Below are 112,690 nucleotides of genomic sequence, written 5' to 3' on the forward strand. Positions count from 1 at the left end.
AACCAGCAAATTCAACCAATCAAAAAACAATCGGTATCAACAAACTTGGCACACTATTGAGTTCTCAAACAACAGGAGCTACCGGCACCAAACACGACCAAACCATCATGTCCTCGCTCCGAAGCAACTTCACAAGCCTACCCCCACCCACCCGATCCCGCAAACCCGCTCCCAGCCGCACCACCAGGCAAAACCCGGCACCACGACCAACCAACAGACCCACACAACCGACACCAAACAAGAAGCCCATCCCGACACTGCGCACAGCACACGCCGGAACAACTTCGAACCTGATCAAAAAGGGGGGGATTGTCACCCACACCGGGGCAACTCCATAACTATACGGTCCACCCACCACCAACACCAAATCGACCCCGGCACCCCGCCCCTCCGGGGCGGTGCGACGCCAGGACGACGAGAGCCGACACCCGTACGGGGTGCCGGCTCTCGTCGTGGCGGTGGAGGCGGATCGTCAGCCGACGTCGACCATGGCCAGGTTGCGCTTGCCCCGGCGGACGAGCAGGTAACGCCCGTGGAGCAGGTCGGAGTCGCCCACCGTGTGGTCGGCATCGGCGATCTTCGCGTTGTTGACGTACGCCCCGCCTTCCGCGACGGTGCGCCGGGCTGCGGAGTTGCTCGGCGACAGTCCCGAGGCGACCAGCAGGTCGACGATGCCCAGCCCGTCCTTCGTGACGGCGACCGAGTCGAGTTCCGCGGTCGCGGCCTCCAGGGTCGCGAGGTCGAGGGCGGTGAGGTCTCCCTGCCCGAAGAGGGCGGCGGATGCGGCGATGACCTTCTCCGTCGCGTCGGATCCGTGGACGAGGGAGGTGACGTCGTAGGCCAGCGCTCGTTGCGCCGCCCTCTGGTGCGGCCGCTCCGCCGTCGCCGTCTCGAGCTCCTCGATCTCCTCGCGGCTGCGGAACGTGAAGATGCGCAGGCGCTCGGCCACGTCGGCGTCGGACGTGTTGAGCCAGAACTGGAACATGGCGTACGGGCTCGTCATCGCGGCGTCGAGCCAGACAGCGTTGCCCTCGCTCTTGCCGAACTTGGTGCCGTCCGAGTTCGTGATGAGGGGTGTGCCGATGGCGTGGACGCTCGTGCCCTCCACCTTCCGCACCAGCTCCGTCCCGCTGGTGAGGTTGCCCCACTGGTCGGAGCCGCCGGTCTGGAGGACGCAGTCGTGCTCGCGGAACAGCTGGAGGTAGTCCATGCCCTGCAGGATCTGGTAGCTGAACTCCGTGTAGCTGATGCCCTCGTCCGAGTTGAGGCGCTTGGCGACGGTCTCCTTCTTGATCATCGTGCCCACGCGGAAGTACTTGCCGACGTCGCGCAGGAAGTCGATGACGCTCATCGGCCCTGTCCAGTCGAGGTTGTTCACCATCCGGGCGGCGCTGCCGCCGTCGAAGTCGAGGAACTTCCGGACCTGCCCCTGGAGGTGGCCGACCCATTCGGCGACGGTCTCCTTGGTGTTCATGGTGCGCTCCGCCGTCGGGCGCGGGTCACCGACCAGGCCGGTGGAGCCGCCGACGAGGGCGAGGGGCCGGTGCCCGGCGAGCTGCAGCCGGCGCATGGTGAGGAGCTGGACGAGGTTGCCGAGATGCAGGCTGGGCGCTGTCGGGTCGAAGCCGCAGTAGAACGTGATGGGTGCACCGGCCAGCAGTTCCCGGAGTTCCCCCTCGTCGGTGGACACGTGGATCAGTCCGCGCCACACCAGCTCGTCGTAGACGTTGCCGAACGAGGGATCGTTGCGCTGGCCGTCGAGGCCACTGACCGGGGTATCTGTTTGCTGGGACACCCCTCCAAATTATCAGCCGGCGATACCTGCAGGAATCCGGCCGCTCGAGATGACGCGGAGGCGCTGCGTGGGGCGGGTCATCGCGACGTACAGGTCACCCACCCGCGCCGTCGCCGAGTCGAGCATCTCCTGTGGTTCGAGGATGACGACGCCGTCGAACTCCAGACCCTTCGACTCGCGCGGGCCGATCACGACGATGTCCTGGCCCGGCCCGCCCGCGCCGGAGCCCACGCGGTTGCCGTAGTCCGGAGCCAGGGCGGCGCGGACGTCGGCCACCAGGTGCTCGGGCGCGATGACGGCGAGCAGTCCGCCGTCGATGGCCGCCAATTCCTCGGGCATCGCCCGCAGGAGCGACGGCACGAGATCCTGGACGGTGTCGAGGATCGGAGGGAACCGGCCCTCACGCACGGCCTTCGGGGCGGAGACGACGAGTCCCGCGGCGTTGGCCATCCGCACCGCGGCCTCCGCGATCTGCGAGGGGGTGCGGTAGTTGACCGTCAGCTCCTCGAGCTGCCAGCGCTCCCCCACGAACGGCTCGAGTGCCTGCTGCCAGGACCTGGAGCCCGCCGCGGAACTCGTCTGGGCGATGTCCCCGACGATGGTGAACGACTTCAGCGGACAGCGGCGCATCAGGAGACGCCACTGCATGGGCGACAGCTCCTGCGCCTCGTCCACCACGATGTGGCCGTAGGCCCAGGTGCGGTCTCCCGACGCGCGCTCCGCGGCGGACAGGCGGGTCACCGCCACGGCGTTGTGCTGGGCGAGGTCCTCGGCCGTGAGCACGCCGTCCACTCCGGCGTCCTCGAGCGACGCGTTGACGTTCTCGAGCGCCCTCTCGGCGTTGGCGAGGTCCCGTTTCTGCTCCTGCTCCCGGGCCGAACTGTCCCGACCCGCGGACGCGTCGAGCTCTCCCAGGAGTTCGGCGGCCTCGTCGAGCAGGGGGACGTCGGCCTCGGTCCAGGGCGCGTCGACGGGCCGGGTCAGGGCGGCGACCTCGGCCTCCGAGAGGTCCGGTGCGGCCGCGCGCAGCAGTCCGGGGCGCGCGAAGAGCTCCGACACGAGCTTCTGCGGGGTGAGCGGCATCCAGGCGAGGTTGAGGGCGATCCTGACGTCCCGGGAGCTCCGGACGTCCTCGGCGAGGTAGGAACGGTCGGCGTTGTTGCCGCCGCCCGAGGACTCCTCGAGCTTGTCCAGCAGCTGCTCGGTCAGCTCCCGCAGCAGGATCTTGACGAACGTGACGCGTGCTTCGTTGTGGGGCTTGCCGGTGGCACGCGCCCGTTCGCGGGCACGGGCCACCTGCCGTGGGGTGAGCGTCAGCAGGGTGCCCTCGACGTTGAGGCGCTTGTTCTCGGCCGGCACGCGCTCACGGTTGGCGACCGCGTTGCGGATGACCCGCGCCATCTCCAGGCGTCCCTTGATGGCCGCGGCCTCCTCGTTCGCCTCCTGCACGGTGGACACTCCCGGCATCAGGGTGCCGATGCCGGCCATGACGACTCCGGTCTCACCGAGGGACGGCAGCACGCGCTCGATGTACTTCATGAAGGCGTCCGTGGGCCCGACCAGGAGGACGCCGGCGGACTTCAGCCGATCGCGGTGGGTGTAGAGGAGGTAGGCGGCGCGGTGGAGCGCGACGGCCGTCTTGCCGGTCCCCGGACCGCCCTGGACGACCGTCACCCCGGGCAGCGGTGCCCTGATGATGCGGTCCTGCTCGGCCTGGATGGTTCCGACGATGTCCGACATCTGGCCGGTACGGCGCGAGTTCAGCGCCGCGAGGAGGGCGCCCTCGCCCTGCAGGGAGTCGTCGTCGCCGAGCAGGTCCGCGTCCAGGACGTCGTCCTCGATGGCGACGACGTCGCGGCGGGACAGGATGAGGTGGCGACGGCGGCGGACCCCCATGCGTTCGAAGGCGGTGGCCTGGTAGAAGGTGCCCGCTTCCGGGGCGCGCCAGTCCACCATGAGCTGCCGGAGGTCGTCGTCGGAGAGCCCGATGCGGCCGATGTACCGTTCGTCCCCGGTATCGAGGTCCAGGCGCCCGAAGACGAGCCGGTCGTCGACGGCGTTCAGCTGGGCGAGGCGGTCCTCGTACATCGTGGCGAAGGCGTCCCGCTCCGACCGGTTCTGGTGGGACCCGGCGGCCTGCGTGCGCCGGACCTCGGCGAGCTGCTCGACCTTCTCGGCACGGAGTTCGTCGAGGCGGCGGTACAGGCCGTCGACGTAGCGGCGCTCGTGGTCCAGCTCGGCCCTGGCTTGGGACGTCTCGTGCATCGGACACAACCTTCCTTCAAAGACGGACCGTCAAGTCTAGCGCGTCGCTACACGGTCTTCAGCGCGTGGATGTTCCGGCCGGCCAGGGTGTCGCGGCCGCCCAGGTCCCCCAGTTCGAGGACCACTCCGCAGCCCACGACGACGGCTCCGGCCCTTTCGAGCAACGCGCATGCGGCGACGAGCGTTCCACCCGTGGCGAGGACGTCGTCGAGCACCAGGACGCGTGCCCCTGCGGGGAGGTCCGACCGGTGGATCTCGAGCGTCGCCTGCCCGTACTCGAGGTCGTAGGACTCGCTGTACACGGCGCGGGGCAGTTTGCCCGCCTTGCGCACCGTGACGACGCCGGTGCCGGTCGCGTACCCGACGGCGGCGGCGAGGAGGAAGCCCCGGGCCTCCACGCCGGCGACCGCGTCGAACGACCCCGCGAAGGGCTCCGAGACGGCGTCGACGACGGTTCGGAAGGCAGCCGCGTCGGAGAAGACGGGGGTGAGGTCGCGGAACAGGATCCCGGGTGACGGGAAGTCGGGGACGACCGCGCACAGGCGGTCGATGGCGTCCGCTGCGCCGGCTGCGAGTCCGGTCGTGGCTGGTCCTGTGGTCGGGGTGCCGGCATCCGCTCCGCTGATTGTCACGGACCAACACTACGTGCTGCAGCGGGCCTGCCGGGACGGTAGCGCGAGACCGTCGGGTCGCCGGGCAGCCAGAAGCGCCACGGGTACTGCCCGGTCCCGGCGACGCCGCTCACCCCCACGCGGGGCCCCCGGCCGATGTCCGCCGGGGGCGTCTCCGGAAGGACGAGCCGGAAGGGGTGCGCGAGTGCGTCGGCGCCGTCGAACCGGCGGTCCAGGCCCAGGGCCTGGGCGAGCCGCGCCGGCCCCCTGGCGAGGTCGAGGTCCGTGGCCGGACGGGACCGCCGTTCGCGGGCGAGGTCCACCCCCTCGACGATCTCCCCGGCCCGCAGCAGCAGACCCGTGGCCCATCCGTCGGTCCCGCACACGATGTTGGCGCAGTAGTGCATCCCGTAGGTGAAGTACACGTAGAGGTGGCCGGGCGGGCCGAACATGGTGGCATTCCGCGCGGTCTTCCCGCGGAAGGCGTGCGAGCCGGGGTCGTCGGGGCCGAGGTAGGCCTCCACCTCGGAGATGCGCACGGTCACCTCGCCGGCGTCGTCGGCGTGGGTCAGGTACCCCCCGAGCAGCCAGGGGGCCACGTCGAGGGCGCTGCCGCCCAGCCTGCCCCGTACGTCCGCTGCCGTCCCGCTCTGCTCACCCACCTCCCGACCGTAGCAAGGCCGTCCGCACGGCAGGTGCAGCGGTGTCCGAAACCCGCTAGTACGCGTCACTGCCGGGTGGGAGGATGACGGCATGGACTTCTGGCAGCAGTACAGGGCGATCGACGCCCGCGACGTGCGCTTCGACGGGCAGTTCGTCACCGCCGTCTCGAGCACCGGCATCTACTGCCGGCCCTCCTGCCCCGCCCGCACACCGAAGCCCACCAACGTCACCTTCTACCGCACGTCGGCCGCCGCGCACGAGGCCGGTTACCGCGCCTGCAAGCGGTGTCTGCCCGAGGCGGTGCCCGGGGACCCGGAGTGGAACCTGCGCAGTGATGCCGCGGCCCGCGCGATGCGCCTCATCGCCGACGGCGAGGTGGACAGGACGGGCGTCGCCGGCCTCGCGGGCCGGCTGGGCTATTCGACCCGCCACCTCAACCGCATCCTCAGGGACGAACTCGGGGCGGGCGCCCTCGCCCTGGCCCGTGCCCACCGCGCCCAGACCGCGCGGACGCTGCTCACGGCGTCGACCCTGCGGTTCGCCGATGTGGCCTTCGCGGCCGGCTTCGGCAGCATCCGCCAGTTCAACGACACCGTGCAGCAGGTCTTCGACCTGACGCCGGGACAACTGAGGGAAGCGGCCCGGCTGCCCCGCGAGGGCACCGCCTCGGGCGGACCCCTGCGGATCCCGCTGTTCCTGCCTACGCGACTCCCCTACGACAACGGGATCTTCCGGTTCCTCACCGCGCAGGCCGTGGACGGGGTCGAGCAGGCGACCGGGTCGAGCTACGAGCGGCTCCTCCACCTGCCGGCGGGCCCCGCCTGGTTCAGGGCGGAGGCAGCAGTACCCCGCGGCTCAGGGCGGGCGGTCCTCCCCGTGACGGTGTCGGTTGCCGGACTCGGTGATCTTCCGGCACTCCTCAGCCGGATCCGGCGCCTGTTCGACCTCGATGCCGACCCGGTGGCCGTCGACACGGCCCTCGCCCGGAACGCGTACTTCGCGCGCCTCGCCGCGTCCCTGCCCGGCCTGCGCCTTCCGGGCTCGGTGGATCCCCATGAGACCTTGATCCGGGCGATCGTCGGCCGGCAGGCGGTCGCCGCGGCTACGGCCACCCTGGCCCGCCTCGCGCACGCAGGCCCGGCCATCGACGTCCCGGGCACCACCCTGTCGAGGTTGTTCCCGTCCGCGCAGGACCTCGCGGGAGCACCCGAGCCGCTCCTGCAGGGGCCGCGACTCGGGGATGACGCCCTGCGGACGGCGGTGGACCAGCTGGTGGAGGGCTCCCTCGACATCGGCGTCGGCGCCCGCCCCGAGGTGCTGCGCGCCGATCTGCTGCGCCTCCCCGGCGTCGGATGCCGGACCGCCGACTACGTCACCATGCGCGTCCTCGGCCACCCCGATACGTTCCTGCCGACCGACGCCGCCGTGCGCGCGGGATGGCGGATCGTGAGCCGGGGCGGCCCGGGAACGGAGGGCACGGCGCCCCCCTCCTCCTCCCTCGACGACGCGATGACCGTGGTCCGCCCGTGGCGCTCGTACGCGACCCTGCACCTCTGGAGGGCGGCCGCCCTCCAGCCCGTCCGGTCGGACGCCGTCGAACCGCTCGATGTCGTCGCCTGATCCCGTTCCGCCTACCCTGTGACCACCGAAGGGATATCCCCCATGACCGCGACACCCGCCCCACCCGCCGCACTGCGCGGCGCCACCACCACCACCGTCGATACGCCCGACGGCGCCTTCACCGTCATCGAGGCGGAGGGCGCCGTGCTGTCGTCGGGATGGACGGAGCTCGCCTCCGAGCTCACCGGGCAGATCCATCCGAGCATCCGGGCGGTGGGCTTCGATCCTGCCGCTTCGTCCGTCCGGCCGATCCTCGACGCCGTCTCCCGCTACTACGACGGCGACTTCGATGCCATCGCGACGGTCCGGGTCCGGCAGTCGTCCGGTCCCTTCCGGGTGCATGCGTGGGAGGTCCTCCGCGCCGTGCGGCCGGGGGCGCCGGTCACGTACCTCCAGTACGCCGACCGGGCCGGCAACCCTACCGCCGTCCGTGCAGCAGCGGCGGCGTGCGCGAAGAATGCCGCCGCGCTCTTCGTCCCGTGCCACAGGATCATCCGTACGGACGGGACCCTCGGCGGATTCCGGTGGGGCCTCCCGGTGAAGCAGCGCCTGCTCGACCGCGAGGCCGGGCGGCCCCCGGTGGCGTGACCGCTCAGGCGTGCGCCACGAGTCGCTGGCGCGCGGCCATGTCGCGGTAGAGGTCGCTGCTCTCGAGGAGCTCCTCGTGCGTGCCGATGGCCTCCACGCGCCCCTGGTCGAGGACGACGATCTGGTCGAAGTCCGCGATCGTCGACAGGCGGTGGGCGACCACGATGACCGTCCGGTCCCGCGACGCCTCCCCCAGCGTCCGCTGGAGGAGCTGCTCGGTGCGGGAGTCGACGGCGGAGGTCGGCTCGTCCATCAGCAGGACGGGGCGGTCCGCGAGGATCACCCGCGCCCAGGCGAGGCGCTGCCGCTGTCCGCCGGAGAGGCGGATGCCGTCCTCCCCCAGGTTCAGGTCCAGGCCGTCGTCGGACCGCTCGCCGAGCTCGTCGAGCCCGACGGCGGCGAGGACGCGGTGGAGCTGCTCGTCGGTCGCGTCGGGGGCCGCGAGCCGGAGGTTGTCCGCGAGCGTCCCGCTGAGCACCGGCGCTTCCTGTTCCACCAGGCCGATGCGTGACCGTAGCTCGGACCGCGGCATCCGGGACAGCGCCGTGCCGTCGACGGTGATGCTGCCGCCCGTCGGCTCGTAGAAGCGCTCGAGGAGGGCCAGCACCGTGGACTTGCCGGCGCCCGACGGCCCGACGAGCGCCGTCCTGCTCCCCGCCGGGACGGAGAAGCTCACCCCGTCCAGGACCAGGGGGTCGCCGTCGAAGGGATCCAGGGCCCGCAGCGGGTCCGGGGACGGCGGACCCTGCCGGCTCGGTGACGCGGAGGCCGCGGAGACCTCGCCGGAGGCCGGGACGACCGGTGTGACGGAGGCCCCGTCGGTCACCGCGTAGCGGAAACTGACGTCGCGGAGCTCGATCGGGCCGCTCGCGCCCGCCGGTGCGGAGGCGGGTGCGAGGGGCGGTGCGGCGGCCGGCGCGGGGACCGGTGCGGCCGCCTCGTCCGGTTCCGGGACGCGCCGCGCCGAGGCAGGGGGCTCCTCGTCCGACCGCTCGGGCTCGAGCCGCGCGATCTCCTGGATGCGGTCCAGTGCGGCGAGCCCGGACTGGATCTGCACGAAGGCGCCCATGGCCGAGCCGATCGGCATCACGAGCAGGAACAGGTACAGGATGAACGCGATGAGGTCACCCAGCAGCAGCTCCCCCGCGGCGACGCGGATGCCGCCGACGGCGAGCACGACGATGAAGGCGCCCTGGATGCAGATGGACATGATGGGCTGGACCGCGGCCTGGAGGCGGGCCATGGCGATGCCGGCGCGGTAGGCCTTCGTGGCTTCGACGTCGATCACGGCTGCTTCGCGCTGCTCCGCGACCGAGGCCTTGATGGTGCGGATGCCCGAGAGGCCCCGTTCGACGGCGGCCGTCATGGACCCCACGGCGTCCTGCACGTCCCGGCTGCGCTTGCGGATGAGGCGTCCGAGGAACAGCACGCCTCCTGCGCCGAGCACGACGGCGGCCAGGGTGATGCCGAAGAGCAGCGGGTCGATGAGCACCATCAGCACGACGGCGGCGAAGAACATCAGGACGGACGACACGATCTCGAACAGGCCCGAGGTGATGACGCTGCGCATCAGCGTGGTGTCGGAGCCGACGCGCGACATGAGGTCGCCGACCCTGCGCCGGTCGAACTCGCGGATCGGCAGGGCCAGCAACTGGCCGACCAGGGACCGGCGGACCCCGAGGACCACCGACTCGGCCGTGCGCTGCAGGAGGTAGGACTGGGCGGCGCCGAAGACGGCGCCGCCGAGGGTGATGGCGACGAGGAGCCAGATGAACACCGTGGCGGGGCGGCTCGCCGACACGGCGTTGACGAGCTGCTGGACCATGAGGGGCTGGGCGATCGCCAGCCCGGTGGAGATCAGGGAGACGACGGCGACCACCACCAGCACGCGGACGTGCCCCCGCAGGTAGGGGAAGAACTCGCGGAGCGTCGCACGCTGGTCGGTGGGCTGCATGGACACACACTGCGCCGGGCGCAGGAGCGTGTCAAAGGACTTTCGCGGCAGGCGTAGCGGGTCCGGGGGCACGGGCGGAGCGCGGCCACAGGTCGTGGAGCGCCTCGTGCACCCGACGAGTCATCGACGGCCGGGGAGGTCGCCTTCTCCCGGTCACCGGCCCCTGCAGGGATTCGGGATCGGCTGCCACGGCAGGCGGTGAATGAGGGTGTGCACGGCTGCGGATCCGGTCGCGGTTCGCTGGGTGGTCCGGCGCCGGGATCTGTCGTAGGCGGCCAGCGCGCTGTCCACGCGGTGGTGCACCTCGAGATTGCCCACCAGGGACATCGCGTCGAGGACCGCTTCGTTGGCGCCGCGCCCGAGGTCCGGCGTCATGGCATGGGCTGCGTCCCCGATCAGGGCCACATTGCCCAGGTGGTACCGGGGCAACCTGCGCGCCAGGTGGAAGATCTCGTGCCGCAGGACACTCGCCTCACTGATGCGTGCGACGGTCGAGGCCACCGCCGCGTCCCAGTGCCCGAACAGGCTTCGAAGCTCCTCGAGGTCCGCTCGCGCCGCCCCGGGCCGGCTCGGCGGCAGTACTGCTGTCGCGTACCAGTTCGTTCCTCCGCTCGGCCGGCTACTGATCCCGAAACGGCGTCGCTGTCCCCAGTACTCGGTCAGGCCCGACGTCACCAGGTCCGCCGTTCCCCGCCACACCGTGGTGCCGGTGGCGGCTGCGCGGTACGCACTGCCGAACAGCTCGTCGCGCAGGGTGCTGTGGATGCCATCGGCTCCCACTACCAGAGCGGCGTCCACGCACGCACTCGGAAGGCCGCCCGCGGGCACAGGGTGGTCGAGGAGGAGTGCCGGCTCCGGCAGGGACTCCCGCAGAAGACCGACGAGGTCCGCCCGCTCGATCAGTACGGCGCCGGGTCGGGGTCGGGAGGGTGTGATCGGCAGCGCTGTGCGCGTGCGTACCTGGAGGCCGGTGAGCGGGATTGCCAGAGCACGGATACCGGCACCGAGGCCGAGGGATTCGAGCCCTGTGACGGTAGCCCTGTGCAGCAGAACCGCTGTTCCGGAGGTGCGCACCTCCGGCTCCTGCTCGAGAACCCGCACCGACCATCCGGTGCGGTGCAGGCCGACCGCGGCGGTGAGTCCGGCAATCCCCGCACCCACAACCGTCGCCGTCGACATGCCGCGACCGTACTACACCTGTAGTACGCCGGCAACAGGTGTAGTTTCAGCGGGTGGAACGTCGCGAACTGCTGTGCACCGCTGCCGTGTCCCTGCTCGCTGCAGGAGGGCCGCGCGCCCTCACACATCGCGCCGTGGACCGCGCGGCGGGTGTGCCGCTCGGCTCGACGTCGAACCTGTTCCGAACACGGCAGTCTCTCGTGAGCGCCGTCGTCGACTCGCTGGTGCAGGCGGACCACCACAGGCTGGGGCGGCTCGAGGGCGAGAGCCCCCGCACCGCGGAGGGTCTGGCAACGGCTCTTGCGCATTTCGTCTCGGCGGCCGGGACCACGGGCCAGGAGTACGCCCGGGCCCGCCAGGCCCTCCTGGTCCACGCCTCGGATGCTCCGTCCTCCGCAGCAGCCCTCGCGGAGGGGCGGTCACGACTGATCGCGTGGGGTACCGACGCTCTTCGATCCATCGGCGCTACCCGGCCGGAGGAGAAGTCCGCCCTGATCGTCGGGATGGTGGACGGAATGATCGGCGCCACCGTCTTCATGGACCTTCCCGTCGGGGAATCGGCGCTGGCCTCCGCGATCACGGCCATCATCTCCGATCCGTGAGGCAGGAGACCCGACGACGGCGTGGCCCCGGCGAGGAGCCACGCCGCGGTCGGCGATCAGACGCGCGCGGTCACGTACCCGCGTACCCCGCGACGTCGTCCAGCTCTCCCCGCAGCGCGGCGAGCTGGCGCCGGACGGCGGCCGGAGCGGTACCGCCCTGCGCGTCACGGCTGGCCAGGGAGCCCTCGACCGTCAGGACCTCGCGGACCGCCGGCGTGAGGTGCGCCGAGATCCCCGCGAACTCCTCGTCCGTCAGGTCCCACAGCTCGACGCCGCGCTGCTCGGCGATGCGCACGGCCGCGCCGGAGAGCTCGTGGGCGTCGCGGAACGGGACGCCCTGGCGGACGAGCCATTCGGCGATGTCGGTGGCCAGGGCGAATCCCTGGGGCGCGAGCGCCGCCATGCGCCCGGTGTTGAAGACGAGCGTCGCGATCATGCCGGACACCGCCGGCAGGAGCACCTCGAGCGTGTCGACGGCGTCGAACACGGGTTCCTTGTCCTCCTGGAGATCCCGGTTGTAGGCCAGGGGCATGCCCTTGAGCGTCGCGAGAAGACCCGTCAGGTCGCCGATCAGCCGGCCCGCCTTCCCGCGGGCGAGTTCGGCCACATCCGGGTTCTTCTTCTGGGGCATGATCGACGAGCCCGTGGAGAAGGCGTCGTCGAGCGTGATGAAGGAGAACTCCTTCGTGGCCCAGATGATGATCTCCTCGCTCACGCGGGAGAGGTCGACACCGATCATCGCCGTCACCCACGCGAACTCCGCGTACACGTCCCGTGAGGCGGTGCCGTCGATGGAGTTGTGCGTGGCGGAGAAGAAGCCGAGGTCCGCGGCCACGGCCTCGGGATCGAGGCCCAGCGACGAACCGGCGAGGGCGCCCGATCCGTAGGGCGAGACGCCGGCGCGCCGGTCCCAGTCCTGAAGGCGCTGGACGTCGCGCAGCAGGGCCCACGCGTGGGCCAGGAGGTGGTGGCTCAGCAGGACCGGTTGCGCGTGCTGCAGGTGTGTCCGCCCGGGCATGGGGACCTCGAGGTGCGCCTCCGCCTGGTCGACGAGCGACCCGATCGTGGCGAGGACTCCGCCGGCGATGATCCGGGCGTGATCCCTGAGGTACATGCGCCCGAGCGTGGCCACCTGGTCGTTGCGGGACCGTCCGGCGCGCAGCTTCCCGCCGAGGGCGGGGCCGGCGCGCTCGATGAGGCCCCGCTCCAGCGACCCGTGCACGTCCTCGTCGGTCTCGGCCGGCAGGTAGGTGCCGGACCGTACGTCGGCGTCGAGCCGGTCCAGGGCGTCGATCATGCCGGCGAGCTCGGCGTCGTCGAGCAGGCCCGCCCGGTGGAGCACGCGCGCGTGCGCGCGGGACCCCTCGATGTCGTAGGTGGCGAGGCGCCAGTCGAAGTGCGTCGACTTGCTCAGCGCCGCGAGGGCGTCCGCGGGGCCACCGGCGAACCGGCCACCCCACAGCGAGCCCTCATTGGTCCCCGGGCGCCCCCCGACGTCGCTTCGCTCGGCCGGGGACCCCTGCACCCGTGGGCCCACCGGGCGCCCCCCGACGTCGCTTCGCTCGGCCGGGGACCCCTGCACCCGTGGGCCCACCGAGCGCCCGCCGTCGTGCACTGGAACCATCAGGCGCCCGCCCGCTGGTCACGGCTCGAGGCGACCTTGGAGGACAGGCCGAAGATCTCGATGAAGCCGCGGGCCATCGACTGGTCGAAGGTGTCCCCGGAGTCGTAGGTCGCGAGGTTGAAGTCGTAGAGAGCGACGTCGGAGCGGCGGCCGGTGACGGTCGCGCGGCCGCCGTGGAGATCCATGCGGATGTCTCCGGTGACGTACTTCTGCGTGTCGTCGACGAAGGTGTCCAGGGAGCGCTTCAGCGGCGAGAACCACTGGCCGTCGTAGACCAGTTCGGTCCAGCGCTGGTCGACGGTCTTCTTGAAGCGGGCCTGCTCGCGCTCGATGGTCACGTTCTCGAGTTCGCGGTGCGCGGCGATGAGGGCCATGGCACCCGGCGCCTCGTAGATCTCGCGGCTCTTGATGCCGACCAGGCGGTCCTCGACGATATCGATGCGGCCGATGCCCTGGGCGCCCGCGCGGCGGTTGAGCTCCTCGATGGCCTGCAACGGCGTGACGGCGTTGCCGTCGATCGCCACGGGGATGCCCTCCCGGAAGGAGATGGTGACCTCGTCCGCGGCGGGCGGGAACTCGGGCGATGCCGTGTAGTCGTAGACGTCCTTGGTCGGACCGTTCCAGATGTCCTCGAGGAAGCCCGTCTCGACCGCGCGCCCCCAGACGTTCTGGTCGATCGAGAACGGGTTCTTCTTGGTGGTCTCGATCGGAAGGCCCTTCTCCTCGGCGAAGGCGATGGCCTTGTCCCGGGTGAGGGCGAGATCGCGGACGGGGGCGATGCACTTCAGGTCGGGGCCGAGGGTCTGGATGCCCACCTCGAAACGGACCTGGTCGTTGCCCTTGCCCGTGCAGCCGTGGGACACCGTGGTCGCGCCGAACTCGCGCGCCGCGGCGACGAGGTGCTTTACGATGACGGGACGCGACAGGGCCGAGACGAGCGGGTACGCGTCCATGTAGAGCGCGTTCGTCTTCAGGGCCGGCATGCAGTACTCGGTGGCGAACTCCTCGCGGGCGTCGGCCACGTACGCCTCGACGGCACCGCAGCCCAGGGCGCGCTGGCGGATGGTCTCGAGCGATTCGCCGCCCTGTCCGACGTCGACGGCCACGGCGATCACCTCGGCCCCGGTGGCTTCGGCGATCCAGCCGATGGCGACGGAGGTGTCCAGTCCGCCTGAGTAGGCGAGGACGATGCGTTCTGTCACGGGATGTGCTCCTTCGATTGTCCGGGCGGGCGCCCGTGGGGTCTGTAGGTGTTCAGGGTTTCATGCCGCGGCCGCCGGCGCTGGCCGGCGTCGCGGTGCGGCGGGTCAGGACGGCTCTACGGGTCCCTGCGGTTCCTGCGCGAGTCCGAGGAACCGTTCGGCGACGGCAGCTCCCCCGGCGGGGTCCCGGCTCACGAGCATGACGGTGTCGTCGCCCGCGATGGTCCCGAGGATCGACGGCATGACCGAGTGGTCGATGGCGAGGGCGAGGAAGTTCGCCGCCCCCGGCGGAGTACGCAGGATGACGATGTTCCCCGAGGACTCGGCCGTCACGAGCAGCTCGTTGCACAGCTTGGCGAGCCGCGCGTCGAGGATCTCCTGGGAGACGCCGCTGTGGACGTGCCGCCCGCCGCCCTCGACCGGCACCGCGTAGATCAGCGCGCCGTCGGCGCCGCGCACCCGGACCACGCCGAGCTCGACCAGGTCGCGGGAGAGCGTCCCCTGGTTCACCTGCACGCCGTCCGCGGCGAGCAGCGCGGCGAGCTCGACCTGCGAGCGCACGGACCGCGCCGTGAGCAGGTCGGTGATGCGGGCGAGCCGGGAGGTCTTCGTGGTCGGCCGGGCGGAATCGCGCTGGACGGTCACGACGGCGTCCCCGGCGTCCCCGGTGTCCCCGGTGTCCCCGACCGTGCCACGAGCCAGGTCATCAGCGCCTTCTGGGCATGCAGCCGGTTCTCCGCCTCGTCCCAGACCAGCGACTGCGGACCGTCGATGACGTCCGCGCTGATCTCGTACCCGCGGTAGGCCGGCAGGCAGTGGAGCACGACGGCGTCGGGGGCGGCCTGCGCCATGGCGGCCGCGTCGACCGCATACGCACGGAAGAGGTCCTGCCGGGCGGCCTTCTCGTCCTCCTGACCCATGGACACCCACGTGTCCGTGGCGACGACATCGGCTCCCGCGAGCGCGACGGCGGCGTCGGTGGTCACGAGGACCGAACCACCGGTTCCGGCTGCGCGATCCTGTGCCGCGGCCACCACCGCGGCGTCGGGGAGGTACCCCTCCGGCCCGGCGATGCGGACGTGCATGCCGGCGGTGGCGCCGGCGAGGAGGTAGGAGTTGGCCATGTTGTTGGCGCTGTCGCCCAGGTAGGTCAGCGTCAGCCCGGCGAGGGTTCCCTTGTGCTCGCGGATGGTGAGCAGGTCGGCGAGGAGCTGGCACGGGTGGTAGTCGTCGGAGAGGGCGTTGATGACCGGCACGCTCGACGCCGCGGCCATCTCCTCGAGGCCCGCCTGGGCGTAGGTGCGCCAGACGATGGTGGCGACCATCCGCTCGAGGACCTTCGCGGTGTCGGTGATGGACTCCTTGTGACCCAGTTGCGAGTCGCCCGCTCCCATGATGAGCGGCACGCCGCCGAGGTCCGCGATGCCGGCGGCGAAGGACACGCGGGTGCGCGTGGAGGTCTTGTCGAAGATCACGGCGACGGTCCGGCGACCCGCTCCCTCCCCCGCGTAGGGGGCGTGGGAGTAGGGGCTGGCCTTGAGCTCCGCGGCGAGGTCGAGGACCTCGGCCTGCTCGGCGGGCGAGAGGTCCGTGTCGACGAGGAAGTGGCGCGTCATGCTGTTGCCTCCGTGGCGCTGGTGCGGGCGGTCGTGAGGATGGCGGGCAGGGCGTCGAGGAACGTCGCGGCCTGCTCCTGCGTGAGGATCAGCGGCGGGGCGAGCCGGATGGTGCCGGGGCCCGTCGCGTTGATGATGAATCCTGCGGAGAGGGCGGCCTGCACCGCGGCCGGAGCGTAGGCGCCGTCGAGGTCGAACCCGATGAGCAGGCCGCTCCCGCGCACGGCCGTGACGCCCTGCACGGCGGTGAGGTGCTCCCGCAGGTACGCGCCCAGACCGGCCACGTGCTGCAGGGCACCGGACGATTCGAGCGTGTGGAGGGTCGCGAGTCCTGCCGCCGCCGCGACGGGGTTGCCGCCGAAGGTGGTGCCGTGCTGACCGGCTGTGATGAGCGTCGAGGTGTCCTCGCCGAAGGTGATCAGGGCGCCCACCGGGAAGCCGCCCCCGAGGCCCTTGGCGAGCGTCATGGCGTCCGGGACGACACCGTCGACCCACTGGTGGGCGAACCAGCGGCCCGTCCGCGCGACGCCCGTCTGCACCTCGTCGAGGATCAGCAGGGCTCCGTGCTCGCGCGTCAGGTCGCGGGCGGCGCGCAGGTACTCCGGGGACAGCGGGCGGACACCGGCCTCTCCCTGGATGGGCTCGACGACGAGGGCTGCGACGGAGCCGTCCATGGCGGCGTGCAGGGCGTCGAGGTCGCCGAAGGGGAGATGCTCGACGCCGCCCGGCAGGGGTTCGAACGGCTCCCTGTAGGCCTTCTTCGATGTCAGGGCGAGGGCGCCCATCGTCCTGCCGTGGAAGGCGCCGTCGAGCGCGAGGATGCGGGAGCGCCCGGGCGTGCTGTTGCGTCGTGCGAGCTTGACGGCGGCCTCGAGCGCCTCGGCGCCGGAGTTGCTGAAGAACACGCGCGACCCGGCGGGTGCCCCGGAGAGCTCGAGCAGTTTCTCGGCGAGGGCCACCTGCGTGGGGCTCGTGAAGAAGTTGGAGATGTGGCCGAGGGTGGCCAGCTGGCTCGCGATGACCGAGGTGACGAAGGGGTGCGCGTGGCCCAGGGCGTTGACGGCGATGCCGCCGAGCAGGTCCAGGTACTGGTTGCCGTCGGCGTCCTCCACGGTGCAGCCCGAGCCCCGCACGAGGACCCGCTGCGGCGTGCCGAACACGCCCATCAGCGCCCCGTCGTACCGGGCGAGCCAGTCGGCGCCGGAGGCGACGCCGGTCAGCGCGTCCACGCCACCAGGGATCGTCGCCGCACCGGTCGTCGCGGTATCGGTCTCGTTCACGGGTGGGCTCCTGGCATGTCGGGTGCTGCTTCGGTGACCACTTCGGCCGCCCTGTCGGTCGCCGCATCGGGGATGACCTGCGTCCCGATGCCGGCCGTGGTGAAGGTCTCCAGCAGCATCGAGTGGGCGAGCCGTCCGTCCACGATGTGCGCGCGCTCGACGCCGGCCTCGACGGCCTGCAGGCAGGCCTTCATCTTCGGGATCATGCCCGATTCGAGACCGGGCAGGAGGTCGCGCAGCTGGGATGCGGAGAGGGAGGAGATGAGGGACGAGCGGTCCGGCCAGGCCGCGTAGAGGCCCTCGACGTCCGTGAGGATCACGAGCTTCGACGCGCCGAGTGCCGCGGCGAGGGCGGCGGCCGCCGAGTCGGCGTTGACGTTGAGCACCTGCTGCGTGGCCTCGCCGTCGCTGTCGTACTCGGGGGCGACGGTGGAGATGACGGGGATGCGACCGGCCTGCAGGATGTCGAGGATGGCCCCGGGGTGCACCGCGGTCACCTCGCCGACGAGACCGAGGTCCACGGGCTCGCCGTCGACGACGGTGCCCGTACGGATGGCGCGGAGCAGGCCGCCGTCCTCCCCCGAGAGCCCTACGGCGTAGGGCCCGTGGGAGTTGATCAGTCCTACGAGCTCACGGCCGACCTGCCCGGTGAGGACCATCCTGACCACGTCCATCGCCTCGGGCGTCGTGACGCGCAGTCCCCCCTTGAACTCGGACTCGATGCCCAGTTTCTCGAGCATCGCGTTGATCTGCGGACCGCCGCCGTGCACGACGACCGGGTGGATGCCGACGTGGTGCAGGAAGACGATGTCCTCCGCGAAGGCACGGCGCATGGCGTCGTCCACCATGGCGTTGCCACCGTACTTGACGACCATGGTGGTGCCGGCGAAACGCTGGATCCAGGGCAGGGCCTCCATCAGCGTGGCGGCCTTGTCCTGGGCCCTCAGCGTCGAGGCGGACGGCCCCGCTCCTGTCGATCGGACGTCTGTCATGGTGTCTCCCGTCAGCTCGAGTACGCGGAGTTCTCGTGCACGTACTCGTGCGTGAGGTCGTTGGTCCAGATGGTCGCGCTCGCCGATCCTGCGGCGAGGTCGATCTCGACCAGGACGTCGCGCGGGGTGAGGTCCACGAGGTCGCGGGACTCGCCGATGCCGCCGTTCCGGCAGATCTGCACGCCGTTCATGGAGACGTTGAGCTGCTCGGGCTCGAACACGGCGTCCGTCGTCCCGACGGCGGCGAGCACGCGCCCCCAGTTGGGATCGTTGCCGAAGATCGCGGTCTTGAAGAGATTGGAGCGGGCGACGGCGCGGCTGACCACCTCGGCGTCACGCTCGGAGGCGGCGTTCACGGTGCTGACGGCGATGGTGTGGCTAGCCCCCTCGGCGTCGGAGATGAGCTGCGCGGCGAGGTCGAGGCAGACCTGCGTGAGGGCTGCCGTGAACTGGTCCTGGTCGGGGGCGATACCCGCGGCCCCGGAGGAGAGCAGGACGACGGTGTCGTTCGTGGACATGCAGCCGTCCGCGTCCGTCCGGTCGAAGCTCACCCGCGTGGCCTCGCGGAGGGCGGCGTCGAGGGCGGGGGCGTCCAGGGCCGCGTCCGTCGTCAGCACCACCAGCATCGTGGCCAGACCCGGCGCGAGCATGCCGGCCCCCTTGGCCATGCCTCCGATGGCGTAGCCCTCGCTCGCGGAGTCGGCGGTGGCCGGGTACCGCGCCTCCTTGGCGACGGTGTCCGTGGTCATGATCGCCTCGGCCGCGGTGGGGCCCCCTCCCCTGCCCAGTGATCCGGCCGCGTCCGTCACGCCGGCGAGGAGTCTGTCCATGGGCAGCTGCTCGCCGATGAGGCCCGTGGAGCACACGAACACGTCCGTCGCCGAGACGCCGAGCAGCTCCGCCGTGACCTCCGCCGTCCGGTGGGTGTTCTGGAAGCCCTCGGGACCGGTGCACGCGTTCGCGCCGCCCGAGTTGAGGACGACGGCGTCCACGCGGCCATCCGACACGACCTGGCGCGACCACAGCACGGGCGCGGCCGCCACACGGTTGGAGGTGAAGACGGCCGCCGCGTTGTGCAGCGGTCCGTCGTTGACGACGAGTGCGATGTCGGGCTTGCCCGTGCTCTTGAGGCCGGCGGCGACGCCCGCGGCACGGAATCCGCCCGGATAGGTGATGCTCATGGTGCGATCCCCTGGAGGGTCAGGCCCGCGGTCTCGTCGAGTCCGAGGGCGATGTTCATGGACTGCACGGCGCCACCGGCGGTCCCCTTGGTGAGGTTGTCGATGACACTGCTGACGATGACGCGTCCCGCATGCTCGTCGAACGCCAGCTGCAGGGCGGCGTGGTTGCTACCGAGGACCGACTTCGTCGCCGGCCACTGACCCTCCGGCAGGACCCGGACGAAGGGCTCGTCGGCGTACGCCGCCTCCCACGCGTCGCGCAGCTGCGCGTACCCGGTACCCGCTTTCACCCGTGCCGTCGCCGTCGTCAGGATCCCGCGGGCCATGGGCGCGAGGGTGGGGGTGAAGGACAGCGAGACACGCTCGCCGGCTGCGAGGCTGAGGCCCTGCTCCATCTCCGGCGTATGGCGGTGGCCGCCACCCACGCCGTAGGGGCTCATGCCGCCCATCACCTCGGAGCCGATGAGGTTCGGCTTGGCCGCCTTGCCCGCGCCGGAGGTGCCCGAGGCGGAGACGACCACGACGTCGTCGGGCTCCAGGAGCCCTCGGGCGAACCCGGGGGCGAGGGCGAGCAGCACGCTCGTGGGATAACAGCCGGGGACGGCGATCCGCCGAGCGCCCGCCAGGGCGGCCCGGTGGCCCGGGAGTTCCGGCAATCCGTACGGCCAGGTGCCGGCGTGGGCGGAGCCGTAGAACCTCTCCCACACGGCGGGGTCCTGCAGCCGATGGTCGGCCCCGGCGTCGATGACCAGGGTCTCGGGTGACAGCTGCGCGGCGATCTCCGCGCTGGCACCGTGCGGGAGGGCGAGGAAGACGACGTCGTGCCCTGCGAGCACCTCCGGCGTGGTGTCCTGCAGAACGCGGTCGGCCAGGGAGTGCAGGTGCGGCTGCAGCTGCCCGAGGGTCGATCCGGCGCTGCTGTGCGCCGTGATCGCTCCGACCTCGACGTCGGGATGGCTGGCGAGGAGGCGCAGGAGCTCGCCTCCGGCGTAGCCACTGGCGCCGGAAACAGCTGCGGTGAACGTCATATCGCCAACACTACAGCAACTCCATGCATGCACCCACATATTTATGCACTCCGCTTCCGGGGTGCGCACGAATAGCATGAAGGAACTCCATCGAAAGGGAACCATCATGCCCTCAGCCATCGTCGTCACCGAGCCCGGCGGTCCGGATGTCCTCACTCTCTCGACCGTCGACCGCCCGGAGCCCGGTCCGGGCCAACTCCTGGTGAAGGTGGCGGCCGCCGGGGTGAACTTCATCGAGACCTACCAGCGCAGCGGCGCCTACGCCGTCGAGCATCCCTTCACCCCCGGCGCCGAGGCGGCCGGCACCGTGGAGGCGCTCGGCGAGGGCGTCACCGACTTCGAGCCGGGAGACCGGGTGGCGTTCGCCGAGGGCAAGGCCACCTATGCGGAGTACGCGCTCGTCGACGCCGACCGCGCCCTCCCCGTGCCCGACGGCGTGGACCTCGAGACCGCGGCGGCCCTGCCGCTGCAGGGCATGACCGCGCACTACCTCATCAATTCCACCTTCCCCGTCCAGCCCGATCACACGGTGCTCGTCCACGCCGGTGCGGGGGGCGTGGGCCTGCTGCTGATCCAGTTGCTCAAGGCCCAGGGCGCGCGCGTGATCACCACGGTGTCGACGCCGGAGAAGGAGGAGCTCGCACGGGGTGCGGGTGCCGACGAGGTGCTGCGCTACGAGGGGTTCGCCGACGCGGTGCGGACACTGACCGAGGGAACCGGTGTGGACGTCGTGTTCGACGGCGTCGGGAAGGCCACCTTCGACGAGTCGCTGCGCTCGCTGCGGATCCGCGGGACGCTGGTGCTCTTCGGCGCCGCGTCCGGCCCGGTACCCCCGTTCGACATCCAGCGCCTCAACAGCGGCGGCTCCCTCTTCGTGACCCGGCCCACGCTCGTGCACTACCTCCTCAGTCCCGAGGAGCGGCGGTGGCGGTCCGAGGAGCTCTTCGGAGCGGTCGCCGCGGGTCGGCTCGATGTGCGGATCGGCGCCCGGTACGCACTGGCTGATGCGGCCCGGGCCCACGAGGACCTCCAGGCCCGACGCACCACGGGCAAGGTGCTCCTCGTTCCCTGAGTGCCCCGTCGAGTCCTCCGCGTGAGCCGGTGGTACGGTCACCGGTCGTGCTGCGTGGGCGGGTCAGGCGTGGAGGCGTTCGGCCCGTCCCGAGTGGCGGGGTGACGTGAGGGGACGCGAGATCCTCCGGAACACCTGACTCATCGATCAGCTCCGGACCACCCCCGCCGATGGGAAGCGAGGCCGGCTCGCCCATCACTTCGCGCGACCGCGCAGCCGGGTCGACAGCCGACGGGACGGACCGCCGGTACTCGGGGAGGTTTCGGGCGCTGGAGCCGCCGAGATCAGCGACACGACCAGCGTCAGGGAATCCCCACCCGTGTCGGCGGGAATCCCTCGGCATCCGCGTTCCCGGTGCACCCTGAAGGCCCGCCCCCATGCCGGGGACGGGCCTTCACCGATCGTGATCTCAGCGTTGGACGGCGCCGAACCGCTCGGCGGCGAGGGCGACGGCGGCGTCACGCGCGGCACTCGCCTCCTCGGCGGTGAGTGTGCGGTCGGACGCCCGGAACCTCAGGGCGAACGCCAGCGACTTCCGGCCCTCGCCGATACCCTGGCCGGTGTAGACGTCGAACAGGCTGACGTCCTCGAGGAGTTCGCCCGCGCCTTCGCGCAGGGTCTCGAGCACGTCACCCGCGATCACCGCGGCGTCCACCACCAGCGCGACGTCCTGTGTGGCCGGCGGGTAGGTGGACAGCGGCCGCGCGACGATGACGTCGGCCGCGGCCTCGAACAGCAGGTCCACGTCGATCTCGAGAGCCACGGTGCGCGCGGGCAGGTCCTCGGCTGCGATCAGCTTCGGGTGGAGCTCGCCCGCGTACCCCAGCACCTCGCCGCTCCGGAGGGAGAACTCCGCGGTGCGGCCCGGATGGAAGGCCTGGTGGCTCCCCTGCCTGATGACGACGTCGACGCCGGTGACCTGCGCCATGAGCTGCACGACGTCGACCGCGTCGGCCCAGTCCCAGGCGCGGGCGGTGACGCCGGCCGACGGGGCTGCCTCATGGCCGGTGAACAGCGCGGCGACGGTCTGCGGCTGGTCGGGGATACCGGCGTACAGGGCGTCGAGCACCGCGTCGTCGGGCCTGACCCCGAGCGGCGGGATGGTCCCCGTGCCCAGCGTCCCGGTGGGCAGGAACACCGCTCCCGCCTCGAACAGTGCGAGGTCGCGGAAACCGCGGGACGAGTTCCGCTTCGCGAGCTCGACGAGGCCCGGGAGAAGCGAGCGGCGGAGGTGTCCGCGCTCGGCGCTGATCGGGTTGGCGAGCCTGACGGAGGGCGCTGTCGCGCCTTCCTCCGGGCTACCGAAGACGGCGTTGGCCTGCTCGCCGACGAACGGGTAGGACAGCACCTCCGTCAGGCCGGCCGCCGCAAGGGCGTTCAGGAGCCGGCGGCGCTGCTGCTGGACGCGCGTCAGGCCGCGCCCGGGAGGGGCGACGGGCAGCGTGGACGGGATCGTGTCGTAGCCGACGAGGCGGATGATCTCCTCCGTCAGGTCCTCGCGCGTCTCGAGGTCGGTGCGCCAGCTCGGTGCGGTGACGCGGTAGCCGCCGTCGACGCGCTCCACCGTCGCGCCGAGGTCGGTGAGCGTGCCGGTGATCTGCTCGTCGGTGAACTCGCGGCCGATCAGGCGAGCGGGGAAATCGGCGGCGAGGTCGATGACGCGCGGCTCGGGGGGCTGCCCGACGTCGGTCGCGGCGTCGTCGACGGTTCCACCCGCGAGCTCGAGGAGGAGCTCGACGGCGCGCTGCGCCGCGATGTCCGCGACCTGCCAGTCGACGCCGCGCTCGAAGCGCTTGGAGGCCTCGGACGGCAGCCGGTGGCGGCGACGCGACCGTCCGATGCTGACGTCGTCGAAGTGGGCGGACTCGATGAGGACGCTGCGCGTGCCGTCGGAGACCTCCGTGGACGCACCGCCCATGACGCCGGCGATGCCGATGGGGCCGGAGGCGTCGGTGATCAGGAGGTCCTCGGGGTCGAGCGTGCGCTCCCTGTCGTCGAGGGTGCGCAGGGTCTCGCCGGCAGCCGCGCGCCGCACCACGATGTCGCCCGAGAGCTTGTCGAGGTCGTAGAAGTGCAGCGGCTGGCCGAGCTCCAGCATGACGTAGTTGGAGATGTCGACCACGAGGGAGATGGAGCGGATGCCCGCGAGGCGCAGGCGCGCGGACAGCCAGGGCGGCGTGGGCCGCGTCGGGTCGACGCCGCGGACGGTCCGGGCCACGAAGCGGTCGCATCCCGGCGTGCCGTAGACGGGGGCCGCGTCCTCGAGCCGCACCGGGTAGCCGGTGCCCGCGGCTGGAGGGACGACGACGGCGCCGGCAGGATCGGTGAACGCCGTCCCGGTGGCATGCGCGTACTCACGCGCCACCCCCCGGATGGAGAAGCAGTACCCGCGGTCGGGCGTCACGTTGATCTCGGCGGCCTCGTCGCGGAGCCCGAGCAGATCCATCGCGTCCGTACCCGGCTCGGGGTCCAGCCCCAGGGTCGAGAGCACGAGGATGCCGTCGTGGTCGTCGCCGATGCCGAGCTCCCGCACGGACGCGATCATGCCCGCGGACACGTGGCCGTAGGTCTTGCGGGGGCTGATCCGGAAGTCGCCGGGCAGGACGGCGCCGGGCAGTGTCACGACCACCTTGTCGCCCTCGGCGAAGTTGTGGGCGCCGCAGACGATGCCCTGGACACCGGAGGGGTCGATTCCGTCGCCTGTGAGCGTCTGTTCGGCGCCCTCCGGCACCACGCGCACCTGGCACCAGTTGATGGTCTTGCCGTTGGTCTGGGGTTCCTCGACGACGCTGAGCACCTGGCCCACGACGATCGGGCCGGTCAGCTGGTCGGTGGGGCGGTGGACGTCCTCTTCCTCCAGCCCCACCTTCACGAGCTCGGCCATCACGTCTTCCGCGGTCGCGTCCGCAGGGACGGCTGCGTACTCGCGCAGCCATGACAGTGGGATTCTCACCTAGATCTCCATCCCGAAGTGTTCGCTGAAACGTACGTCGCCCTCGATCATGTCCCGCATGTCGCCGACCTCGTTGCGGAACATGAGTGCCCGCTCGATCCCCATGCCGAAGGCGAAGCCGGAGTAGACGTCCGGGTCGATGCCCGTGGCCCGCAGGACGTTCGGGTTGACCATGCCGCAGCCGCCCCACTCGATCCAGCGCGGTCCGCCCTTGGCGCCGGGGTGCCAGATGTCCAGCTCGGCGCTCGGTTCGGTGAAGGGGAAGAAGTTGGGGCGCAGCCGCACCTTGGCGTCGTCGCCGAAGAGCTGCTGCGTGAAGTGCTCGAGCGTGCCCACGAGGTCGGCCATGGTGAGGCCCTTGTCGATGGCGAGGCCCTCGAACTGGTGGAACACGGGCGTGTGGGTGGCATCGAGCTCGTCGGTGCGGAACACCTTGCCCGGGCACAGGACGTAGATCGGCAGCTCGCGCTCGAGCATCGAGCGGACCTGCACCGGCGACGTGTGGGTCCGCAGGACGAGGTGGGCCTCCGGGGGCTCCACGAAGAAGGTGTCCTGCATCTCGCGGGCCGGGTGGTCCGGCTTGAAGTTCAGTGCGTCGAAGTTGAACCACTCCGACTCGAGCTCGGGGCCCTCGGCGATCTCCCAGCCCATCCCGACGAAGACGTCGCTGACCCGCTCCTGCAGGGTGGACAGCGGATGCCGCGCGCCGGTCCGGCGACGGCGGGGGGCCGCTGTGACATCGACGGCCTCCTCGACGAGGATCCGCGCGTCGCGTTCCGCTTCGAGGTCCACCGTGCGGGCGGCGAGCGCCTGGTTGATCCGGCCACGGGCCGGGCCGATGTTCTTGCCGGCGGCCGACTTCTGCTCCTTCGGCAGGGCGCCGATCCCCCGGTTCGCGAGGCTCAGCGGAGACTTCTCACCGGTGTGCGCGATCCGCACCGACTTCAGTCCCTCGAGGTCCGATGCGGCGGCGATGGCGGCGAGCGCCGCATCCACGGCGGCGGCCACCGACGGGGCGTCCAGCGGATCGGGAACCTGGGCTGCGGGGCCGTCGGGCACGGCGTGCTCTGGGGTTTCGGACATGGGGATTGCTTACCTTGCACTCTCGGACGGGCGGCGGCTTGCCGGGCGAGCCACATCTCTGACGGGAACGGGAACAGGGACAGGAAAAGGCCGGTCGCAGCGAGCGCGCACCGGCGGGTCAAGTCTAGGCGACCGGTTCGGCAGCGTCGCAACCGCCCCGGCGTCGCTCGCAGCCGGGGCGGGGCTCCGGGTGGGCAGGATCCTCCGCCGGTACCATGGCGACATGGACCGGAGGCTCGTGCCGCTGCTGAACTGGATCAACCTCTCGACGCCGTGCGGCCTCGCTGTGGCCGCCCTCTCGGGATGCCGGATCACGGCCGGCCCGCGTGGGATCCTGCTCGCCGAGGGCTACCGGCGGCGCCTCCCGAAGGCCAGGGCCTTCACGGTGGGCAGCGTGGTGCTGCTGCGGGGCACCGTGCCGCACGATCCTCCTGCCGGCTTCACCCGGCTGCTCGAGCACGAGGCGCGGCACACCGGGCAGTACGCCGCGTGCCTCGGCCTCCCGTTCCTGCCCGCGTACCTGGCTGCCGCCGCCTATTCGCTCCTGCGGACGGGCGACCCGGCGTCGCGCAACCTGTTCGAGCGCGGGGCAGGGCTGTCCGACGGCGGCTACCGCGAGCGCCCGCCACGGCCGCTCGCCGGTACGGTGAGGGCCGCCGCCTCCTCGTTCGCGAGGCGGACGCGACGGCGGTGACCGTCCCGCGGGTCAGTGCTCCGCGCCGGCCGCGACCCGCACGTCCCGGTCGGTGTCCGCCGCCGTCGTCGCGATGGCGGCGAGGGCTACGGCCATCACGTCGATCGCGAGTCCCGGCTGCCCGTGCGCCTCGCCCTGCTCGGTGGAGAACGGGACGTGGACGAAGCCCCCGCGCGGTCCGGCGTGCTGCGCGAGCAGGTGCATGAGCCCGTAGAAGACGTGGTTGCAGACGTACGTCCCTGCCGTCTGCGACACCTCGACCGGGATACCGAGGGCCGCCACGGCCTCCCGGCACGCCTTGATGGGCAGGGAGGAGAAGTAGGCGGCGGGCCCACCGGGCACCACGGGCTCGTCGATGGGACGTCGTCCGGCGTTGTCGGGGATCCGGGCGTCGTCGACGTTGATGGCGACGCGTTCCACCGAGACATCCCCCCGCCCGCCGGCCTGCCCCACGCACAGCACGATCTCCGCGGGGAACCGCCCGAGCGCGGCCTCCAGTGCGTCGATGCTCCGCCCGAAGGCACAGGGGAGCTCGACGGCGGCCGCCTCTCTCCCCTGCTCGCGGAGGAGCTCCGCCGCACGCCGGGCCGCCTGCCAGGACGGATTGGTCGATTCTCCCCCGAAGGGTTCGAAGCCGGTCAGCAGGATCATGGGCCCAGCCTAGGTCAGGTGAGCCGACGATGGCATCGAATTAGAACACGTGTTCTACTGGATGCATGCGATGGGACGGCCAGACGGTGACAGCGGATGACGTCGCGCCGGCAAAGCCGGCCCTGCTGCCCCTGGCCGGACTGGTCAGGAGCGTCCGGACGCCCGAGTTCGCCGGGATCACCTTCCACGAGGTCGCTGCCAGATCGGTCCTCAACAGGGTTCCGCCGACGTCGTCCATGCCGTTCTCCTGGACCATCAATCCGTTCCGGGGCTGCTCGCACGCCTGCGTCTACTGCTTCGCCCGCAAGACGCACAGCTACCTGGACCTCGATACGGGGCTCGACTTCGACGCGCAGCTGGTCGTCAAGATCAACGCCGGCGACGTGCTCGCCCGCGAACTGGCCCGCCCCTCCTGGACGCGCGAGCACGTGGCCCTGGGGACGAACACCGATCCGTACCAGCGGGCTGAGGGCCGCTACAGGCTCATGCCGGGGATCATCACGGCCCTGACCGACTCGGGGACGCCCTTCTCCATCCTCACGAAGGGCACGCTCCTGGCACGCGACCTCCCGCTGCTGAAGGCCGCGGCACAGTCGGTCACGGTCGGGATGGGGATCTCCCTCGCGCTCGTGGACCCCGTGCTCGCCGAGTCGATCGAGCCGGGGACTCCCGCTCCGAAGGCGCGGCTGGCGCTCATCTCCCGGCTGCGCGAGGCAGGTCTGCCCTGCGGTGTCATGGCCATGCCGATCCTCCCCTGGCTCACGGACGGCGACGAATCGCTCGACGCGTTGTTCGGTGCTTTGGCGGCGGCAGGAGCGACGGGGGTCTCCGCCGGCCCCCTGCACCTGAGGCCGGGCTCCCGCGAATGGTTCATGCAGTGGCTCGCCGCGCACCACCCTCAGCTCGTCCCGCGGTACGAGACGCTCTACCGCGGCGGGAGCTACGCGTCGAAGGAGTACCGGGACTGGCTGTCGGGCAGGATCAGGGTCTTCCGCGGGAAGCACGGCCTGGCGGCGGGAGCCGGTTTCTTCCGCAACCTCGCGCCCGCGGGCAACGCGGAACCGGCGTCGGTCCCGCCCACGGCCACACCGGGTGCGGTCCAGGCGACGCTGTTCTAGCTCCGGCCGATGAGGCGGGTCGCGGCACGCAGGGCGTCGAGGATCGGTCGATCGGCGGGGATCCACGGCAGGGCGTCGAGCTCGTGGCCGGGAGCCAGCGGGACCCAGCGCACCTCGTCGTGGTCCTGCAGGGGCTCGGCCTCGCCGGCGGAGACCTCGGCGAACCACACGCGCATCGCCGCCGTCGCATGAAGCGGCCACCCCTGGGGGCCGGGGCCGGACACCTCCGGGCCCAGCCGTGCCTCGATGCCGAGTTCCTCGCCGAGTTCACGCAGCAACGCGCCCTCGCACGTCTCGCCGGGCTCCACCTTGCCCCCGGGGAACTCCCACATCCCCGCGAACTGCGGAGGCGCGGTCCTCCGGGCGACGAGGAGCCGGGTGGGGTGGCTGAGTGAATCGACGACGGCCGCCCCGACGATCTGGCGGAGCACGGTCTCTGCGGGTTGCATCACTCGCCGAGTCTATCCACGCCGGCCACCACCGCCGTGGGCTCTCCTGCGGGTCAGCACATCCGGTTGTGCTTTCCACCGCGGCGCGACCATCCCCTACCCTTGAGGGAGACGACGGCGTCCGCGTCGCCGCGTCTTCTCCCCCGGGTGCACCGGCGGCCCTTCCCTCGCCCAGAACCCGCCGCAAGGACACCCATGACCACCCCCGTTTCGCGTCCGATTCCCTCCCAGCGGCTCACGGGCCGGCCCCTGGCCCTCGCCATCGGGGCGCTCGCCATGGGGGGCTTCGCCCTCGGGACCACAGAATTCACCATCATGGGCCTGCTCGAGGACATGCGTGCCGATCTCGGCGTCGACTACGAGCGGGGCGGACACGTCATCTCCGCCTACGCACTGGGCGTGGTCGTCGGAGCGCCGATCCTCGCCACGCTGGGCGCGAAGAAGCCGCAGCGCACCGTCGCCCTCGCCCTCATGCTGGTCATCACCCTGGCCAACATGTCCTCGTTCCTCGCCTCGGGCTTCGGGTGGATGCTCGCGTCGCGGTTCCTCTCGGGGCTCCCGCACGGCGCCTACTTCGGTGTGGCAGCCGTCATCGCCGCGTCCCTCGCCGACCCGGCCAGGCGCGGGCGCGCCATCTCCATGGTGATGCTCGGGCTCAGCATCGCGAACGTGGTCGGGGTGCCGTTCGCCACCTGGATCGGCCAGCAGTTCGGCTGGCGTTCCATGTTCCTGCTCGTGGGGCTGATCGGGGCGGGGACGCTGGTGCTGATCAGGGCCTTCGTCCCGGCCCTCCCGGTACGGGAGGGCGCGAGCATCCGGGGCGAGCTGGGGGCGCTGCGCCGCCCGCAGCTGTGGATGACGCTGCTCATCGGGATCGTCGGCTTCGGCGGCTTCTTCGCCGTGTACTCCTACATCTCCCCGGTGATGACCGAGGTGGCAGGGGTGCGGGCGTCCCTGCTGCCGTTCGTCGTCGCGCTGTACGGCATGGGCATGGTCGTCGGCAACATCCTGGGCGGACGACTCGCGGACAGATCGATCATGGGGAGTATCTACGGGTCCATGGCGGCGATCGCCGCCGTGCTGCTGGTCTTCCCTCTGGCGGCAGGCACCCCCTGGAGCGCCTGCCTCTTCGTGTTCCTCGTCGGCGCGACGGGTTCCACCCTCATCCCGCCCCTGCAGGCACGACTCCTCGACGTCTCACCCGGGGCGCCGTCCCTCGCCTCCTCGATGAACCACTCCTCGCTGAACCTGGCGAACGCGCTCGGTGCAGCGCTCGGAGGCGCCGTCATCACCGCGGGCTGGGGCTTCACCGCGCCCGCCCTGGTCGGAGCCGGCCTCGCCGTGCTCGGCCTCGGCGTGGCGATGGTCAGCGGCAGGATGGACAGGGGTCGCGGGCCGCGGACCGAGCGGCGGTCGGTCCCGGTCGGCTGAAGCGCTGCGCGCGGACCGGGGCGTCCGTCAGGCGGGGCGCTGCGCGCGGGCCGACGCGTAGAGGCACACCGTCGCGGCCGTGCCGACGTTGAGGGACTCCGCGTCCCCGTAGACGGGCACGGCGACCCGCGCATCGGCAGCAGCGGTCACCTGCGGGGGCAGGCCCTGCGCCTCGTTGCCGAAGAGCCAAGCGCTGGGACCTTCCAGCCGGACGGCCGCAGGGTCGGGTCCGATGGTCCGCGCCGTCCCGAACCTGCGGGCGGCGCTCGCGTCCTGCAGGTCGTCGAGGTCCACGGCGCCGTAACCGTCCGCCGCCAACACCGTCATCCCCGCGTCCTTCAGGGTACCGATCAGTCCGTCGAGCTCGACGCCGAGCACCAGCGGCAGATGGAACAGCGACCCGACGGTGGACCGCACCGTCTTCGGGTTGTAGGGATCGACACTCGCACCGGTCAGGATGACGGCGTCCGCACCCGCGGAGTCGGCGGCCCGGATGATGGTGCCGGCATTGCCGGGGTCCCTCACCTCGACCAGCACGGCCACGAGGCGCGGTGCCGTGGCGAGCACCTCCTCGAGGGGGGCGTCGACGAACCTGCAGACCGCCACGAACCCCTGGGGCGTGACCGTCGAGGACATCGCGGCCAGCACCTCGGGGGTCGCGTGCCGCAGGACGGGTGCTCCGGCCTGGCCGAACAGCCCTGCGATGTCCGCGTGCCGTGCGAGGGCCTCCGGCGTCGCATAGGCGGCGACGACGACGTCCTCCCCGGTCCCGCGCCTCTCGAGGTGCAGGCGCACGGCCTCGCGGACGGCCTGTGGTCCCTCGGCCAGGAACTCGCGCCGCCTCGAACGCGACGGACGCCCTGCCAGGCGTGCCACCTCCTTCACCCGGTCCGCCTGGGTGTTGGTCATCAGTGGCGCCTGGGGGCGTCCGTCGTCGGTCATCGTGTACCGGTGGGCGGGCCGATCGGCCCGTTCCCGCCGATGGGGCCTAGGCCGAAGCCTTGAGCGGGGCCGACGTGTCGGCCGGCAGGGCGTTCTTCGCGATCTGGACGAGCGCTGCGAAGGCGGCTCCGTCCGTGACGGCGAGGTCGGCGAGCATACGGCGGTCGACCTGGATCTCCGCGGCCTTCAGGCCCTGGATCAGGCGGTTGTAGGTGAGGCCGTTGGCGCGGGAGGCAGCGTTGATGCGCTGGATCCACAGGCGACGGAAGTCACCCTTGCGCTTGCGGCGGTCGCCGTAGCTGTAGACGAACGAGTGGAGCAGCTGCTCCTTCGCCTTGCGGTAGAGGCGCGAACGCTGTCCGCGGTAACCCTTGGCGCGCTCGAGGATGACCCGACGCTTCTTGTGGGCATTGACTGCCCGCTTCACACGTGCCACGTGCGTACTCCTTTTGTTCTTCGGTCACGGCCGCAGCCGCAGCGCTGCACGAGACGTGCGTGCGCTTTCCCGGGGTGGATAGGTGGTTAGATGCCCAGCATCTTCTTGATGACCTTGGTGTCGGCCTTCGAGACGATCTGATCGCTCGCGAGGCGGCGCGTCAACGTCGAGGACTTGTGCTCGAGGTAGTGACGGCGGTTGGCCTGCTGGCGCTTGAGCTTTCCGCTTCCGGTCAGCTTGAAGCGCTTCTTGGCGCCGCTGTGGGTCTTCATCTTCGGCATGGGGACCGATCTCCTTCTGATAGCCGGGGCTGACGCACCCGGAATTCGGCACCGTGTCGGTGCCTGCTGGTTTTCGAAACAGTCCCGTCAGGACCGGGGCGACGCCCTAGTCCGTGCTGCCGGGCTTGGGACGGCTGGTCGGGCTCTTGGTGGGAGCCGCCCTGCCGGCGGGCTTGGGGGTCGCCGACGGCTTCGGCGCTCCGGGCTTCGGCATGGCCGAGGGCTTGGTGGCCGCGGTCGGCTTCGGTGCCGGCGCCGCAGCCGGGGGTGCTGCAGCCTGCGGTGCCGCAGCCTGGGGTGCTGCAGACGCAGGCCGGGCCGGGGCGGCCGCAGCGGGCCTCGAGGCCGGAGCCGACGCCGGCCTGGAGGCCGGAGCCGACGCGGGCCTGGAGGTGGCAGGGCGCTCGGCTGCAGGCCGCGACGCGGTCGACCGGGGGGCCGACGTGGTGCGGACCGGGTTGGCCTTCGGTGCGCTCGCAGCCGTGGGGGCCGCAGGCGCTTCCGGCGGTGCGACAGGCGCCGCGGCGTCCGCCGCAGGTGCCTCCGTCGGCGCCGTCACGGGTACCTCGGGGGCCGGTGTCTCCACCGGTGCCGCCTCGGGCTCGGTGTTGATGGCGTAGCCCTCGGGCAGCAGGTCGGCGAGCGACTGCGTGAACGGCGCGTTGTCACTGCCCGAGGTGTCGACCCGACCGGTGTCGACGCCGGACTTGGCAGCCTCGTTGGCGGCCTTCGCCTCGGCGCGCTGTGTCGCACGGCGAGCCTCGGCCTTCGCTTCGGCCTTGTTCTTGGTGGGTCCGATGACCATGACCATGTTGCGGCCGTCGATGCGCGGCGTGGACTCGACCACACCCACCTCGGCGACGTCCTCGGCGAACTTCTGGAGCAGGCGGATGCCCATCTCGGGCCGCTGCTGCTCACGCCCTCGGAACTGGATCATGGCCTTGACCTTGTCGCCCGCTCCGAGGAAGCGCATGGCATGCCCGCGCTTGGTCTCGTAGTCATGGGTGTCGATCTTGAGGCGGAAGCGGATCTCCTTCAGGACCGTATTGGTCTGGTTCTTCCGCGCTTCACGCGCCTTGACGGCGGCCTCGTACTTGTACTTACCAAAATCCATGAGCTTCGCCACCGGAGGCTTCGCCTGCGGTGCTACCTCAACCAGATCCAGGTCGGATTCGGCGGCAAGTCGGAGTGCGTCCTCGATACGGACGATCCCTACCTGTTCGCCGGCAGGCCCGACCAACCGCACCTCGGGGACGCGGATACGATCATTGATTCTTGGCTCGCTAATGTGTGACTCCTGTGAATTCTCAAACCGGAACCGCGTGCAGACGAAAGAAGGCCTTCCATTGCATGCGCAATCGAAGGCCTCGTCAACCGGTTCCCGACGTCCGACGAAAGCGTCAGCTTTCCTCGCGATCATCCGCAGGACCGACCAGGTGACCCGGCTGCCTGTAATGCGGCCAAGGGTCGCACCAGGCAAACGCGGGTGGGAGAGGACTCCGCTTGCATCCCGGCCCGTCTTCACCGGCTCCTTGCGGAGCACAGCGAGTAACAGCGACCGGTTGGTCTATGCCAAGCTTACCAGTATGAACACGCCACACGACAATCCGCAGCTCTCCTCCGACGACGCGCCCTCGACGGCCTCCCGGCGGAGTTTCGCGGAGGAGCACCAGCACGGCGCCGAGGCCGGGGACGCATCGTCCGCCGCCGAGCAGGATGTCCGTCGGGAGATGCGGGACATCTCCGAGGTCGCCGCCGTCGAGGTCATCGTGACGTCGGCGGTGCATCTCATGAGCGCGGCGGCGGTGAAGTGCGGTCTCGGCCACGAGGAGAACGCGGAACAGCTCAAGGACCTCGACGAGGCACGCAAGCTCATCACGGCCCTTGCGGGTTTCGTCACCGCTGCGGCGCCGGAGATCGGTTCGCAGCACGCCGGCCCCTTGCGCGACGGCCTCCGCTCGCTGCAGCTCGCCTTCCGCGAGGCGTCGATCATCCCCGATGCGCCGGGGCAGGGCCCGGGCGAGAAGTACACGGGCCCGGTGAACTGACGGCGGTCCCCTCCCGATCGTTCCCTAGACGACGGGCGCCGTACCCGTCGGTACGGCGCCCCGCCCGATCCTGCGCGCGGCGAGGCCCGCGATGCCGATGACCGCGGAGACGGCGGACACGGCGGTGAAGCCGCCCCACGGTCCGGTGGCATCGATGAGGACACCCGCGAGGGGAGCCCCGAGCGCGACGCCGGAGGTCAGCGCGGAACCGTACCAGCCCATGGCTTCACCCCTCCGGTCCTCGGCGACGAGGTCGGCGACCTTCTCCGACGCGGCGGAGAGGACCGGCGCGCACAGCAGCCCCGGGGGGATGGACAGCAGCGCCAGTGAGAGCGTGGTCTCGGCGAATCCCATGGGCAGCGTCAGCAGTGCCATGCCGAGCAGGAGCAGCGACGGCGCGACCGGCCGGTGCAGGGCACCGTAGAGGATGCCACCGACGACGGACGCCGCGCACCAGGCCACGAACACGAGCCCGAGTTGGCTCTCCTTGCCCGCGTGCTCGAGGGCGGCGACGATGCCGACCTCGGAGCCGGAGAGGAGGAGCCCCGCCCCTGCGGCGATGACCATGACCAGGACGAGCGGTGCCGTCAGCCAGGGGAACGCCCGGCGCACTCCCCTGCGGAGCGTCGATGCCGCACGGCGGCGTCCGCCCGCATCCGAGAACCCGATGAGGTCCGCTGCCGCTTCGCCGAGCACGGCCGGTGCAGCGGCAGCGACCGTCGTGGCGTCGGGGAGCTGCTCGGACCGTGTCGGCGGGTCGATCCACATGAGGAAGAGCCCGGCGGACGCGGCGGCGATACCGACGAGGGTCAGGCCGAGCACGGAGGAGACCTGGGTGGCGAGGACGACGCCCACGGCGGGACCCGCCATGAAGACGACCTCCGTCGAGATGGCGTCGAGCGTGAAGGCCGTGCGGCGACGGTCGCCGTCCACCAGCACGCCGAGCGCCTGGCGGATCACCGAGAAGGCCGGGAGGGTGAAGAGCCCTCCGACGAGGGCGGCGACGAGCAGCCACTGGTAGGACAGGTGCGGCGCGACGGACCAGATGACCGCTTCCGCGACGACCGACGGGATGAGCGCACGGCGCAGGCCCGCCTCGTCGATCCGGCGGCCGCGCCACGGCGCCCCGACGGCGATACCGATCGTGACGACCGCGGCGACGGCGCCCGCCTCGGCGTACCCGCGGTCGAGGGTCTGCACCACGTGCAGGGTCAGCAGCACCCCGGCCGCCGAATGGGGGAAGCGGGCGATCATCCCGACGAGCAGCAGCCTCCGTACGGAGCGGATGCGCAGCAGGTCCCGGTAGACGGCGAAGTTCACGTTTCTGGCTTTCTTGGCCGACGGCTCTCCGTCAGCGGGTGAGTTTGATGTCGAGCGAATCGACGCGTTCCACGAAGTCGGCGAGGCCCAGGAGCCTCCCGCGGAAGGACGCGACGGCGTCGCGCACCTCCTGCGGCGACAGCCCGGCGCGGAGCTGCAGGTCCATGCGCAGCTCGGGTCCCGGCCCTCCGCCGGAAGCAATGCTACCGTCGGCGGCCCGCGTGAGTACCCCGGCCGCGGGCCGGAGCGCCACGGAGAGGATGTCCTGCTCCTCGCGTGCGGCGGTCCCGACGAGCGACGCGAGGGCCGTGTCCTCGTAGGACGGCGTCCAGTCGACCTGCCGGGCGAGGGCCCAGACGGCGGGACGCCGGATGACGACGGTCAGCGCGCCCCCGGGATCCAGCACCATCAGCTCCGCGTCCTCGGCCGCGGCGGCGAGGGCGGCCCGCGCGGCGTAGGCGGCCACGGGACGTGCCTCGGGGTGCCAGAGCGTCAGGGCCGCCGTGGACGAGAAGACCGGCAGCGCCTTGCGCCCGTCGGGCGCCGTCAGCGTGACGAGCGCCATCTCGGCCTCCTTGTCGGACTGCAGACCGGAGGCGCCCTCCTCTCCCGCGCTCAGCCGGGCGACGATGGGGATGAACACGCGCGCCGTGGTGAGGGCGGCGAACACCGCCCGCTCACGCGCTCCCGGCTGGTCCGCGGACCGGTCGGGGGCCAGGAGCCCTGAGACGGCGGCGGAGAGACCACGGTCGGCTGCACCATCGTCGTCGTCGAAGGCGTGCAGCGGGTTTGCCGGGCCCGACAGGTCCCGGCCGGCCCACGCCTGCCCGGCGGAGTCCGCGGTGTTGCCCGCGAGTGCCGCCGCGATGTGCGCGGGGAGCTGCCGGCCGGTCACGCGTCGGGCAGCCCTGCCACGTCCAGCGCCTGCGGCAGCGTGAACGCTCCGGCGTAGAGGGCCTTGCCGACGATGGCGCCCTCGAGCCCGTCGGGCACGAGGTCGCGCAGCGCCGCGATGTCGTCCAGGCTCGAGATGCCGCCCGAGGCGACGACGGGACGGGTGGTCTTCGCCAGGACCTCGCGCAGCAGGGCGATGTTCGGCCCCTTGAGGGTGCCGTCCTTGGTGACGTCCGTCACGACGTAGCGGGCACAGCCGGCGTCCTCGAGGCGCTGCAGGACCTCCCACAGGTCTCCGCCGTCCTCGGTCCAGCCGCGCGCGGCGAGCGTGGTCCCGCGCACGTCGAGCCCGACGGCGATGGCGTCGCCGTACCGGGCGATGGCCCGTTCGGTCCACTCGGGGTTCTCGAGTGCAGCGGTGCCGAGGTTGACCCGGGTGGCGCCGAGCTCCAGAGCCGCCTCGAGCGATGCGTCGTCGCGGATGCCGCCGGAGAGTTCCACCTTTATCTCGAGCTGTCGGACCACGCGCTCGAGCAGGTCCCGGTTGGATCCGCGGCCGAACGCGGCGTCCAGGTCGACGAGGTGCACCCACTCCGCGCCGTCCTCCTGCCACGCGAGGGCGGCGTCGACCGGGTCGCCGTAGCTGGTCTCGCTACCGGCCTCGCCCTGGACCAGGCGCACGGCCTTGCCGTCGGCGACGTCGACGGCGGGGAGGAGTTCGAGCGTGGGTGTTTCGGCGAAGGGGCTCATGGTCTGCTTTCGTACGGGCGGAGAACGGGCGGGGGAGGGTTGCGGCTAGTCGCCGGGGAGCGTGAACAGGTAGGCGGCGAAGAGCGACAGCCCGGCCAGCGCGAGGAAGGCGATCCACACCCAGCGCGGGAAGTCCTGACTGCGCAGGGAGAACGCCCCGCCGATCAGGATGCCGGCGACACCCATCAGGACGAGGCTCAGCATCGGCTCATCGGAGACCCTCGATCCAGTTCCGCAGCAGCTGGGCTCCTGCGTCGCCGGACTTCTCGGGGTGGAACTGCGTGGCGCTGAGGGGCCCGTTCTCGACGGCGGCGATGAACCGGCCGCCGTGGTCGGACCAGGTGACCTGCGGTGGCTTCATGGCGGGCTGCGTGACGTCGAAGGTCCAGTCCTGGACGCCGTAGGAGTGGACGAAGTAGAAACGCTCGTCGCCGATGCCGTCGAACAGGACGGTGTCCGCCGGCGCCTCCACCGTGTTCCAGCCCATGTGCGGCACGACGTCGGCCTGGAGCCGCTCCACCGTCCCCGGCCACTCCCCCATGCCGGGCGTCCGGACGCCGTGCTCCACACCCTCGTCGAAGAGCACCTGCAGGCCCACGCAGATCCCGAGGACGGGCCTGCCGCCGGCCACGCGCCGACCGATCATGCGGAGTGCGTCGACGTCCTTCAGCCCCTTCATGACGGCGGCGAACGCGCCGACGCCGGGGACGAGCAGGCCGTCGGCCGTGAGGACGTCGTCGGGTTTGGCGCTCAACACGACCTCGGCTCCCACGTGCTCGAGGGCGCGGACGACGGAACGGACGTTGCCCGACCCGTAGTCGAGCACTGTGACGCGGCGCGCGGTCATAGCGCTCCCTTCGTGGACGGGATGCCCTCGACGCGCGGATCCGATTCGACGGCTGCGCGCAGGGCTCGGGCCAGGGCCTTGAACTGGGCCTCGACGATGTGGTGCGGGTCGCGGCCCGCGAGGACCGTGACGTGCAGGCAGATCCCTGCGTGGAGGGCGAGGGCCTCGAGGACGTGGCGCGTGAGCGATCCCGTGAAATGGCCGCCGATGAGGTGGTACTCCTGGCCGGCCGGCTCGCCGCCGTGGACGAGGAACGGGCGCCCGGAGATGTCGACGACGGCGTTCGCGAGGGCCTCGTCGAGCGGGACGGTCGCCTCGCCGAACCGGCGGATGCCGGCCTTGGTCCCGAGGGCGATGCGGAGGGCCTCGCCGATCGCGATCGCGGTGTCCTCGACCGTGTGGTGGACGTCGATGTGGGTGTCGCCGGAGGACTTGATGGTGAGGTCGATCAGCGAGTGCTTCGACAGCGCCGTGAGCATGTGGTCGTAGAAGGGCACGGTGGTGTCGATCGAGGACACACCCGTGCCGTCGAGGTCGAGTTCGACGAGGACGCTGGACTCGCTCGTGACGCGCTCGATACGGGCCGTTCGGCCTGGGGCGGCATCAACTGTCATTGCTTTCCTTCTGTATGCTCCCGGGCATCCGGGCACGGATCGGCGTTTCTGGGAGAGCTGGGGTCACGGTCGGCGGGGCACGCCGGTCGGCCCCTCAAGTCTAGGAGACCCGTCCACGGGACGGGCCATCGGCGGGGCTAGAGCAACTTCTCCAGCGCGGAGAGGAACGCCGTCGTCTCGGGTTCTGTTCCCGCGGTGACGCGGAGCGACCCGGCGATGCCCACGTCGCGGATGAGCACCCCCGCCTCCAGCAGTCCCTCCCAGACGCGGTGCGGGTCGTCGAGGCCGGAGAAGAACACGAAGTTGGCGTCCGAGGGTGCCGGGGACAGTCCGAGGCCCTCCAGTTCCCGGACGATCCGGTCCCGCTGCACCTTGATCGCCTCGACGTTGGCGAGCAGCGTGTCGGCGTGGGTGAGCGCGGCGTTGGCCGCCGCCTGCGTGATCGCCGACAGGTGGTAGGGCAGGCGCACCAGCCGCAGGGCGTCCGCGACCTCCGGGGCTGCCGCGAGGTACCCGATCCTCGCCCCGGCGAGGGCGAACGCCTTGCTCATGGTGCGGGACACGAGCAGCCGCGGGCGGCCCGGCAGCAGGGTGAGCGCACTCGGCGTGCCCTTCTGCGCGAACTCCCCGTACGCCTCGTCGACGATGATGATGGCCCGTTCCGCCTCGCCCGCGTCGTAGGCCGCCTCGATGACGTCGAGGCCCAGTGCCGTGCCGGTGGGGTTGTTGGGCGAGCACAGGAAGACGATGTTGGCGGCGGACTCACGTACCGCCCGGGCGGTGGCCTCCGGCGTCATGGCATAGGCGGCCTGGCGGTCCGCCGTGACGTACCGCGTGCCCGTACCGCTGGCCAGCAGCGGATACATGGAATAGGTGGGCGGGAACCCGATCGCCGTCCGTCCCGGCCCACCGAACGCCTGCAGGACCTGCTGCAGTACTTCGTTCGAGCCGTTCGCCGCCCAGAGCTGGTCGGGGGTGAGGCCGTGGCCGAGATAGTCGGCGAGGTTCTTGCGCAGCTCCGTGAATTCGCGGTCCGGGTAGCGGTTGAGGCCCTGGGTCGCCCGGGCGACGGCGTCGACGATGGCGGCATGCACGTCGGACGGGACACCGTGCGTGTTCTCGTTGACGTTCAGCAGGATCGGGACGTCCAGCTGCGGCGCACCGTAGGGGTGCAGCCCGACGAGGTCGTTCCGCAGCGGGAGGTTGGCGAGGGCGTCGACGGAGGAAGGCACGCTTCCAGTTTAAGCGATGCCGACTTCCGCGGCCAACGACGCCGGTCGGGGCACCGGCGAGGGCGGCCGGTGGACCGTCCGTGCCTATCCTGCCACCGGGACGGCGATGCTCTGGCCGGCCTGGACGACGGAGCTGCGCAGGTCGTTGAGTTCGACCATCTCGGCCACGACCTCGCGTGGATCGCGGTCGGGCGCGTACCGGAGCGCGAGGTCCCACAGAGACTCGCCTGCCGCCACACTGACCTCGACGGTCGAGGAGGGCGCCGGCAGCGACTCCGAGGCCTGGGCCTGCGACGTGAGGAAGGCACCGAGGAGGATGAGGGCTGCCACGCCGAGGGCTATCGGCAGGCCGACCAGCACCAGCCGTCCACGCCGCGTCAGTATCACGGGCCGCTCCGCACTCCGCTGCGTGGAGGTACGGGGCTGCGTGGAGGTACGGGGCTGCGTGGAGGTACGGGGCTGCGTGGCGGGATGGGACGGGGAGGTGGAGGGCGTCGCGGTGCGGGACGCGGAGGGCCGGGGTACGCGGGGTCCGGTCCACGCCGTCCGTGCGGGCTGGACGGACTGGATGAGCAGGACGGACCGGGTGGGCGCGGCGGTCATGGGCGCGGCGGTCGCGGGCGGGGCGGACCGGACGAGACGGAGGTGCGGTTCCCGACGCGTGGGGGTCAGCGCCCAGAGCGCCGTGCTGCCGTGCAGTGCTGGTGCTTCAGCCATTACGTAGCCTCTTTCCCTTCGAACAGCCGGTCGGGGCTGGACTCGTGTTTCGAACGCGTGTTCTAATTTATCTGAGCTTATTTCTAGCACTGACCGACGACCCTTGTCGAGACTCGCTCGAACATATGTTTGAAAAGCCGATCCGTCTGCCCTAGCGTGAACAGGGCAGGGCATCGACGGCACCTGCTGCTACGGAGCGGCAGGCACGGCGTCGATGTACCTCAGGAAATCACCCGCCACTGACAGAATCGCTCCCGCCCCGGCGGAGGGCGGCAGGCGGGCACAACGGGATCTGCAGTCCCAGGCGAAAGGCATCACAGTGGTGGAACGAACACCGGCGGACCGACAGGAATCGAACACGGCCGAGGTGCCGGCGGACGCCGTGCCGATCTCGGCGGGCCGTGGCCGCCCCCGCGGCCGCTCGGTGTCGAAGGGCCTGACCGCGCGCCAGCTGACCATCCTCGAGACCATCCAGCGCTCGATCGCGGACAAGGGCTATCCGCCCTCCATGCGGGAGATCGGCGACATCGTCGGCCTGGCGAGCCTGTCGAGCGTGACGCACCAGCTCTCGCAGCTCGAGCGGCTCGGCTACCTGCGGCGCGACCCCAAGCGTCCCAGGGCCATGGAGGTCCTGCTGCCGCTGACCCTCCCGCCCGAGCCGGCAGCCGGTGACGGATCGGCGTCGGAGCGGAAGTCCTCCGCCGAGCACAGGGTCGCCGTCGACACCGCACTGGTTCCGCTCGTGGGGCGCATCGCAGCCGGTGGGCCGATCCTCGCGGATCAGGTCGTGGAGGACGTCATGCCCCTCCCCCGGCAGCTCGTGGGCCACGGGGAGCTCTTCATGCTCAGGGTCTCGGGGGACTCGATGGTCGACGCCGCGATCTGCGACGGGGACTGGGTGGTGGTCCGGAAGCAGCAGAGCGCGCAGAACGGCGACATCGTCGCCGCGCTCCTCGACGACGAGGCCACGGTCAAGACCTTCCGCCAGCGCGACGGCCACACTTGGCTGCTGCCCCAGAACACGCGCTACGAACCGATCCTCGGCGACCACGCCAGCATCATGGGCAAGGTCGTCTCGGTGATGCGCGCCCTCTAGGCGCCGGCACGCACCACCGGGCCGACGAAGGGCGCCGCAGTCCCGGACCGCGGCGCCCTTCGCATGGCGCCGGAAGGGATGGTCAGCGCCCCGAGAGGCGCTCGAGGATCCCGGTGACCGTGGCCCTGTCGGTCGTCGCCCAGAAGGGCGGCAGCGCCGCCCGGAGGAAGCCGCCGTAGCGGGCCGTGGCGAGGCGGCTGTCGAGCACGGCCACGACGCCCCTGTCCCCCGTGGACCGGATGAGCCGTCCGGCTCCCTGGGCGAGCCGGACCGCGGCGTGGGTCGCCGAGACGCTCATGAAGCCGTTCCCGCCGTTGCGGGCGACCGCCCGCGTGCGGGCCGTCATGAGGGGGTCGTCGGGCCGGGGGAAGGGGATGCGGTCGATGACGACGAGGCGGCACGACGCGCCGGGCACGTCCACCCCCTGCCACAGGGACATCGTGCCGAACAGGCACGTGTCCGGCTCGGCCGCGAACCGGTCCACGAGGCCGCTGAGGGAGGAGTCCCCCTGGCACAGGATCTCGAAGTCGACCTGGGGCCGCAGCGCCTCCGCCGCCTCTTCCGCCGCCCGCCGGGAGGAGAACAGGCCGAGTGCACCGCCGCGGGAGGCCTTGAGGAGCACCAGCAGCTCCTGCAGCTGCGCGTCGGACGTGCCGCGCTCGGGCTTGGGCAGGTCCTTCGCCACGTACAGGACGCCCTGGCGCGGGTAGTCGAACGGACTACCGACGTCGATGCCGGTCCAGGCTGGAGCGCCGGGTCCGCTGAGTCCCAGCGACCCCGCGACGGGACCGAACTCGGACCCGATGGCGAGCGTCGCGGAGGTCAGGATCACCGTGTGGTCCTCGAAGAGGCCCTCCCGCAGGCGTGCCGCGACGGAGAGGGGCGCGACGTTGAGCGTCGCCGGTGCACTCTCGTCCGGTTGCGCGTACCCGGATCCCGGCGTGAAGGTGCTGGGCCGGGACGCCCAGACCACCTCGTTCGAGTCGGTGGCCGCGAGGATGCGCTCGGCGAGGTCGAAGACCAGGGTGACGCGCGAGCGGGCCACCTGCCGCCCGCCGTCGGCGTCCGCCTCGGACTTGCCGTCCGTCTTCGTGTCGGACAGCGCGGCTCGCGCCGCGTCGCGGACCTGCGCGAGCGTCTCCTCGAGGTCGTCCGGCAGTCCGCCGGGCAGGAGTCCGGACGGGACGAGCTCCGAGGCCGCCTCGAAGGCGGCGGCCGCGGTGTCGAGGGCCGAGGTGCCGATGGAGGCGTGGCGGCGGAGCGCGGTGGAGGCCGCCCCCACCATGGAGGCCGAGAGTTGCCCGGACACGGCTCCGGTGACGCGGTCGTGCAGCTCGTGGGCCTCGTCGATCACGACGACGTCGTACTCGGGCAGGACGGCGAGCCCCTCGAACGCGCTGATCGCGAGCATCGCGTGGTTGGTGATGATGATGTCGGCGTCCGCGGCGGCAGCCCGGGCCTTCTCGCTGAAGCACTCCTGCGCCATCGGGCAGCGGGCGGCGCCCAGGCACTCCATGCTGGACACGGACACCTGGCGCCAGGCCCGGTCGCTCACGCCGGGGACGAGGTCGTCACGATCGCCGGTAGCCGTCCCGTCCGCCCACTCGCGGAGCCTCACCACCTCGCGGCCGAGGGCCGACGAGGGCGCGCCCCCGACCTCGGGCGACGGGTGCGGCGTGGCATCCTCCCCGAGGCTGAAGAGCGCGTCGGGGGCGTCCTCCTCGGGGAAGCCGCCGCCGGTCTTGTGGAGGCAGACGTAGTTGGAGCGGCCCTTGAGCAGGGCGACGTCGACGGGGCGCGCGAGGGCGGGCCGGACGGCCTCGAGGAGGCGCGGGAGGTCCCGGCCCACGATCTGCGCCTGCAGGGCGAGGGTCGCGGTCGAGACGACCGACGGCCGGTCGCTCTCCATGGCGTGCGCGATGAGCGGGACGAGGTACGCGAGGGACTTGCCGGTCCCGGTGCCGGCCTGGACGAGCAGGTGGTCGCCCGAGCGGATGGCCTCACTGACCTGCCGCACCATCTCGTGCTGACCGGTGCGCATCTCCCCGCCCATCGCGCCCACGGCGGCGTCGAGCAGTTCGAGCGCCTGGCGGGTCGCGGGCGTGGAGGGAGCCGGGTCCGGCGCCGCGACGGCGGTGCCGGACCGCGTGCTGTCACTCATGCCGCAGGTACGGCTCCAGGTCGGCCGCCAGGCCCTCACGGACCATCACCTCGAGGCGCGTCCCGTCGTCGACGTGCTCGAGGCCGAGGATCTCCACGTCCTCCTCGTGCAGGCGGCTCAGGACCTCGCCCCGCTCGTACGGCACGAGCAGGTCCAGCTTGACCCCGGGACGCGGGATGCTCGTGCTGATGAGCTGACGGAGCTCGGTGAGCCCCGCCCCCGTGCGGGCGGACACGACGATGGAGCGGGGCTCACGCTGCCGCAGCCGCTCGATGACGAACGGGTCGGCGGCGTCGGCCTTGTTGAACACGATGATCTCGGGCACCTTGCGGGCGTCGATCTCCGTCAGGACGGCGCGCACGGCGGCGATCTGGCCTTCCGGGTCGGGGTGCGACACGTCGACGACGTGCAGGATGAGGTCGGAGTCCGCGACCTCCTCGAGGGTCGAGCGGAAGGCCTCGACGAGCTGCGTGGGCAGCGAGCGGACGAATCCGACGGTGTCGGCCAGCGTGTACCCGATGCCGTCGGGCGTCTCCGCCCGCCGGATCGTCGGGTCGAGTGTCGCGAACAGCGCGTTCTGCACGAGGACACCGGCGTCCGTCAGCCGGTTCAGCAGGGACGACTTGCCGGCGTTCGTGTAGCCGGCGATCGCGACGGAGGGAACCTGGTTGCGCCGGCGGTTGGCGCGCTTCGTCTCCCGCGCGGGCTTCATCCCGGCGATCTCGCGGCGCAGCTTCGCCATGCGGTTGCGGATCTTCCGGCGGTCGAGTTCGATCTTCGTCTCACCGGGACCGCGGGAGCCCATGCCGGCGCTCGCGCTGCCGACCTGGCCACCGGCCTGGCGGGACATGGATTCGCCCCAGCCCCGGAGGCGCGGCAGCAGGTACTCGAGCTGCGCGAGCTCGACCTGCGCCTTGCCCTCGCGGCTTTTCGCGTGCTGCGCGAAGATGTCGAGGATCAGGGCGGTGCGGTCGATGACCTTCACCTTGACGATGTCCTCGAGGCCCCGGCGCTGCGACGGGGAGAGCTCGCTGTCGACGATCACCGTGTCGGCTCCGGTCGCCTGGACGATGTCCTTCAGCTCCTGGGCCTTGCCCGAGCCGAGGAACGTCCCGGGGTCCGGCTTGAGGCGACGCTGGACGATGCCGTCCAGCACCTCGGACCCGGCCGTCTCGGCGAGCGCGGCGAGTTCCTGCAGCGAGTTCTCGGCGTCCTGCGCCGTCCCCTCGCTCCACAGCCCTGCGAGGACTACCCGCTCCAGCCTCAACTGCCGGTACTCGACCTCGGTGACGTCCTCGAGTTCCGTCGACAGTCCGGCGACGCGCCGGAGGGCGCGGCGCTCCGCGAGGTCCTGCTGGTCCCCGTCGGCGTCCGACGGCTCTTCGTCACCCGAGAGGGCGAGTGCCCGTGAACGCCAGTTCGTCTCGATCGGTGCTGCGGTCTTCTCCGGCTTCGTCCCGTTCTTCGCTTTCGCCACGGCAGCTTCGTCGCTGGCCAGGATCCGGTCGATGACGGCTTGGATCTCCTCCGGGCCCATATCGGCGCCGGTGGAATGCCCGTGATTCTCGGTCATGTTCTCCCTAGTTGGATGTGTGGCAATTCTACGGCCGCCCATCGGGGCGCTCCAGCGGATTCTCCCCGGGCGAAACCGTGGTGCGCCCGAGCGCGCCTCCGCGGAGGGACGGGCACGAAGGTGCCACTAGGCTTTCCTCCATGGATTCACAGCAGGAGCCGCAGCCGGACGCCCAGCACTATTTCAGCGCACGACCGGCCGGACCGGACACGCGCAGGCCCCTCGCCGTCGTCCTGGCGGGCCGGCGCCGGGACCTGGTGACCTCGTCGGGCCTCTTCAGTCCCGACGGCGTGGACAAGGGGACGGCGATCCTCCTCGGCTCGGTGCCGGATCCGGAGGGACAGCGCCTGCTGGACCTCGGCTGCGGCTGGGGTCCCCTGGCGCTCACGATGGCGCTGAAGGCGCCGGACGCCGAGGTCCTCGCCGTCGACGTCAACGAGCGGTGCATCGCGCTGACCGCGGAGAACGCCCGGCGGCTGGGTCTCGGCAACGTCACCGCCACCACGCCCGATGACGTCGATGCGGGCCTCGAGTTCTCCACGATCTGGTCCAACCCGCCGATCCGGATCGGCAAGCAGGAACTGCACGCCCTGCTGCTGCGCTGGCTGCCGCGCCTCGCGCCCGGCGGGACTGCGTGGCTCGTCGTGCAGAAGAACCTCGGCGCCGACTCGCTGCAGCGCTGGCTCGCCGAGGAACTGCCCGGCGACTTCACGGTGCGGCGCGCGGAGACCTCGAAGTCGTTCCGCATCCTGGAGGTGCGCCGCGGGGAGTGAACCCCGCGGCGGGCGGTCCCCGTGCCGCCCGCTCAGCCGACGGGCAGCAGCGTGCCGTCGGCCACGAGGACGGCCGGCCCGCTGAGCTGCACGTGCTCACGGTTGTCGGGACCGGCGAAGAAGCTCACCCCGACGACGCCGCCGGGTACCGTCACGAGCCACTGGTCGGGGGCGCCGTCGCCGGCCCAGAACCTCGTGCCGGCGGCCGCCGCGCAGGCCCCCGTGCCGCAGGACTGCGTCTCCCCGACACCGCGCTCGTGCACGCGCATGGTGAGGCGCCCCACGCCGTCGATCCCCACGAGCGGATCCGCGGGCACGACGAGTTCGACGTTGGTCCCCTGCGGCGGCACGGGCTGGACGAGGGGCGGGCGGTGCAGCTCCGTGCGGTCGAGCTCGGCCTGTTCGGCGAGTGCGACGACGGTGTGCGGGTTGCCCATGCTGATGGACAGCGCGGGCCGGTCGACGTCGAGCCCCCCGATGTCGACGAGCGAGTCCATGCCCCGCGCGACGGCGGCGTCCGGGTGGATGAACTCCCAGGGGCCCATGTCCACGGCGTAGCCGTCCCCGGACCGGGTCACCCGCTTGACGCCGGCGCGGGTCCCGATGGCCAGCTCCCCGCCCTCGGGCAGCTCCGCGGCGTCCCTGGCGAGGAGGAAGTGGGCGAAGACGCGCACGCCGTTGCCGCACATCTCGGAGACGGAGCCGTCGCCGTTGCGGTAGTCCATGAACCATTCGGCGCGCGGCTCCGTCTGCAGCAGGGCGCGCCCCTCGGGGAGGGCGGCCGAGCGCACGGCCCGGATGTAGCCGTCGGCGCCGATCCCGCGGTGGCGATCGCAGGCCGCCGCGACGAACGCCGCGTCGATGGGCCCTTCTCCGTCCGGATCGAGCGTCAGGATGAAGTCGTTGCCCGTCCCGTGGCCCTTCGTGAAGGGGAGTCCTGCGGGCTGCTGGCCGGTGGAGGTCGCCGTCTCGGCGGGGAAGTCGGTCACCGTTCTAGGATAGGTCCCGCCGAGCGACGGACGAGCCCGGCGGCCGCCTCGGCGAGGTGGGGCGCCCGCCAGTCGAGCCAGGCGACGCGCGGGTCGCCGCGGAACCAGGTCAGCTGACGCCGGGCGAAGCGCCGGGTCGCCGCGACGGTGTCCTCGACGGCGTCGGTCTCGGACATCGATCCGTCGAGGACCCGAAGGAACTGTCCGTATCCCAGGGCGCGGGACGCCGTCCGTCCGTCGCGCAGGCCGGACGCGGCGAGGCGGCGGACCTCCTCGGCGAGTCCGGCCCCGACCATGGCCCGGACCCGCCCGGCAAGCCGTTCGCGCAGGACGTCGCGGTCCACCGCGAGGCCGATCTGGACCGCCGGCTGGTGGTACTCGCGGCGCGGCATGTAGGCGCTGAAGGGGCGCCCGCTGACCTCGTGGACCTCGAGCGCCCTGACGAGGCGGCGGTCGTCGTCGATCCGTTCCGCCGAGGCGGGGTCGACGGCGCGGAGCCGCTCCCGGAACGCCGTGCTGCCGTCGGCGGAGAGCTCCGCCTCGAGCCTCGCCCGCACCCCGGCATCGGTGGGCGGGAATTCCAGGCGATCGAGGGCCGCCCTGACGTAGAGGCCGGAGCCGCCGACCAGGATGGGGACCCTGCCGCGCTCGCGGATGCCGTCGATGACGCGCCGGGCGTCCTGCTGGTAGGCGGCGACGCTGGCCTCCTCCGTCACGTCGAGGACATCCAGCAGGTGGTGCTCGATACCCTGCCGTTCCCCCGGGGGCAGCTTGGCCGTGCCGATGTCCATCCCCCGGTAGAACTGCAGGGCGTCGGCGTTGACGACCTCGCCGTCCAGGCGCAGCGCCAGCTCGACACCGAGGTCGGACTTGCCCGCCCCCGTCGGGCCGACCACCGCGACGACCGGCAGGGTCAAGGGGTGCTCGCGCGGACGGGCAGCGAGGGCATGCCGAGGGCCACCGGGCGGAGCGGTCCGTCCGTCGGCGCGGGGACGCCGCACGAGTCGGCCTGGCTCCGGTCCCATGCATCCCCGGCACGCGAGCGGCGGACGGAGTAGTCGGCCGGTGCGGGATCGGACAGCAGGTGGAACGAGGCGGCCGCGGTGACCGGGAGCGTCACGAGATCGCCCGGGCGTGGGGTCTCGGCGCCGGCGGGGACGGAGAAGTGGACCAGCCGCTGGTCCCGCGCCCGTCCGGTGAGGCGGTGCGTCTCGGAGCCCTTGCGGCCCGGCTGGTCGGTGACGAGGACCTCGACCGTCCTGCCCACCTGGCGCGCGTTCTCCTCCCCGGCGATGCGGTCCTGGAGGGCCGTGAGCCGTTCGAAGCGCTCCTGGACCACCGCCTTGGGCAGCTGGTCCGGCAGGTCGGCCGCGGGCGTTCCGGGGCGCCGGGAGTACTGGAACGTGAAGGCCGTGGCGAAGCGGGACTCCTCGACGACGTCGAGGGTGGCCTGGAAGTCCTCCTCCGTCTCGCCGGGGAAACCGACGATGATGTCCGTCGAGATGGCCGCGTCCGGCATCACCGCGCGGACGCGCTCGAGGATGCCCAGGAAGCGGGCTGACCGGTAGGAGCGCCGCATGGCCTTCAGGACCGGGTCGGAGCCGGACTGCAGCGGCATGTGGAGCTGCGGCATCACATTGGGCGTCTCGGCCATGGCATCGATGACGTCGTCGGTGAACGCCGCCGGGTGGGGGCTCGTGAAGCGGACCCGCTCGAGTCCCTCGATGGAGCCGCACGCGCGGAGCAGCTTCGCGAAGGCGCCGCGGTCCCCGAACTCGACGCCGTAGGAGTTGACGTTCTGCCCGAGGAGCGTGACCTCGACCGCGCCGTCCGCCACGAGGGCCTCGATCTCGGCGAGGATCTCACCCGGCCTGCGGTCCCGTTCCTTGCCCCGGAGGGACGGCACGATGCAGAACGTGCACGTATTGTTGCAGCCGACGGAGATGGACACCCAGCCCGCGTAGACCGACTCCCGCCGGGTGGGCAGGGTGGACGGGAAGACGTCGAGGGACTCGAGGATCTCGAGTTGCGCCTCCTGGTTGTGACGGGCCCTCTGCAGCAGGGCGGGCAACGCACCGATGTTGTGGGTCCCGAAGACGGCGTCCACCCAGGGCGCCCTGCGGAGGATCGTCTCCCGGTCCTTCTGGGCCAGGCAGCCGCCGACCGCGATCTGCAGGTCGGGCCGTGCCTCCTTGACGGCCTTCAGGATGCCGAGGTTGCCGTAGAGCTTGTTGTCGGCGTTCTCACGGACCGCGCAGGTGTTGAAGACGACGACGTCGGCCTGGCCCTCCTGCAGGCGGGTGAGTCCGGCGTCCTCGAGCAGTCCGGAGATGCGCTCGGAGTCGTGCACGTTCATCTGGCAGCCGAAGGTGCGCACCTCGTAGGTGCGGCGGTCCGGGGCGGTGCGGGGGTCGGGGGCGGTGCCCGTCATCCCGCTGGTGGTCTCGCTGGTGGTTCCGCCGAGGGGAACCGGGACTGTCATGCTCACGCCATCAAGCGTACGGCGGGCGGCGCGGACGCCCACAATCCCGCCGGCCCGTCAGTCCTCGGTGCGCTCGTCCGCGACGACGTCCTTGACGATCGAGAAGGCCGTGCCGGGACTGTAGCCCTTACGGGCGAGCACGCCGACGAGGCGGCGCACCTCCTTCTCGCGGACGGCCCGGTCCGAGAGGTCGGCGCTGCTGCGCAGCCTGCGGCGCGCGACCTCGCGCGCCTGCTCGTGCTCGTCCTCGTCGGAGAGCTGCAGCAGCGCATCCTCCGCCAGGTCCGGGTCGATGCCCTTGTCCGCGAGTTCGCGCCTCAGCGACGAGCGGGACAACGATTTCGCGGCCGTCCGGGTCCGCACCCACATCCGCGCGAACTCGGCGTCGTCGATCAGCTGGACCTCCTCGAAACGGTCGAGGAGGGAGGAGGCGATGGCGGGCGGGACGTCCCGGCCCGCGAGCTTCTGGTCGAGCTGATGGCGGCTCCGGGGACCGAGGGCGAGCTGGCGCAGCAGGACGGACCGCGCCTCCGACGCCCACTCCTCGTCGCTCTTCCCGGCCCCACCGTCCGCCACGTCCGGATCTTCCGTAGCTCCCGGATGCGGTGTCGTGCCGTCGCCCCCGCGGCCGGCGCCGCTGCGCTTCGTCCCCCCGCGCCCGGTACGTCGGGGGGCGGCGTCGTTCTGCGCCGGCCCCTCCCCCACGTCGCGCACGACGGCGTCCGCCGTCGGAGCGTCGGCGGACGAACCGACGACCGGTCCGAACGGGTCGTCGAACGGCGAGCGGCGCGCACCGTCCCTCCGACCGCCCGTGCGGGCCTGCCGCTTCCCCGCGGAGCTCCTGGCACCGAAGGACGAGGCGGACGACGCGGAGGGCGCGGACCCCCGCCGTCCGAAGGACGACCGGCGGGGGGTCGCCGGACCGGGAGGATCGGCCGCACCCTCCGAGCTGTCGGAACCGAACAGCCCGGACACGGTGCCCCATCCGACCGGTTCGGTTCCGCTATCGGACGGCACCGGACCTACTCGCCGCTGACAGCCTTGAGCTTGGGTGTCTCGGCCTCTTCCTCGGCCTGGACACCGATGCCCAGTTTGACCCTGATCTTCTGTTCGAGCTCGTCCGCCAGGCCGGGATTGTCCTTGAGGAACTTCCGGGCGTTCTCCTTGCCCTGCCCCAGCTGGTCCCCCTCGTAGGTGAACCAGGCTCCGGACTTCTTGACCAGCCCGTTCTCGACGCCCACGTCGATCAGGCCGCCCTCGCGGGAGATCCCGTAGCCGTACAGGATGTCGAACTCGGCCTGCTTGAAGGGCGGCGCCATCTTGTTCTTGACGATCTTGGCGCGGGTCCGGTTACCCACCGGGTTCACGCCTTCCTTGAGGGTCTCGATGCGACGCACGTCGATGCGGATCGACGCGTAGAACTTCAGCGCCTTGCCGCCCGTGGTGGTCTCCGGGCTTCCGAAGAACACGCCGATCTTCTCGCGCAGCTGGTTGATGAAGATGGCCGTGGTCTTGGTCTGGCTCAGGCGGCCGGTGATCTTCCGGAGCGCCTGGCTCATCAGGCGGGCCTGCAGGCCGACGTGGCTGTCACCCATCTCACCCTCGATCTCCGCACGCGGCACGAGGGCTGCGACGGAGTCGATGACGATGATGTCGATCGATCCCGAGCCGATCAGCATGTCCATGATCTCGAGTGCCTGCTCGCCGGTGTCCGGCTGCGAGACGAGGAGGGCGTCGGTATCCACGCCGAGCCTCTTCGCGTACTCCGGGTCGAGGGCGTGCTCGGCGTCGATGAAGGCGGCGATGCCGCCATTGCGCTGTGCGCTGGCGACGGCGTGGAGGGCGACGGTCGTCTTACCGGAGGACTCCGGTCCGTAGATCTCGACGACCCTGCCACGCGGCAGCCCACCGATGCCGAGTGCGGCGTCCAGGGCGATGGAGCTGGTGGAGATCGTCTCGATCGGGGCCCTGACCTCGTCGCCGAGACGCATGACGGAACCCTTGCCGTACTGCTTGTCGATCTGGGCGAGAGCAGCTTCGAGGGCTTTCTCGCGGTCTGGAGCGGCCATTCTTCACCTCGGTTGTCCATGGCCAACTGGCCGGTTTACGTGTTCGGTACGACTGTATGGGCCTGCGCCGACAGTTTGAGAGGGCGCCGCCGGTATGTGCACAAGAGCGCCCCTCCGCCACGACCATCATACCGCGGTCCGAACAGATATTCGATTATCCGCGACCCTCCCGCGTGTTCGGGCAGGCCCTGCCGCCGGTGTCGCACCCGGTGTCAGCGGGGCCTGATGTCCCGGCCGAGCCAGCGCTCCCGCGGCACGTCCTGCGCCCGGCACACCGCCTCCCAGACCGCCTTCGGATCGACACCGGCGCCCAGGGCCTCGGCCGCGGTCCTGTCGCCGAGGCGGTCGACGACGAGGTCCCGGGCGAGAGTCCTCGAGTACCCCGCCCCGAACTCGTCGTCCATCAGTCGCCAGAAGTCGCTCAGCCGCATGTGCCGTCCCTTGCTCTCGTCGTTGCCGTGCGGCGGTCCCGGGGGCGCCGCCGTGCGCATCGGTCCATTCTCCGTCGCATGGTGTCCCGCCGACGCGTCACCCTACAATTGCCCCATGAACGCGAAGCCGAGCACCAAGGATCCCGGCCCGGGCACTGCAGCCTACCCCGGGGACGATGCCGACACCGATGCAGCCATCGAGGCACTCGAGCAGCAGCTCAGCATGCTGTGGCGGCGTGCGCGGTCCAACTCGTACAAGGTGGCCCGGCGCGTGCACCCCGACATGGAGCCGGCGGCCTACGGGCTCCTGGTGATCCTGCAGCGCGAGGGCTCGATGCGCCTGACGGACATCGCGGCCAGCGTGGGTGTCGGCAAGCCGTCGGTCAGCCGCCAGATCGCCATGCTCGAGCAGCTCGGACTGGTGCAGAAGGAGGCAGATCCCCTCGACGGGCGCGCCCAGGCGATCTCCCTCACCGAGGCCGGGACGCACCAGCTCGTCGCTGCGCAGAGCGCCCGCAAGCAGGCGTTCCACCAGCTGATGGAGGACTGGGACGTCGCGGACCTCACGCGCCTCGGTACCCTGATCGCCCAGCTGAACAACACCTACACCAAGGACAACTGGTAGCGGACAGCAGGAAGGCCCGTCCCTTCGGGGACGGGCCTTCCTTGTCGTGGGGGTCCTAGCGGTTCGTCGCCGCGAGGCCCCGACGGAAGTCGTCGTTCAGTTCGTCGGTGAGGTCGTCCCCGAATTCCCGCGAGAACTCCTGCGGGATGGTGTCCGGGATGGAGACGCCTTCTGCTACTGCCAGGCGGTCGCTGACTTCCCGCAGCATCGAGGAGAGCGGCACCTCGAGTGCACTGCAGATTGATGAGAGGAGTTCGGAGGATGCTTCCTTCTGGCCACGCTCGACCTCGCTGAGATATCCGAGGGAGACCCTCGCGCTGTGCGATACCTCTCGCAGGGTTCGGCCCTGGCGCTGGCGCACGTCCCGGAGGACATCGCCGATCTCATGGCGAAGAACTACCATTTTGCGCTCCTTGGGCTTGCGTTGTGCATCCTCTGCCAACCCCACATCACGCCAACGGACCACGCCGTTTACGGATACGGGCTGCTTTACCATCTGTATCGCCTTGCTCCCTCATGAGTGGGCACTGCCCCGGGGGGCACATGCGCCGTGATGACCTGCCCGTCCTGCTTGAGCCTGAGTCGCCAACCCTACCAACGGCCGGCATTGTTTATAACTACCCTTGGGCACCGTTTGTTCCCCTGGCCAGCACCCCGAGGAGCTCGCGGAGCGCCGCGTCGCGGGACGCGATCCGGATGGCGTCGCGGCCGCCGGAGAAGTGGTGGGCGACGGCTTCCGTGCCGGAGACGCTCGAGATCGCCGTGAACACGGTGCCGACGGGCTTCCCCTCGTGCGCTGCCGGGCCGGCGACACCGGTGGTCGCGACGCCGATATCGGCCGAGAGCGCCGACCGGGCCCCCTCCGCCATGGCTGCCGCCACGCGGGGATCGACGGCGCCGGCCTCCGCGAGGAGTTGCGCATCGACGCCCAGAAGGTTCCGCTTGACGGACACCTGGTATGCCACTATGCCGCCCTGCAGGACGGACGAGGCGCCCGGCACCCCGGCGAGGGTCGCGGCGACCATCCCCGCGGTCAGGGACTCCGCCGTCGCGACGGTGAGGCCCAGGCGGGCGGCCACGGCGACGACGTCGGACGCGAGTTCCTCGCCGGTCACTTCCGGGCGCCCGCCCGGAGGCGGATCGCCTGGACGACGTAGTCGACGCCCGTCACGACGGTGATGACGACCGCGGCCGCCATGACCGCGGCACCGAGCCACCAGGCCCAGTCCCCGAGCAGGGCCTGCAGCGGGATGAGGAACAGCAGGATGGCGACGGTCTGGACGACGGTCTTGAGCTTGCCGCCGCGCGAGGCGGGCATCACGCCGTACCGGATGACGGCGAACCGCAGCAGCGTGATCCCGATCTCGCGGACCAGGATGACGATGGTCACCCACCACCACAGCTCCCCCAGCACGGACAGCAGCACGAGCGCCGACCCGATGAGCAGCTTGTCGGCGATGGGGTCGGCGATCTTGCCGAAGTCTGTGATGAGCCCCCGGCTGCGCGCGAGGTCGCCGTCGAGCTTGTCCGTGTAGATCGCCACCGCGAAGGTGAGGACCGCGAGCCAGCGGAACAGCCCGTCCCGCCCGTCGTCGAGCAGGAGGAACCAGATGAAGAACGGGACCAGGAGGATCCGCACGACGGTCAGGACGTTCGCGATGTTGAGGACCGGCACCGCCGGGCTCGGGGAGCTGTTCACCGTCTCAGGCTACCTGCCGGTGAGGTTCCAGGCATCGTTGTCGCCGTCGTCGCCGTCCCCGGACGCGTCCTCGCCGTCGTAGTAGTCGACGGCCTGCGGCCGTGACGCGAGGTCCTCCGCGACGAGGTCGACCGGCCCCTGGGCAGGACGGGCCTGGACCGGCGGCTCGTCGCCGCGCATGGCGGCGAGGACCGGCTCGAGGTCGTCGGGCTTCACCAGGACGTCCCGGGCCTTCGAGCCCTCCGACGGGCCGACGACGCCGCGGGACTCGAGGAGGTCCATGAGCCGCCCGGCCTTCGCGAAGCCCACGCGGAGCTTGCGCTGCAGCATGGAGGTGGACCCGAACTGCGTCGTGACGACCAGCTCGGTGGCCTGCAGCAGGACCTCGAGGTCGTCCCCGATGTCGTCGTCGATCTGCTTCCTGGGCGCTTCGACCGCGACGTCCTCGCGGTAGCTCGCCTGGAGCTGGCCCTTCACGTGCTCGACGACGCGGTGGATCTCCGACTCGGTGACCCAGGCGCCCTGGACGCGCATCGGCTTGGAGGCGCCCATCGGCAGGAACAGGGCGTCGCCCTGGCCGATCAGCTTCTCGGCGCCGGGCTGGTCGAGGACCACGCGGGAATCGGTCACGGAGGACGTCGCGAACGCCATGCGGGACGGGACGTTCGCCTTGATCAGGCCGGTCACGACGTCGACGGAGGGTCGCTGCGTCGCGAGCACGAGGTGGATGCCCGCGGCGCGCGCGAGCTGGGTGATCCTCACGATGGAGTCCTCGACGTCGCGCGGCGCGACCATCATGAGGTCGGCGAGCTCGTCGACGATGACCAGGAGGTACGGATAGGGCCGGACGACGCGCTTGGACCCCTCGGGCGGGACGATCTTCCCGTTCCGGACGGCCTTGTTGAAGTCGTCGATGTGCTTGTACCCGAAGTTCGCGAGGTCGTCGTAGCGCGTGTCCATCTCGCGGACGACCCACTGCAGCGCCTCGGCGGCCTTCTTGGGGCTCGTGATGATCGGCGTGATGAGGTGCGGCACGCCCTCGTAGGCGGTGAGCTCCACGCGCTTGGGGTCCACCATGACCATGCGCACCTCGTCGGGCGTCGAGCGCATGAGGATGGACGTGATCATCGAGTTCACGAAGGAGGACTTGCCGGCGCCCGTGGCCCCGGCCACGAGGAGGTGCGGCATCTTGGCGAGGTTCGCGACGACGAACCCGCCCTCGACGTCCTTGCCGACACCCATGACCATCGGGTGGTCGGTCTTGCGGGCGTTCCCGGAGCGCAGCACGTCGCCGAGGGACACGGTCTCGCGGTCGGTGTTGGGGATCTCGATGCCGATGGCCGACTTGCCGGGGATGGGCGAGAGGATCCGCACGTCCGAGCTGGCGACGGCGTAGGAGATGTTCTTCGACAGGGCGGTGACCCGCTCCACCTTGGTGCCCGGCGCCAGTTCGATCTCGTAGCGCGTCACCGTGGGCCCGCGCGAGAACCCCGTGACCTTCGCGTCCACGTTGAACTGGTCCATGGTGTGCGTGAGCGCGGCGACGACGGCGTCGTTCGCTTCCGACCGCTCCTTCGGCGGGGTGCCCGCGGGCAGGTAGTCCGACGGGGGCAGCGTGTAGGCGACGTCTCCCGCGAGCTGCAGCTGCTCGGTGCGCTGCGGGATGGGGGTCGGGGGGACCTGCGGCTGCACGGGCGTGGACGGGACGATCAGGGCCTTGGCGGCGGGCACGACGTCGATGGCCTCGGTGGCACCCTCGGGTGCGCGCTCCGGCGCCTCGACCGGCGGCACGCGGACCGGCGAGCGCTTGAGCTCGGCGGCGGCGAGCTCCTGCTTCGTGGGCCGGCGCACACCGGCCGGTACGGCGGCCTCGGCCTCGCGGGCCCGGCGCTCCTCGTCCTCGATGACGGCGCGCTCGAACGCCTCGTCCCCCACGTAGCCGTCGTCCTCGGCGTCGCGCTCGGCGGGGGCGTCTCCCTTGTCCTTGCCGAAGAGGCGCTTGCGCTTCTTCGGTTCCGGCGTCGCCGTGGAGCCGTGCGTCTCGTAGAGATAGCTCTGGTCGTGACCGTCGTCGCGGCCGTGCCCGGCGTCGTCGGGGTCCTGGCCCATCAGGTGCTCGTAGAGCGAGCGGAGGCGGGCGGGGATGTGGCGGAAGGGCGTCGCGGTGACGATCAGCAGCCCGATGAAGACGGCGACCGCGAGCAGGACGCCCACCGGCCAGGCCGTGAGGACGCCGCTGAGGGGCCCGGCGACGAGGAAGCCCACGACGCCGCCCGCGCGCCAGAGCGCGTCCAGCCCGTCCGCGAGGCCCGGACGGCCGCCGACCAGGTGCGCGATCCCGGAACCGGCGAAGAGGAGGACGAGCAGCCCGATGCTGATCCGGTTGTTCGCCCGGTGGCGTTCCGGGTACCGGAAGAGCCGGACGGCGCCGATGCCGAGGAGGAACGGCACGAGCAGGGCCATCCAGCCGAAGGTGCCGCCCGCGGCGGCGTGCACGATGTCGGCGGGGACGCCGGTCAGGGCCCACCACTCGACGGCGGCGACCGCGAGGGCGAGCAGGAGGAGGAAGAAGCCGGAGCCGTCGCGCCGCACGTCCCGCTCGGGAGCGACGGCGTGGCCGAAGGCGCGCACACCGGACCCGACGACGCGGGCCATGCCCATCCAGACAGCCTGGACGGCCCGCAGCGGGAACGCGAGCTGGTCCTCGGACTGCGGCTCGGGAGTCACCGGGACCTGCCGGGTCTTGGCCGGGGCGCGGGTGGCCCCCTTCGCGGGCGCCTTGCCGCGGGACGGTCCTGCAGCGGCGGATGCCCCCCTGGTGCGGGTCTGTTGCTGGCCCCGCGGGGCAGGGGAGGTTCGAGTGGCCATGCCCTTCACGGTACCGGACGGCCCCCCTGAAGCGGCGGATTTCGCCCTGCCGCCCGCCGGGCGGGCGAGCGGGACGGCGTGCCCGCCGGGCGGGCGGCAGGGTGGGTCAGGCCTCGAGGACCACCGGGATGATCATGGGCCGCCTGCGGTAGCGGCGATTGACCCAGGTGCCGACGGTACGCCGGACCACCTGCTGCAGCTGGTACGTCGTGTGCTCGGTGGTGTTCGTCACGGCCTCCTCGAGGGCGGCGCTGATCCGCGGCTTGATCTCGTCGAAGACCGAGTCGTCCTCGGCGAACCCCCGCGCGTGCACGTCCGGCCCGGAGACGATCTTCCCCGTGGTCCGGTTGACGACCGTGATGATCGAGATGAAGCCCTCCTCGCCGAGGATGCGGCGGTCCTTGAGGTCCGCGTCCGTGATCTCGCCGACGCTGGATCCGTCCACGTACACGTAGCCGCACTCGACGGAGCCCACCACGCGGGCCGTGCCGCCCACGAGGTCGATCACGGAGCCGTCCTCGGTCAGCAGGACGTTCGACGCCGGCACGCCCGTCTGCTGCGCCAGCCTGCCGTTGGCGATGAGGTGGCGGGTCTCGCCGTGGACGGGCATCACGTTCCTCGGGCGGAGGATGTTGTAGCAGTAGAGCAGTTCGCCGGCGGCCGCGTGGCCCGAGACGTGCACCTTGGCGTTGCCCTTGTGGATCACGTCGGCGCCGAGCTTCAGGAGCCCGTTGATGACGCGGAACACCGCGTTCTCGTTGCCGGGGATGAGCGAGGACGCCAGGATCACGGTGTCGCCCCGCCCGATGGTGATGCGGTGGTCGCCGTTGGCCATGCGGGACAGCGCCGCCATGGGTTCGCCCTGGGACCCCGTGGACATGAGGACCACACGGTCGTCGGGCAGGTCGTCCACGTTCTTGATGTCCACGAGGATGCCCTCGGGCACCTTGAGGTAGCCGAGCCTCGCGGCGATGGCCATGTTCCGCACCATCGACCGTCCCGCGAAGCACACGAAGCGGCCGTGGGCGTGCGCGGCGTCGAGCACCTGCTGCACCCGGTGCACGTGCGAGGAGAAGGACGCGACGATGATGCGCTTGCTCACCTGCCCGAACAGGTTCTCGAGGACGGGCCCGATCTCGCGTTCCGCCGTCGTGAAGCCGGGCACGTCCGCGTTCGTCGAGTCGACCATGAACAGGTCCACGCCCTCCTCTCCGAGGCGGGCGAAGGCGCGCAGGTCGGTGATCCGGCCGTCGAGAGGCAGCTGGTCCATCTTGAAGTCGCCCGTGTGCAGGACGGTGCCGGCCTCGGTGCGGAGGAACACGGCGAGGGCGTCGGGGATGGAGTGGTTGACCGCGACGAACTCGCATTCGAAGGGGCCGAGCTGCTCGATCTGCCCCTCGGACACCGTGAGGGTGTAGGGGCGGATGCGGTGTTCCTGCAGCTTCGCCTCGACGAGCGCGAGCGTCAGCTGCGAACCGATGACGGGGATGTCGGCCTTGAGCCGCAGGAGGTACGGGACCGCGCCGATGTGGTCCTCGTGGCCGTGCGTGAGGACCAGGCCGACGACGTCGTCGAGCCGGTCCTCGATGTAGGAGAAGTCGGGCAGGATGAGGTCGACGCCGGGCTGGTTCTCCTCCGGGAAGAGCACGCCGCAGTCGACGATCAGGAGCTTGCCGTCGATCTCGAAGACCGCCATGTTGCGGCCGATCTCCCCGAGCCCGCCGAGCGGCACCACCCGGAGGGTGCCGGGTTCGAGCGCCGGCGGCAGGGCGCGCAGGGCGGGCCCGGTGCCCGCGGCGTCGCTCATGCGCGCGTATCCCGCAGACCGCCCTGCTGGGCGAGGTCCCAGCCGGCCTCGGCGAGGTCGGCGAGGACCGGCTCGAGCTCGTGCCGGTCGGGAGCGACGAGGGGCAGGCGCACGACGGCGTTCTGCAGCACGCCCTGGAGGTGCAGGATGTGCTTCGCGGACACGGCCCCCGGGATGTGTGTCATGACGGCGCGGATCACGGGATCGAGGGCGAAATGGACCCGGCGGGCCTCCGTGAAGTCGCCCGCGGACGCCGCGTCGACGAGTGCACGGAAGGCCGCCGTCGCGACGTGGGCGGTGACGCTGACGACGCCGACGGCTCCCGCAGCCATCCACGGCAGGGTGAGGCCGTCGTCGCCGGAGTAGACGTCGAGGTCGGTGGCGGCGAGGACGCGCGTGACGGCGCCGAAGTCCGCCTTCGCGTCCTTGAGGGCGCCGATCTTCGGGTTCTCGGCGAGCCGGAGCATCGTCTCGGTGGTGATGGGGATGCCGGACCGGCCGGGGATGTCGTAGATCATGATCGGCAGGTCGCTCGCCGCGGCGACGGCCTCGAAGTGCGCCACGACGCCGGACTGGGTGGGCTTGTTGTAGTACGGCGTCACGACGAGCTGCGCGTGGGCGCCCGCGCGCTCGGCACGGCGTGCCATCTCCACGGAGTGGGAGGTGTGGTTGGTGCCCGTGCCCGCGATCACGCGGGCCCGGTCCCCCACCGTCTCGGCGACGACGCGGTAGAGGTCCTCCTTCTCGGAGTCCTCGAGCGTGGAGGTCTCCCCCGTGGTGCCGGAGACCACCAGGCCGTCGCAGCCGTCGTCGACGAGACGGGCGGCGAGGGCGGCGGTCGCGTCGAAGTCGACGGCGCCGTCGGCGGTGAACGGCGTGACCATCGCCGTGACGAGGGAACCGAACGGGAGCGTGCGCGAGGGGGTGTCAGCCATGGGTGAAACGTTACCCGCTCGGGCGGTGTCGGGGAGGACGGGCCCGCGGGGCACGCGGGTGCCTGTGGGACCATGGCGGGATGCACACGAAGTCCGCCCCCCGGCGGTTGACCGGGATCGACGCAGCCCGCGGCGTGGCGCTCTTCGGCATGATGAGCACGCACATCCTCCCGCTCTACGCGCCGGGCACCACCGACGCCACCTGGACGGCCCTGCTCTTCTCCGGCCGCGCCTCGGGGCTGTTCGCCGTCGTCGCCGGCATCGGCCTGGCCCTCCTGACGGGCGGGCACTCGCCCCACCGGGACCGCGTGCTGTCGGCGGACCGCGCGGGCATCGCGGTGCGGGCCGTGATCATCGCCCTGATCGGCCTGGTCCTCGGCGGCGTCGAGACGAACATCGCGATCATCCTGTTCCACTACGGCGTGCTCTTCCTCCTCGCTCTGCCCTTCACGGGGCTCCGCCTCCGGGCGCTCGCGGCCTGGGCCGCGGGCTGGGTGCTGCTGGCGCCCGTCGCGGCCTACCTGCTGCGCCCCGTCGTGGCCGGGAGCGTCGTCCCGTCCTCGCTCGGCGGCAATCCCCTCTTCGAGCACTTCCTCGTGCCGGGGACGATGGCCGCCGACATCTTCCTGACCGGCTACTACCCCGCGCTGCAGTGGCTCGGCTTCCTCCTGATCGGCATGGCGATCGGACGGCTGGACCTCTCCCGCCTCGGCGTGCAGGCGGGCCTGCTCGGAGCGGGGATCGTCGCCGCGGTGGGCGCGCGGTTCGTCAGCGCGCAGCTCCTCGGGCCCGGCGGCGGGCTGGCGGCGCTCCTGGCGACGCCGGACGGCAGCCGCTACCCGCTCGAGGCCATGCTCGACGTCGGGCTCGCAGGGGTGGACCAGGAGGGCTCCTGGTGGTGGCTCGCCGTCAGTGCCCCCCACTCGGGCACGACCCTGGACCTGGTGCACGTGACCGGCTCGGCGGCGGCGGTCGTCGCGGCGTGCCTCCTGCTGACGCGCCGGTTCCCGCAGGCGCTCCTGCCCCTCTCGGCGCCCGGCGCGATGACGCTGACGCTCTACAGCCTCCACATCTGCGTCATGAGCTGGGCCGACAAGCTCGTGCCGCTCCCGGACCCGCTGCAGCTCTTCTGGCTGCAGGTGGCCGCAGCCGTGGCCCTCGGAATCCTCTTCCAGCGCGTGCATGCACGCGGCCCGCTGGAGCTGCTCGCCTCCGGGGCCGCGAACGCGGCACGCGAGGGCCGCGCCGAGGCGCGGCGCTAGCAGCGGGACTAGGCGGCGTCGTGCTGCCGGTACAGCTTCGCGGCGTCGCGCATGGCCCTGCGGGCCCGCTTGCGGTCCCCCGAGGCGTCGTAGGCGCACGAGAGCCGGAACCAGCTGCGCCAGTTCGCAGGGTCGGCCTCGACCTCGGCCTGGTAGGCGGGGAAGGCGCTGTCCGCGGCGGAGCGCACGATGCGCCCGCTGGGCGTCCTCGGCAGGTCGTCCACGGGGAGTCCTCCCTCGCCCTCGAGCTGCCGCGCCATGCGCTGCGCCTGCGCGCCGAAGAGCAGTTCCCGGGCGAGCGCCCAGGCGCCGATGCAGGGCAGGAGCAGGTAGGCGGCGCCGATCGCCTTCGCCACGGGTGCGGGGTCGCCGAGCAGGAGGAAACTGCGCTGGAAGGCCACGGCGAGCCAGAAGACGAGCAGCGCCGTGATGAGCAGGACGCCGAGCCTGGCCCGGTGCTCCCGGTAGAACTCCCCGGCGCTCACCGGTTCCCGCCGGCCTGCAGGTCCAGGTAGCCGTCGAGGCCGACCGTGAGGCCGGGGTGGTCGGCCACGGAGCGGATCCCGAGGAGCACGCCGGGCATGAAGGAGGCGCGGTCGAAGGAGTCGTGGCGGATGGTCAGCTGCTCCCCCGGGCCGCCGAGCAGCACCTCCTGGTGCGCCGTGAGGCCGCGGAGGCGCACGGAGTGCACCGGGATGCCGTCGATCCTGGCTCCCCGGGCGCCGTCGACCTGCTCGCGTGTGGCGTCGGGCGCGTCCGCGACGCCCGCGGCGGCGCGGGCGGCGGCCATGAGCTGCGCGGTCCGGACGGCGGTGCCCGAGGGGGCGTCCACCTTGTCGGGGTGGTGCAGCTCCACGATCTCCACCGATTCGAAGTAGCGTGCCGCGGTGGCGGCGAAGGCCGAGGCGAGCACCGAGCCGAGGGCGAAGTTCGGGGCGATGAGGACCCCGGTGGCGGGCGTGGCGGCGAGCAGGGACCGGAGTCGTTCGAGTCGCTCCGCGGTCCAGCCCGTCGTCCCGACCACGGCATGCATGCCGTGCCCCACGGCGAAGGCCACGTTGTCGAAGGTCGCCGCCGGGACGGTCAGGTCGACGACGACGCCTGCCCCGGCGGACACCAGCGAGTCGAGCGGGTCGCTGCTGCCGAGGGCTGCGACGAGTTCGAGGTCGGGAGCCGCCTCGATGGCGCGGACGGCCTCGGCCCCCATGCGTCCCCGGGCGCCCAGGACGGCCACGGGCAGGTGTTCAGTCATACGGTCAACCCTACTGTTCGGCGCCTGCGCCGACCCATTCCACGGTCCCGTCCGTGAAGAACTGCTCCTTCCAGATGGGTACGCGCTCCTTCACGAGGTCGACGAGGTCCGAGCACGCGCGGAACGCCTCCCCGCGGTGCGCGGCGCCGACGGCGGCTACCAGCGCCTGGTCGCCGATCGCGAGGGGGCCGACCCGGTGGGCCACCCAGATCCGCACGCCGTCGTGGCGGACGGCGATCTCCTCGGCGACCTCGCGGATGACCCGTTCGGCGCTCGGGTGGGCGGAGTAGCTCAGCGACGCCACGTCGCGCCCACCGTCGTGGTCGCGCACCACGCCGCTGAAGCCGACGACGGCGCCGCAGGATGGGGAGTCGACCCCTGCGGCGGCCTCCTGGGGGGTGATCGGTGCGGCGGCGACGGCCGCGTGGACGACTTCACCGGTGGTCATGGGAGCCCTCCAGCTGGGAGCAGATGTGGTCGATGAGCGGTGCGAGCACGGCGAGCCCGTCCCGGACCCCGCCGGGCGATCCGGGCAGGTTCAGGACGAAGGTGGAACCCGCGGCGCCTGCGAGCCCGCGGCTGAGGACCGCGGTGGGCACCGCGTCCGCGCCGGCGCGGCGCAGCGCCTCCATGATGCCGGGCAGGCTGCGCGTGAGGTAGGGGGCGGTCTGCTCGGGGGTGGCGTCGTCGGGGCTCAGCCCGGTCCCGCCGCTCGTGATGAGGACGGCCGGGCGGGCCTCCAGAGCGGCTCCGATGGCGGTGCCGACGGCCTCGCCGTCCGGCACGACGACGGCCTCCGCGACCGCGAAGTCGTGGCGGTAGAGCCAGTCGGCGATGGCGGGCCCGCATTCGTCCTGGTAGGTCCCGGCGGCGGCGCGGGTCGAGGCGATGATCACGGCCGCGGTGCGGAGGGGCGTCATCTGCTCCAGTCCCCGCTCTTGCCGCCGGACTTCGAGAGCACCCGGGTGCCGTTGATCACGGCGTGCTTGTCGACGGCCTTGATCATGTCGTACAGGGTCAGGGCCGCGACGGACGCCGCTGTGAGGGCCTCCATCTCCACGCCGGTGAGCGCGGTGGTCCGCACGAGTGCGCTGATCCTGACGTGTCCGCCGTCGGGCTCGAAGTCGACGGTGACCTTCGACAGCGGCAGCGGGTGGCAGAGCGGGATCAGCGAGGAGGTCTGCTTCGCGGCCATGATGCCCGCGATCCGGGCCACGGCGAGGGCGTCACCCTTCGGCAGGTCCCCCTCGGCGATGAGCGCGACGACGTCGGGTCGGGTCTCGAGGGTCGCCTCGGCGACGGCCTGGCGGACGGTGGCCTGCTTGCCCGAGACGTCGACCATGTGGGCGGTGCCGTCGGCGCGGACATGGGACAGCGCCGGGGACGGACCGTCGGCGGGCGGGGGTGGTGGGTTCATGGATGGATCCTTTCTGCGGAGTCCATTCAACCAGTGCCGGGCCCGTCCGTGGTGGCCGGACCGGTTCCGGCGTCCTCGAGGACGAGCACGTCCTCCACCGCGAAGGGGTCGGCGGGCTCGGGGCCCGTGAGGGTGAGCTCCACGCGCTCGCCCGCGGCCAGCGCGGCGACACCGACCGGTACGTGCACCAGGCAGTTGGAGGCGGCGAGGGCGTGCAGGAGGTGGGAGTCGGGCCCGCCGACGAGGGCCACCCTCCCGTCCCGGTAGAGCCCGCGGCGTACCTGGTGCTTCGCCCCGGGGCTCTCGAGGGCTTCGACGAGGACGGCGTCCAGGACCGGGCGCGGAGCCGGGATGCCGGTCAGCCGGTGCAGGGCGGGGCGGAGGAACATCTCGAAGGACACGAGGGCGCTAACCGGGTTGCCGGGGAACCCGAGGAACGGGATGCCGGAGATCGTCCCGTGGGCCTGCGGGCCGCCCGGCTGCAGGGCGACGGAGGAGAACTCCACGCTGCTGTCCGCCAGTGCCTGCTTCACGACCTCGTAGGCGCCCTGGCTGATCCCGCCCGTGCTGAGGACGAGGTGGGTGCTCCCGGAGGGGATCGCGTCGAACGCGTCCCGCAGCACGGCCGGATCGTCCCCGAGCAGCCGGTGGCGGGCCACCTCCGCCCCGGCCTCGCGGAGGGCCGCCTCGAGGAGTGTGGAGTTCGCGTCGTAGATGGCCCCGGGGGCGAGGGGGGTGCCCGGCTCGGCGACCTCGTCCCCCGTGGAGAGCAGCAGCACCCGGAAGCGGGGACGGACCCGCACCGCGCCGACGCCGCAGGCCGCGAGGAGCCCCAGCTGGGCCGGTCCGAGCAGCGTGCCCGCGGGGAGCGCCGTCTCGCCCTCCGCGATGTCGCTGCCGGCGCGCCGCACGAACAGACCGGTATCGATGCCGCCGGGGAGCCGGACCGTCACGGGACCGGCGGCCCTGTCCGCCGCGGAGTGGAACTGTGCGGGGTCGGCGCGCTCGATCGGCACGACGGCCGCCGCGCCGTCGGGCAGCATGGCGCCCGTCATGATGGGTGCGGCCGTTCCCGGTTCCAGGGGCGGCGGCACGGAGCCCGCGGGGATGGCCTCGGCCACGAGGAGGGCGGACGGGGCACCGAGGTCGTCGGCGTGGACCGCGTAGCCGTCCATCTGCGAGTTGTCGAAGGGCGGCAGGCTCACGGGCGCGGCGATGTCCTCGGCCAGGGCGCGGCCGAGCGCGCCGGGAAGCGGGAGGAGCTCGGGTGCACCGCCGTCGTACCCGCTGCTCCAGCGCAGGAGGCCGGCGACGGCGGCCCGGTGTTCGGCGACGGTTCTTCTCATGGCTGCCTTCCGGGGGTGCTGCCGCTGTCCCGCCGCGGGAGGGCCGGGACAGGCCGGGCAGGTCTAGGTCACCGTGAACGTTACCGTGTGCAGTCCTTCGGACCCGTCAGGCGCGGGCGCCACGGAGGCCTCCGACTGGACGCCTCCCGCGCGGTCCACCGCCCGCGACTGCACGGTGCGGGTGCCCGCCTCGAGCCGCAGCGTGGCGCGGTACTGGCACCACGTGTCGACGGAGACGGGGGTGGCGAGCTGCGCGCGCTGCCAGGGGCCGCCGTCGACCCGCACCTCGACGGCCTCCACGCCCGTGTGCTGGGCCCACGCCACACCGCCGACGACGACGTCCCCCGCCGCCACGCGCGCACCGGGACGGGGCACGTCGACGCGGGAGGACGTCTTGACGGGGCCGCGCTCGGACCAGCCGCGCGTGGACCAGTACGCGCGGTCGTCGGCGAAGCGGGTCACCTTCAGCTCGCTCACCCACTTGGTCGCGGACACGAAGCCGTAGAGGCCGGGCACCACGAGGCGGACGGGAAAACCGTGCTCGACGGGCAGGGGTTCGCCGTTCATGCCGACCGCGAGGAGGGAGTCGCGGCCGTCGGTCAGCGCCTCGAGGGGCGTGCCCGCCGTGAACCCGTCGACGCTCCGCGACAGGACCATGTCCGCTCCCGGCCGTACGCCCGCACGGGCCAGGAGCTCCCGGACCGGCCAGCCGAGCCAGCGCGCCGTCCCGGTGAGGTCCCCGCCCACGGGGTTGGACACGCAGGCGAGGGTGATGTGGCGCTCGACCAGGGGCAGGGCGAGCAGCTCGTCGAAGCCGATCTCGACCTCGCGGTCCACGAGCCCCGAGACCTTGAGGGACCACCGCGCAGGATCGACGACCGGCACGACGAGGGCCGTGTCGATCCGGTAGAAGTCGTCGGACGGCGTCACGAGGTCGGTGATGCCCTCGACGTCGAGCTCCGCCCCCGCGGGGATGACGGACCCTTCCGGTGCCGGGAACCCGGTCGGCGCGGGCGCGGGCAGCCGGACGGCCGAGCGCCGCCGTGCCACCGTGGACTGCGAGGAGCGCACGCCGGTCGCCGCGGCACCCGTGGCGGCGGCGACGACGGCGGCGCCCGACACCCCCTGGAGGAACCGGCGGCGTGCGGGAGTCGCCGTCGTGCCGCCCTCCGATGCCCGGGCCCAGGCCCGCAGGGCCCGCACGAGGGCGTCGAGCACGAGCACCGCCACCGCCACGGCGAGGACGGGCGCCGCGTACGACACGAGCGACGACTGCGGCCGGGAGGCGACGGCGAGGGCCCCGAGGGCGCCGAAGCCGGCGACGACCGCGCGACCGGCGAAGGACCTCCGGTACTCGAGGACGCCGGCCGCGAGGGCGAGGACCGCGATGAGGACGGCGATGCCTCCGAGGAGGACCGCCTTGTCCGCGGTGCCGAACCAGGCGATCGCCCAGTCCTTCACGCCGGGCGGCACGACGTCGATGACGGCGGAGCCCACGGCGCTGACCGGGGTCACGGAGGGGCTCAGCGCGGCGGCCGCCAGCTCGCCGCCGATCACGCCGATCCCCACGGCGAGGGCGCCGGAGAGCGCCGCCCAGGTGCGCCGTCGGCTCATCGCTGCCTTCCCGTCCGGCCCCGGCGACGGTCCGCCGCCGAAAAGAACCATCCCATACACGACCGCGGGTGCCCGCTCGTTCCCCGTCCACGCGATAGGGCGGCGGGGGCCGGAGGGCGTACCCTCGCAGTATGGGAGTTCACCTCGGAATGCCGCGCGCTGCCGCCGCCCAGGGACTCCTGGACATCCACGGCCGGCGCGCGACGGACATGCGCCTGTCCCTCACGGACAAGTGCAACCTGCGCTGCACCTACTGCATGCCCGCGGAGGGCCTCAACTGGCTGCAGAAGGACCAGGTCCTGTCACGTGCGGAGATCGTGCGCCTCGTCGGCATCGGCGTCGACCGGCTCGGGGTCCGGGAACTGCGCCTGACGGGCGGCGAGCCGCTCGTGCGGGCCGACCTCCTGGACATCATCAGGGACATCCGCACCGGCCACCCCGACCTGCCGATCTCGATGACGACCAACGCGCTGGGGCTCGACCGGCGGGCCGCGCAGCTGAAGGACGCCGGCCTGACGCGCATCAACGTCTCCATGGACTCGCTGCACCCCGACACCTTCGCGCAGCTGACCCGCCGGCCGTTCCTCGATCGCGTCCTGAAGGGGATCGAGGCCGCCGCCGACGCCGGTCTCGGACTCGTGAAGATCAACGCCGTCCTCATGCGCGGCATCAACGACCACGAGGCACCGGACCTCGTCGAGTGGGCGGTGGCCCGCGGTTTCGAACTGCGCTTCATCGAGCAGATGCCCCTCGACGCGGACCACGGCTGGACGAAGGAGGGCATGGTGACCGCCGCGGAGATGCGCGCGCTCGTCGAGACCCGCTTCGTCCTCACACCGGACCCGCGCACGCGCGACGGCGCACCCGCCGAGCGGTGGGAGGTGCGCGCGAAGGCGGCCCCCGACGTCGTCCTGGGGACGGTGGGCATCATCGCGTCGGTGACGGAGCCCTTCTGCGCCGATTGCCGCCGGACGCGTGTCACCGCGGAGGGCAAGGTGATGAGTTGCCTCTTCTCCCGCGAGGAGACGGACCTGCGGGAGCTCCTGCGTTCCGACGCGGACGACGACGCCGTCGCGCAGCGCTGGCGCGAGGCCATGTGGCTGAAGCCCCGCGCGCACGGCATGGACCACACGGGCCTCGGCGCCGCGGACTTCGTGCAGCCCGAGCGATCGATGAGCGCCATCGGTGGCTGAGGTGCTGGTGAGGTATTTCGGGGCGGCCCGGGCCGCGACCGGCGTCGACGAGGAGCGCCTGCCGGGCGGGCGCACCCTCGACGCGGTGCTGGCAGAGCTGCGCGCACGCCCCGCGCGGACGGCCGGCCCCTCCCTCGCGAAGGTCCTCGACCGCAGCAGCTTCCTGTTGAACGAGGTGGCGCTGCGCGACCCGGCGAGAGTGCTGCGGGACGACGACGTGCTGGACGTGCTGCCGCCCTTCGCCGGCGGCTAGAGCGCGTCCGCCCTGAGGGTCAGCGGGCGAAGTCCGCTTCCGAGTCGAACGGGCCCACGACGACGGTGGTCCGCGGTGCCGCGGCGAGCTCCCGTGCGAGGGACTGCACGTCCTCGGCGGTGACGGAGCGGATGCGCTCCAGCGAGGTGTCCATGTCGACGAACTCCCCCGACACCAGTTCCGACCGGCCGAGCCGGGACATGCGGGAACTGCTGTCCTCGAGGGCCATGACGAGTCCGCCCGAGAGCTGGCCGACGGCCTTGCGGAGCTCCTCCGCGTCGATGCCGTGGGCCGCCAGGCGGTCGAGTTCCGCGCCGAGCAGCTCGATCACCTGCCCGGTCTTGGCGGGCGAGCACCCGGCGTACATGCCGAAGTAGCCCGCGTCGGCGTACGCGGCGGAGAAGGAGTAGGTCGAGTAGACGAGGCCGCGCTTCTCGCGGATCTCCTGGAAGAGCCGGGAGGACATGCCGCCTCCGAGGACGGCGTTCAGTACGCTCATGGCGAACCGTCGCTCGTCGGTCGCGGTGAGGGACGAGCAGCCGATGAGGATGTTCGACTGTTCGACGGCCCTGCGGATCACGTGCGTGCCCGTCGCACCGGCCACGGGGGCCTCGGTCGTCGTACGGCGCGCCACGGGCAGCGCGCCCTCGTCGAGCGCCCACCCGGCGGTCTCGAGGGCTTCCTGCACGAGCCGGCAGACGGTGTCGTGGTCGAGGCCGCCCGCGGCGGTGACCACGAGCTCGGACGGGGTGTAGTAGCGACGGTAGTGCGCGAGGACGGAATCCCGCGGGACCGCGCGGATCGCCTCGGGGGTGCCGCCGATGGGCCGGCCGAGGGGGTGGTCCCCCAGCACGAGCTCGACGAACCTCTCGTGGGCGACGTCCGCCGGGTCGTCGCTGTCCATCGCGATCTCCTCGAGGATGACGTCGCGTTCCTGCTCGAGCTCCTCCGGGTCGAGCACGGCGGACGTCACCATGTCGGCGATGACGTCGATGGCCATGGGCAGGTCGGTGTCGAGGACCCGCGCGTAGTAGCAGGTGTTCTCCTTCGCGGTGGCGGCGTTCGACTCGCCGCCCACCTCGTCGAACGCCGACGCGATGTCCATGGCGCTGCGGCGCGCGGTGCCCTTGAACAGCAGGTGCTCGAGGAAGTGGGTGCTGCCGTGCTGGCCGTCGGCCTCGTCGCGGGAGCCGACGCCCACCCAGAAGCCGATGGTCGCGGATCGCTGCCCGGGCATGGCCTCGGTGAGCACGCGGACGCCGCCGGGCAGCACGCTGCGCCGCACGACGTTGCCGCCCGGATCCCCGGCCACGAAGGTGGGGTCGGGGCCGCCGGTCCCCGTGCGGGGGGTCGGCAGCAGGGGCAGGGACACTACGGAGGGCAGGGGCATGCTGGTCTTCCTGGTCGTTCGGGAAAGGCCGACGGCCCCGGCGCCGACCGAGTCGATCGGTCGGCGCCGGGGCCGCGGGCCGTGGGCTGCTCGGGACGAGCGCGGCGACCTGCTAGTCGTCGTCGCCCTCTGCGACGGCGGGCAGCTCGATGCCGGCGTCCTCGACCGGCTCGTCGGCGACGACGGGCGAGAGCGACAGCTTTCCGCGGTCGTCGACCTTGGTGATCTCGACCTGGACCTTCTGGCCCACGGTCAGGATCTCGTCGACGTTGTCGACGCGCTTGCCGCCGGCGAGCTTCCGCAGCTCGGAGATGTGCAGCAGGCCGTCCTTGCCCGGGGTCAGCGAGACGAAGGCGCCGAAGGTCGTGGTCTTGACGACCGTGCCCAGGTAGCGCTCACCGATCTCGGGGACCTGCGGGTTCGCGATGGCGTTCACGGCGGCGCGGGCGGCCTCGGCCGACTCGCCGTTCGTGGCGCCGATGAGCACGGTGCCGTCGTCCTCGATCGAGATGTCCGCCCCGGTGTCCTCCTGGATCTGGTTGATCATCTTGCCCTTGGGGCCGATGACCTCGCCGATCTTGTCCACGGGGATCTTGACCGAGATGATGCGCGGCGCGAACTCGGAGAGCTCGTCCGGTGCGTCGATCGCGGCCTGCAGGACGCCGAGGATGTGCAGGCGTGCCTCGCGGGCCTGCTTCAGCGCGGCTGCCAGCACCGAGGCGGGGATGCCGTCGAGCTTGGTGTCGAGCTGGATGGCGGTGACGAACTCGGCCGTGCCGGCGACCTTGAAGTCCATGTCGCCGAAGGCGTCCTCGGCTCCCAGGATGTCGGTCAGCGCGGCGTAGCGGGTCTGGCCGTCGACGACGTCGGACACGAGGCCCATGGCGATGCCGGCGACCGGTGCGCGGAGGGGCACACCGGCGTTGAGCAGCGACAGCGTCGAGGCGCAGACGGACCCCATCGACGTCGAGCCGTTGGAGCTCAGCGCCTCGGAGACCTGGCGGATCGCGTAGGGGAACTCCTCGCGGGTCGGCAGGACGGGCACGAGGGCGCGCTCTGCCAGTGCTCCGTGGCCGATCTCGCGGCGCTTCGGCGAACCGACGCGGCCGGTCTCACCGGTGGAGTAGGGCGGGAAGTTGTAGTTGTGCATGTAGCGCTTGCGCGTGACGGGCGACAGCGAGTCGATCTGCTGCTCCATCTTGAGCATGTTCAGCGTGGTGACGCCCATGATCTGGGTCTCGCCGCGCTCGAAGATGGCGGAGCCGTGCACGCGCGGCAGGACCTCGACCTCGGCGGTGAGCTTGCGGATGTCGCTCAGGCCCCGGCCGTCGATACGGACCTGGTCCTTGAGGATGCGCTGGCGCACGACGGCCTTGTTGAGCGAGCGGAAGGCTGCGGAGAGCTCCTTCTCGCGTCCCTCGAACTGGGCGCCGAGGGCGTCCATGAGCTCGGCCTTGAGCGCGTCGGTCGCGGTGCCGCGGTCCTGCTTGTCGGCGATCTGGAAGACCTGGGCGAGCTTCTCGGACCCGGCGGCCTCGATGGCCGCGTACACGTCGTCTTGGTAGTCGAGGAAGATCGGGAACTCGACGGTCGGCTTCGCGGCGCGGGCCGCGAGGTCCGCCTGGGCCTCGCACAGGGCGCGGATGAAGGGCTTGGCGGCCTCGAGGCCGTCGGCGACGATCTCCTCGGTGGGCGCGGTGGCGCCGTTCTCCTTGATGAGGGTCCACGAGTTGTCGGTGGCCTCGGCCTCGACCATCATGATGGCGACGTCGTCACCGGCGATGCGCCCGGCGACGACCATGTCGAAGACGGAGTTCTCGAGCTCGGAGTGCTTCGGGAAGGCGATCCACTGGTCGGTGCCGCTGCCGTCGGACACGAGGGCGACGCGGACGCCGCCGATCGGGCCGGAGAAGGGCAGGCCGGAGAGCTGCGTGGACATCGAGGCCGCGTTGATCGCGACGACGTCGTAGCGCACGTCGGGGTTGATCGCGAGGATGGTCACGACGACCTGGACCTCGTTGCGGAGGCCCTTGACGAACGCGGGACGGAGCGGGCGGTCCATGAGGCGGCACGCGAGGATGGCCTCGGTGGAGGGGCGGCCCTCGCGGCGGAAGAACGAGCCCGGGATGCGGCCCGCGGCGTACATGCGCTCCTCGACGTCGACGGTCAGGGGGAAGAAGTCGAAGCCTTCGCGCGGCTGCTTGCCCGCGGTGGTGGCCGAGAGCAGGGCGGTGTCCTCGTCGATGTAGACCATGGCGGAGCCGGCGGCCTGCTGGGCGAGGCGGCCGGTCTCGAACCGGACGGTGCGTGTTCCGAAGCGACCGTTGTCGATCACTGCTTCGGCGAACTGAATTTCGGGACCCTCCAAGAGAGTCACCTCCGTTTCCTTTGTCGGGGCTGAGCATCGGAGGCGATCGGCACCCGACGTGGTCCCGTCCCTTCTGGACGGTCCACGGCACCCGGTCTTCGATCGAGATCCACGGAGCAGCATGTCGCATGCGTTCCGGAGACCACTACCGAGGACCGCGAATGCGCGGTGCCGGTCGACCCCTGCTGTGCGTTGATCATTCCTGCTGGTGCAGGCCGTGCTGGTGGTGCTGGTCCTGCCCGTGCCGGCGGGGACTAGGTCCCGTCCGCCCGGTCGAGCAGAGAAGGCGGCTTCCTCCCCGACAGGGAGGATGCCGCCTTCCGGTGCTGTCTATCGACGCAGACCCAGGCGCTCGATGAGCGTCCGGTAGCGCGTGATGTCGGTGTCCCGCAGGTAGTCCAGCAGGCGACGGCGGCGACCCACGAGAAGCAGCAGGCCACGACGCGTGTGGTGGTCGTGCTTGTGCATCTTCAGGTGCTCGGTCAGGTCGAGGATACGACGGGAAAGCATCGCGATCTGCACCTCGGGTGAACCGGTGTCACCTTCGGCCAGGGCGTATTCCTTGATGATTTCCTGCTTAATGGCGGCGTCAAGGGCCACGAGTAACTCCTAGAGTTGTACCGTGAACAAGTGCTGAGCATCGCTTGCACGACGACACAGAAAAATCCAGCCACCACGGACTGCAGCCGGATCTTCGTCCAGTTTAGCGTCTGGGCTGTTGTTCTGTCGAAAGCAGGCCGCGCGCGCGCTCGACGTCGAGCTTCATCTGCTCGATCAGCGCCTCGGGCCCGGTGTAGGCCACCTGCCCGCGGAGCCGTTCGACGAATTCGACGACGACCGCCTGGCAGTACAGGTCGAAGTCCTGCACCCGCTCCGGGGGCCGGTTGATGACGTGCGCCTCGACCTGCCGGTCGACGCCGTCGAAGGTCGGGTTCGATCCGACCGAGATGGCCGCCGGCCAGCGGGTCCCGGCCTGGTCGACGAGCCAGCCCGCGTAGATGCCGTCCGCGGGGATGAAGCCCTCCGAGGACGCGGCGAGGTTCGCCGTCGGATAGCCGAGCTCCCGCCCGCGCGCCGCACCGTGCACCACGTCGCCGCGCATGCGGTGGGGGCGGCCCAGCACACGGGCGGCGGTGCCGACGTCGCCGGCCTCCAGGGCCTCCCTCACCCAGGTCGACGAGCAGCGCCGGTCGCCGTCGGCGTCCGTGGCGTCCACCGGGTAGCTGGCGCCGAAGTCGTCGATCGTGATGACCTCGAAGCCGAGCTTCCGGCCGAGCTCGCGCATGGTGTCGAGGTCGCCGCTGTTGCCCCTGCCGAAGCGGACGTCGTGGCCGATCACGACGGCCCTGGCCTTCAGCGCCCGCACGAACACCCGTTCCACGAACTCCTCCGGGGAGGAGGCGGCCAGGTCGAGGGTGTAGTGCATCATCAGCAGCGCGTCGATGCCCGTCCCGGCGAGCGTGGCGACGCGGTCCTCGAGGCCCATGATCAGCTCGGGGGCGGATGCGGGACGGTGCACCTGGGCGGGGTGCGGGTCGAAGGACACGACGACGGCGGCCGCGGAACGCTGTCGCGCCGCCTCGACGACCTGCTGCAGGACGCGCTGGTGGCCCCGGTGCACGCCGTCGAAGTTCCCGAGCGTCAGGACGGAGGGCCCGAAGTCCGGGGGCACACTGTCCAGGTCTCTCCAGTAGAACACGCATCTCCTTCGTGGTTCGGCGGATTCCCGGGACCTCGGATGCGGTCCGGCGGGTCGCCGATCTCATTATGGCCGAAGGCGCCACCGCCGATGGCATCGCGCACGGCACGCACGAAGGACCTCCGGCGTGGCGGGGAGGGGCGTGGGCCGGTCAGCCGCGCTGCGCGAACTCCTTGCGGAGGTCGCTCGTCTTCGCGATGTACTTGTGCCAGACGAGCAGGGCCGGAGGGAATGCCAGTTCGACCACCATGAGGATGATCAGGACGTAGTTGGGCGTCCCGGAGAAGGCCCAGGACAGGACGCGCCCGATCCCGCCGACGAACACCATGAGGCACACCAGCCAGAGCATGTTGGCCCACTGGAACTTGATGGCGATGGTGATGAAGGCGGCGCCGACGCCGACCATCATCGCGGAGAAGAAGCGGAACTGGCTCTCGAGGGTGGGGTTCACGGGTGTGCCCTCGGTGTCGGGCAGGCCCGCCGTGCCGAGGATCAGGTAGTAGGCGCCGAAGGCGGCGAGGACGAGGCCCACCAGGACGACGACGGTGCGGAAGACGTTCCAGTCACCGCCCGAGGACGCGGCCTTGCCCCCCTTCCTGCCCTTGGCGGAAGTGCCGGGCTTCGGCGTGCCGGGCCTGGCAGCCGACGTCCCGGTCGCGGCGTCGCCGGATCCGGTCGCGCGCGGGGACGCGGGCCCGGAGGCCGCCGACGACCGGCCCTGATCCTGCGAGGGCGTGCCGGACGGGACCGACCCCGCGGGCCGTCCGCCGGGGGCGGAGGAGTTGTCGTGCTCGGGGCTGTTGCTGGTCATGTCGCTCCCTGGAGGCAGGCTGGATGGGCTCTAGCGCCATACTCTCACGGTGGGGTGTGCCGCCGGCAGCACCGAATGCGGGCTCCGCCCGCCGGCCACGTCGGCTACAGTCGATGGCCGGCCCGGCTCCGTCCGGAGCGGGCGGGCCGCGCCGTCAGTCGCGGCCGGGCCTGGTCCTGTAGAGCCACGCGAGTCCGAGGATCGGCAGGACGAGCGGCACGAAGCCGTAGCCGCGGCCGAACCCGGACCACACGGTCTCGTGCGGGAACGCCTGCGCGTCGAGGACGCTGAGGAGCCCCACCGTGACGACCCCCACAAGCTCGATGGTCACGGCCACGACGGACACCCGGTAGGCGCGCGTGCCGGCGCGGGCGAGGGACACCGTGGCCACGACGTACACCACGGCCGCGACGGCCGACAGCAGGTATGCGAGCGGTGCCTCGCCGAACTTCGTCGCGATCTGGAACGCCGCGCGGGCCGTCGCCGCGAGGGCGAACACCCCGTACACGGCGATCAGCAGGCGCCCGGGCCCGCCGGCCCGGCTCCTCCCCCGTGCATCGGACACCGCTCCGCGTCGGTCCGTCACAGTCCCGCCACCCCGTCCCAGATCTGCTCCATGCGGAAGAGCATGACGAACACCGTCAGCCCCGCCGCGGCGAGGACGAAATTGCTCCACCGCGTCTTCTCGAGGATCGCCCACCAGAAGGCCCCCACGGGGACGACGAGCGCCGTGAGGAGGTAGCCCCAGAATTCCCAAGCCTCCCCGAGCACGGGCTCGCCCGCCACCTGGCGGACGACGGCGCCCACGGCGTAGGCCAGCAGGAAGAGTTCGACGGCCGCGACGGACAGGATGGTGATGTCGTTCGGGGGCTGCCGCAGCAGTGCGGCTCCGATGCAGAGGACGGCGGACAGGAGGCACACGAGGGTCCCGACGAGGAGGAAGGGGTCCACCGGCTAGTCCTGCCCGCCCGGCGCGAACACCAGCGCGGTCCGGGCCGCCCCGCCGCGGTTCTCCAGCAGTGCCACGAGGGTACCGTCGGGTGCGAACGCGGCGACGGGTATGTCGGGCTCGGAGTTCGGCCCGATCCGGCGGCCGTGCGAGACGTCGACGGCCTCGGCGTCCGTGAGTTCCCGGACCGGGAACAGGGCGCGCCCGGCGTCGTCGAGCGGGAGGATCTCGAGGTCCGCCGCGAGCTCGTCCAGGGTGCGGGCCTGCTCGATGGAGTACGGACCGACCCTCGTCCTGCGGAGGACCGTGAGGTGTCCGCCGACCCCGAGCGCGTCCCCCAGGTCCCGGGCCAGGGCTCGGACATAGGTGCCGGAGCTGCACTCGACGGTGACGTCGACGTCCTGCAGCCTGCCGTTGCGGACCCGGCGCACCGCGTGGATGTCGAAGCGGTGGATCGTCACGGGGCGGGCAGGGAGGTCGACCTCCTCCCCGGAGCGGACGCGTGCGTAGGACCGCTCGCCCTTGACCTTGATGGCGCTCACGCTGCTCGGCACCTGCCGGATGTCGCCCGTCAGCTCCGCGACGGCGGCGCGGATGTCCTCCTCGGTCACCGCGGCCGCGATGCTGCCGCCGGTGACCTCGCCCTCGGCGTCGTCGGTCAGGGTCGACTGGCCGAGGCGGATGGTGGCGGTGTACGTCTTCGAGGTGCCCACGATGAAGGTCAGCAGGCGTGTCGCACGGTTGATCCCGACCACGAGGACCCCGGTGGCCATCGGATCGAGGGTCCCCGCATGGCCGACCTTGCGCGTCCCCGCGAGTCGGCGGAGGCGGCCTACGACGTCATGGCTCGTCCAGCCCGGAGGCTTGTCCACGATGATCAGCCCTGAGTGGACCTGCCCGGAATTCACGCCTCCCAGTATATGGGCCACCGCTGGGGGTCGCCGCGCTCCCGGCGCGGACGGCCGGGTGCGCGATACGATCCTGCCTATGCCTTCAGCTCCGTCCCGTGTGGTCAACGTCCCGGTCAACCAGATCCGCGAGATCACGCAGGCGGCGTGGGCCACCCCGGATTCCATCGTCCTCAGCATCGGCGAGCCGGGCTTCCCCGTGGCCCGGCACGTGCTCGAGGCCGGCATGGCCGCCCTCGACAGGGACGAGACGAACTACACGCCCAACGCCGGTCTCGCACCGGTGCGGGCCGCCTTCGCCGCGAGGTTCTCCCGCCTCGCGGGCGTCGAGGACGATCCCTCGCGCGTCTTCGTCGTCGCCGGCGCGCAGCAGGGACTGCACCTGGCGCTCAGCACCCTGATCGGGACCGGCGACGAGGTGCTGATCCCCGACCCGGGCTACCCCACGTTCACCATGACGGTGGGCCTGCTCGGCGGCGTCCCGGTACCGTACCCGCTGGTGCCCGGCCACGGGTTCCAGCCCCGCGTCGAGGACCTGCAGCGGCTCGTCACCGCGCGGACGAGGGTGCTGATGCTGAATTCGCCGTCGAATCCCCTCGGGTCCGTCTTCGGCTCCGACCTCACCCGTGAGCTCGTGCGGTTCGCGCACCGCAACGACCTGTGGGTGATCTCCGACGAGTGCTACGAGGCCTTCACCTACGACGTCCCGCACGTCAGTCCCGCCCGCTTCGACGCCGGTGGCCCCGAGGCCGTGTCCGAGGCGCGCGAGGCGCGCGTCGTGACGTCGCTGACGCTCTCCAAGACCTACGGCCTGACCGGCCTGCGCATCGGCGCGCTCGTCACCCCGCCGGGCATGGAGCAGCTGCTGAGCAACGTCATGGAGGCCACGGTGTCCTGTGTCGCGGCGGCGTCGCAGTACGCGGCCCTCGCCGCCCTCACGGGTCCGCAGGACTATGTGTCCACGGCCCTGGACCACTACCGGGACAACCGCGATGCGGCCACCGCGGTCCTCGACGCACGCGGTATCGGCTATCTCGATGCCCGCGGGGCCTTCTACCTGTGGGCGGACCTGTCCCACGCGACGGGCGGGGACGTCCGCGCGTGGACCCGGCGCTTCCTGGCCGAACGGGGTGTCGCCCTGGCGCCCGGCACGGCCTTCGGCGCGAGGGGCGAGGGCTGGGTGAGGATCGCTCTCTGCGGGAGGACGGACGAGCTCGTCGAAGGGCTCTCCCGGCTCCCCTCCCCGCAGGACTGACGCTTCTCCGGCCGGGAACGCGAGAGGCAGCCGACCTGCCGGCCGGCTGCCTCTGGTCGTGCTGGATGCACCCGCCCGGGAGGACTAGCGTCCCGCCTCGTCGTCCTCGGAGGTGCGGTACGGGGCCGCGTCCCCCGCGAAGTCCGCTCCCTGGGCGATCGCTGCCACTTCGGCGTCGCGCTCGCGTGCCTTCTGCAGCAGTTCCTCGAGGTGGCTCGCGTTGACCGGCACCTCGTCGGGGACGAACTCGAGCGTCGGTGTCAGGCGCGCGGTGATGTTCCTGCCGACCTCGGAGCGCAGCACCCCGCGCGCGGACTCGAGTGCCATCCGCGTCGCCTGCTGCTCGTCGACGTCCCCCAGCACGGTGTAGTACAGGGTGGCGTGCTGGAGATCGTTGGTCACGCGGGCATCCGTGATGGTGACCGCTTCCAGCCGCGGGTCCTTCACGCGGCGTCGGAGCGCCTCCGCGACGATGACTTTGATGCGCTGCGCGAGCCGCGCGGCGCGGGCCGGATCTGCCATTGCTGATACTCCTACTGAAGCGGATGGTTGGAGGACCCCGAGGGGTCCGGAGGGACGAATGGCGCAGGCGCCCTGGTGAACCAGGGCGCCTGCGCCGACCTACGTGCTAGACGCGGGGCTTCTCCCGCATCTCGAAGGTCTCGATGATGTCGCCTTCCTTGACGTCGTTGAACGACCCGAGGCCGATACCGCACTCGAAGTCGGTGCGGACCTCGGTGGCGTCGTCCTTGAACCGCTTGAGCGAGTCCACGGAGAGGTTGTCCCCGATGATCTTGCCGTCGCGGAGGACGCGCGCCCTCGTGTTGCGTCGGATGATGCCCGACCGGACGATCGAACCGGCGATGTTGCCGAACTTCGAGGAGCGGAACACCTCCCGGACCTCTGCGGTCCCGAGCTGCGCCTCCTCGTACTCCGGCTTGAGCATGCCCTTGAGGGCGAGCTCGATGTCGTCGATCGCGGCGTAGATCACCGAGTAGAAGCGCATGTCCACGCCTTCACGCTCGGCGAGGTCCGCCACGCGCTCCGCCGGCTTCACGTTGAAGCCGATGATGATCGCATTGTCGACCGTCGCGAGGTTCACGTCGTTCTGGGTGATCGCACCGACGCCGCGGTGGATGACGCGCAACTGCACGCCTTCTCCGACGTCGATCTTGAGGAGCGAGTCCTCGAGGGCCTCGACGGCACCCGACACGTCACCCTTGAGGATGAGGTTGAGGGTGTCGACCTTGCCCTCGGCGACGGCCTGGTCGAAGTCCTCGAGGCTGATGCGCTTGCGGCGCTTCGCGAGGGCCGCGTTGCGGTCCGCTGCTTCACGCTTCTCGGCGATCTGGCGGCCGGTGCGCTCGTCGTCGGTGACGAAGAACGTGTCACCTGCACGGGGCACGTTGGACAGGCCCAGGACCTGGACCGGACGCGAGGGTCCGGCCGTCGTGACGATGTCGCCGTTCTCGTCGAACATCGCACGCACACGGCCGTGGGCCGTACCGGCGACGATCGTGTCGCCGACGTTCAGCGTTCCCGACTGCACGAGCACCGTGGCGACCGCGCCGCGACCACGGTCGAGGTTGGCCTCGATCGCGATACCGCGGGCGTCCTTGTTCGGGTTGGCCCGCATGTCCAGGGCGGCATCGGCGGTGAGCAGGACGGCCTCGAGGAGATCGTCGATGCCCATGCCCTGCAGCGCGGACACGTGGACGAACATGGTGTCGCCGCCGTACTCCTCGGGTACGAGACCGTACTCGGTGAGCTGGCCCTTGACCTTGTCGGGGTTCGCGCCTTCCTTGTCCATCTTGTTGACGGCCACGACGATCGGCACGTTGGCCGCCTGGGCGTGGTTCAGCGCCTCCACGGTCTGCGGCATGACGCCGTCGTCCGCGGCGACGACGAGCACGGCGATGTCCGTGACCTTCGCACCACGGGCACGCATGGCGGTGAACGCCTCGTGGCCCGGTGTGTCGATGAAGGTGATGGCGCGCGTACTGTCCTCGTGGACGTGCTGGATCTGGTAGGCACCGATGTGCTGGGTGATGCCACCGTGCTCGCCCTCGACGACCTTGGTGTTGCGGACCGCGTCGAGCAGTCGCGTCTTACCGTGGTCGACATGGCCCATGACCGTGACCACGGGCGGACGGGCCTCGAGGTCGTCGTCACCCTCGGCCTCGAGCTCGGCATCGAAGTCGATGTCGAAGCTGCTGAGGAGCTCGCGCTCCTCGTCCTCGGGCGAGACGACCTGGATCTTGTAGCCGAGCTCCGTGCCGAGCACCTGGAAGGTGTCCTCGTCCAGCGACTGCGTGGCCGTGGCCATCTCACCGAGGTGGAACAGCACGGTGACCAGTGCTGCGGGGTTCGCCTCGATCTTGTCGGCGAAGTCCGTGATGGACGAGCCCCGGCGCATGGTGACGATGGTGTTGCCGTCTCCGCGGGGTACGCTCACGCCGCCCAGCGAAGGAGCGGACATCTGCTCCAGTTCCTGCCGCTTCGCGCGCTTCGACTTGCGCTGCTTGCCGCGACCGGCTCCACCCTTGCCGAAGGCACCGGCGGTGCCGCCGCGTCCGCGGCCGCCCTTGCCGAAGCCGCCACCGGCGGGTGCCCCACTGGGGCTGTTCGGTGCTCCGCCGGGTCCGCGGCGCGGACCGGCGCCCGCAGCGGCACCGGGTGCGCCGCGGCCGGGGGCAGCGGGACGTTCGGTGCGGTTCGGCATCATCCCGGGAGTGGGACGCGAGCCGGGGGCTCCTGCGGGACGGGGAGCGCCGGGGCGTGGTGCACCCGGGCGGGGTCCACCGGCACCTGCGGCGGGGCGGGGTCCGCCCGCACCGGCAGCCGGGCGGGGTCCGCCGGCGCCGGCGGCCGGACGCTGCTGTGGATCGTCACGACGACCGGGACGGGGCATGCCCTGCGACGGTGCGAAGGGGTTGTTGCCCGGACGCGGCGGCCGCTCCGAGGTGCGGTCGGCACCACGATCGGTGTCGCCGCGGCGGGAACCCATGCCCTGTGAGGGCGCGAAGGGGTTGTTGCCCGGACGGGGTGCGCCACCGGGACGGGCGCCCGAGGGGCGGGTCCCTGCCGAGGGAGCGGCGGGCGGTGTCGCCGGTCGGGGCGCTGGTCGCGTTCCCGGGGTCGGACCGCCCTGGGTGTCCTGCTGGGCAGGAGCGGGGGTGTTCTCCGCGGCCGGGGCGGCCGGGGCTGCCGGGGCTGCCGGAGCAGCCGGAGCAGGCGTCTCCGCCGGAGCGGCTCCGTTCGAGAACGGGGATGCCTGCGGAGCAGCCGGAGCAGCCGGTGCTGCCGGAGCGGCGGGGGTCGTCGGTGCTGCGGGCGCGGCCGGGGCGGGTGCCTCGGGAGCGGCCTGGCCTGCACCTGGCTTCGGGCCCGACGGCGCGGGGGCCGCGGGGCGTGACGGTGCGGGGGCGGTCTTGGCGCCGCCGCTGTCGGGGAATGCGCCGCGAAGCTTCTTCACGACGGGGGCCTCGATGGTGGACGAGGCTGAACGGACGAATTCGCCCAGTTCCTGCAGTTTCGCAACTGCGTCTTTCGAGGTTATACCGAGCTCTTTGGCGAGCTCATGTACGCGGACCTTGGCCACATTTCTCCTGTCTCGGTCCGCACCGAGCCAGGCACGAACCGTCTATTTCCTGCTGATGCCAGCCGCCGGGGCGTCTGGACGATCTAGTGCAGAGCGCAACGAAGAGGTCATCGTTGCGCACTCATCGCTGGGTACTCATCGGGTTTCCATGAGGGTACTGACCCGCTTTCAGGGAGGACGGTGATGAATCGGAGCGTTTGTCTCGACGCTCCAGGGATGCCTGGAAGCCCGCTGCCAACTGCGCAGTGTCCACCGGCCCACGGAAGGCCCTGTGAAAGGCTTTCCGCTTGACGGCCGTTTCCATGCATGCCGGGTCGGGGTGCAGCCAGGCGCCCCGTCCGGATAGCCGGCGCCGCTCGTCGATGACGGCGACAAGGCCCCCGTCGATCGGTTGTGCGACAACCCGCATCACGTGTGACTGGCGGTCCCGCCGGCGGCATCCCACGCAGGTGCGTTGCGGATGGTGGTCCTCCGGGTGCTGCCCGGAGTCTCTTCGATCGACAGAGTCTTTCCTGTCCACGAAGCCTTCCGGGCACGACGCCACAGCAGTCATCTCCATTCTACCCCTTCCGGTCCGGTCGGCGGACCGGCCTCCTAGGCCTTGGCCGCCCTGGCCGGCTGGGCGGGCTGGGCGGCATCGGAGACGATGTCGATCCGCCAGCCGGTGAGCTTCGCCGCGAGGCGCGCGTTCTGGCCTTCCTTGCCGATCGCCAGGGACAGCTGGTAGTCCGGCACGACGACGCGGGCGGACCGGGTGGACTCGTCCGTGATCGTCACGGACGTCACGCGCGACGGCGAGAGCGAGCTGGCGATGAAGGAGGCGGCGTCGTCGTTGTAGTCGACGATGTCGATCTTCTCGTCGTTCAGCTCGTTCATGACGGCGCGGACGCGGGTCCCCATCTCGCCGATGCACGCGCCCTTGGCATTGACACCGGGCACGTTCGCCTTCACCGCGATCTTCGTGCGGTGGCCCGCCTCGCGGGCGAGGGCGACGATCTCGACCGTCCTGTCGGCGATCTCGGGGACCTCCAGCTCGAAGAGCTTCCGGACGAGGCCCGGGTGCGAGCGGGAGAGCGTGATGGACGGACCCTTCATGCCCCGGTGGACGTCGACGACGAAGGCCCGGAGCCTCGTGCCGTGCAGGTACTTCTCGCCGGGAACCTGCTCGGGCGGCGGCAGCACGGCCTCCACGGAGCCCAGGTTCACCTGGATCATGTGCGGGTTGGTGCCCTGCTGGATCATGCCGGCGACGAGTTCGCCCTCCTTGCCGCGGAACTCCCCGAGGATGTTCTCGTCCTCGGCGTCGCGCAGGCGCTGGAGGATGATCTGGCGCGCGGTGCTCGCGGCGATGCGGCCGAACCCGCCGGGCGTGTCGTCGAACTCGCCGACGGGCGCGCCGTCGTCGTCCTTCTCGGTCGCCCAGATGGTGACGTGCCCGTTGCGGCGGTCCAGTTCGGCACGCGCCGTCTCGTGCGCGCCGGGCGTGCGGTGGTACGCGATGAGCAGTGCCTGCTCGATCGTGGGGATCAGCTTGTCCAGCGGGATCTCGCGTTCGCGCTCGAGCAGCCTCAGAGCGCTCATATCAATGTCCATGCGGGTCTCCTTACGCGTGGTGCACGGCGCCGGAGTCATCCGGTTCGGCACCATCGCTGTTCTCGTGGTGTTCATCCTCAAGATGCGCGAATTCGACCTGGACGGTCCCCTTGCGGATCCTGGAAAACTCGAGGGCGAGTGGATCGCCCTGTTTGGGCTTCATGCCCTTCTTGACCGGCAGCTGGGGGATCATCCGGATGCCTGTGGCGGTGACGTCCTGCAGGCGTCCGACGACGACGTCGCCGGTCACCGGCTTGACCTCGACCATGCGTCCCACGTTGCGGCGCCAGTGCCGCGGCTCCGTGAGGGGGCGGGATACGCCGGGTGAGGAGATCTCGAGGCTGTACGGGCGGTCGTCGTCCTCGGGGTCGCTGTCCATGGCGGCGGACAGATCGGAGGAGATGGCGGAGATCACATCGAGTCCCACGCTCCCCGTCGCGTCCTCGGGCAGGTCGACGACGACGTGGACGGTGCGGTGGGAGCCCGCGACCTTCACCTCGACGTCCTCGAGGTAGAGGTTGTGCTCCTCCACGACGGGCTGCAGCCTGGTCCGCAGGCGCTGTGCTTCAACCTGCAGTTCGGCCTCCACGGCTGACTTGCGGGTCGAGGCATGTTTTTCGTTCCCGGACCGGACCGCCATGGCTGCCTCCCACTCGATGATGTTGTCCACCAAGAGTACCGACATTCCGCGACGCCCGGTGTATGGCCGGGTGAAAGGCGTACTGCCGTGGGATCATCGGGAACTGTGATCAGGCAGGCGCGGACAGGTGGACAGCAGGGGCTCGGAGCCCCGGCAGCCTCCGCCGCCGCCGGGCGGCCGGCCCGGTGGGTGGCGAGGCTCGTCGGCCTCTTCCTGGCGGTCCTCCTCGTGGTCGGCATCGGCGTGGGCATGGCCCCCGCGGAGCCGCAGGCGCCTGTCTACTCCGCCTCCGAACAGGTGCAGCTCGACGCCGAGGGGCGGTACCGGGCACTGGCCGCGGACGCGCGGGCGGCAGCAGCCGCCGACCCGGCCCTCGCGGGGACCCTGCAGGCGGTCGCGGACGACCTCGCCGCGCAGGCGGACGCCGTCGCCCTGCCCCGCTCCCCCGCGCCGTCCGGTTCCCCCGCGGGTCCCACCCCAGCAGCCTCTCCCACTCCCGCGTCCGCCACGCCGCAGGCCGTCGATCCATCCGCCGCGTCGGCCCCGGTCGGCGCGGCGGAGGTGCTGCACCTGCTCCACGACAGCGCCCTCCGGAGCCTGCGCGACGCCGTCGGCGCCGCTCCCGGACCGGCCCGCGTCCTCGCCTCCGCCGGAGCCGGCCAGTGGCGGCACGCGGCGCTGCTCGGCGCCGCCCTCGACGTCGACGCGGCCCTCCCGTCCGCCGACGCACTCCCCGCTGCGGACCTCGCCGCCGGGACGGGCCTGTTCGCCGGGGCCGACCGGGACCCTGCCGTGCCGTCGGCGCACGCGTCCCCGGGCTCCGAACCGGGACCGGGCGCCCCTCCCGGCGGTGTTCCCGCCGACTGCGACGGCACGCCGCAGGGGCCGGAAGCCGACCGGCAGGCCCTGCTCAGCGCGAAGACGGCGGAGGACCGGGCACGCTTCGGCTACGAGGTCGCGGCGGCACTGCTCCCCGACACACCGGCACTGCTCGCCCGGTCATCGGTGCACGGGACGGCCGCCGACGCCGCCGCCGACCGCCTCGCGGATCTCTGCGTCCCGCCCGCGCCCGCTCCGGCCGGCTTCGTGATCGGCGGGGACTTCCGCGCTGATCCGGCCGCCGCCCTGCGGGACCTCGAACAGGAGCACGCAGGACTGTACGCGGGGCTCATCCCCGCCGTCGGGCCCGACACCCGCGCCTGGGCCGTCGCCGCCTTCAACGCGGCCGCGCAGCGCAGCCTCGACGCCGGCACGCCCCTGGGCCCCTTCCCGGGGCTGCAGGATGCGCCGGAACCGTCGGCCCCCGAGGACCCGGCCGATGGCGAGTGATCGCGCGCGGACGCGCGATGAGGGACCGGCGCGGGGCGGCAGCGGGGGCCAGGGCCCGGATGACCGTCGGACGGCGGCCGGGGCCCTGCCCGGTCTCCCGGGACGCCTCGTGGAGAGTGCGCGGACGATTCCCGGCGGGGCGCGGTGGCTGCGGGACTGGCAGGGACTGCTGGCGGACAGGCTCGCGGCCTGGGACCTCGACCTCGACCTGGCGCCGGGGCAGCCGGCCTGGGCGGGCCGGTGCGCCGTCGTCGTACCCGTGGTGCGGCAGGACGACGGGCGGACGGGAAGGGGCGTCCTCAAGCTGACCATCCCGCATGACGAGGCCCTCCCCGAACCCGATGCCCTCGAGCTGTGGGACGGGACGGGCGCGGTGCGGCTCCTCGCGGCGTCGCGCCCGGACTTCGCATTGCTGCTCGCCCGCCTCGACGGCGACTCCTCGCTCCTCGACGTGGCCCTCGACGCGACACCGCGGCCGTGGGCAGCGGTGCTGCGGCAGCTGTCGATCCGCCCCGGGGACAGCGCGGCCTGGGCCGCGATCCCGCACCTGGCCTCCGCGGCGGAACAGTGGACGGACACCCTGCCGGCGCGGTGGGACGAGCTCGGCGAGCCCTTCCCGCGGTGGCTGATGGAGGCGGCGCTGGAGGTGTGCCAGTCGCGGGGCGCCGTGGGCAGGAGATCGGAGCGCGACGTGCTCGTGCACTCCGACCTGCACTACGCCAACCTGCTCCCGACGACGCCCGGTCAGTTGCAGGACTTCACGGCGATCGACCCGAAGCCGGTGCTCGGCGACGCCGAGTACGCCGTCGCCCCCATGCTGTGGAACAGGCTCGACGAACTCGACGCCGGCGATCCCGCCGGCCATCTGCGGGCACACTGCACGGCCCTGGCCACCGCCGCCGGTCTGGACGTGGACCTGGCGTACGGCTGGACGGTCGTCCGGGAGGTCAGGAACGCGCTGTCCTACCTCGGGCACGGCCTCGCCGGGGACGCGCAGCGGTCCCTCTGGGTGGCGAGTTCGGTCCTGGGCCGGACCCTCGACGGGCTACCCCCGGTCGGCGCGCTGCCGACCCTCTGACGGCAGCCCGACAGCACTCGGACCGCCACGCCCGTCAGGGTCGCGACACCAGCGGGCGGACGTTCTCCACCCACACGTCGTAGCCGAGCTTGAGGATCAGGGCCCCGACGACGACGAGGAAGACGACGCGGATGAACCTGCTCCCCTGGCTGATGGCCATGCGCGAGCCGGTGTAGCCCCCGGCCATGTTCGCGGCGCCGAGGAGGAGCCCGAGGCCCCAGAGGATCGACCCGTTGGGGAGGAAGAACATGAGCGCGCCGAAGTTGGTGGCCATGTTCACGATCTTCGCCTTCGCGCTGGCGCCGAGGAAGTTGTACCCCAGCAGCGTGACCATCGCGATGATGAGGAAGGACCCGGTGCCCGGCCCGATGAGTCCGTCGTAGAAGCCGATGACGAGGCCGATGGCGCCGGCCGTCCCGTAGTGCCGCGCCCCCTGGTACCGCAGCTGCGTCAGGGTCCCCACCGAGGGCTTGAGGGCCGTGAACACCGCGACCGCGATGAGCGCCACGACGATGATCGGCTTGAAGACCGAGGACGGCAGCGAGGCGGCGAGGATCGCCCCGCCGAACCCCCCGATCAGCGCGACACCCGCCATGGGCAGCGCCGTCCGCAGGTCCGGGTGCGCGCGCCGGTAGTAGGTGACGGCGCTCGTCGTCGTGCCGAAGATGGACCCGAGCTTGTTCGTGGCGAGGGCCTCGACGGGCGTGATGCCGGGCACGAGGAGGAGCGCCGGCAGCTGCAGCAGCCCTCCTCCCCCGACGACGGCGTCGACCCAGCCCGCGGCGAATCCGGCGACGAGCACCAGCAGGATCGTGGCGAGGTGCAGTTCCTCGAGTCCCGACACCGCCTCGGCCTAGGAGGCGGTGAGCTCGCGCAGCAGCGCGACGGCCTCGTCCACGGCGACGTTCTGCGCCTCGCCCGTCCGGCGGTCCTTGACCTCGAGGACACCGTCGACGAGCCCCCGGCCGACGACGACGATGGTCGGCACGCCGATCAGCTCGGCATCGCCGAACTTGACGCCGGGCGAGACCTTGGGGCGGTCGTCGTAGAGCACGGTCAGACCGGCCGCCTCCAGGTCCCCGGCGAGCTTCTCGGCCGCCTCGAAGACCTCGGCGCCCTTGCCGGTCGCGACGATGTGCACGTCCGCGGGGGCGACGTTGCGGGGCCAGATGATGCCGCGGTCGTCGTGGTTCGACTCCGCGAGGGCCGCGATGGCGCGCGTCACGCCGACTCCGTACGAGCCCATGGTCACCGTGGCGATCTTGCCGTTCCGGTCCAGGACCTTGAGCCCGAGCGCCTCCGCGTACTTGCGGCCGAGCTGGAAGATGTGGCCCATCTCGATGCCGCGGGCGGCGACGAGCGGTCCCGATCCGTCGGGTGCCTCGTCGCCCTCGCGTACCTCGACGGCCTCGATGACGCCGTCCCAGGTGAAGTCGCGGCCCGCGACGAGGCCGAAGACGTGGCGGCCCTCCTCGTTGGCACCGGTGATCCACGCGGTGCCGCTGACGACGCGCGGATCCACGAGGTAGCGCAGTCCCGTGGTCCCCTCGGCGCCGAGGACGGCGGCGTCCGGGGCCAGGCCGGGCCCGATGTAGCCCTTCACGAGGCCGGGGTGCTTTTTCAGGTCCTCCTCGCCCGCAGCCTCCACGGCCACTTCGCCGCCCGTCTCGAGGTGGCCGGCGATGTTCGCCTCGATGCGCTTGAGGTCCACGGTGCGGTCACCGGGGACGCCGACGACGACGATCTCGCGCTCGCCCGTGGGCAGCACCGCCGCGAGGACGACGTTCTTGAGGGTGTCCGCGGCCGTCCATGTCCGGTCGCCCGGTGCCGCGGCATTGGCGTGGTCCACGAGCGTGCCGATGGTCGGCGTGTCCGGGGTGTCGCGGACCTCGGCAGCGGGCGCGTCCGTGAAGTCGAGGGCGTCGGGCACGACGGTGGTGACGGCCTCCACGTTCGCGGTGTAGCCGCCCGCGGAACGGACGAACGTGTCCTCGCCGATGGGCGTGGGGTGCAGGAACTCCTCGCTCCTCGAGCCGCCCATCGCTCCTGCGGTCGCCGTCACGGGGATCACCTCCAGCCCGAGCCGCTCGAAGATCCGCAGGTAGGCGCCGCGGTGGAGCTGGTAGCTCGCCTCGAGGCCCTCGTCGTCGACGTCGAACGAGTAGGAGTCCTTCATGATGAATTCGCGGCCGCGGAGCAGGCCCGCGCGGGGCCGGGCCTCGTCGCGGTACTTGGTCTGGATCTGGAACAGGCTCACGGGCAGGTCCTTGTACGAGGTGTACAGGTCCTTGACGAGCAGCGTGAACATCTCCTCGTGGGTGGGCGCGAGGAGGTAGTCGGCGCCCTTGCGGTCCTTCAGGCGGAAGATGCCGTCGCCGTACTCGGTCCAGCGGTTCGTCGCCTCGTAGGGCTCCTTGGGCAGCAGCGCGGGGAAGTGGACCTCCTGGGCGCCGATGGCCTCCATCTCCTCGCGGATGATCCCCTCGACCCGGGCCAGGACCTTCAGGCCCAGCGGCAACCAGCTGTAGATCCCCGGTGCGGCGCGCCGGATGTAGCCCGCACGCACCAGCAGGCGGTGGCTGGCGACTTCGGCGTCGGCTGGATCTTCACGCAGGGTGCGCAGGAAAAGGGTCGAGAGTCGTAAGACCACGCGGGTGTCCGTTCGTATCAGTACTGCCATTCACTCTCCCGCCGTCCGGCGGGAGACAACAGGTACCAATCTAGCGGGTTCGGCGGTTCGCCCCGTCGTTCCCGGGGGCCCGGCATCCTCAGAACAGGATGGTCGCGAAGGTGTCCACCTGCTCGAACCCCACGCGCTTGTACGCGGCGATGGCGCGGGCGTTGTAGGAGTTCACGTAGAGGCTCACGGTAGGGGCCAGGGCTCGCGCCGCGACGACGACGGCGGCCATGTACGCGGCGCTGAGCCCCTTGCCGCGGTGGTCCGGGTTCATCCAGACGCCCTGGACCTGCACGGCCTGGGAGGACACGGTGCCGAGCTCGGCCTTGAAGACCACCTGGCCGTCGTCGTCGAAGGCCGCCAGCGAGTGCTTCCGGCCGATGAGGGAGGCGACGCGGCGGCGGTAGTGCTCCGATCCGCCGATGAAGGGCGAATAGCCGACCTCCTCCTCGAACATCGCGGCGCAGGCCGGCAGCAGCCGATCGAGCTCCTCGGGCCGTGTGAACCGGAGGTCGGTCGCGGGCCGGATGAGGGGGTCCGCGTCGATGGCCATGAGCGGCTGGGTGGGGCGGACGTCGAACGGCTCGGCGCTGTAGTCCTCGAACGTGGACCACAGGTCCATGACGCCCTCGGAGAGGCCGAAGATCGACGAGAAGCTGCGCCCCGACCGCCCGAGGTGGTCGCCGAAGATGGCGCCGGTCTCGTCGGTGACGCCGACCGGGACGAGGTTCACGCCTGCCCAGCATGCCGCGCGGAGGTCGTGGTGGCGGAACATGCCGATGATCTCACCGCCCGCGAAGGACGGCGCGGCAGTACCCATGGACTCGAGGTGGGAGGCGACGAAGACGTTCGCCACCGGGTCCTCGTTGACGATCGCCCACAGGTCGCGGGTGTCGTCCTCGCCGAGCACCCGGAAGGACCAGGGCCCCTCGGGGTCGGGCTGCGCCCTAGCTGACGGTAACCATGGGGCCACCCTGGCCAGCAGTTTCGCCATCGGACTCACCCATCTCCTCTGCGAGCCGCATGGCTTCCTCGATGAGGGTCTCGACGATCTGGTCCTCGGGGACGGTCTTGATGACCTCCCCGCGGACGAAGATCTGGCCCTTGCCGTTGCCGGACGCGACACCGAGGTCGGCCTCGCGGGCCTCACCGGGTCCGTTGACGACGCAACCCATCACGGCCACGCGCAGCGGGACCTCCATGCCCTCGAGGCCTGCCGTGACCTCCTCGGCGAGGGTGTAGACGTCCACCTGCGCCCTGCCGCAGGAGGGGCAGGACACGATCTCGAGCTTGCGGGGGCGGAGGTTGAGCGACTGCAGGATCTGGTTGCCGACCTTGATCTCCTCGACCGGCGGCGCGGAGAGCGACACGCGGATGGTGTCGCCGATGCCCTTGGACAGCAGGGCACCGAAGGCCGTCGCGGACTTGATGGTGCCCTGGAACGCCGGTCCGGCCTCGGTGACGCCGAGGTGCAGGGGCCAGTCGCCGCGCTCGGCGAGCAGCTCGTAGGCGCGGACCATGATCACGGGGTCGTTGTGCTTCACGGAGATCTTGAAGTCGTGGAAGTCGTGCTCCTCGAAGAGGGACGCCTCCCAGACCGCGGACTCGACGAGCGCCTCGGGCGTGGCCTTGCCGTACTTCTGCATGAGGCGCGGATCGAGGGAGCCGGCGTTGACGCCGATCCGGATCGAGGTGCCGGCGGCCTTCGCCGCGTCGGCGATCTGCTTCACCTGGTCGTCGAACTTGCGGATGTTGCCCGGGTTCACGCGGACCGCGGCACATCCGGCGTCGATCGCGGCGAAGACGTACTTCGGCTGGAAGTGGATGTCCGCGATGACGGGGATCTGCGATTTCCTGGCGATGATCGGCAGTGCTGCGGCGTCGTCGGCCGAGGGGCAGGCCACGCGGACGATGTCGCAGCCCGTGGCCGTCAGCTCGGCGATCTGCTGGAGCGTCGCGTTGATGTCGGTGGTCGGCGTCGTCGTCATCGACTGGATGCTGATCGGCGAGTCCGATCCGACTCCCACCGAACCGACCTTGATCTGGCGGGTCTTGCGCCGGGGCGCGAGGACCGGCGGCGGCGCTGCGGGCATTCCTAGGTTGACCGAGGTCAAAGCTTCCTCCATGCTGGCGGCCTTGACCGCACGTCCGACGAGTTTCGTTTTTTCATTATCCACCCGCCCCGACGGTCCGGGACGCGGGGGCGATGCACGTCACACGTGGTCGCGGAATGCTCCGATGATCGGTTTCCATTCGGCGGTCTTGACCGCCGCGATGGCTCCCGCCAGGGCGAAGGGGTCCTGTCCGACCAGCCGGCTGAGATCCGATTCGCTCTCCGAGGTGAAGAGGAGGAGCGCTCCGCTGCCGTCGGCGAAGGGACCCGACGCGAGGACACGGCCCTGCCCGACGAGCTCTTCGAGCCACTGCCGGTGCGCGGGCCGGTGCTCCGCGCGGAGGGCGTCGTGATCGGGGTTGTATACGTACTCGACGGCGAAGATGCTCATGAACTCACCCTACGTGAGTCACAGCAGGTAGACCTTGACGAGGGTCGCGACGCCCGCGGCCCAGAGCATGGACGTCAGGGTGCCGATGATGAAGCGCTCCGACGCGGCCGGGGTCTCCTTCAGTTCTGCGTAGCGGCCGAGGGCCTTGACCGCCACGACGTAGGCGATGGCGACGGGCTGGCCGCCGAGGATGGCGACGGTCACCGCGAGGCGCTCGAGCACGCCGATGACCAGGCCACCGCGGAGCACACCCGGGGGCAGGGCGTCGACGGGTGCCTGCGGCGGCTGGTCGGGCGGCTCGGGGAGGTCGAGCTGCGGCTGGTCGGCCGGTTCCGGGAGCTCCTCACGGCGCCGTTCCGCGGTGTCCACGGAGCGTGCCAGCCGCAGCACGAGCATGGTGACGGGCAGGCCGACGCCGCCTGCCACCACGAGCGCCACCGCGATCCACAATGCGTCCACCGAGCCTCCTCCATGTCCTGTCGGTATGTCATGCATGTCTACAGCACGGCACCCCCAGCGGGGTGTCCTCGGGTCGCCGTCGGCGCCCGGCTACACCCCGGTGTCGGCCAGCGCCAGGAGCCGCGCCGCCGCGGGACGGACGGCCTGCTCCTCGTGCCAGGCGGCCCGCCCCGCCGCCTTGCTCACGGCCTGCGGGCTGATCCCGAGGGCGCGGGCGACGGCCGTCTGCGTGCCGCGCTCACCGGCGCGCAGGAGGTCGAGGATGCGCCAGTCGGCCTCCGACCGCCCCAGGACGTGCCGGCCGAGGAGCGCGAGAACTCCTTCCGCCTCCGCCGCCGCCCGGGCTCCGTCGTCGGGCGCCTCGACCGCCAGGGGCGCCCGGTCCCCCGTCTTCTTGGCGCGCTCGACCGCGTGCCGGGCCGCCACGAAGGCCGACCCGCGGGCCTCACGCGGTGAGCGCGGGAAGGGCCGTTCCACCTCGCCGACGCCGATGCCGACGTACCAGCCGCCGGCGCGCAGGCAGAGCAGGGCGGCGTCGACGACGTCGCCCGCCCCGGCCAGGGCGCCCTGAGCCTCGTCGCCGACGGAGCGTTCCCAGGGCAGGACCGTGGGAATCGGGGCGAGCAGGCCCAGCAGCTCAGGGACGCGATCGGCGGAGCTCCGGCTGCCTGCTTGGTCGATCGTGAGGACGAACATTCATCAACCGTATAAGGTTGAAATTCGAATTACAACCGATCAGCCGAAGAGGTCGACGGGCTTCACGATGTCGGCATAGATCAGCAGGACCCCCATGCCCATCAGCAGGATGGCGACGGCATAGGTCAGGGGCAGGAGCTTCGCCATGTCGAACGGTCCGGGATCGGGCCACTTGAACAGGCGGGCGACGCCGCGGCGCAGGCCCTCCCACAGCGCACCGGCCACGTGGCCGCCGTCGAGCGGGAGCAGCGGGATGAGGTTGAACACGAACAGGGCCAGGTTCACGCCGGCCACCAGTCCGATGAGCGTCGCTGCGCGCGACGCCACGGGGATCTCCTCCATGGCGGAGATCTCGCCGGCGATCCGGCCGACGCCCACCACGCTGATGGGGCCCTCGGGGTCACGGGGCGCGTCCGAGAAGGCGGCCTGGCCGACCTCGACGACGCGCTGCGGGAGGTTGAGCACCACCCCGGCCACGCGGGCCAGCGAGTCGCCGACGGCCGGCAGTACCGCGCCGGCGGGCTGCGGGACGAGTTCCTGCGTCGATCCGACGCCGATGAAGCCCACCTCCTGCGTCACGGCGTTGCCGTCGCCGTCGACCTCGGCCGTGCCGTCCGCAGCGGCCACGGGCCGCTCCGTCAGCAGGGGCGTGATGGTCGAGTCGACGGTCTCGCCGTCGCGCACGTAGCTGATGCCGACCTCGCGGCCGGCCGCGTCCCTGATCCACCCGGACAGCTCGTCCCAGTCCGTGACGTCCCGGCCGTCGAAGGCCACGACGCGGTCTCCGGGCAGGAGGCCGGCCTCGTAGGCGGGGGCGGCGGGGTCGTCCGCGCCGCACTCCGTCTGGTTGGTCTCGACCTGCCGGCTGGCGGGGACGACGCACTCGGAGACGGAGGCGATCGTGGTGGTGGGCTGGGCGGTCCCGAATCCCATGAGCAGGACGGCGAACAGCACCGTCCCGATCAGGAGGTTCATCAGCGGCCCTCCCATCATGATGATGATCCGCTTCCAGATGGGCAGCTTGTAGAAGACGCGGTCCTCGTCCCCCGGCTGCAGCTGCTCGGCCGCGGCCTGCCGCGCGTCGTTGGTGAGCTGCTGGAACACGCCGGTGCTGGACTGGCGCACGGCGCCGTCCTCGGTCGTCGCGGGCGGGAACATGCCCACCATCGACACGTACCCCCCGGCCGGGATCGCCTTGAGACCGTACTCCGTCTCACCGCGGCGCCGGGACCAGACGGTGGGGCCGAAGCCCACCATGTACTGCGTGACACGGACCCGGAAGAGCTTCGCGGGCACGAGGTGTCCCACCTCGTGCAGCGCGATCGAGGCGGCGATCCCCACCACGACGACGAGCACTCCGACGACGAACAGCAGAACAGTCACAGTTCTTCCTTCTGGCCTTCCGATACGGCCGCCGCCTTCGGCAGCGACTCCTGCGGTGGGTCTCCGAGGCCACAACGGGCCCGGGCGCTCGTCCGTGCCCAGCGCTCGGCCTCGAGGACCGCGGCGAGCGTGGGTTCCCGCCCGGCGCCGCCTGCCGCGTCCCGGGCGCGCTGGTCGTCGACGACCGCGGACACCGTGTCCACGATGTCAGGGAAACCTATGGCTCCCCTGTGGAAGGCGTCGACGGCCTCCTCGTTCGCGGCGTTGTAGACGGCCATGCGCGTACCCCCCTCGGCGGCGGCGCGCTTGGCGAGGGTGATCGCGGGGAACGCCTCCTCGTCCAAGGGCTCGAAGGTCCATTCGGCGGGCCTGCTCCAGTCGCAGGCCTTCGCCGAACCCGGAACCCTGAACGGCCAGCCGATGCCGAGGGCGATCGGGAGGCGCATGTCCGGCGGCGAGGCCTGCGCCAGCGTGGAGCCGTCGACGAACTGGACCATCGAATGGACCACGGACTGCGGGTGGACGACGACGTCGATCCGTTCCAGCGGGATGTCGAAGAGGAGGTGCGCCTCGATGACTTCGAGGGCCTTGTTGACCATGGAGGCGGAGTTCGTGCTGATGACGCGGCCCATGTCCCACGTGGGGTGGGCGACGGCCTGCGCCGGGGTGACGTTCCGCAGTTGCGCGCGGGTCATGCCGCGGAACGGCCCGCCGGAGGCGGTCAGGACGAGGCGGTCCACCTCGTCGGCCGTCCCCCCGCGCAGGGCCTGCGCGATGGCCGAGTGCTCGGAATCGACGGGGACGAGCTGGCCGGGCGCGGCGGCGGCCCGCACGAGGGCTCCCCCGGCGATCAGCGACTCCTTGTTAGCGAGCGCCAGCAGGTGCCCGGCGGCGAGGGCCGCGAGGGTCGGCTCGAGCCCGATGGATCCGGTGATGCCGTTGAGGACGACGTCGGCGTCGGGCCACGCGGCAATCTCTGCCGCCGCACGGGTGCCGGCGAAGAGCTGGGGCGCGTACCCGGAGACGCCGGCGGCGTCGGCCGCCCGGCCGATGGCCTGCTCGAGCGCGGCCTCCGACGCGGAGGCGACCCCGACGGCGGGGGCACGGACGGCGACGGCCTGGCGGGCGAGGAGTTCCAGGCTCCGCCCGCCCGCGCTGAGTCCGGCGACGCTGAACCGGTCCGGGGCTGCTGCGATCACGTCGAGCGCCTGCGTGCCGATCGAGCCGGTGGAGCCGAGGATCGAGACACGCCGGTGCTCGCGGGTGGGGTTGCTGAAATCCATGGCCCAAGTATCCCGCAGAGTGGGGGTCGGCATTCCCCCGGGGCATCGGTCGGAACGGCTCGAGTTCGGCGATTCGTACTCCCTTCCGGCCCTGTGATTGGCGCCGATAGTGTCGGTGCCGGGTGATTTAATGAGGTATGTCCACCGGATAGGCGCTGCTGACTCTCGAGGACGCCTACGACGAGGCGACTTGGGGTTGGCCTGCGGATGCGTTCGACAAGGTCCTCGGCTCGGAGGGGGAGTTCGACGATGCCGGGGTCGACGAGCATGCGCGTGCCCGCGTCGAGAAGGCATCGCCGTACGCCCTGGTGGGCCGGCTGGAGGACGCCACGTCCGGCGTCGCCGATCCCCCCAGCCTCGCGGTCACGCTCGATCTGCTGCGGGCGACGGACCGCCTGGCGTCATGGGCGGCAGCCCAGCGGGCCCGCTTGGTCGCGCAGGTCCATACCTTCAGCGATCGCGAGCACCATACGTGGTCCGGCCGGTCGTCGTCCCTCGCGGTCACCGAGACGGTCGTCGAGACCGCGGCACTGCTGAAGCTGTCCGAAGGTTCCGCCGCGCGCCTCGTCTCGGAGTCGCTGACGTTGACCGGTGAGCTGACCAACACGCTGACGGCCCTCGAGAGGGGCGAGATCTGCCCCGCGCGCGCGTCGGTCATCGTGGAACAGTCCCGTACCCTTCCTGACGACGCTGTGCACGCCTTCGAGGCCGAGATCCTGAAGACCGCAGGCGATGTGAACCGACCCAGGCTGACGGCGCGGTGCCGGCGGCTGCGGGAGAAGCTGCACCCCGAGACGCTGACCGCCCGCCGGGTGAAGGCGGCGGCCGACCGGTGCGTCGTGTTCGAGCCGGATCAGGACGGCATGGCATGGTTCAGCGCTTTCCTTCCGGCGGAGCAGGCGCTGGCCCTCCACACCACCGTGGACGCGGCAGCCCGTACCCTGCGGGCCGATGACGACCCGCGGACCCTGCCGCAACTGCGGGCCGATGTCCTGGCGGACATGCTGCTCAGCACCGGCGGAACCACCGGCGTAGCAGCCGCTTCCTGCGAGAACCGCCGGGGTGGCGGCGACAGCACCGATGCGGGGCACGCCGGTCGGGGTGCGCGTTCTTCCTCGGCGAAGATCGTGGTCACCGTCCCGGTGTTCTCGCTCATGGGGCTCACCGATGAGCCGGCGGAGCTCGAGGGCTACGGCCCCATCCCGGCCGATGCGGCCCGGAAACTCGCAGCGGACGCCACCTCGTGGATGCGTCTGCTCACCCACCCCTGCACCGGTGCGGTTCTCGGTCTGGACCGCATGCGGTATCGCCCGAGCGAGGACTTGCGGACATGGGTCCAGCTCCGGGACAAGACGTGCTGCTTCTACGGGTGCTCCCGTCCCGCCAGCCGCTGCGACCTCGATCACCTGCTCGCGTGGGCCGACGACGGATCGACCGGTCCGGACAACCTCCATCCCGCCTGCAAGCGACACCACATGCTCAAGCATCAGACGGACTGGACCCCGAGTCCCGATCCCAGCGGCGGCCTGACCTGGCTGTCGCCGGGTGGCCGCGCCTACACGACGCCGCCCGAGCCGCCGCCGGGCGAGGCGGGAAGTTCGCCCACTGCCCGGATACTGCAGGGCGTCGAGATCGCGACGCGCGTGGAGCAGATGCCTGAAGCCGCAGCGCTGCCCCCTTTCTGAGCGAAGGTTCAGCAGGACAGGGCTTCTGCGAGAGCGCCGTGCGAGGGTGGGACCAACGCCTTCGATCGGCTCGACGGGAAGGGACTGCGGCGGCGGGTGTGTCTACGTGCGCGGCTCATACCGCAGGGCCACCGCTCCTGAGCCGAACTCCTGCCGGTCCACGAGCCGGAGGTCGACCCGCTGCGCAAGCCCGGCGAAGAGCGTGGGACCATGGCCTGCGATCCGCGGGTGCACCACGAACTCGTACTCGTCGATCAGGCCCAGTTCCGCCAGCGCCAGCGGAAGCGTCACCCCGCCCGTGAAGAGTCCCCGGCCCGGCGCCTGCTTGAGCTCCAGGACCGCCTCCGCCAGGTCGCCGCGCAGCAGCTCGGCGTTCCAGTCGACATGCTCCAGGGTGCTGGACACCACGTACTTCTTCGCCGCATCGATCGTCCGTGCGAAGGGCTCCGTCCACGCGGGCCCTCCACCTGCCGGGACGGGCGCGCGGAACGCCGCTTCCATCATCTCGTAGGTCACGCGGCCGAACAGCAGGGCGTCGGCCCGGAGCAGGTTCTCCACCGCATGACGGTGCAGCTCCTCGCTCGCCTCGCCCTCACGGTGGTCACAGCACCCGTCCAGGGTGATGTTGATGGAGTACCGCAGTGGTTGCATCGCCCCAGCGTACGGCGATCACAACGGAGCACAACCCCCGCTGCGACACCGCGCGGCAAGGACCATCAGCCGCGCGAAGCCCTGCCGAGAACACTGCGCGCGTGGCGGAGGATCGGCTCGTCCACCATGCGCCCCTCATAGGTGAAGACCCCTCGCTCGGTCTCGGCCGCCGCGAGGAGCGCACGCGCCCACTCGACCTCGGCCTGGACGGGCGCAAACGCTGCCCGGACGGTGGCGACCTGGCCGGGGTGGATGCAGGCCTTCGCGGCGAAACCGGAGGCGACGGCGTCGTCGGCCTCCGCTGCGAGACCGTCGAGGTAGGCGATGTCCACGTACACGGCGTCGATGGCCAGCCGGCCGGCGGCGCCCGCTGCGAGCAGCACGTGCGAGCGCGCCTGGAGGGCCACCGCGCGGTAGGTCCCGGCGGACGTCCTGCTCGAGGTCCCGCCGAGGGACGCCACGAGATCCTCGGCACCCCACATGAGCGCGATGACGCCGTCGGCCCGGGCGATGTCCACGGCGTTCACGACGCCGCGGGCGGTCTCGCACAAGGCGATGACCTCCACGTCGCCGAGGGCGGCCCGGACGGCGGCGATGTCGTCGACGGACTCCGTCTTGGCGAGCATGACCGTGCGGTACGCGGTGCCGCGGACGGCCGCGCAGTCGAGGGCGAAATCGGGGGTCCCGACGGCATTGAGCCGCACGACCGTGCGGTCCGGGGGGAGCTCTGACGCGGCGAGCGCGGCACGGGCGCCCTGCTTCGCGGCGGGCGCGACGGCGTCCTCGAGATCGAGGATCACCGTGTCCGCTCGCTCGGCTGCCTTCGCGTAGCGCTCCGGCCGGTCCGCGGGGCAGAACAGCAGGGCCGGGCCCAGGGCGATGCCGCTCATGCCCGTCCCTCCTGCTGCGCGGTCGAGGACCACATCAGCACGCTGCGGGTCGCCGTCGCCACGACGTCGCCGTGCTGGTTGCGCCCCGTGTGGGCCATCGAGACGATCCCCTGCCCGGGACGGGACGACGACGGACGCACGCCGGTGATCTCCGTCTCGGTGTAGAGGGTGTCGCCGTGGAAGAGCGGTCTCGGGAACACGACGTCGGTCAGTCCGAGCTGCGCCACGATGGTGCCCTGCGTGAGCTGTGAGACGGACTGGCCCACGAGCGTGGCGAGGGTCAGCATCGAATTCACGAGCCGCTGGCCGAACGGCTGGGCCGCCGACCAGGCCGCGTCGAGGTGCAGCGCCTGGGTGTTCATGGTCAGCGTGGTGAAGAGGACGTTGTCCGCCTCCGTGAGCGTGCGGCCCGGACGGTGGGCGTAGACGGCCCCCACGGTGAGCTCGTCGAAGTAGAGCCCGCGCTGCTCGATCACGTGGCGCTCCGGCGAGGTATCGCTCACGCGGCCGCTTCCGGGAGGTCGATGCGCAACGGCGCGCCGGTGGCGGCGACGACGTCGTCGGCACTCACGCCGGGCGCGGTCTCGCGCAGCACCAGTCCGTCGGGTTCGACGTCGATCACGGCGAGGTCGGTGATGATCCGGTTCACGCAGCCCTTGCCGGTCAGCGGCAGCGAGCACGTCCCGACGATCTTCGGACGGCCCGCACGGTCCACGTGCTCCATCATGACGATCACGCGCTTCGCCCCGAACACGAGGTCCATGGCGCCGCCCATCCCCTTGACCATCTTGCCCGGAACCATCCAGTTCGCGAGGTCGCCGTTCTGCGCGACCTCCATGGCCCCGAGGACGGCGACGTCGACGTGCCCGCCGCGGATCATGCCGAACGAGGACGCCGAGTCGAAGAACGCCGCCCCGGCGTTGGCCGTGACGGTCTCCTTGCCGGCGTTGATGAGGTCCGGGTCCACGGCGTCCTCCGCGGGGTACGGGCCGACCCCGAGGATCCCGTTCTCGGAGTGCAGCACCACCTCGACCCCGTCGGGGATGTAGTTGGGGATGAGCGTGGGCATGCCGATGCCGAGATTGACGTACTGGCCGTTCTCGAGTTCCTGGGCGACGCGGGCCGCCAGTTCATTGCGGGTCAGTGCCATGCTCATGCTCCTTCGGGTACGGCGGATCCGGCCAGCGAGACCGTGCGCTTCTCGACGCGCTTCTCCACGTCCGGTGCGACGACGACGCGCTGCACGAAGATCCCCGGGGTGTGGATCTGGCCGGGCTCGAGTTCGCCCGGCTCCACGAGCTCCTCGACCTCGGCGATGGTGATCCTGCCGGCCTGGGCGCACAGCGGGTTGAAGTTCATCGCGGCGGCGTGGAACACGAGGTTGCCGTGGCGGTCGCCCTTCCAGGCGTGCACCAGCGCGTAGTCCGGACGGACCGATTCCTCCAGGACGTAGTCGACTCCGTCGAAGGACCGTACCTCCTTGGCCTTCGACGCGACCGTGACGTTCCCCTCGCTGTCGTAGCGCTGCGGCAGGCCGCCCTCGCTCACCTGCGTGCCGACGCCCGCGGTCGTGTAGAAGGCCGGGATCCCTGCTCCGCCGGCGCGGAGCTTCTCGGCGAGCGTGCCCTGCGGGGTGAGCTCCACCTCGAGCTCGCCCGCGAGGTACTGGCGTGCGAACTCCTTGTTCTCGCCCACGTAGGAGCTGATGGTGCGGCGGATGCGGTGGTCGGACAGGAGGATGCCGAGGCCCCAGTCGTCGACACCGCAGTTGTTGCTCACGGTCTCCAGTTCCGCCGTGCCCTGCGCGTGCAGGGCGTCGATGAGGGTCACCGGGATGCCGCACAGTCCGAAGCCGCCGACGGCGAGGGACGCGCCGTCGGGGATGTCCGCCACGGCCTCGGCCGCGCTGCTGACCACCTTGTTGATCACTGCTTCTCCTTCGTGTCGCCGCGGCTCCGCCCGGCCGTCGGCCGGAGGTGTCGGGCTGGATGTATCGGGCTAGAGGCCGAGGTCCCGGGCGATCAGCATGAGCTGGACCTCCGTGGTCCCCTCGCCGATCTCCAGGATCTTCGAATCACGGTAGTGCCTGGACACCACGAACTCGTTGATGAAACCGTAGCCGCCGAAGATCTGCGTCGCATCGCGGGCGTTGTCCATGGCGGCCTCACCGGCCACGAGCTTCGCGATGGAGGCCTGCGTCTTGAACGGCTTGCCGGCGAGCATGCGGGACGCGGCATCGTAGTAGGCCAGGCGCGCCGTATGGGCCCGGACCTGCATGCGGGCGATCTTGAACTGGATGGCCTGGTAGGCGCCGATGTTGCTGCCGAAGGCCATCCGCTCGCCGGCGTAGCGGACGGACTGCTCCACGCAGCCCTGCGCAGCGCCCGTGGCGAGCGCGGCGATGGCGATCCGGCCCTCGTCGAGGATCTGCAGGAAGTTGGCGTAGCCGCGGCCCCGCGTGCCGAGGAGGTTCGCCTCCGGGACGCGGACGTCCTGCAGGGTCAGCGGGTGCGTGTCGGAGGCGTTCCAGCCCACCTTGTTGTAGGCCTTCTCGGCGGTGAAGCCGGGCGTCTCCGAGGGCACGAGGAGGGTGGAGATCTCCTTCTTCACGGTGCCGTCGGGACGCTCCGAGGTGCCGGTGACGGCGGTGACGGTCACGAGCGAGGTGATGTCGGTGCCCGAGTTCGTGATGAACTCCTTGGTCCCGTTGATGACCCACTCGGAACCGCCGGCGCCCTCCTCGAGCCTGGCCGTCGTCTTCGTGCCGGATGCATCGGATCCCGCCTCGGATTCGGTGAGCCCGAACCCGCCGAGCGCCCTGCCGGACGCGAGGGAGGGCAGCCACTGCTGCTTCTGCTCCTCGGTGCCGAAGCGGTAGACCGGCATCGCCCCGAGGGACACTCCCGCCTCGAGGGTGATGGCCACCGACTGGTCCACGCGGGCCAGCTGCTCGAGTGCCAGGCACAGCGCGAAGTAGTCGCCGCCCATTCCCCCGTACTCCTCCGGGAACGGCAGGCCGAAGAGGCCCATGTCCCCCATCTGGCGGACCACGTCGTAGGGGAAGCTGTGCTCGGCGTCGTGCTTGGCGGAGACCGGGGCCACGACCTCGTCGGCGAAGTCGCGGACGCTGTCGACGAGGTCCTGGTACTCCTCGCTCAGTTCGAAATTCATGCTGCGTTCCCTTCCGTGGGGATAGGTGCGGGGCCGCCCTCGGGGGCCGCCTCGATGGTTGCGAGGATCTGCTGTGCCCGCACGAGGTCCCCGGGCTTCAGGGACAGGCGGACGACGCCGGCGAGGGCGGCGGTGAGCTGGTGCTCCATCTTCATGGCCTCGACGGCGACGAGGACGTCGCCCGCCTCGACGGTGGCGCCGTCCTCGACGGACACCGACACCACGGTGCCCGGCATGGGGCTGCGGACCAGCGGGTCGGCCGATCCCTCCTCGCGGGTGATGCGGGCCAGGGCGGCGTCGAGCAGTTCGCGGCGACCCGGGCGGCGCAGGCGCGCGGACCAGCCGGCGTCGCCGAGCCAGACCGTGTCGCCGTCGACGGAATGGTGCCGGCGGGAACGCAGGCCGTCGATGGTCGCTCCGCCGGCGTCGACAGCGACCGTGACGTCGGTGGGGCCGCGGTCCTCGCCTCCGTCGACCGTGGCGGCCCATCCGCCTCCGGTCCGCAGGAGCCGGACGGTCGCGGGAGCGCCGTCGACCTCGAGCGTCACGACGCGCGGCCGGGGCGTCCCGAGCCGGAAGCCGTCGCCCCGGCGCCAGGGGGATCCCCCCGGGACGGCCGGCTCGGACTCGACGAGCAGCACCGCGGCGAGCGCCAGGTCCTCGGGGCCCGCGTGCCGGAAGGCCAGATCGGGGAGCCTGCGCTCGATGAGGGTGGTGTCGAGCCGCGCGGCCCGTACGTCGTCGTCGTTCACGAGCAGGCGGAGGTACTCGATGTTGGTGTCCACGCCGAGCACCAGGGTGCCGGCGAGGGCGGCATCGAGCCGGTCCAGCGCCTCGCCCCGGTCCGCACCCCACGCGATGACCTTGGCGAGCATCGGGTCGTACGACGACGAGACGGTACCGCCGGGCAGGAGCGAGCTGTCCACCCGCACGCCCTCCCCCGTCGGTTCGGCGAGCGCCAGGACGGTCCCGGTCGAGGGGAGGAACCCGGCCTCCGGGTTCTCGGCGTAGACGCGCGCCTCGACGGCGTGGCCCGTCAGGACGACGTCGTCCTGCGCGAACGGCAGCTCCTCGCCGGCGGCGATGCGGATCTGCCACTCCACGAGGTCGACGCCGGTCACCAGTTCGGTGACGGGGTGCTCCACCTGCAGGCGCGTGTTCATCTCCATGAAGAAGAACTCGTCCGGTGCGGTGTCGGAGACGAGGAACTCGACCGTACCGGCGCCGGTGTAGTCGACGCTGCGCGCCGCGGCACAGGCCGCCTCACCGATCCGGGACCGCGTCGCCGGATCGAGCAGGGCCGACGGCGCCTCCTCGATGACCTTCTGGTGCCGGCGCTGCAGGGAGCACTCGCGCTCGCCGAGGTGGAGGACGGTGCCGTGGCCGTCGGCGAGCACCTGCACCTCGATGTGGCGGGGCCGGAGGATCAGGCGTTCCAGGAACAGGGTGTCGTCGCCGAAGGCGCGGGCCGCGACGCGACGTGCCGTGGCGAGCGCGTCGGGCAGGTCCGCCGCGTGGTGGACGGCGTGCATGCCCTTGCCGCCGCCGCCCGCGGACGGCTTGATGAGCAGCGGGAAGCCGACGTCGCCGGCCGCGCGCAGCAGGTCGTCGTCGGTCAGGCCCGGTTCGGCGATGCCGGGCACCACGGGGACGCCGGAGGAGGCCACGTGGTTCTTGGACCGGATCTTGTCCCCCATGACGTCCAGGGCGTGGACGGACGGGCCGATGAAGACGATCCCCGCGTCGCGCAGCGCGTCGGCGAAGGCTGCGTTCTCACTGAGGAACCCGTACCCGGGGTGGACCGCGCCGGCGCCCGTGCGACGGCAGGCCTCGAGGACGGCGGGGATCGACAGGTAGCTCTCCGACGGCGCCGCGGCACCGATGCGGACGGCGACGTCGGCCTCCAGGACGTGCCGCGCCCCGGCGTCCGCGTCGCTGTACACCGCGACGGAGCGCAGCCCCAGCGCCCGGACGGAGCGGATCACGCGGCTCGCGATCTCCCCGCGGTTCGCGACGAGGACGGTGTCGAAGGGCCAGACCGTGGCGGGGCGGCCGGGGGTGCTGGGCCGGCCGTAGGTGCGGTGCGGGGCGGGGGTGCTGGGTGAGGTCATCGGGTCACATCCGGAAGAGGCCGAAGGAGGTATCGGGCAGGGGCGCGGTGGCGCAGACGTCGAGCGCGAGGCCGAGCACGGTCCGGGTGTCGGCGGGATCGATCACGCCGTCGTCCCACAGGCGCGCGGTCGAGTAGTAGGGGTTGCCCTGGGCCTCGTACTGGTCGCGGATCGGTGCGCGGAACGCCTCCTCCTCCTCGAGCGGCCACTGTTCGCCCCGCGCCTCGAGCTGGTCGCGCTTGACGGTGGCGAGGACCGACGACGCCTGGTTGCCGCCCATCACCGAGATGCGGGCGGCGGGCCACATCCACAGGAAGCGAGGGGAGAACGCGCGCCCGCACATCGAGTAGTTGCCGGCGCCGAAGGAGCCGCCGACGACGACGGTGAGCTTGGGCACGCGCGCGGTGGCCACGGCGGTGACCATCTTGGCGCCGTTCTTCGCGATGCCCCCGGCCTCGTAGTCCTTCCCGACCATGAAGCCGGAGAGGTTCTGCAGGAACACCAGGGGGACGCCGCGCTGGTCGCAGAGCTCGATGAAGTGGGCGCCCTTGAGCGCCGATTCGCTGAACAGCACGCCGTTGTTGGCGACGATGCCCACGCGGTGCCCGTGGATCGAGGCGAAGCCGGTGACGAGGGTGGTGCCGTACTCCCGCTTGAACTCGTGGAACTGCGAGCCGTCGACGAGGCGGGCGATGATCTCGCGGGCGTCGTAGGAGGCGTTGACGTCCGTCGGCACGGCCCCGTAGAGCTCGTCCTGCGCCACGGCGGGCTCGAGGACGGGGGCCGACGCGGACACGACCGGCGTGACGGGCGGCAGGGTGGCGAGGATGTCACGCACGATCTCCAGTGCGTGCTGGTCGTTCTCGGCGAGGTGGTCGGTGACGCCGGACACGCGCGAGTGGACGTCGCCGCCGCCGAGCTCCTCCGCCGTGACGACCTCACCGATGGCCGCCTTCACGAGGGGCGGACCGCCCAGGAAGATCGTGCCCTGGTTGCGGACGATCACGGTCTCGTCGCTCATCGCCGGCACGTAGGCGCCGCCCGCGGTGCAGCTGCCCAGGACGGCGGCGATCTGCGGGATCTTCCGGGCCGACATGGTCGCCTGGTTGTAGAAGATGCGGCCGAAGTGGTTGCGGTCGGGGAAGACGTCGTCCTGCCGGGGCAGGAACGCCCCGCCGGAGTCGACGAGGTAGACACAGGGCAGGAGGTTCTCGAGGGCGATCTCCTGGGCCCGGAGGTGCTTCTTGACCGTCATCGGGTAGTACGTCCCGCCCTTGACGGTCGCATCGTTGGAGATCACGAGGACGTGGCGGCCGTGCACCAGGCCGATGCCGGCGATCAGGCCCGCGCTGGGGCACTCGTCGTCGTACATGCCGTCGGCTGCCAGGGGTGCGATCTCGAGGAAGGGACTGCCGTCGTCGAGCAGCTGGTCGATCCGTTCGCGCGGCAGGAGCTTGCCGCGGGCGACGTGCCGTTCGCGGGACCGTTCGGGACCGCCCAGGGCGGCCGTGGCGAGCCGCCGGCGGAGGTCGTGGGCGAGATCCGCCTGGGCCGCCGCGTTCGCCGAGAATGCCGGTGAGAGCGGATCGACCTTCGAAGTCAGGGTCTCCATCGGCTACTTCCTCGCGTGCAGTTCAGTTAGCAAACACTAACCGAATTCAGGTTAGTGGTCATTAACCCGGTTGTCCATGACAATGAGGGGACGAATTCCCCCGGCGAACGACAAGGACCCCCATGGAGGCACTGCCCACCGAGGACCGCGTGACGGGTCGGAGCATCGCGAAGGCCACCCGCCGGGCGGCACTGCTCGACGCCGCCGCCCAGCTGTTCGCCGATCGCGGGTACAACGGCGTGTCCATCGAGGACCTCGGCGCCGCGGCCGGCGTGAGCGGTCCGGCGGTCTACCGCCACTTCCCGGGCAAGCCCTCGGTCCTGTCCGCCCTGCTCACCGGGGTCAGCGAGGACCTGCTCGAGGGCGGCCGGGCCGTCGCCGCCGCGGCCTCCTCCCCGGAGGAGGCGCTGCGGGGGCTCATCCGGTTCCAGGTGGAGTTCGCCCTCAACAACGCCGACGTCATCCGCGTCCAGGACCGCGACCTCGCGTCCCTCGCGCACGACGACGGACGCACCGTCCGCTCCCTGCAGCGCGGCTACGTCCAGGTGTGGGTGGACGAACTGGCCCGCCACCTGCCGGACGCGGACCGGTCGATGCTGCGGCGCAAGGTCCACGCCGTCTTCGGGCTCATCAACTCGACGCCGCACACCACGCACGGCACCACGTCGTCGCGCGAGCTCGCCGCGCTCCGCGACCTGCTGCAGGACATGGCGTGGGCCGCCCTGACCGCGTGAGGCGGCGACGGCCCCCGGACCGCACCGGGGCGGCTAGTACGCTGATCCCACGAGAAGTTCCGGCCGCGCAGCCCGCCCGGCCCCTCCACCGACTGAAAGTGCCGCTGTGATCACGCTACGTCCCGTTGAAGCAACCGACCTCGACGAGTTCTTCTCGCACCAGCTCGACCCGGGCGCCAACCACATGGCCGCCTTCGGCGCCAAGAACCCGTCCGACCGCGGGGTGTTCGACAACCACTGGCAGGACATCCTCAACGACGGCCGGATCACGGTGCGCACCATCCTCTCGGACGGCCAGGTGGTGGGCAGCATCCTCGCCTACCACGACGCCGAGACGCCCGAGATCAGCTACTGGATCGACCGCTCACGGTGGGGCCAGGGCATCACCACGGCGGCCGTGGGCCAGTTCCTCGCCGAGGTCACGGAACGGCCCATCCGGGCACGCGCCGTCGCCGACAACGTGAGCTCCATCCGCATCCTCGAGCGCTGGGGCTTCCAGCAGGTCGGCGAGACGCAGGGCTTCGCCCCGGCCCGTGGCGCCGTGGTGAAGGAACTCATCCTCGAACTGGCGTGACCGTCCAGGACCGGACGACGACGTGGTGCCGCCCCTGCGCTAGACCATCGCGAGGACCATCGCCGGGTTCCGGAGGATGGTGCCCACGTCGGCCAGGAAGCGCGACCCCTGCTCGCCGTCGACGAGCCGGTGGTCGAAGGAGAGGCTGAGCGTCAGGACGGAGCGCAGGGCGACGGCGCCCTGGTACTCCCACGGCATGCTCCGCACGGCGCCCACCGCCAGGATCGCGGCCTCCCCCGGGTTGAGGATCGGCGTCCCGGCGTCGATCCCGAACACGCCGATGTTGGTGATCGAGATCGTCCCGCCGGCCAGGTCCGTCGGCGGGGTCTTCCCGGCACGCGCGGTCTCCGCCAGCGAGCCGAGCGACCGCGCAAGCTCCACGAGGGCCAGGGCCTGTGCCGCCTTGATGTTGGGGACGAGCAGCCCGCGCGGCGTGGCGGCGGCGATCCCGAGGTTCACGTCGGCGTACTGCACGATCTCCTGCGCCTCCTCGTCCCAGGACGAGTTGAGGGACGGGTTCCGGGCGACGGCGATGCACACGGCCTTCGCCACGAGGGCGAGCAGCGTGATCCTCGTGCCCTCGAACGCGCGGCTCTGCTTCAGCTCCGCGAGCAGGTCCATGGTCGGCGTGACGTCGAGGGTCAGGAACTCCGTCACGTGCGGCGCGGTGAAGGCGCTCGCGACCATGGCGGCGGCCGTGTGCTTCCGCACACCCCTGATCGGGGTCCGCGTCTCCCCTGCCGCGGATCGCGCGGCCTGGCGGACCGGGGGGACCACCCCTTCCGTCGGCGCCGCCACCGGGCTCCCCGCCGTGCCGGCGAGGGCCGCCAGGACGTCGGCGCGCGTGATGAGCGCACCGGGACCGGTCCCCGCGAGGCCGTCGAGCGGGATGCCGAGATCGCGCGCGAGCTTGCGGACCGGTGGCGTGGACCGGGGCCGCTCCCGGCGGGCCGGAACCGGCGGTGCCCCTGCGGGTCGGGCCGCCGACAGCAGGCGGCTGCGGCGCTGCGGCCTGCCGCCCTTCTCCACGGCCGCACCGTACCCGACCAGGTTCGGTTCGCGCTTCGCGGGGCGCTCCTCGCCGGCGGACGGCACGGGTGCGACCTCCGGCTCCCCCGCCACGGCGAAGGAGACGATCGGTGCCCCGACGTCGACGACGGTCCCGGCGGCCTCGTGCAGGCGGACGACGACGCCGGCATAGGGCGAGGGCAGCTCGACGACGGCCTTGGCGGTCTCGACGTCGGCGATGACCTGGTTCAGTTCGACGGTGTCACCCTCGGCCACATGCCACTGGACGATCTCCGATTCCGTGAGCCCCTCCCCCAGATCGGGCAGGCGGAATTCCTTCACGGTGGCCGTCGTCGTCACAGGGACGCTCCTTCGCTGGTGGGTTCGCCGTCGAGTCCGCTCAGGGAGTTCGGCCGGCGCATCACGCGGTCCACGCCGTCGAGGATCCGGTCCAGGTCCGGCAGGTGGTGGAACTCGAGCTTGGAATACGGGTACGGGATGTCGAAGCCCGTGACGCGGACGGGGGCGTGCTCGAGGAAGTCGAAGCACCGCTCGGTGATGCTCGCGGCGATCTCCGCGCCGAGTCCGCCCGACTGGGCGGCCTCGTGGGTGACGACGAGCCGGCCGGTCTTCCGCACCGACGCCTCGACGGTCGCGAAGTCGATCGGGGCGAGGGACCGGAGGTCGATCACCTCGATCGAGATGCCGTCGTCGGAGGCCGCGACGGCGGCGTCGCGCGCCGTCGGCACGAGCGGGCCGTACGTCACGAGCGTCACGTCGGTGCCCTCCGTGACCACGCGGGCGGCGCCCAGGTCCGACGCGGCCGGGTCGGCTCCCTCGTCGACCTCCCCCTTGACGTGGTACCGCCGCTTGGGCTCGAAGTACAGCACGGGGTCGTCACTGGCGATGGCCTGCTGGATCATCGTGTAGGCGTCCTGCGGGTTCGAGACGCTGACGACGCGCAGGCCCGAGGTGTGGGTGAAGTACGCCTCGGGCGATTCGGAGTGGTGCTCGGGCGAACCGATGCCGCCGCCGAAGGGGACGCGGATCGTGATGGGCATCCTCACCGCCCCCTGCGTGCGGTAGTGCAGCTTGGCCACCTGGCAGACGATCTGGTCGAAGGCCGGGTAGATGAACCCGTCGAACTGGATCTCCACGACGGGGCGGTACCCCCGGTAGGCCATGCCGACGGCGGTACCCATGATGCCGGCCTCGGCGAGCGGGCTGTCGAGCACCCGGTGCGGCCCGAAGTCCTTCTGCAGGCCGTCGGTGATGCGGAAGACACCGCCGAGCTTGCCGATGTCCTCGCCCATGAGGATCACCTTCGGGTCGTCGTCCATGGCGCGGCGCAGGCCTGCGTTGATCGCGCGGCCGAAGGTCATGGTGGTCATCAGCGGGGTCCTTCCTGGGGCGCCTGGGCGAAGGAGGCGAGGTAGCGCTCGTAGTGGTCCTGCTGGCGGTCCAGCCAGGAGTTCGGTGAGCTGTAGACGTGCTTGAAGACGTCCGACGGCGCCGGCTCGGGCATCGAGAGGCAACCCTCCCGCAGCTCGGCGGCGACGGCGTCGGCCTTCGCCCTGACGGAGTCGGTGTAGTCCGCCTCAAGCAGGCCGAGCGAGTCCAGCAGGGTGGCCAGCCGCGCCAGCGGATCGCGGGCCGCCCAGTCCTCGAGTTCGTTCGCGTCGCGGTAGCGTGTGGGATCGTCCGCCGTCGTGTGCGGCCCCATGCGGTAGGTGACCGCCTCGATGAAGGTGGGCCCGCCGCCCGAGCGCGCCCGGGCTAGCGCCTCGCGGGTCACGGCGAGGCACGCGAGGACGTCGTTGCCGTCGACCCGCACCGAGGGGATGCCGAAGCCGGGCGCCCGGCGCGCGATCGGCACGTGCGCCTGCAGCCCCACGGGCTCGGAGATGGCCCAGTGGTTGTTCTGGCAGAAGAAGACCACCGGCGCCTGGTAGCTCGCCGCGAAGACCATGGCCTCGTTCACGTCGCCCTGGCTCGTGGCGCCGTCGCCGAAGTAGGCGACCGCGACGGCGTCGGCGCCGTCGTTGAGGATGCCCATCGCGTACCCGGTGGCGTGCAGGGTCTGCGCCCCGATGATGACCTGCGGGGTCGCCATGTTGATGGTGTACGGGTCCCAGCCCGAGGAGGCGTTGCCGCGCCAGACGCGGAGGATGTCCGCGAGGTCCACGCCGCGGCAGTACGCGACGGCGTTCTCGCGGTAGCTGGAGAAGACGAAGTCGTCGGAGCGCAGGGCCCGTCCCGACCCGATCTGGGCCGCCTCCTGGCCGAGGAGCGGGGGCCAGAGCGCGAGCTCTCCCTGGCGCTGCAGCGCGGTCGCCTCGGCGTCGATGCGCCGGACCACCACCATGTCCTCGTAGAGCCGCTGCAGGGCGGGGCCGTCGACGTCGGCCACGAGGCGGTCGTAGTGTCCGTGCGGGTGGCGGACACCGGCGGGGTCGATGAGCTGGACGAGTTCGTCGGCGTCGGGACGGGAGGGACCGGGATGCACCGTGCCGCTCGCCTGTTCCGCCGTTCCGACCGTGTCGGTCCTGCCGGGTCCCGGCAGGGAGCCATCCTGGGTCATTGCATGCACCTTCGCACTCGCAGGCGACCCTCCGTCGACGATCCGTGCGGAGGGGCTCCGGGCGCCTTTACCCGGAGTGAGTGTGACCCTACTCACAGCGGGCAGGGGGTACAACCGTCGGCTCCTCGACTGAGCAGAGTGCACCATTACGCCGCCGTGGGCCGTGTTAGCGTTGCGCACTATGCAACCCCTCGACCTCACCGACACGCGCCTGCTGCAGGCGATGGCTAAGGACCCCCGGCGCACCGTCGTGGCCCTCGCTCAGAAGCTGGGACTGTCCCGGAACACGGTGCAGGCGAGGATGGCGCAGCTCGAGAAGAAGGGGGTCTTCCTCTCGTTCGAGCGGCGCGTCAACACGGTGTCGCTGGGCTATCCGCTGACCGCCTTCATCCACGTCCACGTCCAGCAGCAGAAGCTCGCGGCCATCACCCGCAGCATCGCCGCGGTACCCGAGGTCGTCGAGGCCTTCGGGCTCACCGGCCAGGCGGACATCCTGGTCCGCGTGGTCGCCGTCGACGCCGAGGACCTGTTCCGCATCAACGGCAAGATCCTGGCGTGCGACGGCGTGGAACGGTGCGACACGTCGCTCGCGATGGGCGAGCTCATCCCCTTCCGGGTCGAGCCGCTGCTGGCGCGCGGGCCCCGCGCGCAGCCCTGACGCAGGAGGCCGCCCCACCACGACGGTGGGGCGGCCTCGTGCGTTGCAGCCGGGAGGCGGAACGCGTCAGTGGTCGGTGGCCTTCTCGGCACCGACACCGGTGAGCGAGCGGACCTCCATCTCGGCCTGCTTCATCGGGTCCTCCGTGGTCCGCGAGAGGACGGTGCCCAGCCAGCCGAGGAAGAACGCGAGCGGGATGGAGACGATGCCCGGGTTGCTCAGCGGGAACAGGGAGAAGTCGGCGCTCTGGATCATGGACTTCTCACCGCCCGAGACGACGGGCGAGAGCGCGATCAGCAGGATCGCCGAACCGAGGCCCCCGTACATGCTCCAGACCGCGCCCTGGGTGTTGAACTTCCGCCAGAACAGGGAGTAGAGGATGGTCGGCAGGTTGGCGCTGGCCGCCACGGCGAAGGCGAGCGCCACGAGGAATGCGACGTTCTGGCCCTGCGCGCCGATGCCGCCGAGGATCGAGAGCAGGCCGATCACGACGACGGTGCGGCGTGCCACCTTGACCTCGCCGTCGGGGTCCACCTTGCCGCGCCGGATGACGCTCGCGTAGATGTCGTGGGCGAACGAGGCGGCCGCCGTGATGGTCAGACCCGCGACGACCGCGAGGATCGTGGCGAAGGCGACGGCGGAGATGAGTCCGAGCAGGATGGACCCGCCGAGCTCGTAGGCCAGGAGCGGAGCGGCCGAGTTGACGCCGCCGGGAGCGGCGGCGATGCGCTCGGCGCCGATGAGCGCACTCGCGCCGTAGCCGAGCACGAGCGTGAACAGGTAGAACGCGCCGATGAGCCAGATCGCCCAGACCACGGAGCGGCGGGCCTCCTTGGCGGTGGGCACGGTGTAGAAGCGCATGAGCACGTGTGGCAGGGCCGCCGTGCCGAGCACCAGGGCGAGCGCCAGGGAGAGGAAGTCGAGCCGCGTGGTGGCGCTGGCGCCGTACTGCAGGCCCGGGCTCGTGATCGCGGCGTTGCCGGAGGTCTCGATGGCCGCACCGAGCAGTGTGGAGAGGTTGAAGTCGTGCAGGGCCAGCACCCAGACCGTCATGATGAACGCGCCGGCGATCAGCAGGCACGCCTTGATGATCTGCACCCAGGTGGTGCCCTTCATGCCGCCGATCAGCACGTACATGATCATGAGCACGCCGACCACGGTGATGACCACGGACTGGCCCACGCGGTCGTTGATCCCGAGCAGGAGCGAGACGAGGCCGCCTGCGCCCGCCATTTGCGCGAGGAGGTAGAAGAAGCAGACCGCCAGGGTGGTGATGGCCGCGGCGATGCGGACGGGGCGCTGCTTGAGGCGGAAGGACAGGACATCGGCCATGGTGAACTTGCCGGTGTTGCGCAGCAGTTCGGCGACGAGGAGCAGGGCCACGAGCCAGGCGACGAGGAAGCCGATCGAGTACAGGAAGCCGTCGTAGCCGTTGATGGCGATGGCACCGACGATGCCGAGGAAGGACGCTGCGGAGAGGTAGTCGCCCGCGATGGCGGTGCCGTTCTGCCCGCCCGTGAAGGAGCGGCCCGCGGCGTAGTAGTCCGCGGCGGTCTTGTTATTGCGGCTGGCCCGCAGCACGATCACGAGGGTGATCGCGACGAACAGGCCGAAGATGCCGATGTTCAGCAGCGGCGAGCCCACGGTCGTGGCTTCGGCCGTCTGGAGCGGCACGCGGACGGCCGCGCTGGGAAGAGCGATCACTTCTTTCCTCCTGCAGGGTCGATGAAGGCGTCGGGTGCCGCTTCCTCGAGCTCGTGCCGCAGCTGCGCGGCGATCGGGTCGAGGCGCCGGTTGGCGTAGCTGACGTACCACATGGTGATGGCGAAGGTGCTGACGAACTGCAGCAGCCCCAGGATGATGCCGATGTTGATGTTGCCGAAGACCGGCGTGGCCATGAACTCGTGGGCGTAGTCGGCCAGGAGCACGTAGGCGAAGTACCAGAGCAGGAAGAACACTGCCATGGGGAACACGAAACTGCGGTGGCGCTTGCGCAGTTCCTTGAACTGCTCGGTCTGCTGGACTTTGGTGAAGTCCACGGCAGCACCGGAACCGTCTACCGGCCCTACTGGGTGCGAACCCATGGTTCCTCCTTCTTCTCGGGGAGTCACCCGGGCACGGTGCGGCAGGGGACGGCCGCGCGGGAGGGCACGCCGGTGTGACTCCCATCACTGTGCGGGACGACGGCGGCGCGCACCACCTGCACCGCGGGGCGCGTCGCCGAGCGCGCAGCCGGGTGCGCCGAACGGTTGCCCCACGCGACGAACGGCACGGCAGGACCGCCGCGCGGACGGCGATACGCTGAGGGCATGTTCAGCGCCGCCGTCGACACCGCCCTCGTGTGCGCCGTGGCCGTCATCACCCTCGCCGTCGTGGCCTCGCTCGGCTTCCGGCTCTCGCGTTCGTACCGGGACCTCGGGTCCGACGCCGACCGCGCCACCTACGCCACGCTCCACACGGCGGCCCTCGCCTCGGAGCACCTCCGCGAGGGACTCACCCCCGCGGGCGCCTCGAGGGCGAGCCGGCACCTGCGCGGGCTGCTGCGGTGCGACGTACTGATGATCAGCGACGACGCCGGCGTGCTGGCGTGGGAGGGCGGGCGGGGGACACCGCCGGACGTGATGCCGCTCGTGCGGCAGGTCCTCGAGAGCGGCCGCACGCAGATCGTCCGCCGGCAGCGCCTCGACGCCGCGGGGCTCACGGACCTCGGGGAACTCGTCCTCTCCCCGATCCGCGTGGACGACCGCGTGGTGGGGACGGTCGGTGCCTTCGCGGGCGACGTCGACGCCGGCCTCGTGCGGGCCACCAACGAGCT

The 112,690-nt window shown here is 71.5% G+C and carries 109 protein-coding genes (1 of these 109 cut by a window edge); 22 read left to right on the forward strand and 87 right to left on the reverse strand.

Annotated features, from left to right (window positions below; genetic code table 11):
• Positions 1 to 472: 472 nt before the first annotated feature.
• The 4 genes from tyrS to CXQ97_RS05595 form a co-directional block, all read right to left on the reverse strand.
• Complete coding sequence (gene tyrS / locus CXQ97_RS05580) at positions 473 to 1,795, reverse strand: tyrosine--tRNA ligase (RefSeq protein WP_104179881.1); 1,323 nt, start codon at positions 1,793 to 1,795, stop codon at positions 473 to 475.
• Between the two features lie 12 nt (positions 1,796 to 1,807).
• Positions 1,808 to 4,060 (reverse strand): UvrD-helicase domain-containing protein, encoded by a 2,253-nt coding sequence (locus tag CXQ97_RS05585; RefSeq protein ID WP_104179882.1) that lies wholly within the window; start codon positions 4,058 to 4,060, stop codon positions 1,808 to 1,810.
• Between the two features lie 47 nt (positions 4,061 to 4,107).
• Entirely contained in the window at positions 4,108 to 4,611 is a 504-nt protein-coding gene (locus CXQ97_RS05590; protein ID WP_181035010.1) for an adenine phosphoribosyltransferase, read from the reverse strand.
• A gap of 77 nt (positions 4,612 to 4,688) precedes the next feature.
• Positions 4,689 to 5,291 (reverse strand): DNA-3-methyladenine glycosylase, encoded by a 603-nt coding sequence (locus CXQ97_RS05595; RefSeq protein ID WP_258062413.1) that lies wholly within the window; start codon positions 5,289 to 5,291, stop codon positions 4,689 to 4,691.
• A 133-nt stretch (positions 5,292 to 5,424) separates the two neighbouring features.
• On the opposite strand from CXQ97_RS05595, the gene CXQ97_RS05600 reads away from it, so the two are divergent.
• Together CXQ97_RS05600 and CXQ97_RS05605 are read left to right on the forward strand one after the other, a co-directional pair.
• The gene (locus tag CXQ97_RS05600) at positions 5,425 to 6,954 is read left to right on the forward strand and encodes a DNA-3-methyladenine glycosylase 2 family protein (protein ID WP_104179883.1); all 1,530 of its coding nucleotides are present in this window, start codon (positions 5,425 to 5,427) and stop codon (positions 6,952 to 6,954) included.
• Positions 6,955 to 6,996: 42 nt separating this feature from the next.
• Complete coding sequence (locus tag CXQ97_RS05605; protein ID WP_104179884.1) at positions 6,997 to 7,542, forward strand: methylated-DNA--[protein]-cysteine S-methyltransferase; 546 nt, start codon at positions 6,997 to 6,999, stop codon at positions 7,540 to 7,542.
• 4 nt (positions 7,543 to 7,546) lie between these two features.
• Here the strand turns inward: CXQ97_RS05605 and CXQ97_RS05610 are convergent, their stop codons facing one another.
• Both CXQ97_RS05610 and CXQ97_RS05615 read right to left on the reverse strand, forming a co-directional pair.
• Positions 7,547 to 9,496 (reverse strand): ABC transporter ATP-binding protein, encoded by a 1,950-nt coding sequence (locus tag CXQ97_RS05610; RefSeq protein WP_104179885.1) that lies wholly within the window; start codon positions 9,494 to 9,496, stop codon positions 7,547 to 7,549.
• A 153-nt stretch (positions 9,497 to 9,649) separates the two neighbouring features.
• Entirely contained in the window at positions 9,650 to 10,675 is a 1,026-nt protein-coding gene (locus CXQ97_RS05615; RefSeq protein ID WP_104179886.1) for an FAD-dependent monooxygenase, read from the reverse strand.
• Between the two features lie 53 nt (positions 10,676 to 10,728).
• Between CXQ97_RS05615 and CXQ97_RS05620 the strand changes: the two genes are divergently transcribed.
• On the forward strand, positions 10,729 to 11,277 hold the full coding sequence (locus tag CXQ97_RS05620; RefSeq protein WP_146069580.1) for a TetR/AcrR family transcriptional regulator: 549 nt from the start codon (positions 10,729 to 10,731) through the stop codon (positions 11,275 to 11,277).
• Between the two features lie 70 nt (positions 11,278 to 11,347).
• On the opposite strand, the gene argH is transcribed toward CXQ97_RS05620, so the two are convergent.
• The 8 genes from argH to argC all read right to left on the reverse strand — a co-directional run bounded on the left by argH (position 11,348) and on the right by argC (position 20,200).
• A complete protein-coding gene (argH, locus tag CXQ97_RS05625) occupies positions 11,348 to 12,802 on the reverse strand; it encodes an argininosuccinate lyase (protein WP_258062324.1) in 1,455 nt (484 codons plus the stop codon).
• A gap of 98 nt (positions 12,803 to 12,900) precedes the next feature.
• Positions 12,901 to 14,103, reverse strand: a complete 1,203-nt coding sequence (locus CXQ97_RS05630) for an argininosuccinate synthase (protein WP_104179889.1) — start codon at positions 14,101 to 14,103, stop codon at positions 12,901 to 12,903.
• A gap of 105 nt (positions 14,104 to 14,208) precedes the next feature.
• On the reverse strand, positions 14,209 to 14,748 hold the full coding sequence (locus CXQ97_RS05635; protein WP_104179890.1) for an arginine repressor: 540 nt from the start codon (positions 14,746 to 14,748) through the stop codon (positions 14,209 to 14,211).
• Positions 14,745 to 15,719 carry an ornithine carbamoyltransferase gene (argF, locus tag CXQ97_RS05640; protein ID WP_104179891.1) on the reverse strand — a complete coding sequence of 325 codons (975 nt, stop codon included), beginning with the start codon at positions 15,717 to 15,719 and terminating at the stop codon, positions 14,745 to 14,747. Before argF ends, CXQ97_RS05635 begins: the two co-directional genes overlap by 4 nt.
• The gene (locus tag CXQ97_RS05645; protein ID WP_258062414.1) at positions 15,716 to 16,960 is read right to left on the reverse strand and encodes an acetylornithine transaminase; all 1,245 of its coding nucleotides are present in this window, start codon (positions 16,958 to 16,960) and stop codon (positions 15,716 to 15,718) included. Before CXQ97_RS05645 ends, argF begins: the two co-directional genes overlap by 4 nt.
• A gap of 35 nt (positions 16,961 to 16,995) precedes the next feature.
• Positions 16,996 to 17,991: an acetylglutamate kinase gene (gene argB / locus CXQ97_RS05650; protein ID WP_104179892.1), complete on the reverse strand. Its 996-nt coding sequence runs from the start codon at positions 17,989 to 17,991 to the stop codon at positions 16,996 to 16,998.
• A gap of 11 nt (positions 17,992 to 18,002) precedes the next feature.
• Entirely contained in the window at positions 18,003 to 19,172 is a 1,170-nt protein-coding gene (gene argJ, locus CXQ97_RS05655) for a bifunctional glutamate N-acetyltransferase/amino-acid acetyltransferase ArgJ (RefSeq protein ID WP_104179893.1), read from the reverse strand.
• Positions 19,169 to 20,200: an N-acetyl-gamma-glutamyl-phosphate reductase gene (argC, locus tag CXQ97_RS05660; protein ID WP_104179894.1), complete on the reverse strand. Its 1,032-nt coding sequence runs from the start codon at positions 20,198 to 20,200 to the stop codon at positions 19,169 to 19,171. Before argC ends, argJ begins: the two co-directional genes overlap by 4 nt.
• Positions 20,201 to 20,306: 106 nt before the next feature.
• Here argC and CXQ97_RS05665 point away from each other — a divergent pair, with 106 nt between their 5' ends.
• On the forward strand, positions 20,307 to 21,272 hold the full coding sequence (locus tag CXQ97_RS05665; protein ID WP_104179895.1) for a quinone oxidoreductase: 966 nt from the start codon (positions 20,307 to 20,309) through the stop codon (positions 21,270 to 21,272).
• A 409-nt stretch (positions 21,273 to 21,681) separates the two neighbouring features.
• On the opposite strand, the gene pheT is transcribed toward CXQ97_RS05665, so the two are convergent.
• Both pheT and pheS read right to left on the reverse strand, forming a co-directional pair.
• Positions 21,682 to 24,225: a phenylalanine--tRNA ligase subunit beta gene (pheT, locus tag CXQ97_RS05670; protein ID WP_104179896.1), complete on the reverse strand. Its 2,544-nt coding sequence runs from the start codon at positions 24,223 to 24,225 to the stop codon at positions 21,682 to 21,684.
• Positions 24,226 to 25,308: a phenylalanine--tRNA ligase subunit alpha gene (gene pheS / locus CXQ97_RS05675; protein ID WP_104179897.1), complete on the reverse strand. Its 1,083-nt coding sequence runs from the start codon at positions 25,306 to 25,308 to the stop codon at positions 24,226 to 24,228. It abuts the gene before it with no gap.
• A 223-nt stretch (positions 25,309 to 25,531) separates the two neighbouring features.
• Here pheS and CXQ97_RS05680 point away from each other — a divergent pair, with 223 nt between their 5' ends.
• On the forward strand, positions 25,532 to 26,002 hold the full coding sequence (locus CXQ97_RS05680; protein WP_104179898.1) for a DUF4157 domain-containing protein: 471 nt from the start codon (positions 25,532 to 25,534) through the stop codon (positions 26,000 to 26,002).
• Positions 26,003 to 26,014: 12 nt separating this feature from the next.
• Here CXQ97_RS05680 and pcp read toward each other — a convergent pair whose 3' ends face one another.
• Positions 26,015 to 26,653, reverse strand: a complete 639-nt coding sequence (pcp, locus tag CXQ97_RS05685; RefSeq protein WP_104179899.1) for a pyroglutamyl-peptidase I — start codon at positions 26,651 to 26,653, stop codon at positions 26,015 to 26,017.
• Between the two features lie 65 nt (positions 26,654 to 26,718).
• Between pcp and CXQ97_RS05690 the strand changes: the two genes are divergently transcribed.
• Positions 26,719 to 27,771, forward strand: coding sequence for an Rv2578c family radical SAM protein (locus CXQ97_RS05690; RefSeq protein ID WP_104179900.1), 1,053 nt, complete (start codon positions 26,719 to 26,721; stop codon positions 27,769 to 27,771).
• On the opposite strand, the gene CXQ97_RS05695 is transcribed toward CXQ97_RS05690, so the two are convergent.
• Positions 27,768 to 28,220, reverse strand: a complete 453-nt coding sequence (locus tag CXQ97_RS05695; protein ID WP_104179901.1) for a (deoxy)nucleoside triphosphate pyrophosphohydrolase — start codon at positions 28,218 to 28,220, stop codon at positions 27,768 to 27,770. The two genes, CXQ97_RS05690 and CXQ97_RS05695, sit on opposite strands and share 4 nt — an antisense overlap.
• 195 nt (positions 28,221 to 28,415) lie before the next feature.
• Between CXQ97_RS05695 and CXQ97_RS05700 the strand changes: the two genes are divergently transcribed.
• Complete coding sequence (locus tag CXQ97_RS05700; protein WP_104179902.1) at positions 28,416 to 29,651, forward strand: MFS transporter; 1,236 nt, start codon at positions 28,416 to 28,418, stop codon at positions 29,649 to 29,651.
• A gap of 27 nt (positions 29,652 to 29,678) precedes the next feature.
• Here CXQ97_RS05700 and CXQ97_RS05705 read toward each other — a convergent pair whose 3' ends face one another.
• The 4 genes from CXQ97_RS05705 to infC form a co-directional block, all read right to left on the reverse strand.
• Positions 29,679 to 30,593: an RNA methyltransferase gene (locus tag CXQ97_RS05705; RefSeq protein ID WP_104179903.1), complete on the reverse strand. Its 915-nt coding sequence runs from the start codon at positions 30,591 to 30,593 to the stop codon at positions 29,679 to 29,681.
• A 46-nt stretch (positions 30,594 to 30,639) separates the two neighbouring features.
• Positions 30,640 to 31,029, reverse strand: coding sequence for a 50S ribosomal protein L20 (rplT, locus tag CXQ97_RS05710; RefSeq protein ID WP_055772447.1), 390 nt, complete (start codon positions 31,027 to 31,029; stop codon positions 30,640 to 30,642).
• Positions 31,030 to 31,115: 86 nt separating this feature from the next.
• Entirely contained in the window at positions 31,116 to 31,310 is a 195-nt protein-coding gene (rpmI, locus tag CXQ97_RS05715) for a 50S ribosomal protein L35 (protein ID WP_055772451.1), read from the reverse strand.
• A 106-nt stretch (positions 31,311 to 31,416) separates the two neighbouring features.
• Positions 31,417 to 32,598, reverse strand: a complete 1,182-nt coding sequence (gene infC, locus CXQ97_RS05720) for a translation initiation factor IF-3 (RefSeq protein WP_258062415.1) — start codon at positions 32,596 to 32,598, stop codon at positions 31,417 to 31,419.
• Between the two features lie 298 nt (positions 32,599 to 32,896).
• Here infC and CXQ97_RS05725 point away from each other — a divergent pair, with 298 nt between their 5' ends.
• A complete protein-coding gene (locus CXQ97_RS05725) occupies positions 32,897 to 33,358 on the forward strand; it encodes a DUF1844 domain-containing protein (protein WP_104179905.1) in 462 nt (153 codons plus the stop codon).
• 24 nt (positions 33,359 to 33,382) lie between these two features.
• Here the strand turns inward: CXQ97_RS05725 and CXQ97_RS05730 are convergent, their stop codons facing one another.
• The 8 genes from CXQ97_RS05730 to CXQ97_RS20525 form a co-directional block, all read right to left on the reverse strand.
• Positions 33,383 to 34,678, reverse strand: a complete 1,296-nt coding sequence (locus CXQ97_RS05730) for an MFS transporter (protein WP_104179906.1) — start codon at positions 34,676 to 34,678, stop codon at positions 33,383 to 33,385.
• Positions 34,679 to 34,709: 31 nt separating this feature from the next.
• Positions 34,710 to 35,573, reverse strand: a complete 864-nt coding sequence (locus CXQ97_RS05735; RefSeq protein ID WP_104179907.1) for an SseB family protein — start codon at positions 35,571 to 35,573, stop codon at positions 34,710 to 34,712.
• Entirely contained in the window at positions 35,570 to 36,322 is a 753-nt protein-coding gene (gene priA, locus CXQ97_RS05740; RefSeq protein WP_104179908.1) for a bifunctional 1-(5-phosphoribosyl)-5-((5-phosphoribosylamino)methylideneamino)imidazole-4-carboxamide isomerase/phosphoribosylanthranilate isomerase PriA, read from the reverse strand. The genes CXQ97_RS05735 and priA overlap by 4 nt, the downstream gene beginning before the upstream one ends.
• Before the next feature lie 45 nt (positions 36,323 to 36,367).
• Entirely contained in the window at positions 36,368 to 36,526 is a 159-nt protein-coding gene (locus CXQ97_RS19760) for a hypothetical protein (RefSeq protein ID WP_181034991.1), read from the reverse strand.
• 4 nt (positions 36,527 to 36,530) lie between these two features.
• On the reverse strand, positions 36,531 to 37,169 hold the full coding sequence (gene hisH / locus CXQ97_RS05745; RefSeq protein WP_104179909.1) for an imidazole glycerol phosphate synthase subunit HisH: 639 nt from the start codon (positions 37,167 to 37,169) through the stop codon (positions 36,531 to 36,533).
• Positions 37,166 to 37,783, reverse strand: coding sequence for an imidazoleglycerol-phosphate dehydratase HisB (hisB, locus tag CXQ97_RS05750; protein WP_104179910.1), 618 nt, complete (start codon positions 37,781 to 37,783; stop codon positions 37,166 to 37,168). The genes hisH and hisB overlap by 4 nt, the downstream gene beginning before the upstream one ends.
• Before the next feature lie 137 nt (positions 37,784 to 37,920).
• Complete coding sequence (locus CXQ97_RS05755) at positions 37,921 to 39,015, reverse strand: histidinol-phosphate transaminase (protein WP_104179911.1); 1,095 nt, start codon at positions 39,013 to 39,015, stop codon at positions 37,921 to 37,923.
• Positions 39,016 to 39,099: 84 nt separating this feature from the next.
• Positions 39,100 to 39,732, reverse strand: a complete 633-nt coding sequence (locus CXQ97_RS20525; protein ID WP_306739488.1) for a LysM peptidoglycan-binding domain-containing protein — start codon at positions 39,730 to 39,732, stop codon at positions 39,100 to 39,102.
• 382 nt (positions 39,733 to 40,114) lie between these two features.
• On the opposite strand from CXQ97_RS20525, the gene lexA reads away from it, so the two are divergent.
• Positions 40,115 to 40,828 (forward strand): transcriptional repressor LexA, encoded by a 714-nt coding sequence (gene lexA, locus CXQ97_RS05765; protein ID WP_219815388.1) that lies wholly within the window; start codon positions 40,115 to 40,117, stop codon positions 40,826 to 40,828.
• An 82-nt stretch (positions 40,829 to 40,910) separates the two neighbouring features.
• Here the strand turns inward: lexA and CXQ97_RS05770 are convergent, their stop codons facing one another.
• Both CXQ97_RS05770 and hflX read right to left on the reverse strand, forming a co-directional pair.
• Positions 40,911 to 42,989, reverse strand: coding sequence for an ATP-dependent DNA helicase (locus tag CXQ97_RS05770; protein ID WP_104179913.1), 2,079 nt, complete (start codon positions 42,987 to 42,989; stop codon positions 40,911 to 40,913).
• Positions 42,982 to 44,562 carry a GTPase HflX gene (hflX, locus tag CXQ97_RS05775; protein ID WP_104179914.1) on the reverse strand — a complete coding sequence of 527 codons (1,581 nt, stop codon included), beginning with the start codon at positions 44,560 to 44,562 and terminating at the stop codon, positions 42,982 to 42,984. The genes CXQ97_RS05770 and hflX overlap by 8 nt, the downstream gene beginning before the upstream one ends.
• A 140-nt stretch (positions 44,563 to 44,702) precedes the next feature.
• Between hflX and CXQ97_RS05780 the strand changes: the two genes are divergently transcribed.
• Positions 44,703 to 45,335, forward strand: coding sequence for a class I SAM-dependent methyltransferase (locus tag CXQ97_RS05780; protein ID WP_104179915.1), 633 nt, complete (start codon positions 44,703 to 44,705; stop codon positions 45,333 to 45,335).
• Positions 45,336 to 45,367: 32 nt separating this feature from the next.
• Here the strand turns inward: CXQ97_RS05780 and dapF are convergent, their stop codons facing one another.
• From dapF to CXQ97_RS05810, 6 genes are all read right to left on the reverse strand, one after another.
• Positions 45,368 to 46,324, reverse strand: a complete 957-nt coding sequence (gene dapF, locus CXQ97_RS05785) for a diaminopimelate epimerase (protein WP_104179916.1) — start codon at positions 46,322 to 46,324, stop codon at positions 45,368 to 45,370.
• Positions 46,321 to 47,241: a tRNA (adenosine(37)-N6)-dimethylallyltransferase MiaA gene (miaA, locus tag CXQ97_RS05790; protein WP_258062330.1), complete on the reverse strand. Its 921-nt coding sequence runs from the start codon at positions 47,239 to 47,241 to the stop codon at positions 46,321 to 46,323. The genes dapF and miaA overlap by 4 nt, the downstream gene beginning before the upstream one ends.
• Positions 47,238 to 48,755, reverse strand: coding sequence for a tRNA (N6-isopentenyl adenosine(37)-C2)-methylthiotransferase MiaB (gene miaB / locus CXQ97_RS05795; RefSeq protein ID WP_104180301.1), 1,518 nt, complete (start codon positions 48,753 to 48,755; stop codon positions 47,238 to 47,240). Before miaB ends, miaA begins: the two co-directional genes overlap by 4 nt.
• Positions 48,756 to 48,863: 108 nt before the next feature.
• Positions 48,864 to 49,823 carry a RecX family transcriptional regulator gene (locus CXQ97_RS20255; protein WP_258062331.1) on the reverse strand — a complete coding sequence of 320 codons (960 nt, stop codon included), beginning with the start codon at positions 49,821 to 49,823 and terminating at the stop codon, positions 48,864 to 48,866.
• Positions 49,824 to 49,828: 5 nt separating this feature from the next.
• On the reverse strand, positions 49,829 to 50,875 hold the full coding sequence (recA, locus tag CXQ97_RS05805; RefSeq protein WP_104179918.1) for a recombinase RecA: 1,047 nt from the start codon (positions 50,873 to 50,875) through the stop codon (positions 49,829 to 49,831).
• Between the two features lie 212 nt (positions 50,876 to 51,087).
• A complete protein-coding gene (locus CXQ97_RS05810) occupies positions 51,088 to 51,306 on the reverse strand; it encodes a DUF3046 domain-containing protein (protein ID WP_104180303.1) in 219 nt (72 codons plus the stop codon).
• 115 nt (positions 51,307 to 51,421) lie between these two features.
• Between CXQ97_RS05810 and CXQ97_RS05815 the strand changes: the two genes are divergently transcribed.
• Positions 51,422 to 51,931: a MarR family winged helix-turn-helix transcriptional regulator gene (locus CXQ97_RS05815; protein WP_104179919.1), complete on the forward strand. Its 510-nt coding sequence runs from the start codon at positions 51,422 to 51,424 to the stop codon at positions 51,929 to 51,931.
• 55 nt (positions 51,932 to 51,986) lie between these two features.
• On the opposite strand, the gene CXQ97_RS05820 is transcribed toward CXQ97_RS05815, so the two are convergent.
• The 6 genes from CXQ97_RS05820 to dapA all read right to left on the reverse strand — a co-directional run bounded on the left by CXQ97_RS05820 (position 51,987) and on the right by dapA (position 59,240).
• Positions 51,987 to 52,427 carry a helix-turn-helix domain-containing protein gene (locus CXQ97_RS05820; RefSeq protein ID WP_104179920.1) on the reverse strand — a complete coding sequence of 147 codons (441 nt, stop codon included), beginning with the start codon at positions 52,425 to 52,427 and terminating at the stop codon, positions 51,987 to 51,989.
• A gap of 121 nt (positions 52,428 to 52,548) precedes the next feature.
• The gene (locus CXQ97_RS05825; protein ID WP_104179921.1) at positions 52,549 to 53,046 is read right to left on the reverse strand and encodes a CinA family protein; all 498 of its coding nucleotides are present in this window, start codon (positions 53,044 to 53,046) and stop codon (positions 52,549 to 52,551) included.
• The gene (pgsA, locus tag CXQ97_RS05830) at positions 53,043 to 53,630 is read right to left on the reverse strand and encodes a CDP-diacylglycerol--glycerol-3-phosphate 3-phosphatidyltransferase (protein ID WP_104179922.1); all 588 of its coding nucleotides are present in this window, start codon (positions 53,628 to 53,630) and stop codon (positions 53,043 to 53,045) included. The genes CXQ97_RS05825 and pgsA overlap by 4 nt, the downstream gene beginning before the upstream one ends.
• 9 nt (positions 53,631 to 53,639) lie before the next feature.
• The gene (locus CXQ97_RS05835; protein WP_104179923.1) at positions 53,640 to 56,498 is read right to left on the reverse strand and encodes a DNA translocase FtsK; all 2,859 of its coding nucleotides are present in this window, start codon (positions 56,496 to 56,498) and stop codon (positions 53,640 to 53,642) included.
• A 106-nt stretch (positions 56,499 to 56,604) separates the two neighbouring features.
• The gene (locus tag CXQ97_RS05840) at positions 56,605 to 58,305 is read right to left on the reverse strand and encodes a ribonuclease J (RefSeq protein ID WP_104179924.1); all 1,701 of its coding nucleotides are present in this window, start codon (positions 58,303 to 58,305) and stop codon (positions 56,605 to 56,607) included.
• Complete coding sequence (gene dapA, locus CXQ97_RS05845; protein WP_104179925.1) at positions 58,302 to 59,240, reverse strand: 4-hydroxy-tetrahydrodipicolinate synthase; 939 nt, start codon at positions 59,238 to 59,240, stop codon at positions 58,302 to 58,304. The genes CXQ97_RS05840 and dapA overlap by 4 nt, the downstream gene beginning before the upstream one ends.
• A gap of 80 nt (positions 59,241 to 59,320) precedes the next feature.
• On the opposite strand from dapA, the gene CXQ97_RS05850 reads away from it, so the two are divergent.
• Positions 59,321 to 60,502, forward strand: coding sequence for a heparan-alpha-glucosaminide N-acetyltransferase domain-containing protein (locus CXQ97_RS05850; RefSeq protein WP_104179926.1), 1,182 nt, complete (start codon positions 59,321 to 59,323; stop codon positions 60,500 to 60,502).
• Positions 60,503 to 60,510: 8 nt separating this feature from the next.
• Here CXQ97_RS05850 and CXQ97_RS05855 read toward each other — a convergent pair whose 3' ends face one another.
• The 7 genes from CXQ97_RS05855 to CXQ97_RS05885 all read right to left on the reverse strand — a co-directional run bounded on the left by CXQ97_RS05855 (position 60,511) and on the right by CXQ97_RS05885 (position 66,131).
• On the reverse strand, positions 60,511 to 60,987 hold the full coding sequence (locus tag CXQ97_RS05855) for a hypothetical protein (RefSeq protein ID WP_104179927.1): 477 nt from the start codon (positions 60,985 to 60,987) through the stop codon (positions 60,511 to 60,513).
• On the reverse strand, positions 60,984 to 61,754 hold the full coding sequence (gene dapB / locus CXQ97_RS05860; RefSeq protein ID WP_104179928.1) for a 4-hydroxy-tetrahydrodipicolinate reductase: 771 nt from the start codon (positions 61,752 to 61,754) through the stop codon (positions 60,984 to 60,986). Before dapB ends, CXQ97_RS05855 begins: the two co-directional genes overlap by 4 nt.
• A 10-nt stretch (positions 61,755 to 61,764) precedes the next feature.
• Positions 61,765 to 62,202, reverse strand: a complete 438-nt coding sequence (locus tag CXQ97_RS05865) for a molybdenum cofactor biosynthesis protein MoaE (protein WP_104179929.1) — start codon at positions 62,200 to 62,202, stop codon at positions 61,765 to 61,767.
• Positions 62,189 to 62,674 carry a molybdenum cofactor biosynthesis protein B gene (locus CXQ97_RS05870; RefSeq protein ID WP_104179930.1) on the reverse strand — a complete coding sequence of 162 codons (486 nt, stop codon included), beginning with the start codon at positions 62,672 to 62,674 and terminating at the stop codon, positions 62,189 to 62,191. Before CXQ97_RS05870 ends, CXQ97_RS05865 begins: the two co-directional genes overlap by 14 nt.
• A complete protein-coding gene (gene moaC / locus CXQ97_RS05875; protein WP_104179931.1) occupies positions 62,671 to 63,171 on the reverse strand; it encodes a cyclic pyranopterin monophosphate synthase MoaC in 501 nt (166 codons plus the stop codon). The genes CXQ97_RS05870 and moaC overlap by 4 nt, the downstream gene beginning before the upstream one ends.
• Positions 63,172 to 63,197: 26 nt before the next feature.
• The gene (gene glp / locus CXQ97_RS05880) at positions 63,198 to 64,517 is read right to left on the reverse strand and encodes a gephyrin-like molybdotransferase Glp (RefSeq protein WP_104179932.1); all 1,320 of its coding nucleotides are present in this window, start codon (positions 64,515 to 64,517) and stop codon (positions 63,198 to 63,200) included.
• 63 nt (positions 64,518 to 64,580) lie between these two features.
• The gene (locus CXQ97_RS05885) at positions 64,581 to 66,131 is read right to left on the reverse strand and encodes a molybdopterin-dependent oxidoreductase (RefSeq protein ID WP_104179933.1); all 1,551 of its coding nucleotides are present in this window, start codon (positions 66,129 to 66,131) and stop codon (positions 64,581 to 64,583) included.
• Between the two features lie 131 nt (positions 66,132 to 66,262).
• On the opposite strand from CXQ97_RS05885, the gene moaA reads away from it, so the two are divergent.
• Entirely contained in the window at positions 66,263 to 67,324 is a 1,062-nt protein-coding gene (gene moaA / locus CXQ97_RS05890) for a GTP 3',8-cyclase MoaA (RefSeq protein ID WP_104179934.1), read from the forward strand.
• Position 67,325: 1 nt separating this feature from the next.
• Positions 67,326 to 67,577 carry a MoaD/ThiS family protein gene (locus tag CXQ97_RS05895; protein WP_104180304.1) on the forward strand — a complete coding sequence of 84 codons (252 nt, stop codon included), beginning with the start codon at positions 67,326 to 67,328 and terminating at the stop codon, positions 67,575 to 67,577.
• Positions 67,578 to 67,596: 19 nt separating this feature from the next.
• Here CXQ97_RS05895 and CXQ97_RS05900 read toward each other — a convergent pair whose 3' ends face one another.
• From CXQ97_RS05900 to truB, 8 genes are all read right to left on the reverse strand, one after another.
• The gene (locus CXQ97_RS05900) at positions 67,597 to 68,967 is read right to left on the reverse strand and encodes a pitrilysin family protein (protein WP_104179935.1); all 1,371 of its coding nucleotides are present in this window, start codon (positions 68,965 to 68,967) and stop codon (positions 67,597 to 67,599) included.
• A 112-nt stretch (positions 68,968 to 69,079) separates the two neighbouring features.
• Positions 69,080 to 71,335, reverse strand: coding sequence for a polyribonucleotide nucleotidyltransferase (locus CXQ97_RS05905; RefSeq protein WP_104179936.1), 2,256 nt, complete (start codon positions 71,333 to 71,335; stop codon positions 69,080 to 69,082).
• Positions 71,336 to 71,665: 330 nt separating this feature from the next.
• Positions 71,666 to 71,935, reverse strand: coding sequence for a 30S ribosomal protein S15 (gene rpsO / locus CXQ97_RS05910; protein ID WP_049829981.1), 270 nt, complete (start codon positions 71,933 to 71,935; stop codon positions 71,666 to 71,668).
• A gap of 103 nt (positions 71,936 to 72,038) precedes the next feature.
• Positions 72,039 to 73,034, reverse strand: a complete 996-nt coding sequence (locus CXQ97_RS05915; protein WP_104179937.1) for a bifunctional riboflavin kinase/FAD synthetase — start codon at positions 73,032 to 73,034, stop codon at positions 72,039 to 72,041.
• Positions 73,035 to 73,185: 151 nt separating this feature from the next.
• Complete coding sequence (locus tag CXQ97_RS05920; RefSeq protein ID WP_104179938.1) at positions 73,186 to 73,845, reverse strand: DUF4345 family protein; 660 nt, start codon at positions 73,843 to 73,845, stop codon at positions 73,186 to 73,188.
• Between the two features lie 154 nt (positions 73,846 to 73,999).
• Positions 74,000 to 74,431 carry a hypothetical protein gene (locus tag CXQ97_RS05925; protein WP_104179939.1) on the reverse strand — a complete coding sequence of 144 codons (432 nt, stop codon included), beginning with the start codon at positions 74,429 to 74,431 and terminating at the stop codon, positions 74,000 to 74,002.
• Positions 74,428 to 74,796, reverse strand: coding sequence for a hypothetical protein (locus CXQ97_RS05930; RefSeq protein ID WP_104179940.1), 369 nt, complete (start codon positions 74,794 to 74,796; stop codon positions 74,428 to 74,430). Before CXQ97_RS05930 ends, CXQ97_RS05925 begins: the two co-directional genes overlap by 4 nt.
• A gap of 3 nt (positions 74,797 to 74,799) precedes the next feature.
• Positions 74,800 to 75,702 (reverse strand): tRNA pseudouridine(55) synthase TruB, encoded by a 903-nt coding sequence (truB, locus tag CXQ97_RS05935; RefSeq protein ID WP_258062334.1) that lies wholly within the window; start codon positions 75,700 to 75,702, stop codon positions 74,800 to 74,802.
• A gap of 79 nt (positions 75,703 to 75,781) precedes the next feature.
• On the opposite strand from truB, the gene CXQ97_RS05940 reads away from it, so the two are divergent.
• On the forward strand, positions 75,782 to 76,957 hold the full coding sequence (locus tag CXQ97_RS05940; RefSeq protein WP_181034993.1) for a pyridoxal phosphate-dependent aminotransferase: 1,176 nt from the start codon (positions 75,782 to 75,784) through the stop codon (positions 76,955 to 76,957).
• Positions 76,958 to 77,041: 84 nt separating this feature from the next.
• On the opposite strand, the gene rbfA is transcribed toward CXQ97_RS05940, so the two are convergent.
• The 5 genes from rbfA to rimP form a co-directional block, all read right to left on the reverse strand.
• Entirely contained in the window at positions 77,042 to 77,479 is a 438-nt protein-coding gene (gene rbfA / locus CXQ97_RS05945) for a 30S ribosome-binding factor RbfA (RefSeq protein WP_104179941.1), read from the reverse strand.
• Between the two features lie 106 nt (positions 77,480 to 77,585).
• The gene (gene infB, locus CXQ97_RS05950; RefSeq protein WP_104179942.1) at positions 77,586 to 80,558 is read right to left on the reverse strand and encodes a translation initiation factor IF-2; all 2,973 of its coding nucleotides are present in this window, start codon (positions 80,556 to 80,558) and stop codon (positions 77,586 to 77,588) included.
• A gap of 121 nt (positions 80,559 to 80,679) precedes the next feature.
• Positions 80,680 to 81,117, reverse strand: coding sequence for a YlxR family protein (locus CXQ97_RS05955; protein ID WP_306739500.1), 438 nt, complete (start codon positions 81,115 to 81,117; stop codon positions 80,680 to 80,682).
• A gap of 35 nt (positions 81,118 to 81,152) precedes the next feature.
• Positions 81,153 to 82,151 (reverse strand): transcription termination factor NusA, encoded by a 999-nt coding sequence (gene nusA, locus CXQ97_RS05960; RefSeq protein WP_104179943.1) that lies wholly within the window; start codon positions 82,149 to 82,151, stop codon positions 81,153 to 81,155.
• A gap of 10 nt (positions 82,152 to 82,161) precedes the next feature.
• Positions 82,162 to 82,836, reverse strand: a complete 675-nt coding sequence (gene rimP, locus CXQ97_RS05965) for a ribosome maturation factor RimP (protein ID WP_258062336.1) — start codon at positions 82,834 to 82,836, stop codon at positions 82,162 to 82,164.
• 42 nt (positions 82,837 to 82,878) lie between these two features.
• Between rimP and CXQ97_RS05970 the strand changes: the two genes are divergently transcribed.
• Together CXQ97_RS05970 and CXQ97_RS05975 are read left to right on the forward strand one after the other, a co-directional pair.
• A complete protein-coding gene (locus tag CXQ97_RS05970; RefSeq protein WP_181034994.1) occupies positions 82,879 to 84,120 on the forward strand; it encodes a DUF4439 domain-containing protein in 1,242 nt (413 codons plus the stop codon).
• A complete protein-coding gene (locus CXQ97_RS05975; protein WP_104179945.1) occupies positions 84,110 to 85,198 on the forward strand; it encodes an aminoglycoside phosphotransferase family protein in 1,089 nt (362 codons plus the stop codon). The genes CXQ97_RS05970 and CXQ97_RS05975 overlap by 11 nt, the downstream gene beginning before the upstream one ends.
• Before the next feature lie 34 nt (positions 85,199 to 85,232).
• Here the strand turns inward: CXQ97_RS05975 and CXQ97_RS05980 are convergent, their stop codons facing one another.
• The 9 genes from CXQ97_RS05980 to dxr form a co-directional block, all read right to left on the reverse strand.
• Positions 85,233 to 86,042, reverse strand: a complete 810-nt coding sequence (locus CXQ97_RS05980; protein ID WP_104179946.1) for a TSUP family transporter — start codon at positions 86,040 to 86,042, stop codon at positions 85,233 to 85,235.
• Positions 86,043 to 86,051: 9 nt separating this feature from the next.
• Positions 86,052 to 87,848, reverse strand: coding sequence for a proline--tRNA ligase (locus tag CXQ97_RS05985; protein ID WP_104179947.1), 1,797 nt, complete (start codon positions 87,846 to 87,848; stop codon positions 86,052 to 86,054).
• A 118-nt stretch (positions 87,849 to 87,966) separates the two neighbouring features.
• Positions 87,967 to 88,869 (reverse strand): GNAT family N-acetyltransferase, encoded by a 903-nt coding sequence (locus tag CXQ97_RS05990; RefSeq protein ID WP_104179948.1) that lies wholly within the window; start codon positions 88,867 to 88,869, stop codon positions 87,967 to 87,969.
• Positions 88,823 to 89,989 carry a flavodoxin-dependent (E)-4-hydroxy-3-methylbut-2-enyl-diphosphate synthase gene (gene ispG / locus CXQ97_RS05995; protein WP_104179949.1) on the reverse strand — a complete coding sequence of 389 codons (1,167 nt, stop codon included), beginning with the start codon at positions 89,987 to 89,989 and terminating at the stop codon, positions 88,823 to 88,825. The genes CXQ97_RS05990 and ispG overlap by 47 nt, the downstream gene beginning before the upstream one ends.
• A 99-nt stretch (positions 89,990 to 90,088) precedes the next feature.
• Positions 90,089 to 90,379 (reverse strand): YciI family protein, encoded by a 291-nt coding sequence (locus tag CXQ97_RS06000; protein WP_104179950.1) that lies wholly within the window; start codon positions 90,377 to 90,379, stop codon positions 90,089 to 90,091.
• 18 nt (positions 90,380 to 90,397) lie between these two features.
• Entirely contained in the window at positions 90,398 to 90,838 is a 441-nt protein-coding gene (locus CXQ97_RS06005; protein WP_104179951.1) for a hypothetical protein, read from the reverse strand.
• A 90-nt stretch (positions 90,839 to 90,928) separates the two neighbouring features.
• Positions 90,929 to 91,534 (reverse strand): helix-turn-helix domain-containing protein, encoded by a 606-nt coding sequence (locus tag CXQ97_RS06010; protein ID WP_104179952.1) that lies wholly within the window; start codon positions 91,532 to 91,534, stop codon positions 90,929 to 90,931.
• 39 nt (positions 91,535 to 91,573) lie between these two features.
• Positions 91,574 to 92,917: an RIP metalloprotease gene (locus CXQ97_RS06015; protein ID WP_104179953.1), complete on the reverse strand. Its 1,344-nt coding sequence runs from the start codon at positions 92,915 to 92,917 to the stop codon at positions 91,574 to 91,576.
• Entirely contained in the window at positions 92,914 to 94,200 is a 1,287-nt protein-coding gene (dxr, locus tag CXQ97_RS06020) for a 1-deoxy-D-xylulose-5-phosphate reductoisomerase (protein ID WP_104179954.1), read from the reverse strand. Before dxr ends, CXQ97_RS06015 begins: the two co-directional genes overlap by 4 nt.
• A gap of 308 nt (positions 94,201 to 94,508) precedes the next feature.
• Here dxr and CXQ97_RS06025 point away from each other — a divergent pair, with 308 nt between their 5' ends.
• Complete coding sequence (locus CXQ97_RS06025; RefSeq protein ID WP_181034995.1) at positions 94,509 to 95,885, forward strand: HNH endonuclease signature motif containing protein; 1,377 nt, start codon at positions 94,509 to 94,511, stop codon at positions 95,883 to 95,885.
• A gap of 102 nt (positions 95,886 to 95,987) precedes the next feature.
• Here CXQ97_RS06025 and CXQ97_RS06030 read toward each other — a convergent pair whose 3' ends face one another.
• The 8 genes from CXQ97_RS06030 to CXQ97_RS06065 all read right to left on the reverse strand — a co-directional run bounded on the left by CXQ97_RS06030 (position 95,988) and on the right by CXQ97_RS06065 (position 104,320).
• The gene (locus tag CXQ97_RS06030; RefSeq protein ID WP_104179956.1) at positions 95,988 to 96,536 is read right to left on the reverse strand and encodes a dihydrofolate reductase family protein; all 549 of its coding nucleotides are present in this window, start codon (positions 96,534 to 96,536) and stop codon (positions 95,988 to 95,990) included.
• Positions 96,537 to 96,601: 65 nt separating this feature from the next.
• Positions 96,602 to 97,426 (reverse strand): CoA ester lyase, encoded by an 825-nt coding sequence (locus CXQ97_RS06035; protein WP_104179957.1) that lies wholly within the window; start codon positions 97,424 to 97,426, stop codon positions 96,602 to 96,604.
• The gene (locus CXQ97_RS06040; RefSeq protein WP_104179958.1) at positions 97,423 to 97,929 is read right to left on the reverse strand and encodes a MaoC family dehydratase; all 507 of its coding nucleotides are present in this window, start codon (positions 97,927 to 97,929) and stop codon (positions 97,423 to 97,425) included. Before CXQ97_RS06040 ends, CXQ97_RS06035 begins: the two co-directional genes overlap by 4 nt.
• Positions 97,926 to 98,576 (reverse strand): CoA transferase subunit B, encoded by a 651-nt coding sequence (locus CXQ97_RS06045; protein ID WP_104179959.1) that lies wholly within the window; start codon positions 98,574 to 98,576, stop codon positions 97,926 to 97,928. The genes CXQ97_RS06040 and CXQ97_RS06045 overlap by 4 nt, the downstream gene beginning before the upstream one ends.
• A 2-nt stretch (positions 98,577 to 98,578) precedes the next feature.
• On the reverse strand, positions 98,579 to 99,355 hold the full coding sequence (locus tag CXQ97_RS06050; RefSeq protein ID WP_104179960.1) for a CoA transferase subunit A: 777 nt from the start codon (positions 99,353 to 99,355) through the stop codon (positions 98,579 to 98,581).
• A 69-nt stretch (positions 99,356 to 99,424) separates the two neighbouring features.
• Positions 99,425 to 100,597, reverse strand: coding sequence for an acyl-CoA dehydrogenase family protein (locus CXQ97_RS06055; protein WP_104179961.1), 1,173 nt, complete (start codon positions 100,595 to 100,597; stop codon positions 99,425 to 99,427).
• Positions 100,594 to 102,708: a biotin carboxylase N-terminal domain-containing protein gene (locus CXQ97_RS06060; protein WP_104179962.1), complete on the reverse strand. Its 2,115-nt coding sequence runs from the start codon at positions 102,706 to 102,708 to the stop codon at positions 100,594 to 100,596. The genes CXQ97_RS06055 and CXQ97_RS06060 overlap by 4 nt, the downstream gene beginning before the upstream one ends.
• Positions 102,709 to 102,712: 4 nt before the next feature.
• On the reverse strand, positions 102,713 to 104,320 hold the full coding sequence (locus CXQ97_RS06065; protein WP_104179963.1) for a carboxyl transferase domain-containing protein: 1,608 nt from the start codon (positions 104,318 to 104,320) through the stop codon (positions 102,713 to 102,715).
• Between the two features lie 122 nt (positions 104,321 to 104,442).
• Here CXQ97_RS06065 and CXQ97_RS06070 point away from each other — a divergent pair, with 122 nt between their 5' ends.
• Both CXQ97_RS06070 and CXQ97_RS06075 read left to right on the forward strand, forming a co-directional pair.
• Positions 104,443 to 105,054 (forward strand): TetR/AcrR family transcriptional regulator, encoded by a 612-nt coding sequence (locus CXQ97_RS06070; protein WP_104179964.1) that lies wholly within the window; start codon positions 104,443 to 104,445, stop codon positions 105,052 to 105,054.
• Between the two features lie 106 nt (positions 105,055 to 105,160).
• Positions 105,161 to 105,628 (forward strand): GNAT family N-acetyltransferase, encoded by a 468-nt coding sequence (locus CXQ97_RS06075; protein ID WP_104179965.1) that lies wholly within the window; start codon positions 105,161 to 105,163, stop codon positions 105,626 to 105,628.
• 39 nt (positions 105,629 to 105,667) lie between these two features.
• Here CXQ97_RS06075 and CXQ97_RS06080 read toward each other — a convergent pair whose 3' ends face one another.
• From CXQ97_RS06080 to pdhA, 3 genes are read right to left on the reverse strand one after another with little or no spacing between them, the layout of a single operon-like run.
• Positions 105,668 to 106,996 carry a dihydrolipoamide acetyltransferase family protein gene (locus CXQ97_RS06080; RefSeq protein WP_258062339.1) on the reverse strand — a complete coding sequence of 443 codons (1,329 nt, stop codon included), beginning with the start codon at positions 106,994 to 106,996 and terminating at the stop codon, positions 105,668 to 105,670.
• Complete coding sequence (locus CXQ97_RS06085) at positions 106,993 to 108,027, reverse strand: alpha-ketoacid dehydrogenase subunit beta (protein WP_104179966.1); 1,035 nt, start codon at positions 108,025 to 108,027, stop codon at positions 106,993 to 106,995. The genes CXQ97_RS06080 and CXQ97_RS06085 overlap by 4 nt, the downstream gene beginning before the upstream one ends.
• A complete protein-coding gene (gene pdhA / locus CXQ97_RS06090; RefSeq protein WP_104179967.1) occupies positions 108,027 to 109,217 on the reverse strand; it encodes a pyruvate dehydrogenase (acetyl-transferring) E1 component subunit alpha in 1,191 nt (396 codons plus the stop codon). Before pdhA ends, CXQ97_RS06085 begins: the two co-directional genes overlap by 1 nt.
• 181 nt (positions 109,218 to 109,398) lie before the next feature.
• Here pdhA and CXQ97_RS06095 point away from each other — a divergent pair, with 181 nt between their 5' ends.
• A complete protein-coding gene (locus CXQ97_RS06095) occupies positions 109,399 to 109,875 on the forward strand; it encodes an Lrp/AsnC family transcriptional regulator (protein WP_104179968.1) in 477 nt (158 codons plus the stop codon).
• 66 nt (positions 109,876 to 109,941) lie between these two features.
• Here the strand turns inward: CXQ97_RS06095 and CXQ97_RS06100 are convergent, their stop codons facing one another.
• The 3 genes from CXQ97_RS06100 to CXQ97_RS19395 are packed head-to-tail and all read right to left on the reverse strand — an operon-like array spanning position 109,942 to position 112,186.
• Complete coding sequence (locus tag CXQ97_RS06100; RefSeq protein WP_104179969.1) at positions 109,942 to 111,579, reverse strand: cation acetate symporter; 1,638 nt, start codon at positions 111,577 to 111,579, stop codon at positions 109,942 to 109,944.
• Positions 111,576 to 111,959 (reverse strand): DUF485 domain-containing protein, encoded by a 384-nt coding sequence (locus CXQ97_RS06105; RefSeq protein WP_104179970.1) that lies wholly within the window; start codon positions 111,957 to 111,959, stop codon positions 111,576 to 111,578. Before CXQ97_RS06105 ends, CXQ97_RS06100 begins: the two co-directional genes overlap by 4 nt.
• A gap of 23 nt (positions 111,960 to 111,982) precedes the next feature.
• Positions 111,983 to 112,186, reverse strand: coding sequence for a hypothetical protein (locus tag CXQ97_RS19395; protein WP_146069582.1), 204 nt, complete (start codon positions 112,184 to 112,186; stop codon positions 111,983 to 111,985).
• Here CXQ97_RS19395 and CXQ97_RS06110 point away from each other — a divergent pair.
• A protein-coding gene (locus tag CXQ97_RS06110; RefSeq protein WP_104179971.1) for a histidine kinase crosses the window boundary here: on the forward strand, positions 112,185 to 112,690 show its start. It continues 682 nt past the right edge of the window; the window shows 506 of its 1,188 coding nt (coding positions 1–506); its start codon is at positions 112,185 to 112,187; its stop codon lies off the right edge, out of view. The genes CXQ97_RS19395 and CXQ97_RS06110 overlap by 2 nt on opposite strands.

This window comes from Arthrobacter sp. B0490 (assembly GCF_002929355.1).
GTDB lineage: Bacteria > Actinomycetota > Actinomycetes > Actinomycetales > Micrococcaceae > Arthrobacter_D.

Coding starts and splice junctions, on each gene's coding strand:
- CXQ97_RS05585 (WP_104179882.1), bottom strand. CDS start 4,060: ATGCACGAGACGTCCCAAGCCAGGGCCGAGCTGGACCACGAGCGCCGC.
- CXQ97_RS05600 (WP_104179883.1), top strand. CDS start 5,425: ATGGACTTCTGGCAGCAGTACAGGGCGATCGACGCCCGCGACGTGCGC.
- CXQ97_RS05605 (WP_104179884.1), top strand. CDS start 6,997: ATGACCGCGACACCCGCCCCACCCGCCGCACTGCGCGGCGCCACCACC.
- CXQ97_RS05610 (WP_104179885.1), bottom strand. CDS start 9,496: ATGCAGCCCACCGACCAGCGTGCGACGCTCCGCGAGTTCTTCCCCTAC.
- CXQ97_RS05615 (WP_104179886.1), bottom strand. CDS start 10,675: ATGTCGACGGCGACGGTTGTGGGTGCGGGGATTGCCGGACTCACCGCC.
- argF (WP_104179891.1), bottom strand. CDS start 15,719: ATGACGCGCCACTTCCTCGTCGACACGGACCTCTCGCCCGCCGAGCAG.
- argB (WP_104179892.1), bottom strand. CDS start 17,991: ATGACAGACGTCCGATCGACAGGAGCGGGGCCGTCCGCCTCGACGCTG.
- argJ (WP_104179893.1), bottom strand. CDS start 19,172: ATGAGCATCACCTATCCGGGCGGATTCCGTGCCGCGGGCGTCGCCGCC.
- argC (WP_104179894.1), bottom strand. CDS start 20,200: ATGACGTTCACCGCAGCTGTTTCCGGCGCCAGTGGCTACGCCGGAGGC.
- CXQ97_RS05665 (WP_104179895.1), top strand. CDS start 20,307: ATGCCCTCAGCCATCGTCGTCACCGAGCCCGGCGGTCCGGATGTCCTC.
- pheS (WP_104179897.1), bottom strand. CDS start 25,308: ATGTCCGAAACCCCAGAGCACGCCGTGCCCGACGGCCCCGCAGCCCAG.
- CXQ97_RS05680 (WP_104179898.1), top strand. CDS start 25,532: ATGGACCGGAGGCTCGTGCCGCTGCTGAACTGGATCAACCTCTCGACG.
- pcp (WP_104179899.1), bottom strand. CDS start 26,653: ATGATCCTGCTGACCGGCTTCGAACCCTTCGGGGGAGAATCGACCAAT.
- CXQ97_RS05690 (WP_104179900.1), top strand. CDS start 26,719: ATGCGATGGGACGGCCAGACGGTGACAGCGGATGACGTCGCGCCGGCA.
- CXQ97_RS05695 (WP_104179901.1), bottom strand. CDS start 28,220: ATGCAACCCGCAGAGACCGTGCTCCGCCAGATCGTCGGGGCGGCCGTC.
- CXQ97_RS05700 (WP_104179902.1), top strand. CDS start 28,416: ATGACCACCCCCGTTTCGCGTCCGATTCCCTCCCAGCGGCTCACGGGC.
- CXQ97_RS05705 (WP_104179903.1), bottom strand. CDS start 30,593: ATGACCGACGACGGACGCCCCCAGGCGCCACTGATGACCAACACCCAG.
- rpmI (WP_055772451.1), bottom strand. CDS start 31,310: ATGCCGAAGATGAAGACCCACAGCGGCGCCAAGAAGCGCTTCAAGCTG.
- CXQ97_RS05725 (WP_104179905.1), top strand. CDS start 32,897: ATGAACACGCCACACGACAATCCGCAGCTCTCCTCCGACGACGCGCCC.
- priA (WP_104179908.1), bottom strand. CDS start 36,322: ATGAGCCCCTTCGCCGAAACACCCACGCTCGAACTCCTCCCCGCCGTC.
- CXQ97_RS19760 (WP_181034991.1), bottom strand. CDS start 36,526: ATGCTGAGCCTCGTCCTGATGGGTGTCGCCGGCATCCTGATCGGCGGG.
- hisH (WP_104179909.1), bottom strand. CDS start 37,169: ATGACCGCGCGCCGCGTCACAGTGCTCGACTACGGGTCGGGCAACGTC.
- hisB (WP_104179910.1), bottom strand. CDS start 37,783: ATGACAGTTGATGCCGCCCCAGGCCGAACGGCCCGTATCGAGCGCGTC.
- CXQ97_RS20525 (WP_306739488.1), bottom strand. CDS start 39,732: ATGGCTGAAGCACCAGCACTGCACGGCAGCACGGCGCTCTGGGCGCTG.
- CXQ97_RS05770 (WP_104179913.1), bottom strand. CDS start 42,989: ATGAGTGACAGCACGCGGTCCGGCACCGCCGTCGCGGCGCCGGACCCG.
- hflX (WP_104179914.1), bottom strand. CDS start 44,562: ATGACCGAGAATCACGGGCATTCCACCGGCGCCGATATGGGCCCGGAG.
- CXQ97_RS05780 (WP_104179915.1), top strand. CDS start 44,703: ATGGATTCACAGCAGGAGCCGCAGCCGGACGCCCAGCACTATTTCAGC.
- miaB (WP_104180301.1), bottom strand. CDS start 48,755: ATGACGGGCACCGCCCCCGACCCCCGCACCGCCCCGGACCGCCGCACC.
- recA (WP_104179918.1), bottom strand. CDS start 50,875: ATGGCCGCTCCAGACCGCGAGAAAGCCCTCGAAGCTGCTCTCGCCCAG.
- CXQ97_RS05810 (WP_104180303.1), bottom strand. CDS start 51,306: ATGCGGCTGAGCGACTTCTGGCGACTGATGGACGACGAGTTCGGGGCG.
- CXQ97_RS05815 (WP_104179919.1), top strand. CDS start 51,422: ATGAACGCGAAGCCGAGCACCAAGGATCCCGGCCCGGGCACTGCAGCC.
- CXQ97_RS05820 (WP_104179920.1), bottom strand. CDS start 52,427: ATGGTAAAGCAGCCCGTATCCGTAAACGGCGTGGTCCGTTGGCGTGAT.
- CXQ97_RS05835 (WP_104179923.1), bottom strand. CDS start 56,498: ATGGCCACTCGAACCTCCCCTGCCCCGCGGGGCCAGCAACAGACCCGC.
- CXQ97_RS05840 (WP_104179924.1), bottom strand. CDS start 58,305: ATGAGCGACGCCGCGGGCACCGGGCCCGCCCTGCGCGCCCTGCCGCCG.
- dapA (WP_104179925.1), bottom strand. CDS start 59,240: ATGGCTGACACCCCCTCGCGCACGCTCCCGTTCGGTTCCCTCGTCACG.
- CXQ97_RS05850 (WP_104179926.1), top strand. CDS start 59,321: ATGCACACGAAGTCCGCCCCCCGGCGGTTGACCGGGATCGACGCAGCC.
- dapB (WP_104179928.1), bottom strand. CDS start 61,754: ATGACTGAACACCTGCCCGTGGCCGTCCTGGGCGCCCGGGGACGCATG.
- CXQ97_RS05865 (WP_104179929.1), bottom strand. CDS start 62,202: ATGACCACCGGTGAAGTCGTCCACGCGGCCGTCGCCGCCGCACCGATC.
- CXQ97_RS05870 (WP_104179930.1), bottom strand. CDS start 62,674: ATGACGCCCCTCCGCACCGCGGCCGTGATCATCGCCTCGACCCGCGCC.
- moaC (WP_104179931.1), bottom strand. CDS start 63,171: ATGAACCCACCACCCCCGCCCGCCGACGGTCCGTCCCCGGCGCTGTCC.
- glp (WP_104179932.1), bottom strand. CDS start 64,517: ATGAGAAGAACCGTCGCCGAACACCGGGCCGCCGTCGCCGGCCTCCTG.
- CXQ97_RS05885 (WP_104179933.1), bottom strand. CDS start 66,131: ATGAGCCGACGGCGCACCTGGGCGGCGCTCTCCGGCGCCCTCGCCGTG.
- moaA (WP_104179934.1), top strand. CDS start 66,263: ATGGGAGTTCACCTCGGAATGCCGCGCGCTGCCGCCGCCCAGGGACTC.
- CXQ97_RS05900 (WP_104179935.1), bottom strand. CDS start 68,967: ATGCCCCTGCCCTCCGTAGTGTCCCTGCCCCTGCTGCCGACCCCCCGC.
- CXQ97_RS05920 (WP_104179938.1), bottom strand. CDS start 73,845: ATGACCAGCAACAGCCCCGAGCACGACAACTCCTCCGCCCCCGGCGGA.
- CXQ97_RS05940 (WP_181034993.1), top strand. CDS start 75,782: ATGCCTTCAGCTCCGTCCCGTGTGGTCAACGTCCCGGTCAACCAGATC.
- rbfA (WP_104179941.1), bottom strand. CDS start 77,479: ATGGCAGATCCGGCCCGCGCCGCGCGGCTCGCGCAGCGCATCAAAGTC.
- CXQ97_RS05955 (WP_306739500.1), bottom strand. CDS start 81,117: ATGGAGATGACTGCTGTGGCGTCGTGCCCGGAAGGCTTCGTGGACAGG.
- nusA (WP_104179943.1), bottom strand. CDS start 82,151: ATGGACATTGATATGAGCGCTCTGAGGCTGCTCGAGCGCGAACGCGAG.
- rimP (WP_258062336.1), bottom strand. CDS start 82,836: ATGTCGGTACTCTTGGTGGACAACATCATCGAGTGGGAGGCAGCCATG.
- CXQ97_RS05975 (WP_104179945.1), top strand. CDS start 84,110: ATGGCGAGTGATCGCGCGCGGACGCGCGATGAGGGACCGGCGCGGGGC.
- CXQ97_RS05990 (WP_104179948.1), bottom strand. CDS start 88,869: ATGGCGAAACTGCTGGCCAGGGTGGCCCCATGGTTACCGTCAGCTAGG.
- CXQ97_RS06000 (WP_104179950.1), bottom strand. CDS start 90,379: ATGAGCATCTTCGCCGTCGAGTACGTATACAACCCCGATCACGACGCC.
- CXQ97_RS06010 (WP_104179952.1), bottom strand. CDS start 91,534: ATGTTCGTCCTCACGATCGACCAAGCAGGCAGCCGGAGCTCCGCCGAT.
- dxr (WP_104179954.1), bottom strand. CDS start 94,200: ATGGATTTCAGCAACCCCACCCGCGAGCACCGGCGTGTCTCGATCCTC.
- CXQ97_RS06030 (WP_104179956.1), bottom strand. CDS start 96,536: ATGCAACCACTGCGGTACTCCATCAACATCACCCTGGACGGGTGCTGT.
- CXQ97_RS06035 (WP_104179957.1), bottom strand. CDS start 97,426: ATGAGCGGCATCGCCCTGGGCCCGGCCCTGCTGTTCTGCCCCGCGGAC.
- CXQ97_RS06045 (WP_104179959.1), bottom strand. CDS start 98,576: ATGGCACTGACCCGCAATGAACTGGCGGCCCGCGTCGCCCAGGAACTC.
- CXQ97_RS06055 (WP_104179961.1), bottom strand. CDS start 100,597: ATGAATTTCGAACTGAGCGAGGAGTACCAGGACCTCGTCGACAGCGTC.
- CXQ97_RS06060 (WP_104179962.1), bottom strand. CDS start 102,708: ATGACCTCACCCAGCACCCCCGCCCCGCACCGCACCTACGGCCGGCCC.
- CXQ97_RS06065 (WP_104179963.1), bottom strand. CDS start 104,320: ATGGAGACCCTGACTTCGAAGGTCGATCCGCTCTCACCGGCATTCTCG.
- CXQ97_RS06070 (WP_104179964.1), top strand. CDS start 104,443: ATGGAGGCACTGCCCACCGAGGACCGCGTGACGGGTCGGAGCATCGCG.
- CXQ97_RS06085 (WP_104179966.1), bottom strand. CDS start 108,027: ATGACCACCATGACCTTCGGCCGCGCGATCAACGCAGGCCTGCGCCGC.
- pdhA (WP_104179967.1), bottom strand. CDS start 109,217: ATGACCCAGGATGGCTCCCTGCCGGGACCCGGCAGGACCGACACGGTC.
- CXQ97_RS06095 (WP_104179968.1), top strand. CDS start 109,399: ATGCAACCCCTCGACCTCACCGACACGCGCCTGCTGCAGGCGATGGCT.
- CXQ97_RS06105 (WP_104179970.1), bottom strand. CDS start 111,959: ATGGGTTCGCACCCAGTAGGGCCGGTAGACGGTTCCGGTGCTGCCGTG.
- CXQ97_RS19395 (WP_146069582.1), bottom strand. CDS start 112,186: ATGCCCTCAGCGTATCGCCGTCCGCGCGGCGGTCCTGCCGTGCCGTTC.